Origin of the sequence: Caryophanon tenue (genome assembly GCF_001700315.1) — a bacterium.
Classification (GTDB): domain Bacteria; phylum Bacillota; class Bacilli; order Bacillales_A; family Planococcaceae; genus Caryophanon; species Caryophanon tenue.
On the sequence record NZ_MASJ01000001.1, the window covers coordinates 403,701 to 519,043 of the forward strand.

Sequence of the window (115,343 nt, forward strand, 5' to 3'; positions counted from 1 at the left end):
GAGCGTTACGCATCAGCTGTTATGGATGTGATGGCTGAGCAACTGTCTTATTCAGATGAAGAACGCAGTCGCTATACGCAACAATTAGAGCAAGCAATAGCTGAAGCGAAGGTATATGAGTAGACGTAAGTTGTCTGTCGTGATGGTCGTGATGTGGAAGAGTGTCCGAAAGTGGTTTCTCGGACGCTCTTTTCTTGCGGGTGAATATGAAACATTTTAGCGTACTAAACCGTATACAAAAGGAATGGGATACGGAATAGGAGATGTTTTTTATGACAACGTGGCAACAGCTTAATGAACAAGAGCAACAATATCGCTTGCAGTTAAAAGATGCTAAAAAGAAAAAACAATTATTCGAAACGTTAGAACGACAATATCAGCACGCACAGCAAGATGCAGAGAAGTTAGTGGTACAAATACGCCAGCATGAAGAGGATTTAACAAGGCTAGATAGCGTATCATTTCGCAATTGGCTACGACAATGGAGCGGGAAATTAGACGGGCTAAAAAAGCAGCAGGAAGACCGTTTAGCGGTACTCGACATTCATCGCCGTCAGTTAATGATGTCGATTCAGCAATTTGAAGAAGAATTGACCGAGCTTGTGGTGGCACTTGATGAACTTGATGTTGAAGCAATTGAAGCACGTCTAACGCTTGTGAAGCTACAAAAGAAAATGTATATTGAACAGCATAAACCAGCCATTTATGAAAAGTTAATGCAGTATGAAGAAGCGGAAAGCTATTACAAGCAAATGCAAAAGGAATTGCGAGAAGCGATTCGTGCTGGAGAAAAGGCGTTACAAGCATTAGTGGATGTAGCGCAATATTTAGGGAAGACGAAGGATTATTCAGCAGTCGATATGTTAACGAGTGGCAGCTTAGTCGCGACTTATTTAAAATATGACGCAATTGATGAGGCAAATTTATATATTGTCAATGCACAGCAACGCATTCAGCAGTTTTATAATGAATTACAAGATGTGGCGGAGCTTGAGACGACATCTTTTCAAATTGAACCAGATGGCTTAATTCGCTTTGCAGATTATTTCTTCGATGACATTTTTTCAGCGCTTACGATCCACCAAACAATTAAAAATAGTGCGGGTAAAGTGATACAAGCAAAGCAGGACATTATCCAAACATTGCAAAAGTTAACAGAAAAACAAGGCGAAGTGAATGATCAATTACAGGATATTGCCGCTAAGGAACAGCAATTACTTCACTCAAATATGTAGTGTTGCCACTTCATTGACACATATTTTTAATGAAATAAAACTGACTTTTCGAAATTTGCAAGTGCGCACTGTTAATATACAAAAAATGTGCTATGATAAAAACTAATGTTAATTAGATAGGAGAGTTTTCCATGAAACGACATGAAGCGCGACAAAAAGCGTTACAAGCATTGTTTCAGCTAGACAACACGGAATTAACACTTGAAGAAGCAATGGACCACGCGCTAGAGCGTTCTTTTGAAGAAGAACAAGCAACGGCGTATAATTCATTTTTCGAGCAATTAGTTCGTGGAACAACTGAACATAAAGAAGCAATTGATGAGCTATTAACGGCCAACCTTGAAAACTGGTCATTAAGCCGCTTACCTAAGATTGAACGTACGGTATTACGACTTGCTGTTTATGAATTACGATTTTCACAAGACGCCCCACATGGTGTAGTGTTAAACGAAGCGATTGAGCTTTCGAAAACATTCGGCGACGAAAAATCAAGTAAATTCGTAAATGGCGTGCTTTCTAAATTTATTGAAACTAAATAGTTGGGAATAGTTGGAAGGGGTAACATCTGAAATGTCAAGTGCAATTATTAATGGTAAAGAAATTGGTCAACAAATTCGCGAAGCGGTAGCGCAGCGCGTAGAGGCTTTAACAGCAAAAGGTTTAACACCAGGACTAGCGGTAGTGCTAGTGGGTGATAATCCAGCATCAAAAACATACGTTGCGAACAAGCAAAAGTCATGTGAAGCAATTGGTGTTTTCTCAGAGTTAATCAAGCTAGACGAAGCAACAACGCAAGAAGCGTTGTTAGCAGAAATTGCAACATTAAATGAACGTGATGATATTCACGGGATTTTAGTACAATTACCACTACCGAAGCATATTGATGAGGATGCAGTTATTGCTGCAATTGACCCATCAAAAGACGTGGATGGCTTTAGTCCAATTAGCGTCGGGAGAATGATGCTTGGGCAAGAAACATTTTTACCTTGTACACCTTTTGGCGTGATGAAATTACTTGAGCATTCAGGTATTGAAGTTGCAGGCAAACATGCTGTAATCGTAGGACGTAGCCATATCGTTGGGAAACCAATGGGGCAACTACTATTACAAAAAGATGCCACAGTGACGTACACGCACTCGAAGACAAAGGATTTACCATGCTATACGAAGCAAGCGGATATTATTATCGCAGCGGTAGGTCGCCCAAACTTTATTACAGCTGAGCACGTAAAAGAAGGTGCGGTTGTAATTGATGTGGGCATTAACCGTGATGAACATAATAAGCTTGTTGGTGATGTGGATTTTGCAAGCGTTGATGGCATTGCATCACACATTACTCCAGTGCCAGGTGGCGTTGGTCCGATGACAATTACGATGTTACTTTACAATACAGTTCAATCAGCTGAACAGAAGCTGAATCAATAATCACATATTTCATACAAGTTGCCACGTTGCAACGAACGCCCGCTGATAATGGTTGCTGCATGTTTGGCGACGATGGAACGCGACGATAAACAGTCTATGGAAAAAAGAGTTGCGCTAAAGGTATGTTACTTTTAGCACAACTCTTTTCTTTTTTGTATTATAATAGAATAGGCAAAAGAGCGAGGAGGCAAAAACGATGTCAACGACGTATTTGACGGTGCAAGCGTTAACGAAATATATTAAATATAAATTCGATGCCGATCCGCATTTAAAAGATGTATATGTCAAAGGGGAGCTCTCGAATGTGAAAATACATACTTCCGGACATATTTATTTTACGTTAAAAGATGCACATGCCCGCGTACAAGCTGCGATGTTCCGCTCGCAAGCAGGTCAGCTGAAATTTCGACCTGAAGAGGGCATGCAAGTATTTATTCGCGGTGAAGTGAATGTTTATGAGGCGATGGGCAATTATCAATTATATGTACAAACGATGGAGCCTGATGGAATTGGAGGCTTATTTTTAGCGTTTAATCAGCTAAAAGAACAGCTTGAAAAAGAAGGTTTATTTGAGCGCAGATGGAAACAACCAATTCCACACTTCCCTGAAACAGTAGGCGTTATTACGGCGACAACCGGAGCAGCAGTGCGTGATATTTGTTCAACGATTCAGCGCCGCTACCCGAAAACGAAAATTCGTATTTATGAAACACTTGTGCAGGGGAAAGGTGCAGCCGCATCTGTTGCTAGTAATATCGAAATGGCGAATTTAGAAGCGCAGTGTGATGTGTTAATTGTTGGGCGTGGTGGAGGCTCGATTGAAGATTTATGGGCATTTAATGAAGAAGTGGTTGCGCGTGCCATCTTTTCTAGTCGTATTCCGATTATTTCAGCTGTTGGACATGAGACCGATACAACGATTGCAGATTTTGTTGCGGATTTACGCGCACCGACCCCAACCGCGGCGGCAGAACTCGCTGTGCCGCATGAACGTGATGTTGTGCACACGATTTTAACAAGGCAAGCACAAATTCACCAAATGATTTCAGCGCGGTTAACGCATGAACGAGCGCGTTTAGACCGCTTAGCACAGTCGTACCCTTTGGCGCAGCCTGAACGGTTATATCGTCCGTTTATGGAGCGTTTAATTCGTGCAGAACAGCTATTACAACAGCAGTTGGATATGTCTCTGATGAAGAAAAAGCAACAATTTATTCAGCTCGACAGTCGCTTACAGCAACAAGCGCCACAACAGCGTTTAACAGCTGAAAAGCGCCGTTTAGTACAAGTAGAAGCACAGTTACAACGCGTATTACAAACGATATTGCATGATAAACAACAACAATTTACAACGCAAATACGTACACTGGAAGCATTGAATCCGCTCCAAATTTTATCCCGTGGCTATGCGGCGGTATATGATGAACAGTCCAATATTGTCACATCGGTGAGCGATGTATCACACAATCAGCCAATTCAAGTGGCGATGAAAGATGGTACATTATATGCGACCGTTGAACAAATTAAGCAGGAGGAAAGATAATGGCAAAAGATGCGATGACATTTGAAGAGTCGATGCAACAGTTAGAAGAAATTGTACGTCAGTTAGAGCAAGGCAATGTCCCACTTGAGCAGGCGATTGATTTATATAAGCGTGGTATGACACTTTCCAAGAGCTGTCATGATACACTACAACATGCAGAGCAACAATTAATAACAATTGTTGATCGAAATGGTAATGAGATGACACTTGATCAGGTGAAGGGAGAATAATACATGATGGAACAGCAGTTACAACAATTTATTGCGACATATACACCACAAATTGAGGCAGCGATGGCGCAAGAAATTACACGTTTATCAGGACCGGCTTCATTGAAGGAGTCGATGCAATATTCACTAGATGCAGGGGGGAAACGCATTCGACCACTTTACGTTCTAGCGGTGCTAAACATGTTTGAACAAGAGCTGACAAAAGGATTGCCAGTAGCTGCTGCAATTGAAATGATGCATACGTATTCATTAATTCATGATGATTTACCATGTATGGATGATGACGATTTCCGTCGTGGTAAGCCGACGAATCATAAAGTATTTGGCGAAGATGTTGCAGTATTAGCAGGAGATGCGTTAAACTCATTATGTTTTGGATTATTAGTACGTACCGATGTATCTGCGGAACAAAAGGTAGCATTAGTGGAGCTATTAAGTGAAACAGCAGGAGCAAACGGCATGGTCGGCGGTCAAGTTTTAGATATGGAAGGCGAAAAGCGTTTGTTAAATTTACAAGAGCTTGAGCAAGTACATATTAATAAAACAGGCGCATTACTACGTTTTAGTATTGAATCGGGTGCAATTCTTGCAGGAGCGGATGCGGCGACACGACAAGCGCTTATTACGTATGCGCACCATATCGGCTTAGCGTTCCAAATCCAAGATGATATTTTAGATATTGAAGGAACAACGGAACAGCTAGGTAAAACAGCGGGTAAAGATGTAGCGAGCGAAAAAAGCACGTATCCGGCATTGTTAACATTAGACGGAGCGAAAGAAAAATTAAACGAGCATTATGAGCTAGCATTAGCAGCATTAGCACAACTTACTGTTGATACTACGCTATTGCAACAATTTGCTGCGTATATCGTCAACCGTAATAAATAGCTATCTGTTGTATAGCACATAATAATTTGATAGGTGAAAAACTTTTAGTATGCGATTATCACTGCTATAATAGGGGAAACAGCAACTATAAAGGAATTCCAAAGTAAAGGTGTGTGAAGAGATGGATTTAACAACAATTACTAGTCCATCCTTTTTGAAAGAGTTAAATCATGAGCAGTTGAAATCACTTGCACAAGATGTACGTAAGTTTTTAATTGAAAAATGCTCTGTAACAGGCGGGCATATCGGTCCGAATTTAGGTGTGGTGGAGTTAACGATTGCGCTACACAAAATTTTCGATAGCCCGACAGATAAGTTTTTATGGGATGTAGGCCATCAAGCTTACGTACACAAAATTTTAACAGGTCGTGCATCGCAATTTGATACACTGCGCCAGTATAAAGGTTTATGTGGCTTCCCGAAACTTATCGAGAGTGAACATGATGAGTGGGAAACTGGACACAGCTCGACGTCATTATCAGCAGCTATGGGGATGGCAGCTGCACGTGATATCAAAAAGGAATCGAATTATGTAGTACCAATTATTGGGGACGGCGCGCTTACCGGGGGGATGGCGCTGGAGGCTTTAAACCATATTGGTCATGAAAAAACGAATATGATTGTCATTTTAAATGATAACGAAATGTCAATTGCCCCGAATGTTGGCGCGTTACATGGTGTGTTAGGTCGTTTACGCACATCTCGCGACTACTCAAAAGCAAAAGAAGAATTAGAATCATTAATGCAAAAAATTCCGCTTGTTGGTGGGAAACTTGCCTCAACAGCGGAGCGTGTAAAAGATTCTTTAAAATATTTAGTTGTGTCAGGTGTATTCTTTGAAGAGATGGGCTTTAAATATTTAGGGCCGATTGATGGACATGACTTTGAAGCACTAGAACATCATCTAGAATATGCGAAAAAAGTAAAAGGACCTGTATTAGTACACGTCTTAACGAAAAAAGGTAAAGGTTACAAGCCAGCAGAAGAGGATACAATCGGTAACTGGCATGGAACGGGCCCATACAAAATCGAAACCGGTGATTTTGTGAAGTCCGCTGCAAAAGGTCCAGGTTGGTCAGCGTTAATTGCTGAAACGGTGCGCAAGGAAATGGCACATGACAACCGTATCGCAGTCATTACACCGGCCATGCCTGTCGGGTCAAAATTAGAGGGCATTCGCCAAGATTACCCGCATCGTTTTTATGATGTCGGCATTGCTGAGCAACACGCAGCGACAATGGCAGCTGGGCTTGCAACACAAAAAATGAAGCCGTTTTTATCAATCTATTCGACGTTTTTACAACGTGCATACGACCAAGTACTGCATGATATTGCACGTCCAAACTTAAATGTCATTATCGGCATCGATCGCGCTGGTTTAGTTGGTGCGGATGGTGAAACACATCAAGGTGTGTTTGATATTTCATTCTTACGTCATATGCCAAACATGGTCATTATGATGCCAAAAGATGAAAATGAAGGACAACATATGGTGAAGACAGCAATTGATTACGATGGTGGTCCGATTGCGCTACGTTATCCACGTGGTAACGGCTATGGTGTACCGATGGACGCGACATTACAGCCATTACCAATTGGTAGCTGGGAAGTGCTACGCGCAGGAAAAGACGCAGCGATTTTAACATTTGGTACGACGATTCCAATGGCATTAGCAGCAGCGGAAGCATTAGCCGAAAAAGGTATTGATGTAGAAGTTGTGAATGCGCGCTTTATTAAGCCAATGGACGAAGCGATGTTACGTGAGCTAGCAGCACGTAAATTACCGTTACTAACAATTGAAGAGTCTGTACTACAAGGTGGATTTGGTAGTGCAGTACTTGAATTTATGAATGATGAAAAGTTACATGTGACGATAGAGCGTATGGGTATTCCAGACCAATTTATCGAGCATGGTGATGTGCCGGAGTTACTTGCAGAAATCAACGTAACAGCAGATGAGGCAGTACGTCGCATCGAGGCGTTAGTGAATAATACAGAAAAAGTAGGGCAGTAATACATGACAAAAACTCCGAAAGAGCGCGTAGACATTATGCTTGTAGAACGTGGCTTATGTGAAACACGTGAAAAAGCAAAACGCGCCATTATGGCAGGTTTAGTCTTTACAAATGAAGTGCGTATTGATAAAGCCGGGGAAAAAATCCCGGCTGACGCACCGCTTCAAGTAAAAGGCTCACAGCTAAAGTATGTAAGTCGTGGTGGCTTAAAATTAGAAAAAGCATTAGACATCTTTGATATGACTGTAGACGGCAAATTAATGCTAGATATCGGTTCATCAACAGGTGGTTTTACCGATTGTGCGCTTCAAAACGGCGCGCGTCATTGTTATGCACTAGATGTCGGCTCTAACCAGCTTGCATGGAAAATTCGTTCTGATGAGCGTGTAACAGTGATGGAAAAAACAAATTTCCGTTATACAAAGCCAGAAGATTTAGTGGAAGGTTTACCAGAGTTTGCGACAATCGATGTGTCATTTATTTCGTTATCACTCATTTTACCGGTATTAAAGACATTATTAGTACCAGGTGGCGATGTGATGGCGCTTGTAAAGCCGCAATTCGAAGCAGGAAAAGAAAATGTTGGGAAAAAAGGCATTGTACGTGAACCGAAAGTGCATTTAGCGGTACTTGAAGAAACAGCTAAAATGGCAGAAGGTCTTGGCTTTGTCGTGAAGGACGCCTCATTCTCCCCAATTACTGGTGGAGAAGGAAATATTGAATTTTTATTCCATTTAGTGAATCCACATGAGGGACAACATGTAGAATCTTATACAGATTTTGCAGGGCTAGTAAATGCTGCTCATAGTGAACTGAAATGACACGAGCTCGGTCTTTGAGCCGTGTTTTTTCTTGTGCTTTTTCAGAAATGGTGGTAGTGTAAATATACAATACTTTAATTATTTATAAGAGGTGGATTGCATGAATAAAGGCCAACGACATATTCGTATTCGAGACATTATTGCAAAAAATGATATTGAAACACAGGATGATTTAGTGTTTCAATTAAAAGCAGCAGGGTACAATGTTACACAAGCAACAGTATCACGCGACATTAAGGAATTACATTTAGTGAAGGTTCCATTAGCAGATGGACGCTATAAATATAGCTTACCTGCGGACCAACGTTTTAACCCGATTCAAAAATTACATCGTGCATTAGCAGATGCATTTATTTCAATTGATGGTGCATCACACTTTTTAGTGATGAAGGCGATTCCAGGAAATGCGAATGCGATTGCAGCGTTGATTGACCAATTGGATTGGGACGAAATTTTAGGGACAATTTCAGGCGATGATACGATTTTAATTATGTGTCGCTCAGAGGAAAATCGAGAGGCGATTAAAAACCGATTACTAGAAATGCTATAAAGGATGGATGGATGTGCTGAGAGAGCTAAGTATACGCAACTTTGCCATTATTGATGATTTAACGGTTAGCTTTGCTGAAGGATTGACAGTATTAACAGGTGAAACAGGTGCAGGGAAATCAATTATTATTGATGCTGTCCATTTAATTGCAGGAGGACGTGGCTCTGCGGAGTTTATTCGTCATGGAGAAAAAAAAGCGGAGTTAGAAGGCTTATTCCAAATTCATGCAACAGAGCACCCGATTTACAATAAACTGGAAGAGTTCGGAATTGAGGCGGAAGAAGGCACGATTATTTTACGCCGTGATTTAAACAGCAATGGCAAAAGCGTTTGTCGTGTTAATGGTAAGCTTGTCCCACTGGCAATATTACGTGAGATTGGCGGCAGTTTAATCGATATTCATGGCCAACATGAAAACCAAGAACTGATGGATGAGAAATTTCATATTAACTTATTAGACCATTTCGCGCACGATGCAATTGCTCAGAAAAAACAAGTGTATGCAGAGCGTTTTGTTGCTTATCGCGAGTTGAAGCGAGAAGCGGCAGAACTAGCGATGGATGAACAGCGCATTGCACAGCGCATCGATTTATACCAGTTTCAAATTAAAGAGCTTGAAGAAGCCAACTTGCAACCAGATGAAGAAGATGAGTTGCTAGATGAACGAAAACGTCTGTCAAACTTCCACAAAATATTCGAGCGTACGAATATTGCGTATGAAGCCATTTTAGGTGAGCAAAAAGGATTGGACTGGATTGGCGATGCGATGTCAGCGTTAGAAGATGTCGCCCAGCTTGACCAGCAATTTAGTGAATCATCAGAAGCGGTGTCTTCTGCTTTTTATGCATTGCAAGATGCTGCGTATCAAGTAAAAGATGCACTGGATATGCTAGAGTTTGACCCGGAGCGTTTAAACGAAGTGGAGCAGCGTTTAGCACTGATTCAATCATTAAAACGCAAATACGGCTCGACGATTGAAGAAATTTTAGCGTACTATGCGAAAATTGATGCAGAACTGCAAGTGCTATTAAACCGCGACGAAATGATTCAAAAAAATGATGTTCGTCTAGAAAAAATGGAAAAAGAATTACGTGTGTTAGCCGCTGAAATGACTGTGATTCGTGAGCAGCAAGGTGAATTGTTAGCGCAGTCGATTATGCAACAGCTTCGTGCATTGCATATGGAAAAAGCCCAATTTATCGTGAAATTTTTACCGCAGGAGACGCTCGATAGTAATGGGCAAGACTATGTGGCATTTTATATTTCAACGAATGTTGGAGAACCACCAAAATCATTACCCAAAGTAGCATCCGGCGGCGAATTATCACGTATGATGCTAGCATTAAAAACCATTTTTTCATCTACAACAGGCATTACATCGATTATTTTTGATGAGGTTGATACAGGGGTAAGTGGTCGTGTTGCACAAGCGATTGCTGAAAAGATTGCAGCGATTTCGCGCGGCTCACAAGTACTCTGTATTTCACACCTTCCACAAGTTGCAGCGATGGCAGACCATCATTACTTTATTAAAAAGCAAGTTGAAAAAAATCGCACCTTTACAACGTTAACTGAAATTGTTGGACAAGAGCGTACGGAAGAGCTGTCACGTATGATGTCAGGTACAGAGATTACGGACTTAACATTACAACATGCAAATGAGCTGTTACGAATGGCAGCGGAACGAAAACAACAAATGTAAAACAAGATGTTTAGTGCTGAAAATTTAGCGCTAAACGTCTTTTTCATGTCTTTTTTTCGAAGAGGTATGTTTTACGAAAAAAATGTGACATAATAGAGGAAAAACGTTAGAGGGGGGACACAAGTGAAAAAAATTAATGTTGCGATTGCAGATGACAATCAAGAACTTGTGCGCCGTATTGAGGAATATTTTATCAATCATGCTCAAATTAACATTGTTGCAACAGCCTCTAATGGAAAGCTTTGTCTAGATATGTTAGAAGAGCACGATGTGGATTTATTGTTGCTCGATATTATTATGCCACATTTAGATGGCATTGCGGTATTGGAAAAAATACGCATGATGGATAAGTATAAAGACTTATCGATTATGATGTTAACGGCATTTGGTCAAGAAGATATTATGAAGCATGTGTTGAACTTAGGGGCAACATATTTAATTTTAAAGCCATTTGACTTTGAACAATTAGAAACAAAGATTTTGACGTGGACAGGTTATACGACAACTGGAGCACTTCCTCAAAAAGACTCTTTACATACAGAACAAGTATCCATTTCACCGTTAGAATATGAAATTTCAGAGATTTTAAAAGCGGTAGGTATCCCAATGCACATTCGGGGATATAAACATTTATGTTATGCTGTTGCATTGGTCTGTGAAACGCCGTCATTATTAAATGGAGCCGTGACAAAGGTGCTGTATCCAGAAATTGCTGTATACTGCGACTCAACACCTACACGAGTAGAGCGTTCGATTCGGCATGCGATTGAAGTCGCGTGGAGTAGGCAAGCGGAAGAGTTTTGCCGTGTTCTTATGGGAAAAGAACTAGATGAAACATGTACGAAACCAAAAAACTCTGCCTTTATAGCGCTTGTGGCGGGTAAGGCACAACAAAAAATAGCACAATCATAATCGTTATAATTGTAAAGACACTGTGAAATGATTTTCATTTTACAGTGTCTTTTTTTTATATGCATAGGGCGTAATGATAAAATCTTATTAAAAAAAAATAAAAATACGAGTTTGAGCGAGAAGGTATAACACTTTCTACTGTAAAAATATTGGAAGTTAATAGAGGGTGCAGAAATAATGAAGGACTATTACCCCTCTTTGTCAACAATCCATTACGGTATAATAAGGAGACAGAAAGAGCGGGAGGTAGTCCATGAGTATATATCGTAATGAGTATTTAGAGTTATCGAAGCAACAGCAAGTTGTATATGTAACGACATTTCAATCAGGATTTGATTTGAAAAACTTTGACGTAATTATGCGCCAATACCCACGCATTAAATTAACAAATTTTACAGCATTGAAGCAAGCATTGGCTACGCCGACAGCAGCACCAGTAGAAATTGGTGTATGGCAACCAGCATTTTCTATCGATGTATCACGTGATAAAATGACTGCGACAATTACGTTATATGAAATCGCTACACAGTTTACAGCGATTCATGTTCAAGATGAATTACAACGGCAAGGCATTGTGTTTGGCGTGCAGCAATTAGATTATATGAACGTACCTTTAGGAAAAGCACATTTAATTGCGATTGGTCAACAACCAGTGCGAGGGCAAGATGCGATTGTTACGTATTTAGAAATACCAGAACGTAAACCTGTTATACGTGAAGACGGTCGCGCAGATTATTATGAAATGAATTTTATTTATGAAATTAAGCAAGGTGCATGGCTCGGTGAAAAAACATTCCCACAGCCAGGTATTGATGGCCAAAATATATATGGAACGGTGTTAGCAGCTCCCCCAGGTGTCGATGTGCCGCTGTTATATGACCGTAAATCCGCGTATGAAGTAGAAGAGGACGGCAAAATAATATTGCGTTCACGTATTGATGGCGCTGTTGAACGGACGCATGGGATTGTGGGCGTCAGCAAACATTTAATGATTAAGGGTGATGTCGGGTTAAGTACGGGCAATATTGACTTTGATGGTTCTGTGACAGTGTCTGGTACAGTTAGCCCGGGCTTTTCTGTGATTGCGACGGGAGATATTTCGATTGAAAGTTTAGAAGGGGCAAGTGGTGCGGCAAAAATTATATCGCATGAAGGAGATATTTATATTCGTGGTGGTATTTTTGGGTTAAGCCAAACGGAAATATATGCTGGGAATAATGTGTATGTGAAACATATTAATGATGCAAAAGTAACAGCGGAAAACGAATTACATATTGGCTTTTATGCACTCGGCTCAGATTTGCAAGGGCATTCAGTGTTTGTGAATACCGTAAAAGGTAAAATTATCGGTGGTACGACATGTGCGAAAAGCTCGATTGAAGTAGCCATTCTCGGAAACTCACATGAGCGTAAAACCGAAGTACGGATTGATGCGGTCAATAAAGAGCTACTGATGCATGATATTCAAAAAAAGGCGACGGAGCTGAAAATGATTCAAGATCAAATTGAAGAAATTGAAACGCAGTTGACACGTTTACGACCGTTAGAATCGCGTCTGAATCAAAAGCAGCTCGTTGCATTTGAAGAATTAAAGCTCGCATTGCGCACACAGACGGAACGTGCTTTGCATTTAGACCGTCAGCTGAAAATTGAAATGAGCGAATTGCGTTATGCAGGAAATGAAGAAATTCATGTTGTAAAAGATGTATTTCCGGGTACGATTTTAATGATTGGTGAGAAGCGTAAATGTATTTCAAAGCGCACAAATGGCCGATTTAAAATTGATATGGGGGAGTTGAATGTATAAGTGAGTATTCAAGTTTTTGCGCATCGAGGTGCGTCGCTGCATGCTTTTGAAAATACACAAAAAGCATTTGAGACTGCATTCATACACAAAGCAGATGGCATTGAATTAGACGTCCAATTAACAAAAGACGGACAGGCCGTTATTTTTCATGATTTAGATTTACGTCGTCTAACAGGGAAAGCTGGACGAGTGGATATGATTACATTAGCAGAATTACAGCGCCGAAAAGTAGGGAAACGTTTCCGTCGTTTTTTCGGTGCGCCAATTTTAACATTTCATGAAGTAGTTGCATGGGCAAATGCACAGCAAATGCCACTCAATATTGAATTAAAGGAAACATTTGTCGGGCAAGTAGAGGCGGTTCATCATTTATTTTCATCGATTACATTGCCAGTAGGAAGCCACGTTTCCTCGTTCCATATCGATGTGTTGGCGTATGTGAAGCATTGTCGCCCTGATATAGAAACCGCGTATTTAGTAAAAAAGGCATTTGATTGGCAATCGTTACCTGCCTATCCGTTTGTTGATGCGGTTCACGCTCATAAACGTTTGTACAAGCGACAAAATCTAGAGGCAGCAGCGGCGGCAAAAAAGCCATGTCGTTTTTACGGCATTGTTGGCAACGAATCGTTTTTACAAGCCCCGCATGATATTGTCATCGGGTGGATTGCTGATGATGTAACAGCTGTGCCGCGCATTCAACGCCAAACCTAAAAAATTCGCACACTTAATCGTGTGCGGATTTTTTTTGTTTCTGGAATTTTGGTGCGACTTTGCCATTTTTGCGGTCACGATGCAGTAAAAAACCTGCAAAGAAGCCGAAGCCAATCGCAAAGCTAACAATGCCGACAATAAACTGTAACCATAGCCACGGAATTGGTGCCATTAAAATACCAAACAATGTATCGCGCATTAATTTAATGCCGAATGCAGCTAGGACAGCAGGAATACATAACACTAAAAATGCTAAAAAACGACCCATACAGCCACCCCTTTGATGTCGTAGTAAAGCTTCGTTCTGCTTTAAGCATATCACGAAAAAAATGAGATGCCACTGGTGAATCATGTCATGTGAAAAAAATGTTATTCGTCACTATCTATTCTTGGCACTATATGAGATGATTTCGATTTAGAAAATATTGAAAATTTTGAATATATTATATAAGAAAGTTTTTAATTGCTTGTTGGACAATAAAACGTTATGTTATAGAAAATAAATGATTTTTCGAGAGGATGAGTGTTATGGAGATTTTCGCATACATGGAGAAATATGATTATGAACAAGTGGTGTTTTGCCAAGATAAAGCATCGGGGTTAAAGGCAATTATTGCTATTCATGACACAACATTAGGTCCAGCACTTGGTGGGACACGTATGTGGACGTATCAAACGGAAGATCAAGCAATTGAAGATGCTCTACGCTTAGCGCGTGGAATGACATATAAAAATGCAGCAGCAGGGTTAAATTTAGGCGGCGGGAAAACCGTAATTATCGGTGACCCGTTTAAAGATAAAAACGAAGAAATGTTCCGCGCATTAGGGCGTTTCGTACAAGGACTGAATGGTCGCTACATTACGGCAGAAGACGTTGGAACAACTGTAATGGACATGGATTTAATTCATGAAGAGACCGATTATGTAACAGGCGTTTCGGAAGCATTTGGTTCGTCAGGGAATCCATCACCGATGACTGCATATGGTGTGTACTTAGGTATGAAAGCATCAGCAAAAGAGGCGTTTGGTAGCGATATGTTAGAAGGCAAAACAATTGCGGTGCAAGGTTTAGGGAATGTAGCCTATTCAATGTGCGAGTATTTGCATAAAGAAGGTGCCAAGCTAATTGTGACAGATATTAATAAAGCAGCAGTAGACCGTGCAGTTGAGGCGTTTGGTGCAACGGCAGTGGACCCGAATGATATTTATAAGCAAGAAGCGGATATTTTCTCACCATGTGCATTAGGCGCAATTGTGAATGATACAACGCTTGATCAAATGAAATTCCGTGTCATTGCAGGCTCGGCGAACAACCAATTAGCAGAATCGCGTCACGGACAAATTTTATACGAGCGCGGTATTGTGTATGCGCCCGATTATGTAATTAATGCAGGTGGCGTTATTAATGTGGCGGATGAGTTATACGGCTACAATCACGAACGAGCAAAAGCACGCGTTGAAAAAATTTACGGCAGCTTAGAAAAAATATTTGCGATTTCACACGACGAAAAGATTCCAACATATTTAGCAGCGAACCGTTTAGCAGAGCAACGTATTGCATCAGTTGCTAAATCACGTAGTCAGTTTTTACAAAATGGTAAACATATTTTAAACATGAAAAAGGGGTGACCGAGTATGGCGGAAAACTATGATGTAGTGGTCATTGGAGGAGGCCCTGGTGGCTATAGTGCAGCGATTCGTGCCGCACAATTAGGGATGAAAGTAGCGCTTGTCGAAAAAGAAGCAGTTGGTGGCACGTGTTTACATCGTGGTTGTATGCCAACGAAGACGTATTTAGAGTCTGCTACGCGTTTACGCCAAGCACGTGAACAAGCAGAGTACGGCATTATTACCGATACACCAACATTTCAGTTTGAAGCTGCTTTTACACGGAAAAATCGCATTGTAGCAGAGTTACAAGCAGGTATTGAAAGCTTGCTAAAAAAGGGCAAAATTAGTGTGTATAGCGGCTATGCACGTATTTTAGGACCGTCGATTTTCTCGCCAATGCCAGGTACGATTTCAGTTGAACAAGAAAACGGTGAAGAAAATATTATGTTATTGCCACAGCATATTATTGTAGCAACGGGTAGCAAACCTCGAAAAATGGAAGCGTTATCATTTGATGGTGAACGTATCGTATCCTCGGACCATTTAGTTCAGATGGAGCAGTTACCAACGAGCATACTCATTGTTGGTGGTGGCGTAATTGGTGTTGAATGGGCATCGATGTTTATTGATGTCGGTGTTGAAGTCACGCTTGTCGAGACAGCTGCACATATTTTACCGCAGGCGGATAAGGATATTGCCAAAGAAGTCGAGAAGCAATTACGCGGACGCGGTGTCACGGTTTATACAAATGCGGCGTTACAGCTTGAAACAGTAGACGTGCAACAACATGGTGTAACAGCTACCATTGTGCAAGGTGAAGAGAAACATGTTATTGACGTAGAAAAAGCATGCTTAGCGATTGGTCGTGAAGCAAATGTGACAGACTTAGGTTTACAAAATACCGAAATTGTTGTGGAACATGGCTATATTCGTGTCAATGAACATTATCAAACGAAAGAAGCACATATATACGCGATTGGCGATTGCATTGCAACACCGCAGCTGGCACATGTCGCAATGCGAGAAGGAATGCTAGCAGCAGAGCATATTGCAGGACAGAAAATAGAGCCGGTTAATCCATTGCATGTACCAGCCTGTATTTATAGCTATCCAGAAGCTGCATATATCGGCATGACAGAGGCGCAGGCAAAGGAAGCCTATAGCCAAAATATACGCGTTGCGAAAATGCCGTTAAGTGCGGTTGGGAAAGCACGTGTACATGGTGAAACGGCAGGCTTTATTAAGGTGATTGAACATGCAGAGACAAACGATATTATCGGCGTGCATATTGTTGGCACACAAGCGACCGAGTTAATTGCTCATAGCAGCTTAGCGATGACAGTCAATGCAAGTGGGGAAGAAGTAGGGCTTGCGATTATGGCACATCCAACGGTAGCAGAAGGGCTAGGCGAAGCGGCATTATTGCTTGATAAACGCGCGATTCATTTTTAACAGACAGGGGATGGTTAGATGAAGCATCAAGAACTTGGTTTATCGAATGAGCAAGTCATTGATATGTATTACACGATGCTACTTGCACGAAAGTTAGATGAGCGTATGTGGTTGCTCAACCGTTCAGGAAAAGTACCGTTTGTTATTTCGGGGCAAGGGCAAGAGGCGGCACAAGTAGGAGCGGCATTTGCGCTAAACCCACAAGAGGATTATGTTGCACCATACTATCGTGATTTAGCCGTTGTTTTACGCTTCGGTATGACAGCGAAGCATATTATGTTATCAGCCTTTGCAAAAGCAGAAGACCCAAACTCAGGTGGGCGTCAAATGCCGGGGCATTTTGGCTATAAAAAGGGTAATATTTTATCAGGCTCTTCACCGGTTGCAACGCAAATTCCACATGCGGTTGGTGTGGCGCTGGCAGGAAAAATGGATGGCAAAGATTTTGTCACATTTGTATCGCTTGGCGAAGGGTCAACAAACCAAGGGGATTTTCATGAAGGATTGAACTTTGCAGGGGTGCATAAACTACCGGTCATTACATTTGTTGAAAATAATCGTTACGCTATTTCTGTACCGTTTGAAAAGCAAGTAGCATCTGCTACGGTTGCTGAACGTGCATCTAGCTATGGCATGCAAGGGGTTCGCGTTGACGGTACAGACCCGTTAGAAGTATACCGCGTCACAAAGGAAGCGGTAGCGCGTGCGAAAAATGGCGAAGGTGGCACAATTATTGAAGCGATGACATTGCGACTCACTGCGCATTCTTCGGATGATGACCAACGCCAATATCGTTCAAGTGAAGAGTTAGAGGCACAGAAGGAGCAAGACCCTTTACCACGTTTTGAGGCGTATTTAGTCGAACACGGTGTACTAGATACCGCGGCACTAGAAAACATGCATCAAGACATTAAACAACTGGTGAACGAAGCGACAGATTATGCAGAGGAAGCGCCATATGCAACACCAGAGACAGCATTACAATACGTGTACGGTGAGGAGTGAGACGGATGCCAATGATGAGTTATATTGATGCGATTACGCTGGCAATGAAGGAAGAAATGGAACGTGACCCGAATGTGTTTGTATTAGGGGAAGACGTTGGACATAAAGGTGGCGTATTTAAAGCAACAAAAGGCTTACATGAACAGTTTGGCGAAGCACGTGTACTGGACACACCACTTGCGGAAAGTGCGATTGTCGGTGTAGCGATTGGAGCAGCGATGTATGGCAAGCGTCCGATTGCTGAAATGCAGTTTGCGGATTTTATTATGCCCGCTGTGAATCAAATTGTATCGGAAGCAGCAAAGATGCGTTACCGTTCAAATAACGATTGGCATTGTCCACTTGTTGTGCGTGCGCCATTTGGGGGTGGCGTTCATGGGGCGCTGTATCATTCGCAATCTGTGGAGGCGCTATTTGCAGGGACACCCGGTTTAAAAATTGTTATTCCGTCTACACCATATGATGCCAAGGGGTTGTTAAAAGCAGCTGTACGTGATGAGGATCCCGTATTGTTCTTTGAGCATAAGCGTGCATATCGTTTATTAAAAGGCAATGTACCAGAAGATGATTATATTGTACCGATAGGCAAAGCAGATGTGAAACGTGAAGGCAGTGATATAACGGTTATTACGTATGGCTTATGTGTTCACTTTGCGATGCAGGCAGCGGATCGTTTAGCAAGTGACGGCATTGAAGTTGAGATTGTTGACTTACGCACAGTGTACCCGCTCGATAAAGAAGCGATTATTGAAGCGGCGAAAAAGACAGGTAAGGTATTACTTGTTACGGAAGATAATAAAGAAGGCAGCATTATGAGTGAGGTGGCAGCCATTATTAGCGAGCATTGCTTATTCGACTTAGATGCGCCGATTCGACGTTTAGCTGGCCCAGATGTACCAGCCATGCCGTATGCACCAACAATGGAAAAATTCTTTATGATGAATCCAGATAAAATTGAACATGCGATGCGCGAGCTTGCGGCATTTTAATAGGAGGGATAAGCGATGAAGAATATTACGATGCCACAGCTGGGTGAAAGTGTTACAGAAGGAACGATTGAGCGATGGATTGTACAACCGGGTGAGCGTGTTGAGAAATATGACCCGATTGCAGAAGTACAAACGGATAAAGTAATGGCGGAAGTGCCAAGCTCGTTTAGCGGCATAATGGGTGAGCATATTGCACAAGTGGGCGATGTCGTACCTGTTGGTGATGTCATTTGTACGATTGATACAGGCGAAGGGACAACTGAGGAGTCAGCACCCGTACCGCAGCAAACACCGAAGCCACAAGAGCAATCAAAACAAACAGCTGTACCACAAGCAAAAAAAGCAGGCAGTCATGCACGTTATTCACCGGTAGTGATGCGTTTAGCTGCTGAGCATAATATTGATTTACAGCAAGTAGTCGGCACAGGAGCGAGCGGTCGGATTACACGAAACGATATTAAGCGTGTCATTGAAGACGGCATACCGGTAAGTGCTCCGACACCAGCACCAGCACGAGCAGAAGCAGTTGTTGAGCAAGCCCAAACGACAACATCTGCACCACAAAAGAAAATTACGAAAGAAACGCTCGATGATAACGGAGATACATTAATCCCAGTGAGTAGTGTACGCCGTGCTATTGCCGAAAAAATGACGCGTAGCTTACATGAAATTCCACATGCATGGATGGCGATGGAAATTGATGTGACAAATTTAGTGAAATACCGCAATGAAGTGAAAGATGCATTTTATGAACGAGAAGGTTTTAAGCTAACATACTTACCGTTCTTCATTGAAGCGGTAGCGAAAGCATTAAAAAAATTCCCGCTTCTCAACAGCACATGGGAAGGCGATGTCATTCGTCAGCATAAAGATGTACACATTTCCATTGCAGTTGCAACAGATGATGCGCTATACGTACCTGTTATTAAACACGCAGATGATTATTCAGTACGAGGCTTAGCGAAGCAGCTAAATCGTTTAACGACAGCTGTTCGTGAAGGTACAATGACGATGGAGCAAATGCAAGGCGGTACATTTACAGTAAACAACACCGGTGCATTTGGCTCTACATTATCAAAAGGCATTATTAACCATCCGCAAGCTGCTATAATACAGATTGAATCTATTAATCAAAAACCAGTATTTATAGAAGAAAATGTATTAGCAGGACGATATATGACAAATTTATGTATATCAATTGACCATAGAATTTTAGATGGCTTAATTTGCGGAAAATTTCTACAGCACGTAAAATTTTTACTCGAAAACTTCGATAAACAGCAGATGTCAGTCGACTGAAAACGCAGCGAAACCCGATGAAATATAGGGTTTCGCTAATTTTTTGCTTTGAACTCTCGCATTTATGTTATAGAATAGAAAACAGAAACATCTAAGGGGGGAAAGCTAGTATAGCGTCCACTATGGCAAATACGATGAAAAATATTGAATTTAACGCTGCTTCTTATTCAGAGTGGCAAGACGCGGCAGTGAAAGCATTGAAAGGAAAACCTTTCGAATCACTGTTTACAAAAACGGCAGAAGGAATCACTCTGGAGCCACTGTATACACAACAAATGCTAATTGATCGTTTAGGTGAACAATTAGAGAAGCAAGTTGCAACAGTTCGTGCGAATAAATTTTCAAATGACTTTACAGTTGCACAGCAAGTATACGGCGATACGGCAGAAAGCTTTATTGAAAACTTAAAGGATTCGTTAGCACGTGGTAACGAAGCATTAACAATTGATAGCCGTGTAAACTTCATATGGGATGAAGCCGTACTTGTACAAATCGCAGATTATTTAACTGAATATTCATTTAAACTGATTGTACAAGGACAAGATGATGCGCTATTAAAGGCATTTGACTATATTGCGGACGACAAGGCTTCTCAAGTGGAAGGCTTTATTATTTCAACAGAAACGGTAACGCTTTCAAAGTTCGGAAAAGTTCGAACTTATTGTGCAAACGCTGTTACAGTGCATAATGCAGGCGCAACAGCAGTTCAAGAATTAGCATATGTTTTAGCATCGGCAGCTAAATATGCGAATGAAGAACAAGATTTCGACACATTTGCATCAAAATTTTTCGTAAACTTCGCAATTGACACACAATTCTTTATGGAAGTAGCGAAAGTTCGTGCGATGAAAGTGTTATGGCAAGCCTTTACGGCAGCTTATGGTGCAAACGGGGCTGTACCAGTTGTAGCGGAAACGTCAGTACGTAGCTTCTCTAAATATGATGTATACGTAAACTTATTACGTGCTGGTAACGAAGCGTTATCAGGTGCAATCGGCGGTGTGGACTTCTTCACGGTACATCCACATGATGTGTTATCAAAACCGACTGAGCAGTCAATTCGTATTGCACGCAACGTACAATTAGTATTAAAAGAAGAAACACATGTATTAAAAGTACAAGACCCAGCTGGTGGTTCATACTTCGTTGAAGATTTAACGGCAGCACTTGTAAAAGATGCATGGGCATACTTCTTACAAATTGAAGAAGCGGGTGGCTTAGATGCGTTCGCAGCACAATTTGACGCAGATGTACAAGCGGCATATGAAGCACGTGTGAAAGCAACACAATCACGTAAGCAATCATTAATCGGTACAAATATTTACGCCAACCCACAAGATGAAGTAGCGCAAGAGGAAAATGGTCAATTCGCAGACGTACAACGTATTGCTATACCATTTGAAACATTACGTGCAGAAGCAGTCGCTTCAAACGTAAAAGCTGCAGTTGTATCATTCGGTGAGTTAAAGAAAGTAAAACCACGCGCTGATTTCGTATCAGGTATTTTAAATACAGTAGGCATCGTGCCTGAAAAAACAGCACCGTTTGCAACAGTACAAGAAGTACAAGCATACTTATCACAAACGGATGCATCATATATTATCATCGCAGCAACAGATGATGATGTGAAAGAGCATATCGCGGCGATTTTAACAGCGAAAAAAGATGGTCAAGTTGTAGACGTAGCGGGTCGTTTCAAAGAAGACGAAGCAGCATTTGCACAAGCAGGTGTTGATGGTTACGTATTTGCAGGCCAAAATATTATTGAAAAAGTACAAGGTGTTCTAGCAACAACGAAGGAGGTTCAGCGATGAGCAAGCCAAATTTTAACACAGTCGCAATTGAAGATGTATTAGCACAAAACAGCGAGCACGCTTCAAGCACGTTTTTAACAAACGAAGGCATTGAAGTGAAAAATGTTTATACAGCTCAAGATACAGAAGGGTTAAAACATTTAGATGATGTAGCTGGTATTGCGCCAAATACACGTGGACCTTACCCAACAATGTATGTAGCTCGTCCTTGGACAGTACGCCAATACGCTGGTTTCTCTACAGCAGAAGAATCAAATGCGTTCTACAAGCGTAACTTAGCGATGGGTCAAAAAGGCTTATCGGTAGCGTTTGACTTAGCCACACACCGTGGTTACGACTCAGATCATGAGCGCGTAAAAGGTGACGTTGGTAAAGCAGGTGTAGCAATTGACTCAGTAGAAGATATGAAAATTTTATTTGACTCAATTCCACTTGACCAAATGTCTGTATCGATGACAATGAACGGGGCAGTATTACCAATCTTAGCATTCTACATCGTTGCAGCAGAAGAGCAAGGGGTAACACCTGAGCAATTAGCAGGGACAATTCAAAATGACATCTTAAAGGAATACATGGTACGTAATACGTATATTTATCCACCAGCAATGTCGATGAAAATTATCGCTGATATTTTTGAATATACATCAAAATTCATGCCAAAGTTCAACTCTATTTCAATTTCGGGCTACCACATTCAAGAGGCGGGTGCGACAAATGATATCGAGTTAGCATATACATTAGCAGATGGTCTTGAATATGTACGTACAGGTTTAGCGGCGGGTATCGACATCGATTCATTCGCACCGCGTTTATCATTCTTCTGGGCAATCGGTATGAACTATTACATGGAAGTGGCAAAAATGCGCGCAGCACGTCGTATTTGGGCACAAATGATGTCAACGTTCAACCCGAAAAATCCGAAAACATTAGCATTACGTACACACTCTCAAACGTCTGGATGGTCATTAACAGAGCAAGATCCATTCAACAACGTAACACGTACATTATTTGAAGCGAATGCCTCTGCAATGGGACATACACAATCACTTCACACGAACGCGTTAGATGAAGCGATTGCGTTACCGACAGACTTCTCAGCTCGTATTGCACGTAATACACAATTATTCTTACAAGAAGAAACAGGTATGACAAAAGTAATCGATCCATGGGGTGGCTCTTACTACGTTGAGAAGTTAACGGATGAGTTAACGGAAAAAGCATGGGCATTAATCGAGGAAATTGAAGAGCTTGGCGGTATGGCAAAAGCGATTGAAACAGGCTTACCGAAGATGAAAGTTGAAGAAGCAGCGGCAAAACGCCAAGCCAAAATCGACTCGACTTCAGAAACAATCGTTGGTGTAAACAAATATCGTTTAGCACAAGAAGAGCCAATCGAAATTTTAGATATCGACAACGCGTTAGTTCGTGAGCAACAAATTAAGCGTTTAGAGCAAATGAAAGCTGAACGTAACGAAGAAGAAGTGCAAAAGCATTTAGCTCGTTTAACACAAGCAGCAAAAGATGGCTCTGAAAACTTATTAGCAGTAGCCGTAGACGCAGCTCGTGCACGTGCGTCACTTGGTGAAATTTCAGATGCGATTGAAGCGGTATCTGGTCGCCATAAAGCGGTTATCCGTTCAATTTCTGGTGTATATTCTGCAAACTACTCAGAGTCTGAGCAAATTACAGAAGTACAACAAATGACGGCAGAGTTCTTAGAAAACGAAGGGCGTCGTCCACGTATTTTAGTGGCGAAAATGGGTCAAGATGGTCACGACCGCGGTGCAAAAGTTGTAGCAACAGCTTACGCGGATATGGGCTTTGACGTAGATATTTCTCCATTATTTATGACACCAGCAGAAACAGCACAAATGGCTGTTGAAAATGACGTTCACGTTGTGGGTGTATCAAGCTTAGCAGCAGGACATAAAACATTAGTACCTGAACTGCGTGACGAACTGAAAAAATTAGGTCGCGAAGATATTATTATCGTTTGCGGCGGCGTTATCCCAGCGCAAGATTATGACTTCCTATATGAAAACGGTGCATCAGCAATTTTCGGACCTGGTACAGTATTACCTGTAGCGTCAATGAAATTAATTGAAATTATTTATGCGCGCTTAGGGTATGAGGAAGTGGCTGAATAATGCCAAACAATAATGAATCGGCTTTACATGTGATGAAAGGTGTGGGGCGTAACCATGATGGTTTACACGCCACACCGCGTCGCAGCTTTAAAAAGAAGCAGCAAGAGCAGCTGGACATTCCAAAGCTAGCGGATGATGTAAGATCGGGTTCGCGCTTACAATTGTCAAAAGCGATTACGCTTGTCGAAAGTTCAAATTTTGAGCACCGTCAGCAAGCACAAAAGCTATTACAAGAGTTATTACCGGATACAGGAAAAGCTGTACGTATTGGTATTACAGGTGTACCTGGTGCGGGGAAAAGCTCGTTTATTGAAGCTTTCGGGACGATGTTAGCGAAAATGGGGAAAAAGGTGGCAGTACTTGCTATCGACCCAAGTTCGTCACTATCAGGCGGCAGTATTTTAGGGGATAAAACACGTATGGAAGAGCTTGTGAAGCAGCCAAATGCGTTTGTTCGTCCGTCGCCAAGTGCCGGAACGCTCGGTGGTGTGCATAAAAAGACGCGTGAGACGATGCTCCTTTGTGAAGCAGCGGGCTATGATGTTATTTTGATTGAAACAGTAGGTGTCGGTCAAAGTGAGACATATGTGCGTGGTATGGTCGATTTCTTCTTGTTACTTGTATTAACAGGGGCAGGAGATGAGCTACAAGGTATGAAAAAGGGCATTATGGAGCTTGCAGATACGATTGTTGTACATAAGGCAGATGGCGATAATGTTCGTGTTGCTAAACGTACAGTACAAGAGTATAAGCAAATTCTTCATTTCCTACAGCCTGCAACGCCAGGTTGGGTAACGCGTGCCTTAGCGGTGTCATCGTTGGAACAAAAGGGATTAACAGATGTTTGGGAAACGATTAATGAGTTCGTACAAACTGGGGAACAAAGTGATTATTTCCATATTCGTCGTAACGAACAAACGCGAGATTGGTTCCGTTCGATGATTACGGATCATTTGATTGATACATTTTACGGAGATGCGCAAAATAAAGCGCAAGTGAGCAATTTAGAGCGTCAAATCCTAAACGGTGAGCTAACCGTATCTCAAGGTGTTGCCGCGTTATTTGATGATAAGTAACATCGTAAAACTTTTGGAATCAACTTCTTTGCATCACACGCATTCCTTGTTATGATAAGGGAGAATCTAAAAGGCAATAGCCTAATTACAAAGGAGTTCGATTGAAATGAATATGGATTACGATTTATTTATGCGTGAAATTACAACAACAGCACGTAATGAAATGGAAGCAGCAGGTTATGAGCAATTACAAACGCCTGAAGCAGTAGCAGCGGCGTTTGAACGCTCAGGAACAACGCTTGTCATGGTAAACTCAGTATGTGGTTGTGCAGGTGGTATTGCACGTCCAGCAGCAACGTATGCTGTACATTACGATAAACGTCCAGACCATTTAGTAACAGTGTTTGCTGGCCAAGATAAAGAGGCAACAGCAGAAGCGCGTTATTTATTTGGTGAAGATCATATTCCGTCTTCTCCATCATTCGTCTTATTAAAAGATGGACAAGTGGTAGCAGAAGTAGGGCGCTATGAAATTGAAGGGCATGACCCATCATCAGTTGTAGCGAACTTACAAGGTCATTTCGACGAATTCTGCGAAGAACTATAATTACATGAAGTGTTGGGGGGCTTTTCCCCCAGCAACTTTATCGTAAGGAGATAGGCAAATGAAGCGATTTTCCATTGGGTATCGTACATTAAAAACAGCAATTGGTGTAATGCTCGCTGTTACAATTAGTTATTATGCCGGTCTTGAATTTTACGGCTCTGCCGCAATTTTAACCATTCTTTGCATTCAAACGACAAAGAAAAAATCACTGCATGCTGTTTATACACGTGTTGTCGCAACGTTTGTTGTGATGATACTCGCTTACATATTATTTGAGGGCATTAGTTATCATCCGTTGATTTTAGGGATTTTGATTTTATTACTTATTCCAATGCTTGTGACATTAAAAGTAGCAGCAGGTTTCGTTTCAAGTGCGGTTATTTTAATGCATATATATGCCGTTGGAGACTTCACATGGTCTTTACTTGTAAATGAGCTTGGGATTATGGCCATCGGTTACGGTGTTGCACTCGCCGTGAACATGAATATGCCTGATAACACAAAGCTGATTGACTTGTATCGACGTCAAGTAGAGGAAGATTACCGCGTAATATTTTCAGAAATCGTCAAATATTTACGCAATGGAGATGCTTCGTGGGACGGAGCAGAGCTGATTCATGCAGCCGATACGCTCAATAAAGCGAAAGCATTAGCCTATTTAGAAGTTGAGAACCATTTAACACGAAAAGATAATTTGTATTACACGTATTTTGATATGCGAGAAAGACAGCTAGAGATCATTGAACGTGTTTTACCGAAAGTAACTACACTTCCTGTTATAGTACAACAAAGCGAATTGGTCGCTGACTTTATACAGGACTTAGCAGATAATATCCATTCGGGAAACACAGCAAGTACGTACCGCGAAAAGTTAGACATTGTGCGTGAAGAATTTGCGAACATGCCACTGCCAAAAGACCATGATACATTTTTAGCGATGGCGGGCTTATATACATTTATTGAAGAAATGGATGAATATTTAGCCATTAAGCAAAATTTTAAAGGTTTACAATAAAAAAATAGCCGCCACTACTGGCGACTACTGTTGGTGAGGTTAGCCCATTACGGCCATAGCACCCATTGCAATTGTAGAGACTAGCATAATGACTACCATCGCATAAATAACGGCTTTTTGAAATTTCTTATTGCTCATAATTATCGCTCCTTCATATACATTACCATTAGTTTATCAAATTTCGTAAAATTCTCAAGAAATAAAACGCTATCGTAAGGGAGTTGTACAACGTGGAACGAGTTGACCACATTGGAATTGCTGTCAAAAACTTAGACGAGCAAATTAAGTATTATACAGAAACACTAGGGCTAAAGCTATTAAAGGTAGAAGAAGTACCATCACAAAAAGTGCGTGTAGCATTTCTTGATGCAGGCAATGTGAAAATTGAATTACTTGAGCCAATGAGCGAAGAAAGTGCGATTCATAAGCACATTGAAAAGCGCGGCGAAGGGATTCAACACGTAGCATTCGGCGTAACAGGCATTCGTGAACGTATGGCAGAGTTAAAAGAAAAAGGTGTACGCCTTTTATCTGATGAGCCAGGTCCAGGTGCAGGTGGCGCAGAGGTAGCCTTCTTACATCCGAAAGATTCATTCGGTGTACTTTATGAATTATGTGATAAAAGCAAAAAAGGGGAGCACTAATCATGACAACAACTTTAGATATGTTTGATAAAATCAATGAATTATATGACCGTAAACAAGTAATCGAGCTTGGTGGCGGTGACGCACGTATTGAGAAGCAACATGAAAAAGGAAAAATGACAGCACGTGAGCGTATCGAGATGTTACTAGATGACGGTACATTTGTTGAAATTAATCCATTTATCACACACCGTACAGTTGATTTCGGTATGGAAAAATTAGAAGGCCCTGGTGATGGTGTTGTAACAGGTTTCGGTAAAATTAACGGACGTAATGTTTACTTATTTGCACAAGATTTCACAGTATTCGGTGGTGCACTTGGTGAAATGCATGCGAAAAAAATCGCAGCGGTAATGGATTTAGCAGCGAAAAACGGCACACCATTTATCGGCATTAACGATTCAGGCGGCGCACGTATTCAAGAAGGCGTACTGTCATTAGACGGCTACGGTCACATTTTCTACCGTAACTCAATTTACTCTGGTGTAATTCCACAAATCTCAGTAATTATGGGACCATGTGCAGGTGGTGCGGTTTACTCACCAGCCATTACAGACTTTATTTTAATGGTTGATAAAACATCTCAAATGTTCATTACTGGACCAAAAGTAATCGAAACAGTAACAGGTGAAAAAATTTCTGCAGAAGGTCTTGGCGGTTCAAAAGTCCACAACTCGATTTCTGGTAACGCACACTTCCGCGCAGAAAATGAAGAAGCAGCGATTAAACAAATTCAACAATTATTATCATACTTACCACAAAACAATAAAGAAAAAGCGCCAAAACAACCTCGTCCAGAAGGTGATGACTACCGTTCAGAGCTTGTTGACGTTGTGCCAATTGATGCGTCTCGTCCATACGACGTACGTAAAGTGGTTGAGCAAGTTGTTGACGCTGATTCTTGGATGGAAGTACAAGCTGAATTTGCGAAAAACATCGTTGTTGGCTTCGGTCGTATCGCAGGTGAGTCAGTAGGTCTTGTATGTAACCAACCAAAAGTATTAGCGGGTGGTTTAGATATCGATTCTTCAGACAAATTAGCACGTTTCGTTCGTACTTGTGACGCATTTAACGTACCAGTTATTACATTCGAAGACGTATCTGGCTTCTTCCCAGGCGTTAAGCAAGAGCACGGTGGTATCATCCGTCACGGCGCGAAAATCCTTTACGCTTACTCAGAAGCAACTGTACCAAAAATTACAGTGATTACACGTAAAGCTTACGGCGGTGCATATGTAGCGCTTAACTCAAAATCAATTGGCGCTGACTTAGTATTCGCTTGGCCAAACGCTGAAATCGCAGTAATGGGTGCAGCTGGTGCGGCAAACATTATTCACGCTGGTGAAATTGCGAAGTCTGCTGACCCAGAAGCAACGCGTGCAGCGAAGATTGAAGAGTACAAGCAAAAATTCGCAAACCCTTATGTAGCAGCATCTCGCGGTATGGTTGATGATGTAATCGACCCACGTGAAACACGTATTAAGTTAATCCAAGCATTAGATATGTTATCAACAAAACAAGAAGATCGTCCGTACAAAAAACACGGTAATATTCCACTATAATTGATAGTGTAAAGCATCTACGTGAGTGTGGGACATAACGTACATGTTGAAAATATAAAGATGGCTTTATTCATAAAAAGCAGCAAACTGATAAATGTCAGTTTGCTGCTTTTCGGTTTCTGTGCCAAGTTCTATTTGCTGAGCGTAATAGTCGAGATGAGCGATGTAATTGTAGCGATTACGTTAAATTTTAGTGTCTTTCGTTTACATCAATATGCAATATTTGTTATGATGCAAGTAGATATAAAGGAGTTTCAAATGACAAAAAAACAGTATATCGCAAATCGCATTAAACTAAACGTCGTGTATATTATTTTATTAGTTGCCGCTATTATGTTAGCAAGCATATTTTTAGGTCCACCAACAGACTATGCAACACCAATTATTATTATTGTAATTGGGATTGCTTTTATGGAATTTTGGGGCTATAAAAACTGGCAACGCCGAAATGAACGATTAAAAAAGTAAGTGGATGTAACGAAAAAAGATGTAGAGGGCTAATTTACCACTACGTCTTTTTTTCGCTGAATGTACGAAAATTATGAAAAAATGTTCGGTATACGATGCGAGTTGGGTATAGACTGAAAACGAGATAGAGATTGTAAATGAGGTGAAATGATGCAAAACGTATATGTTGATCATATTGTGCACTATGTAGAGAATCCGAAAGAAGCAAAGCTATTTATGGAGTATCAAAATTTTCATGTTGTGGAAGGTGGGCATCATCCACAATGGGGTACGTATAATACATTATGCTATTTTGGCTTAACGTATATTGAGTTTATCGGTGTATATGATATGGAGATTGCGAAAAAAGCAGCGGAAGTTCCGTATAGTTTAGCGTATATGTTTGCAGAAAATGACTATGCAGATGGTCATGTCACAATTGCATTACGCACGACAGAAATTGATGCGATGCGTGAACGTTTCGAAGCCGCTGGGTATGACACGTATGGACCAGAGCACTATACGCGTAAACGACCAGATGGCAGTGTTTTAAAATGGCAACTTTTATTTGTAGGCAAACCAGACCAAGACGTGCGTTTTCCATTTTTCATTCAGTGGGAAGAGCCGGATGATGTAAGGTTGAAGCAATTAAAAGATACAGGTAGCTTTTCGAATGAAAACGGAGAAATTACAAAGGTGTATTATGCAGTCACAAATCCATATGAAACAGTGATTGCATGGCAACAACTGATTGGTGGGCAGGTCATTGATAATCGATTGAAGCTTGCGAATATCATTTTGGAATTTAAAGAGCGAGAAGAAAATGAAATACAACCAATTGGCGTTGAAATTGAAAGTTTACAACCGCCTAAGCAATTTACAATGAATTTTGGCTTTTATCGGACAACGTAGCGAAAGGACGGCTTTTATGAACATACGACACGTAACAGAGACAGATTTAGAGGCGCTTGTTGTAATTGAACAAGCGTCTTTTACACCGGAAGAGGCGGCGACAAAGGAAGCATTTCAAGAGCGTATACAACTAATTTCCGATAGCTTTTTTGTAGCAGAGTTAGCCGGAGAAGTGGTAGGACTTATTAATGGTCCGGTCGTAAGTGAACGCTATATTAGCGATGATTTATTTACGCATATTCAGCCGAACCGAGCACGCGGTGGGCATCAAACGGTACTGGGCGTAGCTGTGCATCCACATTACCGTAAGCAAGGGATTGGTGCGCGGTTATTATACGAACTAGAACAGCAGGCAAAAGCGCAGGAGCGAGAAACAGTCACATTGACATGCCAAGCGTTTCTTGTGCCGTTTTATGAGCGACTAGGCTATCAAAATGAAGGACAATCGAGCTCTAGCCACGCAGGCATTACATGGTTTAATTTAGTAAAGCCACTTTGAGACGTTTAAAGCAATTTTACATACGGGTACATAAAAGGTAAGACGAGAAAGGATGTGAAGCCATGCAGTTAGTAAAGCCAGCCATTGTGTACGCACATATGTACCGCGCTTTTTATGACGAGTGGGTTTCATCAGGGGAAGCCTTTGTACCATATATTATTGAGCATCGACCTGAGCCGTTTGAAACGATGCTTGCCATTTTACACAATCATGAGCGTGGTGTCGGCATTAAACCGTTATGGATGCAAAGCTCAACCTATTGGCTGATTGATGATGAGCAAGTCATCGGTGTTGTTAACATTCGCCATGAGCTAGTAGACTATTTATATAATGAAGGTGGACATATCGTTTATGGGATTCGTCCGTCACAGCGCCAAAAGGGGTATGCAACGGAGATTTTACGCCTAGCGTTGCAACAAGCGCGTGAGTTAGGCTTAATGCGCGTGTTATTAACGTGCGAAGCGGACAATATTGGCTCACGAAAGGCGATTGAATATAATGGTGGCGTGTCAATAGAAGATTATATTACAGAAGATGGGCGTTATATAAAGCGCTACTGGATTTCCCTTGTAGATGACGCAGCTTAAAGGTCATTTACATAAAATGTGCTGCATGGGGCAGAATGAAAAGAGCTATCCGATTTTTTCGGATAGCTCTTTTGCTTTATAAAAATTTTGTGCGCCAATTCGCAATTTCATGCTCAGTGTAATGGGCTTCGAGTACATCGTCATAGCTTTCAAATAGCACATTCCAAATACGTGTGAAAAAGGTTTCTTCTTGCTCATTATAGAGCACAAAAGCAAGACAAGGCACTTCAATCACTTCTGCAATGGCGAGCGTGCGCAACGAAGAAATATACGTTTGAATACCATCTGTTGCAGGCTGGAGCTGTTGCAGTTTAGTCATCACCGTTTCTTCGGCTACTTGAAGTTGTTGTAGCGTTTCTTCTTCTAAATATGGGTAAGGCTCTGGCAAATCATAATCATAGAGTGCGTCGTGTGAACCGTCAATAAAGCGTTCGTGAAGCGGGCTATAAATAAGTGTCGCTTGTTGTTCCTCTTGTGCGTTTTCAAAAATGCCGTCTGCTAGTTGCTGTTCACCGCGCATTGTTAATTGATAGCTGTCTGTATATGACACGAGTTCATTACGTATTAGACTCGTTGTTAAATCCTCGACAAATAAATGCTCCACGGCGAGTAAATCACTCACTGTTTGTAAGTTTGTGACGCGTATACGACTAAATGTTAACAATAACATTTTCATTAAAATATCCATCGTAACACGTTCAACAGGTGCATACGTGACATGAAGCACCTGCATAGGAATGGTGAATTGTTCTGTATGCTTAAGCGTAATATGACGAGGCGCTGTCACTTTTTGTTGCAACGTTTTTTGAAGTTTTTCCATCTTAGCTCACCTCTACTGCCTCGATTTGGCGTATTCCTTTTGTCGCATGAATGGTATCATACAGTGTTTTGTACATCAGGCGCGCATTGTCACTACGCTCTTTTTGCGTAAACATTTCAACGCTACCAATCATCATACATAACTCACGCGCACGTGACACGGCAACATTTAAGCGGCGATAATCACGCGCGAAGCCGATTTGTCCTTTCGATGCCTCAACATTACGTACCATACTCACTAAAATGACGTCCATCTCCATCCCTTGGAACTTATCAACTGTACCTGTGCGGATGTGTAAATGCGGTAGCTGTACTTCTTGCTGAATGAGGCGGTTGATTTTTTTCACTTGCTCACCGTAGAAGCTAATAACACCGACTGATTTTCGAGCATCAGCTGGCAGTAGCCCTTGCGCTTTTGCGCGTGCAGTTGCGTCATTCATATCTAGTAATACATCGCGAATCGTTGCGAGTTCACCTTCGTTAAATAAACTATTGCCATCTTTGACACGTTGTTCAAAGTATGGCGCTTTACTCGGTAAATCAAGCCAAACTAAATGGTCATGACGCGACACAAAGCGACCTTCTAAATAATGGTCACGCATCGCATCACTATCAGTTAAACCACATTGTAAACCACCTTGTTGCTGCGCATAAAACGGTGTAATCCCTGCCATAATTTGTGCATGCATACGATATTGAATCGCGAGCATCTGTTTATTTGTGTCAGGTAGTGCCTTAAAGAGACGTTCAAATAATGATTCACGTAAGAGACCTTCTAGCTCATCGCGACCTTCGAAACGTTCATTATCTTTCATTACCGCTGTTAATGTTTCTTCAAGTGTATCATCACCAAGAAGCGGCGGTAATTGATGGTGGTCTCCGACAAGAATAATCTTTTTCCCTTTTAACATCGGTAAAAGTAATTCTGGTGGTGTTGCCTTTGAAACTTCATCAATAATGACAACATCAAACTCAGGGTAACTGTCGATAAAGTCTTTTCGGGCCGATTGCACACATGTTGTGCCGATAACATTCGCATGTTTAATGTATAACTTTTTAATTTCATCTACGTCATGGTCTGTCGCTTCATCAAGCAAGCTACGCCACTCATTTTGAAGTGCCTGTTTGATTGGTAATTGTTGTAGCTCAAGCTGTAGCTGCGCTTGTGCATTGACTAGCTCCACATGCGCCTCTTTTAGCCGTTGTAACGTGCTTTCAGGATCACTTTCAGCAATTTCGCGGTAATGTCGGCGCTGCTGTTCAAACACTTCAAGCTCCTCCATTAAGAGCGTTTCTTGTTGAAGATTGTCATCAAGCGCTGCACGTACCGTATCAAGCTGTTCTTTTAATGGCAATTCTTCTGTCAGTAGTGTCGCAACTTCCGCTTGTTTTTGTTTCAATGTGCCAGCTTGTGTTTGCAAGGCGGAATAGTCATTGACGTATTCATTTGCTAAACGTGCTAATAAATTGGCATCTTCCTCAATGGGTAACGAAAACTTCATCGAAAGCTGTGCGAGCGTTGCTTCATGCGTTTGTAATTGCTGTGCCAATGATTGCAATTGCTGTTCAAGCTGTACCGTGTCGCGCGCTGCAAAACGGAGCTGTGATGCAATTTCATTAGCGATTGTTGCCGTTGCTTGTCGCAATGTTTGGTCATACACATCTGCTTGTGGCTTCAGCGCACGACCTTGTATATTGAGCGACTCTTTTGCTCCGCGAAGCTGTGCTAAATGATGACCAAGCTCGTCAAATGTGACGCGACCTTGCGTAGTAATGGCAGTTTTCATCGCAGAAATAAGCGCATCAATTTGCTCAATCGAAATCGTGCCAAGCCACGCTGTTAATACATCATTAGCGTAGTGTCCAAGCTTTTGCTCGATAAAGGTAATCGCACTCACAAGGCGCGTATTGACCTCTTTTAAGCGCATAAATAATGCCGCTTGCTGTTGTTGCTGAATCGCTTGTTGGAGTAGGCGCTCTGCAAGGGCAGAGCACGATAATGTATACTGCTCAACAATCGTACGGAGCGCTTGTGCACTCGTACATGTTTGAATCGTTTCGATAATCGTTTGCTCATTTGACAGGCGATATTGTAAATCTGCAAGCTGAGCCGCAAGTTGCTGTTGTTCATATTGGCATTGTTTGTAAAGCTGTTCCGTTTGTAAATATTTTCGTTTTGCCTGCGTCACTTGAATGACCTCATTGAGTGCCTCAATTTGAGCAGTTAGGGCAGAGCCATCCAGTGTATTTTCAATATAATTTTCCAACTCTAATCGTTGGTGATACAACTTGTTATATTGGTTTGATAACTTCGTCCATTGCTGTTCTAATTGCTTACGTGGTGCGACAAGTGTATCGATTTTTGTATGCAGCGGTAACACTTTACTATTGAGTGTCCGTAGTTCAATTTTGGCTGCCGCTTTTTCTGAAATTTGTTCGTCCGCGCGTTTTTGCTGCTGTTCATTGTCGAGTAGTTGTGCGTCAATTGCTTGCAGTTTTTGCTGTAGTTGTTGCTCCTCAGCTTGCTGGGAATACAGGTGACGGTCAATTTCACTGCGTGTTGTAGATAACCAGTAATGACCGATATTTTCTTCGATAAATTTTTTGCCTTCTTCTTCAATACTCTCTGTTCGTCCGTAACGTAAAATACGAATGTCTTTATGCGCGAGTAAACGACTTAGCGCATTATCCACCGCTAAGTTTGACTGAGATGCAACAAGCGTTTTTAAACCAGCTTGCGCGTTTTGATAGCAAATCTCGGAAATAACAGTCGTTTTCCCTGTACCTGGAGGCCCTTGAATACAATATAAATCATTGGCAGACATCGCACCGATAACAGCCTCTTGCTGGTATTCATTTAATTGGTTATGAAATGTCAGCTGTGCGCGTTTTGTTGGTACTTCAATTTGCGGAATTTCTTCAAATAAAATATTTTCTAAATTTGGATTCGCCGCGTAGCCTTTCGCTAAATCTTGGAAGCCTTTACGTAGACGACGAATTTGGCTTAAGCTTGCAAAATTACTAAACGCAATGGCACCACTACCTTTTGGTAACTGTTGTTTACGTAGGCGTTGTGTAATACGTGGCTGCAACTCAATATCAATCGTTTGGCGGTTTGCTTGTGCGCGTGTCACATCACCAATGGCATCGCCGTATCCTGGAATGGTGACGCTTAAGCCTTCAAGAGCACGCCACTGTTTCGGTGACAGTTGCTGAAGTTGCATCGTCATGCGCGTGAAGTCATCATTGTAATGAATATCTTTATAGGTCGCTTCAATATCGTCAATGGACGCATTTTGTTCCTGAATTTTTAAATAACCTTCCCAACTAGCAATACGTTTTTTGATCGTCTGCTGTTGTTCTTCGGCATTTGGTAATTGTCGCAATGCTTTATAAAAGGGAATGGGCATTTGTGCGTTTGTCGTACGCGTATTAAACGTCACACGTGCATGTAAGCGACGCGTCGTTTGAAGAGGGAAGCGCGTGTCAGCAATATAAAAGCCGGTCGCTAAAAAGCCCGTATTGCGTAGTACAGCGTGTAATACGGCAATGCGGTTCCCAAGGAGCGGTTGTAAATCGTCATGTTCACGTCCATCAATATATATGGTGACATTTGTTTCACCAGGCGCATGTTGCGCACGTTTTTCAATATAAAGTAAAAGTTCCGGCTGCGTCTCAAATAAAGTATGTTCGGAGCGGAAATGTGCGCATAGGGCGTCTTTTGCTGTATTTGTTAAAAGTAGCGTACATTGCTGCACAGCTTGTATAAATTTGTCCACCAACAGTACACCTCGTTTTTTGTTCATTTCAGAACTCTCATTTTACTATAAAACGATTGTTTTTTGTACAGAAAGGATTTGTTTAAGCACGTAGCTTGTGTTCTTGAGAAGAGGTGACGTACAATAAAGGCGAATCATGTAAAAGGGAGAGAAATAGATGACACAAACATTAGCAGGAAAAACAGCTATTATTACAGGTGCGGCGCGTGGTATTGGCCGTGCAGTAGCAGAAGCGTTAGCAGCACAAGGCGTACATATCGGTTTAATCGCACGTACAGAGGCACATTTAGTAGAAGCGCAACAAGCGTTACAAGCACACGGAGTAAACGTAGCATATGCAGCAGCAGATGTGTCAGATTTACCACAAGCAGAAGCGGCGGTCGCATCATTAAAAGCGCAATTAGGTAATGCGGATATTTTAATTAATAACGCAGGCATTTGCGAGTTCGGTTCAGTGTTAGATATGGACCCACAAACGTGGCAAAATATTATTAACGTCAACTTATTCGGTACATACAATATTACACGTGCGGTATTGCCACAATTAATCGACAAAAACGCTGGAGATATTATTAATATTTCATCAACGAGCGGCTTATCGGGTGCTGGTACATCAAGTGCGTATAGTGCATCGAAATTTGCGGTTATTGGCTTTACAGAATCATTAGCGCAAGAAGTACGTCGTAACAATATTCGTGTATCTGCACTAGCGCCGAGCACAATCGTAACGGAGCTTGCGACAGATGCAAACTTAATCAATGAAGATAAAAAAGAGCAAATGATGCACCCAGCTGATTTAGCACAGTATATTGTGGCGCAATTACAATTACCACAACGTATGTATGTAAAAACAGCGAGCTTTGTGAATACAAACCCGTTCTAATACAAAAAAAGCAGTACCCATTGCGGGCACTGCTTTTTTGTTTGAGCGAAAAATGTCTTAATAAGTTGTCCAACCAGCATCAGCGGTAATCACTTGTCCGTTAATGAAGCTTGAGTCTTCAGAACCTAAGAATACTGCTAATTGTGCGATTTCTTCTGGCTCACCTACACGCGGGATTAACGCAGAACCTTTTTGTTGTTGACCTGCACCATATTGGCTCATGTTGGTCATAGAAGCGCCGATATTTGTTTTAACAGCACCTGGTGCGATACCGTTTACGCGAATACCTGATTGAGCATACATAAATGCTGTATTTTTTGTTAAACCAACAACCGCGTGTTTCGATGCCGTGTAAGCTGCACCTGCACGACCACCGTTTAAGCCACCAGCAGAAATGTTGTTAATGATAACACCTGACTTTTGCTCTAAGAATAAATCGACAGCCGTGCGCATTGTTTTCATTACGGAAGTTGTGTTTACAGCGAAGATTAAGTCCCAGCGAGCATCTGTAATTTCATTTACGGGTTCCATACCGTCCATAATACCTGCGTTATTGACTAAAATATCTAAACGTCCGTATGTTGAAATTGTTGTATCGAACATTTTTTTTAAATCGTCATCATTTGTGACGTTTGTTGCAACAGCGATCGCTGTACCACCTGCAGCTGTAATGCCAGCAGCTACTGTTTCAGCGCCTTCTAAGTTCATATCTGATACGACTACTTTCGCACCTTCTTTTGCATATGCTTCGGCGATCGCTTTACCCATACCTGATGCAGCACCTGTAACGATGGCTACTTTGTTTTCTAATTTCATTGGAATGTCCCCCTAATAATTATTGAACATCTGTTCACTAATCACTATAATACAAAGAGAAAATAGAACACTAGCGATAACATACTGCTTATTAAGTTAATGAACAGTTGTAGTAAAAGTTGTTGATTAAGGAGAGAAGAATGGACAAACGAATTGAAAAAACGCTGCATCACTTACAAGAGGCACTTTTACTGTTAATTCGCGAAAAGCCACTTGTTGACATTACAGTTAGTGAATTATGTCGTTGTGCGGACGTCAATCGTGGGACATTTTATAAGCATTTTTCGAATGTACACGATGTATTTGATTTGTATTTTGGTCGCATTATCGCGGATTTAGAACAAAGCTATCATGCACCGCTCAATGTGGCGAATTATAATGTCACACACATTGAGAAGGACACGATTCGTATTTTTCATCATGTGAAACAGTTCGAAGCGTTTTATCGGATAGCACTCGACCCAAATATGCCGATGACATATTATCATCAGCTCTTTTCATTTATTAAACAGCTGATGGAAGAGACGATTGGATCAATAAGCGATGAACGCCAACGACGCTTTCAGGCGAGTACATCTGCCAATATGATTATGGGCATGATTATGCAGTGGCATGAGGAAGATTACCGTTTAACACCAGCAGAGTTAAATCATTATTTTTTTCAAATTTTACGAGCAAATGAAGAGAGGTTTTATGAATGACAAGACGTGCACACCATGTATGTATTCAAACAAATACGTACGACGACAGCATGACGTTTTACAAAACATTAGGTTTTACGGTGCTTCACGAAACACCAGGCTTTCATACACGAAGCTATAATACGTGGCTTGCGATTGATGGGTTTCATATTGAACTACAAACGCCAAAAGAAGGAGAGACACTTGCTGACACCAACATCAATCAGCTTGGACTAGCACATTTTTGTTTATGGGTCGAGCAGTTAGCGCCACTCGTTGAATTATTACAGCAGCAAGGCTATCGCTTTAAAGAAAAGCATGGTGGTGCTATTTACGAAGTAGAAGGTGGCAAACTTGCGAAAGTTTATGCACCTGAAGGGACGTTAATTGAGCTGCGCGATGACTGGACGCTGTAAGTAGCACGTAGACAAGAAGCAAAGTGAAAAATGTCTGATACACGTGTAGTAAGAAGTACAAAAGGAGACTGGGACAGAACCCTATTTCTGATGAAAATAAGTGTATTGAGATGATAAGAATTTGCGGGTGCGTTCCGACACAAGCGGCGACTTCTGCAGGAATAGCATGAGCTTGAGACTACAGGCTCAGGCCATGCCTGCGAAACGCGTCCGCTATGTGGCGTAGCACCCAAAGCAGAAAAATATCCTTCAGCAGTTGTCATTGCTGAAGGATATTTCCTTTTGTCCCAATCTCTTTTGCTTTTGTCTTGAAGTCTTGTCTAGCTTGTTATCGTAATTGCTTACTGAATATAATCTTTTACAAGCTGGAACATATCTTTGTAGCGCATATTATACACTTTATAAAAAGCGTCTTTATCGGGCATCTTTTTTGTCAGCTGTAAATATTCTAAGAGCGCATCTTTACCATATTTTTTTTCAAGAAGGGCAATTGCGACAATCGACTCTTCACTATAGGGTTCGTATTCATCCATAAAGCCTTGTTCTTTAATAATGGCAACATATTTACTAAATAGTGTTGTCTCTGTAAACGATTGTTTGTTCTCAGCAAATAAAGCGCCGATATTATCAGCAATCGCTTCTTCAACCCATACAGTACTAATGTAGTTTTCGTACTCATTTAATAGCATCCAATGGAAGTATTCATGGTTCATAAGCGTAACGTCTGGTTTTGTATATGGTTTTTCTTGTAAATTCGTTGTTAAGACGATGACATTTTCAATGGAATTAATCCAGCCTAAAATAAACGGGTCATCGATGAGTTCCCCTTTGTATAAATACGTATCTTTATCATAATCCAAAATAAGGAAGCGTGTTTTTTGCGAAGGCGTAAAGCCAAAGTACGCGGCAGCTTGATGGACTTCCTCATTTGTGAAAGCATTTGCGTATGCTTTTACATAATCATAAGGAATCGAAGGTGAGCCGTAAAACATGCCATATTTTGTTTGGATTTTTGTTAACTTCTCTAAATACTTTTCATACTCACTGTCATGGACAGGTGAGAGTGGGAGTGTATCTTCATACTGCAAACGATAAAAAAATACAGCAAAGTGCTGACGTGTTACATATACACCAGGGCGATATGTTTTATCACTATAGCCCGTTGTCGCACCAGTTGTGACTAACGCGCCAATATATGTATTAAATTGATGTGAAGGTAACACATCTTTGAAGGCAGTAGTAGACTGCGGCTCTAACTGGAAAGCATTTGCTAAAATTTTAGCGAGTTGCCCACGCGTTAATGGATTATTTGGTGAATAGAACCCATTGTTGCCGTCTATTATACCGGCACGATATAATGCTTGAATGTCTTTATAGTACGGATGTGTACTTGGGACATCTGAAAATGTCGTTGCAGGACGAATCGCTTTTAATGGAAGCGCGCGGTTTAATATAGCCGCTACGTGTGCACGCGTTACAACGGCAGATGGAGCAAATGTACCGTTAGCATAACCGGTAATTGTACCATCATAAGCAAGCTGTTCAAGCATTGTATGATACGGGTTCGTTTTCGGAACATCTGTAAACTTCGCTTGAGTAGGAAGCGCCATTGTTACGAAGCATAGCACACTGAGGCATATGATTCGAATAAAGCGCAAAGTTGTCAACTCCTTCATATACGTATTTATTATAAATAATAGTAAAAATAATAAATAAAGTATAGGGTTATACAAAAAAATGAGACCTTTAGCTAAAAAAAATCAAATTCATGCTACAAATTTCGCGTAAAGCACCGTAGTAAAATATAAAGAGTCACCTCTTGCATTTTTCATATGTTGTTCATAAAGTAAAGGTGTATATCAAAAAGGAGGACCACCGTCGATGATTTTACCACAGCAAATTACAGCGCTTTTTGCATCATTATCAGAAGAAGAGGTAAAGGCGTTACTTGTAGAAATTTTTATCGCGCGTAACTACGGCAACCAAGAGATGATTATGAAACTAAATGAAATCGCAGAGCGTTACAATTTAGTGTAATGTATGTGGTTGCATAGTAAAAGAGAGTACCGTCTGACAGTGTTTACAGACGGTACTCTCTTTTACGTTTATAGTGTTTCGGCAAGATGTTGCTGTAATTTGCGACTGACTTGCATGACTTCTACATCATCCGCAATATAATACCAAAGTTCATCAATCGTTTGACCGTGCCCTTTTTCAAGCTGGATTTGTTCGATTTGCTTGTTAAAATCATTGTAGCGCATAATAAGTTCATGTAATTGCTTAGATGTCACATTCATATGTACATTATTGCCAAGCACTTCAAACATATTGTCGAGCTTTGTTATAAGCGTTGCAGGGTTTTTCGCTTCTGCTAAAACAGCTTGTAATAACAAACGTTGGCGCGTTTGACGACCGAAATCTCCACGCGGGTCTTCATAGCGAATGCGTGAAAAGACAAGTGCTTCGTCACCGTTTAATGTAATATGCCCTTTAGGGAAATGATAATTACGGTAAGTTAAGGCAAGGTCATTGTCCACTTCGACGCCACCAAATGTATCAATCAGTGTTAAAAATCCTTCCATATTTACTTTCACATAAAAATCAATAGGCATTTGTAAAAAATGTTCGACTGTTGACAGTGCCATTGAGACACCGCCATGTGCATAGGCGTGATTGATTTTTTCAACTGTCCCATGTCCGACGATTTCTGTACGTGTATCACGCGGAATACTTAGCATTTTAATTGTACCTACATGTGGATTTACCGTTAAGACAATCATCGTGTCACTGCGACCGACATCATTGTCACGTTCGTCAACACCAAGTAGCAATACCGAAAACGGACGAAGCTCATCCGTTTGCTCATCAATGAGTAGAGCGTTCGAAGTGGTGTCATCGTTCGCTGTTGCTAGTTCGAGTTCATGTTCAATTGGCTTTGTGATTTTTTCGAGCGTTTCTTGGAATGTAATATATTGATTGACTGCCCATGTTAGCGGAACGACGATAAGTATTGTCAAAAAAATAACGATAACAGGGCGCCAGCGAATTTGTTTGTGCATCATGAAGTAGTCCTTTACACATATATTTTTTATTATAAATTAGTGTACCATATTAGCTACATTTGCCAATGTAGTAAATAAAAATGAATAGCATTAAATCAAAAAATGGAAGAAGCGGTCCACTTTTCATGAAGTAGACGTTATATAAAGAGCAAGGAGGGTGATACAATGGTGCAATTTATCGAAAAGTGGATAGGATCTGCGCAATATGCGAAAAAAAGTCCTTATGCGATGAAAGCTGAAACGATTACGGTGCATAATACAGCAAATGATGCGTCTGCGCTGCGGGAGATTGATTATATGACGACAAATGACCGGTACGTGTCGTTTCATACAGCGATAGATGATGTGTCGATTGTGCAAGCTATTCCATATACACGCAATGCGTTTCACGCAGGTGACGGTGCGAACGGCGAAGGGAACCGTTCGTCTATTAGTATTGAAATTTGCTACTCTAAGTCTGGAGGTGCACGTTATAAACAGGCAGAGGAAAATGCGGTGCAATATATTGCGGTATTATTAGCAGAACGTAATTGGGGCGTTGACCGTCTACGGCAGCATTATCATTGGTCTAAAAAGAATTGCCCGCATCGTATACGCGATGAAAAAAGATGGGCCTCTTTTGTGGCTCGCATTGAAGCGGCACTGCGCACACAACGCTTTCACCAGCATATGCATTATTCGGTCGTTGAAGGTGCGAATGCATTCCGCGTGCAGTCGGGGAAATACACGACAAAAGAAGCGGCAGAGCAAGCAGCAGGAAAAGCGCTAGCAAGTGGTGCACTGCATTATGTGACCATTATTGGTGTGAAGGAGTAGGTGAAACCTTTTACGATGCCTCTACGTATACGTAAGAGGGGTGATGTGAATGGTTGGCATGATCATGATTGGGATATTTGTGGCAAGTGTTCGGCTTTTGATGGATCGACATAGTTTGCGTAAATTAGTGAAAAAACAGCGCATTCAATTTAGCGCAGCCTATTTGATTGGCTATGCTATTATTTTTGGAATCGGTGCGTGGTTAATGGATTGGTCAGAAACGCTTGCTGTGCATAGTATTGTTCAAACAATTATTTTCTTCGGCTTATTTTTCATCGTATTTTTTACTGTACATGTGCTGTTAGTGTATATAGCTCCGGTTTCAGATAAAGAGGACGTATCATAAATAGAAGCGCGCTATACGCTATCGTTTAGATGGATGCATAGCGCGTTTTAATGTGTAGAGAGAAGTTATATGCTGTTATAGGTTTTCATCAGCATAATCGGTACGGTGGCGTTGCAGCCAAGTTATAAACGTAATGATAACTCCTTTTGCATATGACTTAAAAATGAACGCGACTTACGTCAACGACCATTAAATCTTCATCGTAGTAGCGGTCTAAATATTTGAGCGCATTTTTTTCGTGTCCGTATTTCACAAAACCAACTTTTTCATATAAAGCAATGGCGCTATCATTGCTTGAAATCACACTTAAATTAAGCTGTTCAAGTCCGTCAATAAGTTCACATTCGCGTACGAAATGCATCAGCAGCTGAAGACCTACTTTTTGATTGCGCATTTCTTGCGTCACATACATCGCAAAAAGTGTTCCTTTATGGCGCATTTTTTGGCTTATTTCGCGTTTAAATGATACGATGCCACGCAATGTTTGGTCAGCGTCAAATGCCCCGATTACAAACTGCTCATTTGGAATTTCGACTAAGCGCTTGGCGACATCATCATTTGAAAATTGTACTTCACGTTCATAGGTAGAACCGAAAACTTCAGGATTTTTTTGTAGTGCTTGTAAGCGTAGCTCCTGATAAGCTGTCGCGTCATCTACGGTTAATTTACGAATTAACATGAACAATCCCCCCATTTATGTGTAAGGCTCATTTATACTTACTTCTCATTATAGCTTGCTGGCTAAAAAATACATACTAAAATCACTAATAGCGCAATTCAAACGTTTGTACTTCCCTGAAAATCCTTGCTATAATGGGCATTGTGAATAGAAATGAAAGAGGGTATTTTAATGAACGCTTACGATGAATATATGAAACAAGTAGTCCGCCCAATGCGCGCAGAATTAACAGAGGCTGGCTTTACAGAATTAACAACAGCAGATGCTGTACACGAATTTATGGCGGAAAAAACAGGGACATCTCTTGTTGTCATTAACTCAGTATGTGGTTGTGCGGCAGGTTTAGCTCGTCCAGCAGCGCGTGAAGCGGTAGAAGAAGTAGCAGTAGATAACTTAGTAACGGTATTTGCTGGTCAAGATCCTGAAGCGACAGCAGCAATGCGTGGTTACTTTGATGAAGTACCACCAAGCTCACCATCAATGGCGATTTTAAAAGATGGACAATTAGCATACTTCATTCCTCGTGAAAACATTGAGGGCTTCCCAATGGAGCAAATTAAAGCGCATTTAACAGACGTATTAAAGCAAGTATGTGCGGAGTAACAATTGTTACAACAGCAGGACGACCTGATGCACAAAGTGAAGCGCTCGCACAGCAAGCAGCTAATGCGCTGCAGTGTCGCTTTGTATCACGTCAAAAACGTTCTGTGCAAAAGTTAAGCAGCCACTATGATGCGCATGTTATCGTAGCTGGTAAAGAACGCTATGAATATTTTGCGAAAGGTGCTTCGGCGCCTTTCTTTTTTCATCCAAATTCAGCGGCGTTTCGTTTAAAAAGGATTGCGCGGGGAGAACGTGAGCCATTTTTAGACGCAACGGTATTACGTGCAGGCATGAGCTTTTTAGACTGTACGCTCGGTATTGGCTCAGATAGTTTAGTTGCTGCATACGTTGTCGGAGAACAAGGCAGCGTAACAGGGTTAGAAGCAAATACAAATATCGCATTTATTGTGAAGCAAGGTATGTATATGTATGATACGACGGAATTGCCATTAACTGCTTGTATGCGCCATATTGAAGTTGTGGCGACAGAAGCGGTAGCGTATTTACAACAGCAACCTGACAATAGTGTGGACGTTGTATATATGGACCCGATGTTTGAAGAAGTAATTGAAGAGTCCACAAACTTTACGGCGTTACGTGAAGCGGGCGAACATATTACATTAAGTGAGCAGTGGGTACATGAAGCAAAGCGCGTAGCACGTCAGCGTGTTGTATTAAAGGCGCATTATACATCTACATGGTTTACACAATACGGCTTTTTACAGCAAAAACGAGAGAGCGCCAAGTTTCATTTTGGTGTGTGGGAAAAAGAATAATAATCTACATAGCCGCAGATGGAAGCATATGTCTGCGGCTATTTTTTTGTTTTGGTTTGTGATAGAATGTTCTGAAAAAAAGAGGTGTAAGTTATGATACGACGTTTAACAGCGCAAGATCACGAAGCAGTAATGGCACTTGTACAACCGAAAGCTGCAGAAAATGTTTTTTTGATCGGAGATATTGAAGCTTATGGCTATGATGATGCAATTCAAACGATATGGGGAGAGTTCGAAGGGGAGGCATTAATAGCTGTTTTATTACGCTATGATAGCAATTACATCCCGTATGCAACAGGTACATTTAATGTAGACGCTTTTGGCCAAATAATTATGCAACATGAAGGGCCATTTGAAGTGAGCGGGCTAGCACATCTTGTCAAACCAATTATTGCACAAATTGACTGTGCTATTATTCAGCAAAAAGATACATATTATGCGGCATGTTATGCATTGGCATACGAACCAAATGATAGTAATTTACAAGCAGTAGAGCGTTTAACAGCAGCAGACTATGCAGAGGAAGTCGAGATGCTGTTATCGATTCCTGAATTTAAACATGCACAAATCTCGGTTGCTGCGCGTCAACGTGCGGCACAGTATAAAACTGGACGTACATATATAATGCGACAAGATGGCCAGATTGTCGCATCGGCTTCGACAACAGCTGAAAACTCGCAATCTGCGATGATTGTAGGTGTTGGTACAAAACCTGGTTATACAAGACAAGGATATGCTACATATTGTATGGAGAAGTTATGTAGGGAATTACTCGCAGAAGGCAAGTCACTGTGTTTGTTTTACGATAATCCAGCAGCAGGGAAAATTTATAAACGTTTAGGCTTTGAGGATATAGGTATGTGGACAATGGTGCGCTACACAGACAATCATTGACGAATACTACATAATTCTGGTATAATAAAGGAAGTGCTATTTTAGGTAGCAATATTCGATTTGGCATTTCGCTGAATATTTTTGAACATACTTATTCACACTGGCGCATGCTTCGGGGCTGCAAGGACGCAAAAGTAGGTAGGGTTTGCGTTGCTTAAGTTAGAAGATAACAGTGGAGTGAACCGCGGCATTACAGTTTACACAAGGATACTTGTTTTTATATTTTTTTCACTGTCCGTTTGCTAAAACCGAGCTTGCTCGAACAATCCAAACGACAGACTTCCCCAGATGAGTGGGTGGAAACGAACAATCGAATGAATGTTATCTATTAAATACTAAAGGGGTGTTATCCATTATGGATAACGCCCCTTGTCCAATTTATCGGCATATTTGCAAAAAAAGTGGGTAAACATAGTATGTACCCGTTATGAAGTATTAGTCAGTAAAGCATAAAGTCATAAAATAACCGAGCATTGCAAGTAAGCCAACTGTAATCCATGCGGTCATAAAGACGCCCCCTTTATACGTGTCAAATACATGCTAAAATGGTCACTAAAATGAAACGGTAAAAAGAGTTATTCATAAGTATTATTATACGCTACTCCTAAATTTATTGAAACCTTTTCATGGCAGAAACGTAGTAATTTACAAAGAGAGTTTTATTCTAATAAAGCAGGTGATGTTTGTGAAAAAGTGGTTACAAAGAGGATTAATGATTACTGTTGCCATGCTGACGCTTGGCTCAATTACTCCGACGCATGAAATTTGGGATGCGTTTGAAACAAAAACAAAATCGGTGGCAGCAGCGCCCCCTACATATACTGAATTAACGGCACAATACGAAGCACCTGTACCACTCGAACCGGTACGCCTAACACGCGAAGATATTCAATATCAGCTTGTTAATGCAGCGCGTGAGCAAGCATATTTAAAGTTTGGAACACGTATTGGTCCAAAAATTGAATCACAATTTGAAGAGGTAGTATTCCCGAAAATGGAAGAGGCAATTGAAGCAACCGTTGCCCGTATGAATGATACAGATTTATCACAGCTCGCAATTACAGAAAAGCCTTCGGGAGCATATGCAGAAAAGATTTTCCATATTTATAACGAACAAACAGGTGACGATATTATTCGTTTCCATGTTCGAACAGATAAACGTGCGTTAGATGGTTATTATTATAATTTTCACTACCATACGGTGGAAGACAATTTTATCACACACTACACATTAGCAGATATTTTTTGGGCAAAAGATACACCGCCTAAATGGTTGAGCTAACGAAAGCGCTTGATACAAAATCCTTCTCTCGATTAAATTGAACAAAGCCGCGGCGAATATGACATTCGCTGCGGCTTTTTTGTTATTTATCTATCACCGAGTTGGCTCTGTTTTAGAACGCACCTATTGTTTATGCTTGTTGTTCGTGGCGTTGTTTTTCTTTCACCAGCTCTGCAATCAGTTCCGCAATTTCTTGTTCTTGCTGTGCGAGCTTTTGCTGTTGCTGTGCGATTGTATCATCTACAGATTGTTCTTTTAGCTTGACCATTTCGGCGATTAACTGCGCAATTTCTTGCTCTTGTTGTGCAAGTTTGTCATCTTTTTCAATAAGAAGCGCTTTATAATCGGCAAGCTTTTGCTGTGTTTGATTGACATAGGCAACAAACTCTTCTTCATTAGCATCTTGGGTTTTTAACGTGTCCGCTAATTCTTTTTGTGCCTTATGTAGTTCGTCGCGTAGCTTTGTTAGTTCTTGCTGAAGCGATGATGATTTTGAACGCGCCTCGGTATCGGCTTTTTGAACGCTATGCTTATAGTACGTTATTTCTTCTTGCAGTTGTTTATTTTGTGCACACACACGGTCATAATGGTCGAACAGTTGTTGTTGCTCATCATAAAGTGTGTCGTATTGCTGTTGTTGTTGCAACAAGCTTTGTTCAATATATTGCAGACGCCCCACATCATCTTGCATAGCGTTAAGCTTTAATGTAAGAGATTCATTTTTATAAGTTAAGTTTTGAACGTTTGTCGTTTCAATTTGCAAGTTTTTTTCATATACTTCAAGTTGTTCTTCCAACTCTTTTATGTAAGCTTGCTGTTTGTTATTTTTTTTAGATTTTGAAAAAAAGTTAAACAAGGCAACTAATCCTTTCTCTTTCGTGTCAAGGCACTTGGATAGTGTTATCGTAACACGTTCGCTCGCTGTTGAGAATATGTACTTTTTCGCGCCCCTCTTTATAAAAGAAGGGGAAATATACTTAATTGGATAATATTCCTACATATTGTTAGTCGTTCGTAATAAAACTTTAGTTGTTTAGCATAATTAACTTGACCGGACAAGTAGGAATATAGATAATTGAACATGTTGTTTTAAAAATAGAAAAGTAGGCGGGGGCACATTATGTTCGCAGCAATAAATGGAACGAAAATTTATTTTGATGTAGAAGGTTCAGGTTATATCCCAGTAGGACCAACTATGGTAAAGAAACCGGTTTTAGTGGCAGTACACGGAGGACCAGGGAGTGACCATTCGGACTTTAAGCCGTGGTTAACGCCATTAGCAGAAGATTATCAAATTGTGTATTTAGACCAACGTTGTAATGGGCAGTCAGAGCGCGTGGATGTGACAACAGCGACATACGACCAATTAGCGGATGATATTGAAGCGCTACGTCTGTATTTAGGGCTTGATAAGATCGCGGTGTTAGGTCACTCATTCGGTGGCATGATTGCCCAAGTATATGCAACACGTTATCCACAATCTGTTTCGAAATTATTACTAATCAATACAGCGCCAAGCTATGCATTTTATAAAGAAGCAAAAGCGTTTGCAAAGCGTATTGGTACAGAAGAGCAAGTGCGCACAATTCCAGAGCTGTTTGAAGGCAATATTCGTGATGATGAGCATTTAACACAGTGGTGGTCAATTTGTTGGGATTTATATTGGTATGACTATCAAGAGGAGCTTGGTGGCGACACAGGCAACCGTCCGATTGGCTCATTAGATATTACCAACTATACATTTAAGCATTTAATGCCACAGTATGATGTACGTCCACAAATTAAAGAGCTAGCAGTGCCAACATTAATCGTTGCAGGTCGTCATGATTGGATTACACCGTTAACACAATCAGAAGAAATGCATGCTTTAATACCAAATTCAGAGCTTGTTGTCTTTGAGAAGAGTGGTCATATGCCATTTATTGAAGAACACGCAGAATTTTTACAAGTCGTACGTGCGTTTTTATGTAAAGGTGAATAGTATGACAGATTATCAAGCATGGCATCAACAGCGCCACGAAGACATACTAAGTGCGCAAGGAGATATTAGTCTTATTGCAATGTACGATATTACAGCGCGTATGAGCGTACAGGCAATACCAGGCGTATGGGAGCCAGTTACAGCAGACGCTCCTGGTTTACGCGTAACTGCGACAAAAGAAGACGGCTTATCGGTCAATGGACAGCTGATCGACGGCACGGTGACATTAATCGCTGATGAAACGGTCATTGCATTCGGTGACAGCTGTACAGCAATGGCAACGAGCCAGCCAGAATCACTGCATTTATTAGCCGTTTGGGATACGACATGTGAAGCACGTGCGTCGTTTTGTCGTATTGATACGTATGAGCCAAATGCACAGTTTATTATAGAAGGAACATTACAGCGAGATGATGCAGTGATTGCTTTTTCACATACAGCAGATAACGGACAATCTCGTGCACACGCATCAATCGGCACAATTGATGTGACGATTGGCGGTCAAACGTATGCACTGCGTCCGTTCCAATCCGGTGACTATGCCATCGTTGTGTTTCGTGATGCGACAAGTGGTGCTGACACATACGGCATGGGGCGCATGGTCATTGTTGAGCAACTAGCACATGACCGTGTAAAGCTCGATTTTAATCGTGCCTTTTTACCACCGTGTGCGTTTTCACCACATTTCAATTGCCCGATGCCACCGTTTAGCAATCGCATTCAAACAGCAATTGAGGCAGGCGAAAAAAATATCATCTATCGTGCATAAAGTGTGCCGATGACTTGGAAGAAGCTCGGCACAATGAAATAAACAAATAAAGGAGTGTTAACGATGTTCAAACGTTCAAAAAACATGTTTTTCTTCATGATGTTAGTGGCTGTTATGCTTGTTGTTGCAGCATGTAGCGGTGAAGAGGAAACGGTTCAAGAAGGTACAAGCAGCGACGAAAACGTTGTGAATGTTGGGGTAACATATGCACCAAGCAATATTAACCCATTACAACCAGTGGGTCTTGTATCAACATATGTAGCAAATTTATTATTTTTACCATTAGTCGATTTAGATGCAGAGCTAAATTATCAACCAATGCTTGCAGATGCGATTACGACAGAGGATAACAAAACATTTACGATTCACTTAAACAAAGAAGCGAAATGGACAGATGGCACAGACATTACAGCGGATGATGTTATGTACACATTACAGTTAATGGCAAACCCAACTGTCGCGTCAAACTATGCGTATATGTTTGGCATTATCGAAGGTCTTGATGCAGGCGGTTACTTAGCAGAAGGACAAGAAACGATTTCAGGTGTGACAAAAGTGGATGACGACACAGTACAAATTGTGACGAAGCAACCAACAACATTAACGATTTTCCAAGATACAGTCGGTCGTTACTTATTAACATTACCGAAAGCACAGCTTGAAACGATTCCAGTAGCGGAATTAAATGCAAGTGACTTTATGCAAAATCCAACCGTAACATCAGGTCCATTTGTGATTGCGAATATTGACCGTAGTCACTATGTCGAAATGGTACCAAATAAAGACTACTTTAAAGGTGCGTCATCATTAGACCAATTAAACTTTAAAGTATTACAAGGAAACCAAATTGCCGCACAATTAAAGAGCGGTGAAATTGATATGAACATTCCATCTGCTGGTGTTATTCCAGTGTCTGATATGGAATTAGTACAAGAGCTAGATACATTAACAACCGCTTACGGCGAGCCGTTAGCAACACAATACATGTATATTAATGAAAATGTTGTAGCGGACGCGAAACAACGTCAAGCGATTTCATATGCAATGAATCGTCAAATGATTGTTGATAGTTTATTAAAAGGTGCTGGCGAAGTAACAGATGGCTTCTTCCCAAGCATTAGCCCATATTTAAATGAAGCGGTAACACCAGTTGCGCACGATGTAGAAAAAGCGAAGCAATTATTAGCAGAATCAGGCTGGGATACAAGTAAAACATTAAAGTTAGCTGTATTATCAGGTGACGCAACACTAGAACAAGCAGCGAACATTATCGTTGAAAACTTACGTGAAGCAGGCATTACAGCAGAAATTCAAATGATGGATTTCGGTACAATTATTAATGAAATTGTGAGCATGGAATATGATTTAGCCATTTCAACAGTATCTATTACACCGATTAATCCACTTCCGGATATTGCGTACTTCTTAGGAGAAGGCAATCCAAATGCGTATAGCAATGCACGTGTAAATGAAATTTTAGTGGCGTTATCAACAGAAGTAGATGAAGCGAAAATTCAAACACTATACGATGAGTTACAAGTGATTACACAACAAGATGTGCCGATGCCATCGATTTATGCAACGACAGCATTAGGTGCAGTAAACAAGCGTGTACAAGGGGCAACACCGAGCGACTTCGGCATGTTCATTAATGTACATGAGTGGACAGTACAATAATTTGAACAACGGGGCTGTTGCAGAGTATTTACTCGCACAGCCCTATTACTAAGTAAAGGGACGTGTTAACGTGAAGAGTTTGCTAAACGTAAAAGGTCTTACGACAGCATTTGAAACGGAAAATGGGAAGGTTATTAGCGTAGATGACGTAAGTTTTACGTTAAAGTATGGTGAAACATTGGCGTTAGTGGGCGAGTCGGGCAGTGGCAAAAGCGTGACGGCACTCTCATTAATGCGTCTATTAGGAAAGCGCGGAAAAATTGAGCGTGGTGATATACAGTTTGATGGTGCATCGTTACAAACTGTGTCGGAAGCGCAAATGCAAAAGCTTCGTGGTGATGAGCTTTCGATGATTTTCCAAGAGCCGATGACCGCGCTAAACCCTGTTTTTACAATTGGACATCAATTAGTTGAAGCGATTCGTTTACATGTAAACATTGATAAAAAAGAGGCAAAAACGTTAGCGCAAAACATGCTCGATAAAGTCGGTATCCCAAATGCTGCGCGTGTGATGAAGCAATTTCCTTTCTCATTATCGGGCGGAATGCGTCAACGTGTCATGATTGCGATGGCACTTGTATGTGAACCGAAATTATTAATTGCTGACGAGCCGACAACGGCATTAGACGTAACGGTACAAGCGCAAATTATGCGCTTAATGAATCAGCTTTGTGAGGAAATGGGCACAGCCATTTTACTCATTACGCATGATTTAGGTGTCGTGGCGGAAATGGCAGACCGCGTCATTGTTATGTATGCAGGACAAATCGTTGAAGAAACTGATGTCTTTACATTATTTAGAGAACCATTGCATCCGTATACACAAGGGCTACTTGCATCGATTCCGTCAATGGACTTTGATGACAAGGAATTAACGGCGATTAACGGCGCAATTCCAGCAAATTACCAACATTTACAAGGTTGTCGTTTTGCGAATCGTTGTCCATTAGCGACAGAAGCGTGCCGCACATCACAGCCACCATTAGTTGAAGTGGTGCCAGGACATAAAACACGTTGCTTTGAATGGCAACAGCTACAGCGAGGAGAGTGAGGAATATGACTACGAAAAAGCCACTTTTAGTCGTACAGAATGTTAAAACGTATTATCCGATCAAGACAGGCTTTATGAATTTAAAAACAGACTATGTTAAAGCAGTAGACGGTGTATCATTTGATATTTTTGAAGGGGAAACAGTAGGGCTTGTAGGAGAATCTGGCTGTGGGAAATCAACGCTTGGGCGAACGATTATCGGACTAGAGCCGATAACAGACGGTCATATTTATTTTGATGGTCAACAGATGGATTATCGTACGGACCGTGTTTCATTAAGTAAGCAAATTCAAATCGTATTTCAAGACCCATATTCATCACTAAATCCACGTCAAACGATAGGGGATGTTTTAGCTGAGCCACTACGTGTGCATCGTATTGTCGCTGCGCGTGATATTCCACAAGAAGTGGAACGATTGCTACAGCTTGTAGGACTGCCAACGACTGCCAAATCACGCTATCCGCATGAGTTTTCAGGCGGGCAACGTCAGCGTGTCGGCATTGCGCGCGCGTTAGCACTACGCCCACGTTTACTCATTTGTGATGAGCCGGTATCTGCATTAGACGTGTCGATTCAAGCGCAAATTATGAATTTATTTAAGCAATTGCAACAAGAGCTAGGGCTAACGTATTTATTTATTGCCCATGGTTTAGGTGCAGTGAAATATATTAGTGATCGCATTGCTGTGATGTACGCTGGGAAAATTGTTGAAATGGGCACAACTGAAGACATTTTCTTACGCCCACAGCATGCGTACACGAAAACATTATTACGTGCTTATCCAAATCCAGACCCAACAAAGCGCAGTATTATTCAGCGAACACAAAAAGGAGCGTTAGAATGATTGGTTATATTGTACGACGTTTGCTAATTGCCGTTCCTGTGTTGTTTGGGGTAACGGTTATTAACTTCTTAATTATGCGTATGGCGCCAGGAAATCCAGTGGACATGCTCGTTAGTCCGAAACTACCGGATGCCGCACGTGAAGCGAAAATGATTGAACTTGGGCTACATGAGCCGATTTATATTCAATATTGGAACTGGTTAAAAAACTTAGTAGTACATCAAGATTTAGGCTATTCGATGATTACGTATGAGCCAGTAACAACGATGATTTGGGACAGAATGGGCCCGACTGTATTGCTGATGGGCGTGGCACTTATTTTAGGTTTATGTATCGCCATCCCAGTCGGTATTTATAGTGCGACAAAACAATATTCAAAGTTAGATTATGTATTTGTAACAGGGTCATTTTTAGGCATTTCGATTCCGAACTTTTTTTTAGCACTATTACTTGTCTATGTTTTTTCGATTCAATTAAACTGGCTACCATCTGGTGGGATGAAAGAGCTTGGAAGTAGCGGTAGTGTCACAACGTTAATCATTCATATGATTTTACCGTTAATCGTACTTGTTGCAAGTGTCGCAGGGCGCAATATTCGCTATGTACGCTCAAGCATGTTAGAAATTTTAGGGCAAGATTATTTACGTACGGCACGTGCTAAAGGCGTGAAAGAGTTTTTCGTTGTCAATAAGCATGGGATGCGCAATGCCTTAATCCCAATCGTAACGATTATTGGATTAGAAATTCCGATTTTATTTGGCGGTGCAGTTGTCGTTGAGCAAATTTTTTCATGGCCAGGCATTGGTCAATTGACATTATCTTCTATTATGAATCGTGATTATTCAACGCTAATGGGCTTAAACTTAGTCGCTGCTTTTGTCGTCATTGCTGCGAATATTGTAACGGACATTGCATATGCCTTTGTAGATCCACGCATTCGAAAAAGTTATGTAGGAGGGTCGAAACGATGAGTATATGGCAACGATTTTTTAATAAAAAACAATATGATGCCCAGAAATCTGTACAGTGGTCAGAAGAACAAAGTTTCCCGTCACATCATGTGTTTTGGCAACGTTTTAAAAAGCATAAGCTGGCAGTCGTAAGCTTATGGACGTTATTAGTCATTGCGATGTGTGCAATTTTAGCGCCGATTTTAGCGCCATTTGATCCAAATGAAATTACCGGTAATTTTAGTGCCGCGCCTTCGATGCAACATTGGCTAGGAACAGACCAAGTCGGACGCGATATTTTAAGTCGCGTGTTATATGCCGCACGTGTATCGTTAGTCGTGGGTATTGGTGCTGTGGCGATCTCAGCCATTATCGGAACAGTGCTTGGCTTAGTATCGGGCTATTTTGGTGGTCTAATCGATGGGATCATTATGCGTATTACCGATGTGTTTATGTCATTCCCATATATTATGTTTATTTTAGTAGTAGCAAGTATTGTTGGGCCGGGCTTAACGAATATTATTTTAATTTTAGGGATACTCGGCTGGCCAGGTATTGCGCGTTTAGTGCGAGGCAATGTATTAGCTATTAAGCAATCAGATTATGTCAAGGCAAGTGTGGCGCTTGGCTATAGCACACCACGTATTTTATTTAAACATATTTTACCAAATACGATTGCACCAATTTTAATTTATGCAACAAGTGGTGTAGCAGGTGCGATTTTAGATGAAGCGGCACTTAGCTTTTTAGGATTAGGCGTACAGCCACCTGATGCAAGCTGGGGCAATATGTTATCAAGTGCGCAATCAGTTTCGATTTTAACGACACAGCCATGGTTCTGGATTGCACCTGGTGTATGTATTTTAGTAACGGTGCTAGCGATTAACTATATTGGCGATGCACTGCGAGATGCGTTAGACCCACGTAATGTGAAGTAACGAGGATAGGAGACTGGGAAAAACCATCCTCTACATTGGACAAAGCTCCGGCGAATACTACATTCGCCGGAGCTTTGTTTGTTGAAAGATTGTCGAGTTGGCACCAATTAATTTTTCACAACAAGCGAAAAAATGGATATTCCGCACACGTTGCACTAATAGAACTCACGTTTAACGTCGACCAACTTACTTTTGGATTATGATTTTTTCATCGTTTTTTGCTCAGCTAAATGTGTGTGCCACGATAACGCTTCTGCTAAAATATGCGGCGTTTGTGCATTGCCTGTTGCCTCAACAGCGCGGTCGAAATAATCACGCATTTGCTCTTTAAAATCAGGGTGCATACAGTTTTCAATAATGCGTGCTGCGCGTTCTTTCGGCGCTAAACCGCGTAAGTCTGCAATGCCTTGCTCTGTTACGATAACATCCACATCATGCTCTGTGTGGTCAACGTGTGATACCATTGGCACGATTGATGAAATGGCGCCACCTTTAGCGTACGACTTCGTCACGAAAATACCAAGACGCGCATTTCGGGCAAAGTCACCCGAACCACCAAGACCGTTCATCATTTTTGTACCGCTAACGTGTGTGGAGTTTACGTTGCCGTAGATATCAGCTTCAAGTGCGGTATTAATCGAAATTAAGCCTAAGCGGCGAATGATTTCAGGGTGGTTTGAAATTTCTTGTGGACGCAGTACTAACTTGTCCTTATATTTCCCTAGATTTCCGTATACACGTTTCCCACATTCCTCACTAAGTGTAATCGATGTGGCAGAGGCGAACTTCACTTTTCCGGCATCTAGTAGCTCAAATACCGCATCTTGAAGTACTTCAGAGTATACTTCTAAGTTTTCGAATTCGCCGTGTAAAAAGCCGTTTAACACAGCATTTGCCACAGAGCCGACACCAGACTGAATCGGTGCTAATTCATTTGTTAAGCGACCTGCTTCAATCTCTGCACGTAAGAAGTCTAATAAGTGACTAGCAATTTGTGCTGTTTCCTCATCGGGCTGCACAATTAATGACGGTGCATCGGTAATTTCGGAAATAACAATGCCTTTAATTTTTTCAGGGTCTACATGAATAGCTGTTGTACCAATACGTGTAGAAGCATCTGTTAACGGAATCGGTTCACGTTTTCCTTGAACATCCGGTATATAAATATCGTGCAAGCCTTCTAAATCTGCAGGCTGTGCCATGTTTAATTCAACGATAATATTTTTCGCATATTGAGCGAAGATAGGTGAGTTCCCGACAGATGTTGTCGGTACAATATGTCCTTCTTCGGTAATCAATGTTGCTTCAATAATTAAGTAATCAATTGGCCCAATAATGCCTTGACGTACAAGCTCCGCATTATGTGATAAATGGGCATCCGCATAGAGTACTTGTCCGCTATTAATAAGCCCGCGAATGACTGGGTCTCCTTGATAGGGAGAACGCTTACGAATTAAGCCAGCTGCCGCCATTTTATCGTCTACTTCAGGCCCAAGTGAAGCCCCTGTATAGACGTCTACTTGTAATTTCTCCTGCTGTGCACGTTCAACAAGTGCAAGTGGGACAACCTTCGCATCACCAGCACGTGTGAAACCACTCATGCCGACAACCATGCCGTCTTCAATCCAACTTGCTGCCTCTTGTGCTGATACGACTTTATGTTGTAACGGTTCATAAAAAATACGCTCTTTCATCTAACTAACCCCTTCCGCCTACATGATTTGTCAATGGTCTCAAGTTATAAGAAATGGTGTAAACGTACAGAATAAAGTCTCATCATCAGCCCCTTTAAACTACATCATTACGTTAATTATAAGAAAAAAAAGAAGATTAAGTCAATTGAAGAGGCGAATATGTGCTTAAAAAGCGGGTATAAACAGAGTAAAAGAGAGGAGCAATACATATGTATTTTAACTATAAACATCCACAAGACGAGCTATATAAAGTATCGCATTATCAATTTGAATATGGGGGAGAGCCGATTGCGACCATTGATGTGCACGATAATTTAAACGGTAAATATCGCTTTATTATTCGCTTTACAGATGGACGCATTCCGCTAGAGCATCAAACTATCGCGAGTAATGATGCGCACCTAGCTCATATTCCAGCGGTGTTTCATTCCTTACATGAAACATTACAAAGTGCGATTGATGAAGCCACAACCATTGCTACACAATTTATTGAACGAACGCTACCGTAACCTATATAATAAAGAGCGTAGGACAAAATCTTAAAAATAAATTAGAAACAAAACAAAGTGTTAGGAGAAATTTCATCATTTCTCCTAACACTTTTCTGCTTTCATCGTCACGTTCACAACGCTTGCCAACATATTCCTTTATTAAAAAATAATCATTAGCAGAACACTCAATATCGCATGCAAAATTAGATAGATGCGAATGAAGCTATTTCTCTATTGTGAACATTTATGTTATGACTCATGCTCATGTTGGTTCGATTATAGCAGCGACAATAATATATTGATTAAAAAATACCGTGTTTAGTATAGAGTTGAACGGACAAGAAGCATGGTAAATTACAGGGAATTATGTTGATTTTATGCCCTGAATTATGAAGACAAAGACAATAAATATGAATAAAATGTGAATTCGAGAAAAAACGGTGTAGTTATTGTTGTAGTACAAGTTTTTTGTTTTTATTTCTCTAAAATAGTTCTTTTCGCTAACTTAAAAACTTTTTTTGTTGTGTTATAAAATATATTGATATATTTGAAAATTCATTTTATAATCAAATAAATCATAAATGGTGAATAGAGTTCTTTATTTGTGGACAAAGGGGGAGAAAAATGAAAGCGGTTCATATTCAACAATTAATTGCAGAAAGTAAATTTACAAAATTTCATTGGATGCTACTGTTATGGAGTTTTGCGATTATCGCCTTTGACGGGTATGACCTTGTCGTCTATGGCACAGTGGTACCGGTTTTAATTGAAGAGTGGGGAATTTCATCTGTTTATGCAGGGACACTGAGCAGTTATGGTTTATTCGGTATGATGTTTGGTGCCATTTTCTTTGGGATTATTGCAGACCGTGTAGGACGTAAAAAAGTAATCGTTTTAACAACAGTGTTATTTAGTGTTTTCACGGGGTTATGTGGCTTTGTTGATTCGCCAGAATTATTTGGGATTTTCCGCTTTATTGCAGGGTTAGGTTTAGGTGGTATTATGCCAAACGTAATCGCATTATTAACGGATTATGCGCCGAAAAAATATCGCGGCACAATTGTAGCGATTGTATTATGTGGTTATTCAGTAGGTGGTATTTTAGCGCCAATTTTAGGCATTGTATTAATGCCAAGCTTCGGATGGGAAAGTATTTTCTGGGTGGCATTACTCCCAATTTTATTTTTACCAATGATGTACAAGCAATTACCGGAAACACCGCGCTATTTAGTGAAAAAGGGGCGCTTTGAAGAGCTTGCAGCAACATTAAATAAAATGGCGCCACAAGCAAATGTAACGGCGCAAATGCAGTTCATCATTGAAGAAACAGAGGCAGCTAAAGTAGGGCCACTTGCACTTTTCCATGAAAAACGTGGTCTTAGTACAGTATTATTTTGGACAGCCTTCTTCTGCTGTTTACTAATGGTATACGGCTTAAATACATGGTTACCAAATTTAATGATTCAAGCAGGCTACGGCTTAACATCAAGTTTACTATTTTTAGTCGCATTACAAGGCGGTGCGATTATCGGTTCACTAATTATGGGGCCACTTGCAGACCGCATTGGCTTTAAGAAAGTACTTGTACCGATGTATGCATCTGGTGCAGTAGCACTTACGCTATTAGGCTTTGGTGGAAGTCAAGCTTGGGTATTCTTCTTAGTAATGGTAGCAGGGGCAGCGACAATTGGTTCACAAAATATCGTTCAAGCATATGTATCACAGTACTACCCAGCATTTATTCGTTCAACAGCATTAGGGACAGCTTCAGGTATCGGACGAATCGGTGGTATGACAGGGCCAATTATGGGTGGTGTGCTATTGACGATGACATTGCCGAACTATCAATACTTTTTAGCATTTGCTATTCCAGGTTTAATTGCATCAATTGCGTTAGCATTAGTACCAACATTCAATAATAAGAAAAAGCAAAAATCGCAAGACATGTCATTGCAAGAAGCTTTATAATAAAAAGAGAGTGCGAGGGATAACCTAGCACTCTCTTTATTTTATGATACATTAAAGCTAGGTGGACGCTTTGTTGCAGAATTTGGCGGACATGGCAACGTAGCAACCATTACGAATGCTATACGTCATGTGTATGAAGTTCATGGACTTTGCTATGATGAACAACGCTTTCCGTGGTATTTTCCAACAATCGGTGAATATACAACCTTATTAGAGAGCGTTGGTTTTGATGTAACGTTTGCGTATCATTATGACCGACCAACGATGTTACAAGGGGAGCAAGGATTGCGCAATTGGCTTGCGATGTTTGGCGATGAATTACTACAAGCAACGACTGAACAGCAACAACAGCAATTTATAGCGGAAGTAGAAGCGTTCGTAAAACCTCAATTATATAAAGATGGCATGTGGTTTGCAGATTATAAACGTTTACAAATTGTCGCGTATAAGCGTCGTTAAAAAGTGAACGCAAAACAAAATAAAACCACGGCGAACAATTTCGCCGTGGTTTTATTTAATTTGAGAGAAGGGTTTTAGCCCAACCTCTCTTCGCATTTCCCAACATACTTGCGTTTGTCGCATCATATGTGGTGAAAAGACAGATGCTGTACTTATGTTGTCATATCATACAGCAAGCCGACCATACTTGTGTTGTCACATCATACGGTGAAATGATGATTGCCTATACCGTCCCTTCCGTTGTCGGATAAGTGAGGTATTGGTTTTTTTATCATACTTGCGCTTTTCGCATCGCATGGAAAAAGACTGCATATCGAACAAATACATAGACCACTACACAAGAGGCGATGATCAGTTCAATAACCGCTAGCCACTGTAAAACAGGAACATTCACGACATTTGCTGTTGTAAATAAGGCAGTTGCACAAATTACAAGTGGGAATGTGAATGCCGCATAGCTTGGATAAAACGGAAGTGTTAATAGCTTTGGTAATTGACATAACACAAAAACATATAATGCTTGTGAGATTAACAATAATGTCGCTACTAAAAAAACGTTATGAAGCTCAAATGCTTGTAAATATCCTGTTAAACAAAGTGAGCCGGGCGCAGCTAAAATCGTAATTAATGGTTTTGCACCTTCTGCAATGTCATGCTTTTGTAAGCGTACGAGCATAATTGGAAGTAACACCGCATAGCCAATAAGCACAACCCAGAATAAAAATTGTGTTAACTCAGGCATAAATGCACCTGCAGTTACTGGCACAATGCCAAGTCCTACGTATAGAATGAACCAACTTGGGTATACTTCTTGTAGAGACACAACTTGTTTGATAACAAAACGGTACGTAAAATAGCCAATCAGTACAACTTGTAATGCGATGGCAGAAAACCAAAGCCATGTAGCAAGCGTTGTATATGGAACAAGCATGCTTGCCATGACCATTGTACCCATCGTAAACGTTGGTGCAACGGAAGCGATAATCGGATTTTGTAAGTCTTGTAGCACCGAGGAAAATGCGAAGAAAATTTTAGCCACAAGCAGTACGAATAAAATGGCGCCACAAGCAAAGAAAATCGTGCTTGCCAGTGTCCATTCTAACGATGCGTACAGCTTCGATAACGACATTAAGCCGAGCATTAGCCCGCTTGTCGGAATCGGCATCTTCTTCAAAAATGGACGCATGCCGTTAAAACCTCCTGCATTTTCGTTATGTTTAGTATAATTTATTTTTTATTATTTGAAAAATACATATTTGTTATAATAATTATTAATATATTCAATAATTAGATGAGGTGTTTATATGTTAGAACTATTACAAATATTTGTGAAAGTATATGAATGTCGTAATTTCACAAAGGCTTCGGAATTGCTGTTCATTTCGCAGCCAACGATTTCATTAAAGATGAAGCAATTAGAACAGCAACTGCAAGTAACTTTATTTATACGTCAAGGTCCAAAAAGCATTCAGCCAACTGCGCAAGCTGACTACTTATATGAGCAATCGATGAAAATGATTGAGCTTTGGCACGATACAGCGTTTGCTCTTCATCACGAAGATTTAGAGGAGATTACATGTACCATTGCATGCTCGAACACATTTGGGCTGTATTATTTACCCGATTTAATGCCAAGTTTTATTGCGCGTTTTCCAAACGTTGAATTTACGTTAAAAATTATGAACTCTGAAGAAGCGGTACAGCAACTCTATCAGCATGAAGCAGACCTTGCCTTTATTGAGAAGCCAATTGAAACAGCCGGATTATATAAGAAGGTTCTTTTTAAAGATGAATTAGTACTAGCAGGTAAAGCGACTGCACCACATTGGCTTATGCGTGAAAATCATTCCGGTATTCGCTTCTTCAATGAACTATATATTGCTGAGCATAGTTTATCGCCAACGTATATGTACATTAATAATGGAGAGATGATGAAGCAATTATTAAAACGAGGGGTTGGTCGAGCAGTTGTTTCGAAATTATCGGTGGACGATTTACCGTATGAACGGTTACCGGACAAATATAATCGCAATATGTATATTGTCGCACGTACACGCGACGTGGCACATCCGCTATATGCGGTTGAAAAATGGATTGAGGAATTTTTTAGTCGCAACTATTAACGATCGGTTGGTATCCATATTGTATTAGTTCAAATATTTTTGAACTGAATATTTCTTGTCACGAATTAATTTTGAACTATGGGTATTTTAAAGTGGACAAAATTATACCGGTAGTATAAAATCCATAAAGTGAATAAATTTTAGATAAGAACAGTAGGGAGCAAAAGTACAAATGAAAAACTTAGAAAAACCACCGTACTTAGTCATTGCCATTTTGTTCTTTGGTGCGTTCGTTGCCTTTTTAAATAACTCATTATTAAACGTAGCGTTACCAACCATAATGACAGATTTTGATGTAGAGTATTCAACCGTTCAGTGGCTTGCAACAGGGTATATGCTTGTTAGTGGCGTATTAATTCCAGTATCAGCCTTTTTAATTACAAAGTTTAAAAACCGTACGTTATTTTTAACAAGTATGGTTATTTTCACGTTAGGTACAGCGCTTGCCGCGTTTGCGCCAAACTTTGGTGTATTATTAGCAGGGCGCATGACGCAAGCAGTTGGTTCATCGGTAATGGGTCCATTATTAATGAATATTATGCTTGTCAGCTTCCCACGTGAAAAACGTGGCGCAGCAATGGGGATTTTCGGTCTTGTTATGATTACAGCACCAGCCATTGGTCCAACATTATCAGGTTATATTGTTGAGTATTGGGACTGGCGCGTACTTTTCGAAATGATTTTACCATTCGCGATTGCATCAATTGTATTAGCATTCTTTAAACTAGAAAATATTTTAGAAACACGCAACCCATCATTAGATGTTGTATCAATCTTATTATCTGTGCTTGGTTTTGGGGGATTATTATACGGTTTCTCAATGGCAAGTTCAGAAGGTTGGAGCGATGTATTACATGTAATAGGCCCAATTATTATTGGTGCGATTGCGTTAACATTGTTCATTACACGCCAATTAAAGTTAGACGAACCATTATTAGACTTACGTGTGTATAAATACCCGATGTTCGCATTAGGGTCAATTATTTCAATGGTAACGTCTATCGCGATGTTCTCAGGGATGATTTTAACACCGGCATATGTTCAATCTGTACGTGGTATTTCGCCGCTTGATTCAGGTTTAATGATGTTGCCAGGTGCGATCGTGATGGGATTAATGTCGCCAATTACTGGTAAGTTATTCGATAAGTTTGGTCCACGTGTATTAGCATTTATCGGTTTAGCCATTACAGCGTATTCAACGTATTTACTATCGGTTTTAACACTTGATTCAACATACACATATATCGTTGTGATTTATACATTGCGTATGTTCGGTATGTCGATGATTATGATGCCGATTATGACAAATGGTTTAAACCAGTTACCAACACGTCTAAACCCACATGGTACAGCTGTTAATAACACAGCACAACAAGTGGTTGGTGCAATTGGTACAGCATTATTTGTGACAATTATGAATAGCCAAGCAGCAAAAGAGGGTGCATCATTAGTCGCAAACTTAACGCCAGAACAATTAGTGGATCCATCACAGCAAGCGTTACTTGCACAGCAAAGTTTACTACATGGGATTCAAATGTCCTTCTTAGTAGCAACGGGTGTAACCGTACTTGCACTTATTCTTTCGTTATTCTTAAAACGTGTCAATGTCTCTGCAGAAGATGTCGCACGTATCGAAGCGGAAGAGAAATAATGCGTAAAAAAACACTAGCTATTTGGCTAGTGTTTTTTTGTACAGAAAGTTAAATTGAAAGGGAGAAGAAGGAATATTTTGGGGTGTATTGAATATGACTATATCACGAATGAGGGGGCAAGCTTATGATGTTACGTTTAGCGAATAAAAGTGATATTACACAGTTAGGTCATTTAAAGTGGCAAGCATTGCAAGAATATACAGAGATAAACGATAACGACAAGGCAACGTTTCAAGAGCGTTACGGTGCGTTTTTATTAATGGTATTGACAAACCCAGACTGGAAAATTTGGCTTGCAGAACAAAATGGACATATTATTGGGCATATTTATGCACAACGTGTTGTGAAGAAAGCCGCTTTTGGAGAAGAAGCAAAGTATTTGGTGAAATTGTCAAATTTTTATACAACGCCCGTTTGTCGAAAACAAGGCATCTTGCAAACATTATTTGCCGCGGTGATGGCTTGGTTACAAAGCCATCAATATGAATATACAATTATTAATGAGCCAACGATGAGCATTGGTTAAATTTGCATTGGAGTGTCAGCATGGACGTACGGCAATTAAACTATTTTAAAGTGATTGTAGATGAAGGGAACTTAACGCGCGCAGCAGAAAAATTACATATGGCACAACCACCGTTAAGCCAGATGTTAAAGAAACTAGAGGATGAGGTTGGTGCAACGTTAATCGAACGGTATCGAGCGAAATGGCGTTTAACGGAAGCTGGAAAAGTTATATATGACTTAGCAGAACAGATGGAAAATAAGATTACGCATGCGAAACGCTATATTGGCGAACTGGTAGATGGACAACGTGGTGAGCTTCGCATTGGAATGGCACCAAGCTGTATCGCTACATGTTTAGAAGCCATCGCATTATTTCGAGAGCACCATCCGAATGTCATCATAAAGTTAGTTGAAGGTAGCTCGGAGCAACTGTTAGAGCAAGTACAGGCACAGCGTTTAGATTGTGCGTATGTATTAAAGCCACAAAAACCATTATTACTTCCACATAAAATAATTGGTGAGCTATTTTTTGAAGCGGCACTCCCGACAGCATGGTGTGATGGTCAACAAGCAATTACAATGGAGGCATTAACGCAATTTCCGTTAGCGATGTTGATACCGATGAAGGGCTATACGATATATGAACAAGTAAAAACAACACTCTTGTCATTAAATAGTGATGTGCATATTGCATATGAATGTGAGACGATCGCCGTTGTGTTAGCATTAGTTGCGCGTAAGCAGTGTGCAACGATTTTGCCGAAATAACGATTACAGCCGTATGAAAAAGAACAAGTAACATGGCTGCCGATTCAAGATTTAGAATTAACGATTCAGCCAACTATCATTTGGACAGAAGCATCTTATCCTTCTGCTACATTAACCCATTTTTTACAACGATACGCGTAAAAAGTTATATCAGTATATAAAAAGTGTTTGTCTAGAAAAGAATAATTTTGATGGAATCTATGTGTAATATGCATATAGGTTCTTTTTTGCTACATTCGTTGTTTATTTGCTGTATAAAAAGTATGTGGAATTATTTTAACATGAATTGTTTCACAATTTAGGTTTTTCTGATATAATATCGGTAACTAAACATATAGAAAAGGGTGGTTGTGTGTCAGAATTCGTTTATAGAAATAAAGAAGAACTATTGTATAGTCAGCGAGTTGCACAGTTATCAAAGGCATTATGGCGTGTAATTGAAAAAGATTGGCAATGTTGGATTAAACCGTATGATTTAAACATCAATGAGCATCATATTTTAACGATTACATATTATATGAAGGGCGCCTCTGTATCTGATGTGGCGAAATATGGCTCGATGCATGTTTCCACAGCCTTTAATTTCTCGAAAAAATTGGAAGAACGTGGCTTATTAACGTTCTCAAAACGCGATGATGATAAACGCAACACATACATTGAAATTACCGAGCAGGGCAAGGAACTGATTGACGAAGCAAATCGTCATTATTTTGATACGTCACATGCCGTATTAGAAGGCTCTGTTAAAATGAAAGAGTTATATGGTCGTTTCCCTGAGTTTTTAGAAATGACCGCTATTGTACGTAATATTTACGGCAATGAGTTTATTGAAACGTTAGAGCAATCTTTCCAAAGCTTATCACATACACTTGATGTCATTGATCAAGAAGTGCATCATAGCGAGTTAATGAAAGAAGCATAATATATAGTAAACAGGCACAGACGAGATTTCATTCGTCTGTGCCTGTTTGTATTTATACGGTCATTACTGAAGTTGTTGAAGTACAGGAATTAAAAGTTCTGCTGCGCTTTTGCCGACTTCTTGATGGCGTTCGACAATAGACACTGCGACATATTTCGAAGCGGCTGTATCATACGCTAAAATCAAACTGTTTTCAATACCGCGTCCTTCTTGTGTCGCTTTTAACTCCGCCGTTCCGGTTTTAGCGGCAACATTTGGTACGACATTCAGTACATGACCTGTGCCGTCCTGCTGTGTAACGACTTTAACAAGGGAAGGTTCAATTGTTGCAATCGTTTCTGGTGAAAATGCCGACTTTGTTTTTGACTCAGTATCCATCACTAGGCGTGGGTAGGCAAGTTGGCCATCATTTGCTAATACGCTATAAATAGACGTCATTTGAATCGGTGAAATAAGCATTTCGCCTTGTCCATAAGCAGTATCAGCTAATAAAATGTCCGAAGAAATTGAATCATCATTTGAAAATTGTGCCGGCTCCATCGCGAGTGGTAGCGCTAAGTCCTCCGTAAAGATAAGCTTTGCTAAGCCACCAATAAATTTTTCACCTGTCATGGCTAATGCTTGCTGTGCAAAATAAATATTATCGGATTTTACAAGCGCTGTTTCTAAATTAACGGGATTCGCAAAGTTTAAACGTGAAACGAAGTAGCTCCCCCACGAATTGTCAGGCTGCCATTTCATATCAGGAATGGTTAATGCTTCAGTTGGCTGTAATGTGCCGGCTTCAATACCAATAGCAGCTGTAATCGGCTTGAACGTTGAACCAGGTGCATAACGTGCTGAGAAACGACTAATGAAAGGTTTATCTTCATTATTGTTATACACATCGTACTGACTTTGTGAAATGCCTGTCACAAATAAGTTTGGATTATAAGAAGGCTTGCTGACAAGCGCTAATAAATCACCTGTTGTAGGCGCCATTAATACGGTTGTGCCAGCTGCATTCCCTAAAGCATCATAGGCACTTTGTTGTGCGATCGTATCGATTGTTAGTTGAATCGTTTCACCATGCTGTGGCTCATTTTGAATAATCGTTGCGCGTTTATCGCCATTTGCGCTTTCAATATAAATTTCGCCACCTTTTTGTCCGCGTAAACGTTCGTCAAATGTCATTTCTAAACCAGTGCGTCCGATAACATCATTTGCAGATAGTGCTGGATTCTTTTCGATATCTTCAGCGGTCACTTTACCGACATAGCCGATTAATTGTGCAGTCGCTTCAGCGAATGGATATAAACGTGACGCTATTTTATCGTAAAGAACGCCATCAATTGGTGGTGTATCATTTGTTGGTAATGTTTTTAATGGTACGAATGTTTCGTCTGTCACCCAGTTTTGTTGTAATTGCTTTTCAATAAATGCTGGGCTAATACTTAGTGCTTGTGCGATGCGGGCAATCGTTGCTGTACGGGTTTCACCTGTGCCGAGTTGACCAGGAACAACACCGGCACGTGGACGTTCGCCATTTTCAGCGATAATGACACCGTTACGGTCTGTAATTTCGCCACGAAGTGGTTGTGCTACAGTGTAGCGTACTTTATCATCTGCGAGCATGTCTGGAAAAATGAGTTCCGCTGTCCAATCAATTTTAAATGCGTCACCTTCTTCGACAATCTTCGCTTGATATGGTAAATCTGTGATTGGTCCGAATGCCGTGTCAAAGGAAGCTGTATAATCAAGCAACCATTCATCTGTTTCACGTAATGTATAGGTCATATTACTAATCGCAATCCCGCTATAAATATTGGTATATTTCTCAATGAAATCTTGTTCCGTATAACCTGTATTTTCGAGCGATGCCGCTGTTACAAGTGTAGGTAAACGATCAAAATCTTGTTCAGCAAGTGCTTCAAGCCATTGTTCGCGTAATGATTGCAATGCCTCTGCTTCTTTATTTTGTGCATTTACGATATATGCGTAAATACCACCACCGATAAGTAAAATTATCGCAACTAAAATAGCAGGGAGCATCCACTTTTTCTTCATACACTAAAACCCCTTTACTGTAAAATTTAGGCGAAATAACATTATTTTCTGGTAATAAGTAACCGTTATGAGTATACCATAGTCGTTGATATGTTAGAATATTTTTTCTAATGCAAATCTTGCCGTTAACTGTTGACGAATTGTAATGTTTTTGTTAATCTATTAACACATTAGTGATTTAGCACGCGAAAGTGTTTTTTGATAAATGAAGGGAAGAAATAATAGATGAAAAAACGTAAATGGGCAACAATGTTAGCATTACCACTGGCTTTAACAACAATGTTAGCGGCTTGTGGCGACGAAGAAACAGAAACAACAAGCGGTGAAGAAAAAGAAGTATTAGTTATTGGGATTGACGATAAATTTGCACCAATGGGCTTCCGTGACGATAAAAATGAAATCGTCGGCTTCGACATTGACTATGCACGCGCAGCTGCAACAGAAATGGGTGTAGAGGTAACATTCCAACCAATCGACTGGAAAACGAAAGAATCTGAATTAATGTCAGGTCGTATCGACTTAATTTGGAACGGTTACACAATTACAGATGAGCGTAAAGAAAAAGTAAACTTTACAGAGCCATATTTAGAAAACTCTCAAGTCGTGGTGACATTAGCAGATTCAGACATTACAGCATTAGCAGATTTAGCAGATAAAAATATTGGTGTACAAGCACTTTCATCAGCATTAGATGCTTTTAACGGAAATGAAGTGTCAAAAACTGTAGCAGAGGTTGCAGAGTTTGGTGACAATGTGATGGCATTAACAGATTTAAAAACAAAGCGAATTGATGCAGTTGTTATTGATGAAGTTGTAGCAAACTATTACAATACATTAGAAGACGGTACGTTCAAAATTTTAGATGAGCACTTAGCACCTGAGCAATACGGTGTTGGTGTGAGCAAAGATGACGAAGAACTATTAACAGATTTACAAGCAGCGCTAGATACGTTAAACGAAAATGGCAAAGCGGAAGAGATTTCTGTGAAATGGTTTGGTGAGGACAAAGTACTAGATTAATATCGTAGACGTTGCTAAAGAATATTAGCCAATAGGAAGCACTGTTTCAAGCGCAATGCTTAGGAGACAGTGCTTCTATGATGGAAATATTAATTTCCCATCTTCTGTGCAAAGGGCTTGTCGAAGAATTTTTTCTTCGACAAGTCCTTGCTGACGTTTTTACAAGGAGGAGAACTACTAGAAATGGAAGACTTTATGTCAATGCTACTGCCAATGTTAGAGGGCGCAAAAATGACGGTATTACTATTTTTAATTGCCATTGTGCTGTCAATTCCGCTCGGCTTTTTACTAACGCTTGCGGTACGTAGCAGTTTTAAACCACTTAGCTGGTTTGCGCAAGCATATATTTATGTGATGCGTGGAACGCCGCTATTATTACAACTATTAATTATTTGTTTCGGTTTACCGATGATTCCCGTTATTGGTGAATATTTAGTGTTAGACCGCTTCGTTGCGGCATGTTTAGGCTTTGTGCTAAACTATGCAGCGTACTTTGCTGAAATCTTTAGAGGTGGCTTATTAGCGATTGATAAAGGTCAGTATGAGGCGGCGCAAGTGTTAGGACTAAATAAATTCCAAACGACAACGCGCATTATTTTACCGCAAATGTTCCGCATTGCGTTACCATCTGTAGCGAATGAATCGGTAACATTAGTAAAAGATACAGCACTGCTATACGCGGTAGCTGTGCCAGAGTTACTACACTACGCGCAAACTGTTGTAAACCGAGACTTTACAATCGTACCGTTTTTAGTGGCAGCCGTATTATATTTAATCATTACTTTAGTATTAACAGCATTCTTCAAGTGGCTAGAGCGCCGCTTCAAGTTTGAATAGAGGTGCACAGATGGCATTAATTGACGTACAAAACTTAAAAAAATCATTTGGTCCATTAGAAGTATTAAAAGATATTTCATTCCAAGTGAATAAAAACGACGTAATTGCAGTAATCGGTCCTTCAGGTTCAGGGAAAAGTACGATGCTTCGTAGCTTAGTGAACTTAGAAACGATTGATGGTGGTACGGTGAAAATTGACGGCGAGTATTTAATTGAGCAAGGTAAATATCCGTCAACACAACAAATTAAAACCATTACTGGCAAAATGGGTATGGTGTTCCAACACTTTAACTTATTCCCACATTTATCGGTACGTGATAATTTAGAAGTAGCACCAAAGATGTTGAAAACAGAAGCGCCAAAAGCGATTCGTGCGCGTGCCAACGATTTATTACAAAAGGTAGGCCTAGCTGATAAAGCAGACGCTTACCCAGCGAATTTATCAGGCGGACAAAAGCAGCGTGTTGCGATTGCGCGTGCACTTATGTTAAATCCACAAATTTTACTATTTGATGAGCCAACATCAGCACTAGACCCAGAGTTAACGGGTGAAGTATTGAAAGTTATGAAAGATTTAGCAGAAGAGCATATGACGATGATTGTCGTAACACACGAGATGGGCTTCGCAAAAGAAGTAGCCAATAAAGTGATGTTTATGGCTGATGGTGAAGTAGTCGAAGCGGGCGAACCAAAAACATTCTTTGAAAACCCGCAACACCCACGTACACAAGACTTTTTACGTAAAAACTTAAAATAACGAAAAAGCCCATGCGCTATTTAAAGTGCATGGGCTTTTTCTTGGAAAAACAATAAAAGCAAGGTGCTCCTTTTACAAAGAGCACCTTGAATGGGCAAAAAACGCTAGCAATTACTAGTGTCTTTTGACGAAATGTAATTATCCTTTACCACATTTTTAGATGTGTAAACTTATTCTTGTTCTGGTAATAAAACAGCCCAACCGTCCGAGAAGCCATCATAAGGTTTTGCAAGCGCATCTAATGTTTCTTGAATTTCTTTTAAAATATCATAATCTAAATGCGCAGACACATACACAAAGACAGTCCAATCATTTACTTCTTCATCAAACGCTACTTCTGCAGAGAAATCAGCTTCTTCAATCGCAGCTTTAATATCATTTGCAGCTTTTTCTGAAGGCGCACCGACGAAAAAGTCGATATCGTGTAGGACGTTAAAATCTACACCTTCATCTGCAAGCTCTTGTAATACTAAGCCATCTTCGTCTTGTGGAAATGTTGTCATAGGAAAAACCTCACTTTAATAGGATTGACCTTCATTATACGTGATAGTCCGTTTTACGTCCAACGAAGTTCGACCTCTTACTTTTTTTTGAGCTTTGGGCGTAAAGATTATGTAAAAAGGATGAAATTTAAGAAAAAGCATTGTAAAATAGAAATAGTACAAAATATGTACAACTAAAATTATATTGGAGGAATGCCGATGTTGACCGGTAAGCTAGAGCGAGCGTTTCACTTAGCAGAGAAACATAGAATCGACGTAAATACAGTAACAGAATTGACCAAGATTATTGAAAGAGAAGTAAACATGCCAGGACGAGTGGAGGAAAAGGTGTTATTACAAATGCTTTCAATTCTTGAAAATAACAAACACATCTTAAAGGAGGCAACTTAATCGTTGGAACAACAAATTGAATTATACGATGATTTAGACACATTTGATTAAAGACGCTACTCAAGCAATCATTACCGAGTAGCGTCTTTAATTGTATATGTCTTTTTTGTTTTGCGGCGAAAGCCCCTTTTCTCATATAATGCCGCCAAAAGTGAATGTTTTCATCTATAATGAAGAAGGAAATTATTTTGGAGGTGGCTTACGATGGCGAATACGTCAGAACAAGCGTATTTAGATTTTTTGCAACATATTTTAGATAACGGTGTAAAGAAAGAAGACCGTACTGGCACAGGGACAATTAGTGTGTTTGGCTATCAAATGCGCTACGATTTATCGGCAGGCTTCCCGTTATTTACAACAAAGCGCGTACCTTTTAAATTAGTGGCCAGTGAACTATTGTGGTTCATAAAAGGCGATACAAATATTCGATATTTATTACAGCATAATAATCATATTTGGGACGAATGGGCATTTAAAAAATGGGTAGAATCAGATGAGTATAATGGTCCAGATATGACGGACTTTGGTCGTCGCTGTTTAGTAGATGAAGCATTCAACGTATTATACGAGAAAGAATTGCAAGATTTCTGTCACCGTGTATTAACGGATGATGACTTTGCACAAAAATACGGCGACTTAGGCAATGTATATGGCAAGCAGTGGCGTCGATGGACAGACTCAGAAGGTAATGATATTGACCAATTACAAGACGTGATCGATCAAATTAAATCGAATCCAGATTCCCGCCGTTTGATCGTCAATGCGTGGAATCCAGAAGATGTCGTTAATGCGGGGGCAAAAGGCAGTAAATCGGCACTTCCGCCGTGTCACGTGATGTTCCAGTTTTATGTAATAGAAGGGAAGCTAAGCTGTATGCTGACACAGCGTTCAGTTGACTCGCTACTTGGTTGTCCGTTTAACGTGGCATCATATGCGCTACTAACGCATTTAATCGCACACGAATGTGGTTTAGAAGTGGGTGAGTTTATCCACTCAGCTGGAGACGCTCATATTTATTCAAATCATATTGAGCAAGTAAAAGAGCAGTTATCACGCGAGCCACGAGCGCTACCAATACTAAAAATCAATCCAGAAAAAACATCAATTTTTGACATGGATTTAGAGGATTTAGTGATTGAAGGATATAATCCGCACCCAGCGATTAAAGCGCCGATAGCGGTATAATACACAAAAGCCAACTGACCTGATGTCGGTTGGCTTTTTGTGTATCATGTTGGGCGTTTCCCCGTCTACTTGTGTGCGTTTCCTTGTCTGTAAAAGCGCGTTCTAGTATTAGTAGACGTAAGAGAAATTTTAATTTTGACGGCTTTTGCTCAATGAACGCTATATATTTTTATAATGATGACGAGAGGTGATACGATGCTAATCGCAATCATTATTGGCGCAGTTATTGGTTCATTTAGTCATGTCGTTGGGGCGCATCAACCAGTCGGGCGACAATGGGCGTTTCGCCGTTCGCAATGTGATAATTGTGAGCATGTATTAACAGTATATGAATTGTTACCAATTGTTAGCTATATGTGGCAACGTGGTCGGTGTCGTCGCTGTGCTGTAAAGATTGAACGCAGCATTGTGTTAGTCGAGTGGCTTGGGGCAATGAGCGCGGCGATATTATATAATGTGTATGGTTTTTCATGGGCGTTTTTCCTCGGGGTTATATTACTTGCGTTCTTTTGTATGATTAGTGTCGCGGATTGGTATTATATGATTGTGCCGAATCAATTTATTGGTTTTATCGGTGTGCCAATCGTGCTGATTGTTATGTTTTCTTCCTCATTTTATGAGCATTTACTAGGAGGGATATTGGCATTTACGATGCTGTATACATTGCATTTGACAACTGGTGGTATTGGTGCAGGGGATGTGAAGTTAGCCTTTGTTTTAGGTAGCGTTGTTGGGGTTGCACATGTATTTACGATGTTTTTATTTGCGAGTATATTTGGCTTTTTATTTGTACTATTGATGAAAAAACGCAAAATTCCGTTTGCTCCGTCACTTTGTATGGCGACCTTTCTATGCTATAACATTAATTATTTCGAAATGCCGTGGCTTATGTGATACAGCTAGAATTACAGTGGTGAATATGGCACAATAAAGTGAAAGAGGGGGCTAGTAGCATGATTTCATTAATTGTTGCACATGACGAGCAATATGTTATCGGAAAAGATAATGATATGCCGTGGCATTTACCAGGGGACTTACAATATTTTAAAGCGCAAACAATGGGGAAACCTGTCATTATGGGACGTAAAACATTTGAATCGATTGGCAGACCATTGCCAGGTCGTCGTAATATCGTGATTACACGTAATCGTGATTACAGCGCAGAAGGGATTGAAGTAGTGTATTCGTTAGCGGAGGCACTTGCGCTAACAAACGATGCACCAGAGCAAATGGTCATCGGCGGTCAGCAAATTTTTACAGAGGCATTGCCACTTGCAACGCGTTTATATATTACGCATATTGATACGACATTTGAAGGGGATACGTTTTTCCCGCGGTACCCAGGCTTTCAGCTTATTCGTGAACAAGCGCCGATTGAAACGCCAGAAGGATATACATTCCGTTATTGCATTTATGAAAAATAAAGCGGCGAAATGACATGACATGATAAATGTCATCTTTACAGTAGTGTTACAAAGCTTGTAAAATGAAGGGAACGACAGAGAAGGATGTGCATATGAATGGGACGAATTCACATTGTAACAGATTCAACATGTGACCTTTCAAATGAAGAATTAGAGCAATTAAATATTCATGTAGTACCATTAACAATTCAACTAGGTAGTCAAACATATATTGACCGCATAGAAATTCAACCTGAACAATTTTTACAAAAAATGAAGAGTGAAAAAGAGTTGCCGAAAAGTTCGCAGCCTGCTCCTGGTAAGTTTGTCGAACTATATGAAGCGTTAGGGAAAGATGGCGACCAAGTCATTTCAATACATATGACGGGCGGTATGAGTGGTACGGTTCAGTCAGCGCGTCAAGCAGCCGATATGGCAAATGCAGATGTAACGGTGTTTGACTCACGCTATATCGCATGGGGGCTTGCATTCCAATTACGTGAAGCGGCTCGTTTACGTGATGCTGGCGCAAGCGTAGAAGAAATTATTGCACGTGTCGAACATGTACGTCAAAATACGCGTTTATTTGTGATTGTGGATACGCTTGAAAACTTAATCAAGGGTGGACGTATTGGTAAAGGTATGGGAATGATTGGGTCGTTACTCAATATTAAACCAATTGCGACACTTGACGAAGGAAATTTAGTGCAAGTAACAAAAGTACGTAGCCATAAGCAAGTTGTAAAATATTGTTTCGAGCAGTTCCAACAAGAAACCGCTGGAAAAACAGTAAAAGCAGTAGGGATTTCACACGCAGATGGGATGGGGACGATGGGACAGTCGCTGAAAGAGCTAGTTGAACAAACAGGCTTTTCATCGGTAGACGTTGCGTTCACGTGCCCAACGATTTCAACACATACAGGCCCAGGTGCAGTTGGTTTCATTTACTTCGCAGAATAATGTTCAAAGTTTCAATCCGATTTATCGGATTGAAGCTTTTTTTTCACAATTTGTACGATTGTGAAGAAAGAATCGTTTTCCGATGCCGGATTTCGATTTATAATGGAAGAAAAGGAGCGATTTGTATGAAAAGATGGCTCGTCTTTCTATTGTGTGCTTTTCTACTTACAGGTTGCTCAGTGACGATTGACCCGGCTGAGGAACAGCAGGATGACGAATATGTACCAGAAACATTCAATGCATGGCAATTAATGCAGCAACAACTGGCGGAGCAAAAAGAAGAAGCAGCACAACAAGAACTAGAAGAAAAACAGCAGCAAGCGCACAATCCTGAAAAGCCTATTCCTTTAATTGAACACCAAGAAGGAGAGGTTTTACATTATTTAGCACTCGGTGACTCCTTGACGCAAGGTGTCGGTGATGAGGAAGATCATTATGGTTGGACAGGTCGCCTGTCGGATGCGTTAATTCCATGGCCGATGATTTCAACGGTTGAGCTGGATAACCGTGGCAAAAATGGTCGCCGTAGTGATCAACTTTTAAAGTTATTAGAAAAAGGGCATTATGATAAAGAGCTGGCGCAAGCAGGCTTATTATCTATTTCAATCGGTGGAAATGACGTCATGAAAGTGGTGAAGAAAGACTTATTTGGGTTAAGCTCCACTGTACCGTTTAAAGAGGAGTTATTGGCCTATCGAGAACGCTACATTGATATTTTAGCGTATATACGTGAACAAAATCCGACAGCTCCTCTTATTATTTTAGGGTTTTATAATCCGTTTACATTGATTACCGATGAGCAAACAGATTTTCATGCACTGATGGAAGATTGGAACAATGTAATGGAAACGATGGCACTGACAGACGTCAATGCTTGCTATATTCCGATAGATGATTTATTTTTAACAAATGATGACCTTGTGTACCATACTGATTTCTTTCATCCGAATGCAGAAGGCTATAACAACATGACAACACGGGTAATTGAAACATTACAAGGGTGCGACATTGAACAAATGTCAGATGGTAGTATTGGATTTGAAAGGATGACATTACGTGAATAAATGGAAAATAGCGTTTTTTGCGTTAGTGGGTTTCATTGTACTAACGCTTGGCGGAGCGGTTGCTCTATTATTTAGTGGAGAGCAAGTTGTTACGCCACCAGCACAACAACATCAAGGGAATGTTGTTGCACTCCAAACGACAGCGCCAGAATTTGAGGCGATTGCGCGTTATTATATGCAGGATACATTAACACAGTCACCAATCCCATTTGACTTTTCGATTAACGAAACGGTTAATTTAACGAGTGAACTTGCAGTATTCGGTGTAGACATTCCAGTTGCGATGTCATTTGATCCGATTGTTCACGAAAATGGTAATATTAGTTTAGAACAACAAGGGATGAATATTGGTAACTTATCATTACCACCACAATATGTATTAAAGCTTATCGGGCAGGCTGTTCAATTTCCAGATTGGATTACAGTACAGCCATCTGATGCATCCATTTATGTTGATTTATCACGCTTAAACATTGATTCTGGCACACGAGTTCGTGCAAAGGAAATTGATTTAGCGGCAAATAAAATTCAAATCGAATTAATTATTCCAACGACGAAAGAGGGCGAATAGCATGGCAAAAGCAACATTTGCAGGCGGTTGTTTCTGGTGTATGGTGAAGCCATTTGATGAACAGCCAGGCATTGAATCTGTCATTTCGGGCTATACAGGCGGTCATGTTGAAAATCCAACATATGAACAAGTATGCAGTGAAACGACAGGACATTTAGAAGCGGTTCAAATTACGTTTGACCCTGCTGTTTACCCGTATGAAGAGTTAGTCGAGTTGTATTGGACATTGATTGACCCGACGGATGCAGGTGGACAATTTTATGACCGTGGTGAATCATATACAACGGCGATTTTCGTACATGATGACGAACAGCGCGCGATTGCAGAAGCATCAAAAGCAAAATTAGAGGCCTCTCGTAAGTTTTCAAAGCCGATTGCGGTGAAAATTTTAGATGCGAAGCCATTTTATGAAGCAGAGAGCTATCACCAGCATTATTATAAGAAGAATCCAGCGCATTATAACCGATATGCAATCGGTTCAGGGCGCGAAGCTTTTAAACAAACGCATTGGGGGAAATAATTGTGGATAACAAAGAAAAACGTTTAGAGCAACTAACCGATATGCAATATTACGTGACACAACAAAACGGTACGGAACCACCATATCGCAATGAATATGACCAACATTTTGATGAAGGTATTTATGTAGACATCGTATCGGGGAAGCCTTTATTTTCATCGCGTGATAAATACGATGCGGGTTGCGGTTGGCCAGCATTTACAAAGCCAATTGAAGCGCCGGAAGTGACAGAGCATTTTGATGAAAGTCACGGCATGCGCCGCGTTGAAGTTCGTTCAAAAACAGCGAACTCTCACTTAGGACATGTATTCCCGGATGGTCCGAAAGAACAAGGTGGCTTACGCTATTGTATTAACTCCGCAGCATTACGCTTCGTACCAGTGGATGAATTAGAAGCACAAGGATATGGTGAGTACGTATCATTATTCCGCTAACAACAGACGACTAGGCGCATTGCTTAGTCGTTATTTTTTGCAAAAAATAGGACTAACGATGAAAGGAATGGGGTATAATGCCATCGAAGACATTTTATACATACGTGTTAACGTATCGTGGCGGTAGTGTAGCAGAAGATGCGACACACTTTGCAGAAGCGGCATTTCACGATAGCCAGTTTCCGAAACAGTCGACGGATTATGATGAATTATCATCCTATATCGAGATGCTTTCTGACGAGGCGTTAACGACACGTACGTTTGATGAATTATGGGAAAGCTATGTATCAAAATACATGTAAACGAATTATCAGAAAACATAAACTTCGGACGTCAGACCACAGATTCATTGCAAAGAGCTTTATGCATCGGTTATGATAAAGAAGTACATAAAAAATAGAAAAGAGGTCATTAAATGAGCGTTCATATTAATGCACAACAAGGCGACATCGCAGAAATCGTATTACTTCCAGGAGATCCACTACGCGCGAAATACATCGCAGAAACTTTCTTAGAAGATGTAGTTCAATATAACTCTGTACGTAACGCATTCGGCTTCACAGGTACATACAAAGGTAAACGTGTATCTGTACAAGGAACAGGTATGGGTGTACCATCAATCTCTATTTATGCAACAGAATTAATGCAAGAATACGGCGTACAAAAATTAATCCGCGTAGGTACTTGTGGCGCAATCCAACAAGATGTAAAAGTACGTGACGTAATTATTGCACAAACGTCTTCAACAGATTCTAGCATGAACCGCGTAATCTTCGGTGGCAACATCGACTACGCACCAACAGCAGACTTCGATTTATTATTAAAAGCTTACAACGCTGCAAAAGATGCAGACTTAGCTGTACGTGTTGGTAACATCTTCACAGCAGATATGTTCTATTCTGACGAAGCACAAAACGAAAAATTAGCAAAATACGGTGTACTAGCTGTAGAGATGGAAACATCAGCACTTTACACATTAGCTGCTAAATTCGGCCGTAAAGCATTAACAGTATTAACTGTATCAGACCACATCTTAACAGGCGAAGTAACATCAGCTGAAGAGCGTCAAACAACATTCAACGACATGATGGTTATCGCGTTAGAAGCAGCGATTCAAGACTAGTCGTCGCAACGGTTTGAAGGTTACTAAGATTTATAAAGGGACATTCTCTTTCAAACGTGCCATGTAGAACTCACTAGACAAGTAATTGTTTAGTGGGTTTTTTCATTGTGCATCTTTTTTACATTCCTTGCAATTTTGTTGCCATTTGTATGTTTAAACGTGTATATGGAGCATTAAAATAAGCCTAAAGAATCCGTTGTAATAAGTAGCGTTACCATGATGATAACAAAAGCGAGCTCTATTAGTGTAGCGAGGAAAGCTCGTTGATTATCAGCATGTTTCCATTCCATAAAGGCGCGTAGTAATTCTGTTACGACTAAAAACGTAATAATGAGGCCGAAGATAATGAATTGCCAAAAGCTAGCGACATCGTCTGTTGTTGTGACAATGTAAGATACAATGACTAGTAAGACAGTAAATACGCCACGCATCCACCAATCGATTTTTTTGTGTGTAGTATTCACATAGTTATAAGAAAATGAGCGTGGGCGTTCAACGTGTAATAGTTTACGTGTTACATAATTAAAAAGTGTTAACACGATAAATAAAAGAACAAAAAGCAAAAGGATACTTGAAAAATCATTGTTTCCCAACTGCACGCAACTCCTTAAAAGGTAATATATGTTTTATGATAGCATATTTACTTTGTATATGATGACGAACAAAATGTTATACTGACATTTTAGGAGGAATCAAACATGAACGAAAAATTTGAAGCAACATTACGAGCAATACTATCTGGTACGAAAACATATAAAATGACGTGGGATTACTTATCAGACCAGTATTACGATGAGGCAGTAGCGTATTATGAGCAAGAGTTGGCTGAAGAAGCAGACGTAAATGTCGTCTTTGATTCGGCTTTTGAAGCAGTATATGAGGATGTATTATTTGTTGTGGCTTGTGTTGATATGGAAGACGAGCGACAACAGACGGAGGAGACGATGTATGATTTACGTATTTATGCGTATGAAGGAACAGCGTCAGCAGTTGATTTTGCATCGGCACGATTATTATTTAATTCGCTGGATGAACAGTATGGTCAGCTTGTAGCGGATATTTATGAAGTGGCCGCTTTTAGTGCGAGTGGTACAGACCAGCTAATGGATCAAATTATCGCAGCGCTTGGTGAAACAGCGCAATAGCATGGTTTGTAGAAACTGTAGGCCTATTTGGAGCAGTGAGTACGAAATATGTTTACAACGACAGGAAGCCACTATCTGAAAAAGCAGATAGTGACCTATAAAAGCGAGGCGGAGGCATTAGCTTTCGACTTCGCTTTTAGTTGATTTCCACGACATGCCGCTTGTGACGCAACCCATCGTAACAATGATTAAAATAACAAAGAGTGTGTTATGTAACCAGTTTGGCAATTGCTCCGCCTCCTTCAACGAAAAGTGTGAATGCATCATACGTATGTGTGATGCATTCCTTTTTAGTGTACCATGTATGCACTTCTTAAGGTTAAAAAAATTAACCTTGAAATTTAAAAAATAATGTTTGGAAGAACAAGTATAAGTCTATAGTTATGGTTTTTAATGTGCTATTATACCTTATAATGAACTCTTATTTTAGGTAAAAAAGAGTGGTGTAAGGAGTATGTTATGGTTGTTTTAAACAAAGAAGCATCAAAGCTTATTGATAATCGAATGAAGCGAAAAGAAAAAGAATTTTATAAGCGCATTGAAGATTTTAATTTGCAGGCGGTCGCGTTGCATAAGCGACTATTTACGAAAGTTGACCGTGAGCAGTATAAGGTGTTAAGTGACTATGTGAACCAATACATTGCACATACGCATATTTGGGATATTCGTTTTATAACGAATTTACGTGAATTTGAAGTAGCAACAATGCAAATGTTACATTTTCATTTTATTTTTGAAAAAGAGCCCCTAGACACATTAACACAAGAACGAAAAATTTATCATGGCTTATTAATACAATATCCACATTTGCATGAGTATGTGCTAAAGCAGTTTGACTTACATTATCCTCGTATGGTGGCGTTGCTTGTATAAGCGACGTCATTTATTTTTGTGTAAAAATAATGAAAAAATTCGTTACAATGAAAGAAATTGTTTTTCAAAGGGAGGAACATACAAGGAGCACGTTCAGGCATTGGTAACGGCATTACCCTATATACATGCGGCATTTAAAGGGGATGTTGCCATTGTGGTTGCAGATGCAGCAACGAAAACAGTACAAGGCTATTTGCCGAGTAGTGTGATTGATGTAAACTATCGAATCGGTCAGCGTATTAATGAAGAGGACGAAAATTTACGTAGAGCGTTTCGAGGAGAGCAGCCGGATGTAAATTTACCGAAAGAGTTATACGGGGTGGCATTTAATGCGTATGCATTTCCGATCAAAGAAGGCACGAAAATTGTAGGCGTTATTGGGTTTGCGGTGCCGATTGAGGACCGCTTACAAGTAGAACAATATATGGCGACGATGCGTGATATTATTCAGCGTTTACATGACCGTGTACATATTGTGGCAGCACAGTCACAGCAACTTGCAGCAACAACGCAAGAAATTCATGTACAATCAGAGCATGTACGTCAAGATGCGGAACGTTCTAACCATATTACAGAGGTCATTAAAAATGTATCGCGCCAAACGAATTTACTTGGGTTAAATGCCTCGATTGAAGCGGCGCGTGCAGGTGTACACGGAGCAGGTTTTAATATAGTGGCACAGGAAGTTCGCAAATTATTAATGGAAACGTCTCAAGCGACAACAGAAATTGATGCGTCATTGCGAACAATCCAACAGCATATTACGACATTGCAATCAGCGCTTGCGCAAGTGAATGAAGCAACAACAGAGCAAGCTGAAACGGTGCAAGATTTTAGCACCATTATCGAGCAGTTAAATGATTTGAGCGACCAATTACATAGTTTTATGAAAAAATATAATTGAATGACACATACAGTGATGCAAAAGTTGCTGTGTGTGTTTTTATTTCTTAATAAATTCTTAAAATTTCGATAATTTAGGATGAAGTACGTGGAAAAGCGGTATAGTAGCAGTAAGCAAACCGAACGAAATGAGGTGGGTTTACATGTCACTTGAAAAAAGAGTACAGCAGCTAGAAGAGCAAGTAGCGGATTTACAGCAGCAAATGGCGAAGCTTCAGCAGCCATCTGTAGATACAGAACGAAAAAAGCGAAAAGCAAGCGATTTTTTATTCCAAAAAGAGCCAGTTAAACGTGAGCGTAGTGAGCAGCCGGCAGTGGTGGTTGAGGAGCAAAGCGTACCAGCACCGCAACATGTGCCACCAACCGCACCAACACGTTCTTTAGAAGAACGCTTATCACAGTGGCTACCGAAATTATTTATGGTCATTTTAGTGCTGGGTGTGTTATGGGGACTTAAATTAATGAGTGATTACGGCATGTTTACAAATGGCATGAAAATTGCCAGTGCTTATGTATTATCGATAAGCATGATAGCCGGTGCGTATTGGAAAAAAGCAACGTGGCAAGCTACGGGGATTGATGCGTTGTTTGGTGGTGCGTTTATCGTCGGAATTTTAACGACAGCGGCAGCAGCTATATTGTACGGCTTGTTTTCAGAAACAGTAGCACTCGTCATTGCGTGTTTATACATTGTTTATGGCATTGCTATTGCGTATATGCGTCGCAATGAAGCACTCACAAGCTTTGTGCTCTTCACCTCGTTATTATTGCCATATTTATTAGAATATATGGATATGAGTTATCCAATTATTTTTAGCTATATCATTGTGATGTTTGCCGTCATGCAAGTCGTCATTATGAAGTATGCACAGTGGTACGCATTATGTATAGGGTTTATGATGTCAATTATCGCGACGTGGAGCTTTTCTGCGAATGCGAGCGTCATGGCGGTTATTTGTGTATTACTAATTATTATGATAGCAGTTGTGACGATGATGTGGACAAAGCAAGTACCATCAAAAGTCATTCAAAGCTTTTTACCGCTGTTATTTATTGGAGCACTTGGGGTGTGGTTATTATATGAACCACCGATTGCACTTATGCTAAGTGTAACAGCACTAATGGTCGGCTGCGCGATATGGTTGTATCGCCAAAAACAGCGTCGCGGAACCGATATTTTTATCGTCATTGCGTCACTGTTATTTGGTGCTACGTGGATGAGTTGGACATTTGATGAGCATATTTTATTATTTGTACTGCCACTCGTTAGTCTTGTATGTATTATCAGTAGTATCAAATATACATTACCACTGACAAACCGATTACATGTTGTGTTATTCATTCTCATGAGCATTGTCGTTTACCAAAATGCACGTCAATCACCACAAGACGCTTTTGACCATTTAGCATTTTTACTCGTAATTGGCTATGGTGTCATGCTTTATGAGTGGCTTGTGAAACAGCCTGAAAAGCAATGGGGCACAGTTTCAGTGAAAGAAGTTGCGAGTGTCGGGGTGCTAAGTTTAGCAATCGGCTATAGCTTTGTATTAAATGCGATGTTTAATATACCAAAGCCGTACGTAGCATTTATTATACAAGCAATGTATATTGCGCTTGTGTATGTACTACCGTCACGTTATCGTACGGTTGTATTGATATACGGCACGTTCGCGATGGCGCTACTGACATCGTTTACCGTCAGTGAAGCAATTTGGTCAGGACCATTATGGTTACATGCTGTGATGCAATTAGTTGTACTAGCATTTGTCATTGCGCTTATGTACGGTGTTTTAACGAAGGCGATCTTCCCGAAAATTCCAAAGCAAGTGTTTGTTATTGGGGCTAGTGTGTACGCACTAGCGATTAGCTTTAATTTTTTACATCAGCTCGTGATCGCTGAACTGTTTTCACATAGCGTTGAGCTCATGTGCCAAACATTTTTATTATTTATGGCATCACTGCTCAGCTTTATGCTGGCGAAGCGTTTTATGTTACCGCAAGTACGCTATATGGCACTTGCATTACTCGTTATTGCACTCGGAAAGCTAATCTTTGTCGATTTATTTATGCTCAATATTGTTGTCCGTGCGCTTCTTTGTTTAATCGTTGGTGCAATTGGCTTTGTCATTACAAGTCGTATGCGCAAAAAATAACGGGTTTACGTGACTTTTTATGCGTCTTTTCTTTCCACGTTGTAGAGAAACTGATATGATGAACATAGCGTGCAAACGTAACTGGAAAGAATGAGAGTGGTGACATTATGGAAGAGCAAAATCAACAGCCAACAGAGCCACAGGAGAAAAAAGTAGGACGTTTTTTACGAATTAAACCGTTTACGTTTATTATGTTTACGTTCTTTACGATTTTACTGACGGCTGGTTTGACCATTTTTGCTTTAACGTTTGGCGAGGAAAAAATTGTAGAAGTGAAAGTTCCTGTCGAGCGTGAAGAATTTAGCAAATTGTATGATGCATACGATGAGCTAGCAACTAAATATTATGTAGATATCGATGAAGAGAAAGCTGTGCAAGGCGCGATTGACGGCTTAGTCAGCTCACTCGAAGACCCGTATTCAGATTATATGGATGCGAAAGAGTCTGAGCAGTTTAATGCGGATTTATCATCAAGCTTCCAAGGTATTGGTGCAGAAATCCAAGCAGGTGGCGGCTATATTAAAGTAGTATCACCGATTAAAAATTCACCAGCAGAGCGTGCGGGTATTTTACCGGAAGACTTAATTTTAGAAGTGGACGGTCAAAGCTTACAAGGCTATACGGCATCGGAAGCGGTACTATTAATTCGCGGTGAAAAAGGCACAGAAGTGAAGATGAAAATTGAACGCGCAGGGGTAGAAGCACCGATTGAGATGACAATTGTGCGCGATGAAATCCCAGTAGAAACAGTATATGGCGAGTTGCTAGAAGGTGGCGTTGCACATCTGCAAATTACGTCATTTAGTGATGATACGTACAATGAACTTGTTACTTATTTAGAACAATTTGAGCAAGAAGGGATGACAAGCATCGTATTGGATGTACGTCAAAACCCAGGTGGCTATTTAAATATTGCGTATGATATTGCAAATTTATTCGTGCCAAAAGATGAAATTATTTTACAAACAGAGCAAAAAGGGCAAGAGCCTGAATTATACCCAGCAACAGGCGGTAAAAAGTATGATATACCGGTTGCCGTATTAATTGATAACGGGAGTGCCTCAGCATCTGAAATTTTAGCGGCGGCATTAAGTGAAACAATTGATGCACCAATTGTCGGGTTAACATCATTTGGTAAAGGAACAATGCAAGAAGCGGCTCCGATGGCAGATGGTTCTACATTGAAATTTACGACAGGTAAATGGTTAACACCAGAGGGCAATTGGGTGAATGAAACAGGTGTGACGCCAGATGTTGAAATGGGTTATCCAGAAGCGGCATCAATTGCTTATATTAGCCCTGATGTAGAGTTGAAGGAAGGCGCTTTATCAGAGTCGGTAAAAGCTGCTGAGCAAATGCTACAAGCAATTGGTTACGATCCTGGTACAGTAGATGGTGCCTATGATGCAGCATTAACAGAAGCTGTGCAACAGTTCCAACAAGATAAAGAACTAGAAGCAACAGGTGTGTTAACGGGCGAAGCAACAACGGCGTTAATGACAGCACTACGCGACTATTTAGAAAAAAACGACCAACAACTGAACACAGCGGTGGATGTTGTAACAGGCACATATGAAGCACCAACAAGAGAAACGACTGAAGAAGAGCAAACTTCAACAGACAACGAATAATGAACACAGCCGTCCAGCATTGCGGGCGGCTGTTTTTATACGGAAGAGGGTTAACGATATGAAAGATGTATATTTATTTAGTGGATTTTTAGGTAGTGGTAAAACATCACTTCTAACGGATGTTATCCGACAATTCAAGGCGAAAGGACTAAAACCAGCCGTCATTATGAACGAGTTGGGCAAGTTGCCATTTGACTCGCAAGCAGTAGACAGGGATGTGCCGTTACGCGAAATGCTAGAAGGCTGTATTTGCTGTTCAGGTGCAGAAAAAACAGAAGCACAAATCCAAACATTATTAATGACAGCAGAATGGGACGTATTATTAATTGAGACAACGGGTGCAGCACATCCAGTTGAAGCATTAGATGCGGTGTATTCACCACTTTTTGCTGAGCAATTAAATATTAAAGGCATCGTGACCGTTGCAGACAGTCATTTATGGCTAAATCGTCAAACGTTAACACCGCAAGTACGCACATTATTTATGGAGCAAATTCGTCATGCTCATTTACTACTTGCCAATAAAATGGATTTATTAACAGAAGAAGAGCAAGCGCGCGCCGTATTTGAAATGCAAGGCTTTAACGGCAGTGCGTTTATTTTACAAACAACAAATGGAAAAGTGCCACTTTCATTATTAGAGCGCATGGAAGCAACAGCGCAAATTCCGAAAGAACAAATCGAAGAAGCACGCATTGGCAAGCAGTTAACATTAAGCTCACGTATTGTGACGTTTGAGCGTAGTGTCACACAAGAATCATTTGAACAATGGGTACGCGAATTGCCGGATACCGTTTATCGCATGAAAGGGTATGTACCGGTAGAAGGTGTCAAACATCCGATGTTATTCCAATACGCATATGGTATGGTGCAGTGGCTACCTGAATTTATGAATATGCCACCGAAGCTTGTGTTAATTGGTGACAATATCGGTGATGTACAAGTATTAGGGATTGATCGATAGTATATACGTGAAGTGTCTGTTGTCACAGGCACTTCATTTTTTATAAAGCGGTCTGAACATGTCAAAGTCACGAAAGGTCTGATAAGTGAGGGTTTTTTCAATGTAACAGTTGTGCTACAATAGGAATGGTCATTTTCATGGTCGTGTATTATACACCTGCTAAACAGGGAAACAAGGTGTTTTCGTTGGCAGCATAAAAGAACAAACTGCTTCATATGCAGTGTGCATAGTAATATGCCAAAAAGTTAGGAGATAAAACAGTGAAAAACAAATCAATAGTATTGACGGGTGGGGGAACCGCGGGGCATGTGTCATTAAACCAAGCGATTATTCCAACGTTACTAAAACAAGGCTTTGATGTTCATTATGTAGGGTCAAAAGCGGGAATTGAAAAGGATTTAATTACGCAAGCTTTTCCAAATGATGTGACGTATCACGCGATTTCAAGTGGTAAGCTACGCCGCTATTTTTCGTGGCAAAACTTTTCAGACCCATTTAAAGTACTAGCGGGTGTGACACAAACGATGGCTATTTTACGCAAAATTAAGCCGGTCATTGTATTTTCAAAAGGTGGCTTCGTTTCAGTACCAGTTGTTATGGCAGCAAAAGCGCTAGGTATTCCAGTTGTCAATCATGAATCGGATGTTACACCAGGACTTGCGAATAAATTAGCATTACCATTTGTGTCTCATATTTTTACGGTGTTTAATGAAACATTAGCCCATTTACCAGAGCATAAAGCGACATGTACGGGCTCGATTATTCGTTCAGAGTTATTCCAAGGCTCGCGTGAACGAGGGTTAGCACGTTGCGGTTTTGATGGTACGCGCCAAGTCGTACTGATTATGGGTGGCTCACAAGGGTCTGCAATTGTAAATAATGCGGTGCGTGAAAATCTACATATTTTAACACCGCAGTTCGATGTCATTCATTTATGTGGCAAGGGGCATATTGATGAAGCGCTGACGCAAACAGAAGGCTATACGCAGTTTGAGTATGTGACGACAGAGCTTGCAGATTTATTATATGCAAGTGACTATGTCATTTCACGTGCAGGGTCAAATTCAATCTTTGAATTTTTAGCGTTGTATAAGCCGATGATGTTAATTCCGTTATCAGCGGCGAAATCACGCGGCGACCAAATTTTAAACGCTCGTTTATTTTCAAAGCAAGGGTTTGCGGTTGTATTAGAGGAAGAATCATTAACGACTGAAACATTTGCAAAAACATTTGAAGAGTTACTAGGGCGTAGTGGTCAAATTTTAGATGCGATGGCAAATGCCACACCACCAAAAACGCCAGAGGAAATGGTTGATTTAATTTTATCGTTTCAAAAGCAAAAATAAGGCGTGAAAAAGCCCTCCGATAATTTCGGAGGGCTTTTTAATATGATTACATCGCTTGTTCTTCTTCTTCGTCCTGCTGATGTGCAGTAACTAAGTAGAATAAATCTTTTGGGATTTTGAATAAGCGGAATTTTGTTTCGCCAGCATTTATTTCATCTAATAACGCGCTATGTGATTCTTCAGCAGACATCACATACGGCAGTTTTTGTGCAGCACGGATAGAACGTGCATTTTCAACACGGATACGTAAAAAGACAGTGTTGAAATCTAATTCAAAAAATAGTTCATTTAAAAATGCGATTTTCGCTTTTTCGTTATAGCCTTTGCCTTGGAACTCTTTGCCAAGCCACGTGCCTAAAAAGCCTGCATTATCTTGAACGTCATAAATAGAAATCGTGCCAATTACTTGGCCCCAATCATCTAAGATTGTGCGAGATACTGCTAATCCATTCTTTTCGTCTTCAATCAGCTGTTTCGTCATGAATAAAAACTCTTCTGGAGATTTTGCTTTATGACGTACATACGGGAACACAGAAGGATGCGACATTAACTCAAATAATTCGTTACATTCATGTAAGTCTCGATGTTTTAACATGCGAAACGCCTCCTTTATCTAGGGAAAATAGGTTTTGTAAAAATAAATGATGCGAAATTGTTAAACTGATCTTTCTAATTTCGTTTTCGTCATTCAAACCCACAGAACTAGACGTCGATACAAGTAAAAACTTGTAGTCAATCTCCCTTGTTGCTGATATGAACCTACAGTGACAGAATAGATTAGTTGTACATCTATAATATAAATGGTAGACCCCAATTTATGCAATAAAATTATATGCGGTGTACAAAAAATGCTCGTAAATGTGAACAAGTTCGGAAAAATCTGAAAAAGTGACTTTTCCATAGTTTATCACAAAATAGTCATTGTTAACTTTAGAACTTTTGGATGTCGTTTCATTTTCTATGCTATACTAAAAGTTCCGAGAGAATAATTATGAACGATAGTATTACGTCGTTGTAGGTGGTGAAATAATGGTCGTACAAAACTTTACAATTGAACAATTTGATATGATTTTTCGTCACAGTCAAGACTACGTATTTTTCATGAAACGTGAGTGTGAAAATTATCGATATATGGCAGTGAGCGACAGCGTTGTGACGCTATTTGCTCAAAATCCAGTAGGTCAACTTTTAACGGATGTCATTGATGAACATACGGTACAACATATGATCCCTTTTTATCATAAGGCAATTGAAACAGCCGAACAAACAACTTATCAAGACTATACGCACTTTCATCAAGCGCAAAAATTTGAGACGACCTTGTATCCGGTTCACCAGCAAGATGGCGACTATGTGTTAGCATTCACGAAAGCGCTGCGTTATGAACGAGAGCTAGGTGAATATTATTTATTTACCCGTTCTCTGTTTTTTAACTCCTCTTTGAGCACAATATTACTCTCAAATGAGGGGAATATTTATGAAGTGAGCTTGAAAGCGCTTGAAGAGATGGGGATTGCAACACATAATATAACAAATAAATTATTTTTTACTTTGCCGATTTTCGAGCGCATAGACGCGATAAAAATTAAAGAAGCGATTGTACAAATTAATCATGACCAATATTCAGCGTCGCTTATGGTAACATTACAAAAAAATACAAAAGAGCCGAAATACGTGCTCATTTCAATGAATAAAATGCAAGTAAGCGACGGCTTAACCGGTATATTTGTCCTTTTACAAGATGTGACAAATTACCATATTCAAACAGAGCAATTACGTTTAACATCGCGTGATTTAGCACATGTGCAGCAAGCGTTAGATTCGACGCTTGAAATGGTTGTTACCGATATAAACGGTACGATTGTGGAAGTGAATGAACCGTTTTGTCGGGGGACGAAGTATAAGCGCCATGAGCTAATGAATATGCCGATGCGTAAATTAAATTCGCGTAAACATCCGAAGTCGTATTTTAAAGGTTTATGGGAAACGGTGTTGGCCGGCAAAATTTGGCGTGGCGAAATTTGTAATCATACGAAATACGGAGAGCCGTATTGGGTTGATACAACGATTATTCCATTAAAAGATGAGCAAGGTCACATTAATCAGTTTATGTGCATTAACTTAAATATTTCTGAGAAAAAAGCGATTATGACAGAGTTAAGAAATGTCGATCGTATTTTCCGTATGATTACAGAACATACGAGTGATTTAATTGCGATTACAAATGAAGATGGCATTTTAATTTATGTATCACCATCGTACTCAAAACTTTTACAGTATTCTCAAGACGAGCTACAAGGCACGTTTTATGCAACGATTTTGCATGGTAAGAGCAAGAATCTTTGGAATAGCAAATTGTATAATGAGTTTGCAAAAGAGGGCGAGTATTCGTTTGAGTTTGAAATTGAAGGGCGTGATGGCCAAGTTTATTTAGTTGAAACGAGTTTAGCTGTTGTCCATGATCCGATGCGACCTAATGTGAGTCAAATTATGATGGCATCGCGCGAAATTACACAACGTAAGCAAAAAGAATCTGAATTAATGTATATGGCATACCATGATTCGTTAACAAGCTTGCCGAATCGTCGTTATTTAGTGCAGGAGTTTGCACAATATAAAAAAGATGCGCTGCAATATAATGAGAGCTTTGCCATCATTTATTTAGACGGTGATAATTTTAAAGGTGTAAACGATATATATGGCCATGATATTGGCGATAGCTTTTTACGTGAGTTTGGTAAGGCGTTACGTCAAAGTATTCGTATGCATGATGTGGTTGTGCGCCTCGGTGGCGATGAGTTTGCCATCGTTGTGAAAGGCTTAACGCGTGACCGTAAAATGCGTAAGGAGCAAGTGTATCAAGTGATTGCTGACATTCATGAACGTTTAGCGCAAGGGTGGCATATTGAGCGCAATCATTTTGCGCCGACATCGTCAATGGGGATTTCATTTTTCCCAGAAGACGGCATGGATTTACGACGTTTATTAGATGCGTCTGATTTGGCGCTATTGCAGGCGAAACAGCGTGGCAAAAACGGGCATTTCTTCTATGAGGATACGAAAATTTAATGTGATTTTAATGCAACTTCTCGTTGTTCCGACTACAATAAGGACAACGTGAAGTGATGAAAGCCTATCGCTGAAGCGGTAGGCTTTTTTAGATATAGATGGGTGGGGATTAAAGTGCAGCATATATTAGTAGTGGAAGATGATAAAAGTATTGCGCGTTTTGTCGAACTAGAATTGAAGTTTGAAGGCTTTAAAGTTACCGTTGTCCATGACGGGCGAGAAGGGTTAATGATGGCACAGCAGCAAGCATTTGATGTGCTACTGCTAGATGTCATGCTACCAGGATTGAATGGTGTCGAGCTATGTCGTCGCATTCGTGCGGTATCGGATGTGCCGATTTTATTATTAACAGCAAGAGATGCAGTAATGGACCGTGTGGCAGGACTAGATGCAGGGGCGGATGATTATTTAGTCAAGCCGTTTGCGATTGAAGAGCTACTTGCGCGTATTCGTAGTTTGCTACGCCGTGCTAAAAAGCATGCAGAAACGTCAGCGCCGCTACAGTTTCGTGATATTGTGATTGATGAAGAGGCGTATAGTGCAACAGTTGGTGATGAAAAATTAGAATTAACGAAGACCGAGTACGATTTACTAAAATATTTAGTAGCATCACAGCAGCGTGTTTGTACGCGCGACCAAATCCTTGAACATGTATGGGGCTTTCAAACAGATGTTGAAACGAATGTTGTCGATGTTTATATACGTCATTTACGTGCGAAATTACCACAAAGCGAGCCACCTTATATTGAAACGGTACGCGGTGTCGGTTATACGATGAGGGATTAGCCAATGCAAGCATGGATAAATCGTATGTCGTTAAAACAAAAATGGGCAGCGGTTTCAGCATTTGTTATTTTTATTAGCTATGCGTTAATGTGTACGGTTGTATTTATTTCATTAAATTCTTGGCTGAGTTATCAGGAAGAGCGAGAGGCGAAGCGAACGGTCGATGATTTAGTGGCACTTATTGATGAGCAAGGCGCGCGCCTGACGATTCAAGATATTCAAGAAAATAGTGGTTTAATGAATGCTATCGTAGACCGTAGTCAAACCGCGTATATTTTAAATATTGACGGTGATGCAGTTGTACAGATTAATAATGAAGCGCCGATTTATGAGGATACACAGCGCACATTTATTGAAACAAATGAAGCGGTTATTTTTAATCGCCCGATACAAATCGGTCCATTTTTAGGCATTTTACAAGTGTTACATCCTCTTCATGCATTTCAGCAATTAATGCAATATATTTTAATTGCGATGGTCATTGCAGGCTTTGCGGCACTATTATTATCAGCGCTTATCGGTTATCAGCTGGCGCAATATTTAATGAAGCCCATTACAGCACTGAGTGCAGAGATGATGGATATTAAAGAAAATGGCTTTATTGGACGCGCAAATGTAGTGTATACAGCGGACGATGAAATTGGCAAGCTGCTTCATGTATATGACGCCATGATGAAACAATTAGAGACATCATTTGAACAACAACAGCGTTTTGTATCGGATGCTTCACATGAGCTACGTACACCACTGCAAGCTGTTGAAGGGCATTTAGCGCTCATACAGCGATGGGGCAAGCATGATGAAGCGGTGTTAGATGAATCGATTGCAACATCGCTAATGGAAACACGTCGCATGAAGAAGATGGTCGAGGAATTATTAGCGTTAGCGCGCCGAGAGCAGGTAGATGAAGGTGGCGTTGCAAACGTCTATGAAACGGTGACGCAAATTACACAAAACCTTACAGCGCTTTATCCGAACGCACAGTTTCATATGGATTGTGATCCGCAGGTGGAAGTCGCTGTGCCAGAAAATGCCTTACATCATATACTGAAAAATATGTTGGAAAATGCGGTGAAGTATAGCGGGCAGGAACCTCACATCCATGTGCGTACTAAAATAGAAGAAAATCGCTGTAAAATTGAAGTGGAAGACAACGGCCCAGGGATTAGTGATGCACATTTACCCCATATATTTGAGCGCTTTTACCGGATTGATGATGCACGTTCACGCGACATCGAAGGCACAGGGTTAGGGCTTGCAATCGTAAAAACGATGGTTGAAAAGCATAATGGGGTAATCTTTGTAAAGTCTATTTTAGGCGTTGGGACCGTTTTCATTGTCGAATTTGATAAAAATAAGGCGTAAATTACCTTGAATTAAGACGAGTTATACGCTCTAGCGTAAAAAAATGCTTTTTTTACGCAAAACTGTTGTATTTTTTGTGAAGAGTAGTAAGATTGAAAAGGAAAAAATGTTCTTAATATTATCAGCTTAAACGCTTATAAATCGCAACGAAGCGTGGTAATATTGTAAGTGATTCATTGATAACAAAATTAATGGACTGCCTACTAAAGGCAAAATTTGGAGGTTATTTTCATGTCGAACAATGTAACGCCTGCAGGTTCTGTTTGGTCAGCTTTCTCAGGTCCAAACCTTGGTTATGTGCTTGAACAATACGAGTTATTCGTTCAAACACCAGAAGAAGTAGATCCAGACCTTGTAGCATTATTTGAACAATTTGGAGCACCTATTGTAGACGGTGTGGCTACTGCTGAAATCACAAGCGCTGGCACAGCTGTTGCACAAGCGGACTTCAAAAAAATCTTAGGTGCTGTACAGCTTGCACAAGCAATCCGTCAACACGGTCACTTAGCAGCAGATCTTTATCCATTAAAAGATCGTAAACTAGATACTTCTCGCATTGAAGAAAGCGCATACGGTTTATCAGCAGCTGATTTAGCAGCATTACCAGCAACAATCTTCTTTGAGCAAGTACCAGCTGGCGTAACAAATGGTAAAGAAGCAGTAGATTACTTAAAATCAGTTTATGTAGGGAAAATTGGTTTTGAATACGGTCAAGTTTCGAATAAAGAAGAATTTGCTTGGATTCAAGCGCAAGTTGAAGGTGGCGCTTTACAGTCTACACTTTCAAATGATGAGAAAAAAGCAGTTCTTGAGCGTTTAACACGTATCGAAGGCTTTGAGAAATTCATCCACAAAACATTTGTTGGTCAAAAACGTTTCTCTGGAGAAGGTTTAGATACGCAAGTTATTTTATTTGATGAAATTTTAAAAGCTGCTGAAACAGCAAAAGTAGAAAACGTACGTATCGGTATGGCTCACCGCGGTCGTTTAAATGTGTTAACACACGTATTAAACAAACCATATGCGATGATGTTCGCTGATTTCGCACACGTAACAAACGACTACTTCTTACCAGAAGATGGCCGTTTATCAATCACTAAAGGTTGGACAGGTGACGTTAAATACCACATGGGTGCATCTTACAACCGTGAATCAGGTATGAACGTAGCTTTAGCATATAACCCTTCTCACTTAGAAGTGGGTGCACCTGTTGTTATGGGTCAAACGCGTGCAGCACAAGACAAACGTCAACAAGCTGGTGCAGTAGACTTTGATGCATTAAAAGCATTAGGGATCATTGTACACGGTGACGCTGCATTCCCAGGACAAGGGATTGTAACTGAAACATTAAACTTTGCGCAAACTGAAGGTTTCACGAACGGTGGTACAATTCACATTATCGCAAACAACATGATCGGTTTCACAACTGAACATTATGATTCTCGTTCTTCAGTTTACTCTTCTGACCCTGCAAAAGGTTATGAAGTACCAGTAATCCACGTGAACGCTGACTCTCCAGAAGATGTTGTAAACGTAGGTCGCTTTGCAGTTGCATACCGTCAAAAATTCCAAAAAGACATCTTAATCGACTTAATCGGTTACCGTCGTTATGGACACAATGAAACGGATGATCCGACTGTAACAAACCCTGATACGTATAAATTAGTAGCGAAGCATGACACAATCCGTAAAATGTACGGTGCTGAACTTGCAGCTGCTGGTATCGTAACAGCTGAACAAGTAGATGTTTTAGATAAAGACATCTATGCAGAAATGCAAGCAGCTTACGACCACGTAAAAGAAGTTGGTAAAACAGACGAGCACAAGCACGTTGAAATGCCAGAAGAATTAAAAGTAAACTTCCCAGAAGTAGACACAACTGTAGACGCTGAGCGCTTAGTAGCAATCAACGAGCAGTTATTAAAATTCCAAGAAGGCTTCGAGCCACAAAATAAATTAGGTAAAATTTTAGCAAAACGTTCTGAAGCATATACATCAGCGAAAATTGACTGGGGTCATGCAGAAACATTAGCGTATGCGACAATTTTACAAGACGGTACAGCAGTACGCTTTACTGGTCAAGATGCACAACGTGGTACGTTCTCTCAACGTCACTTAGTGTTACACGACAAAAACAACGGTTCAGTATTCACACCGTTACACCACATTGATGGCGCGAAAGCATCATTCACTGTACACAACTCACCACTTACTGAAGCAGGTGTTGTTGGTTATGAGTATGGTTACTCATTAGAAACAAAAGATACGTTAAATGTTTGGGAAGCACAATTTGGTGACTTCGCGAACATGGCACAAGTAATGTTCGATAACTTCATTTCTAGCGCTCGCTCTAAATGGGGTCAAAAATCAGGCTTAGTCATTCTTTTACCACACGGGTACGAAGGTCAAGGCCCAGAACACTCTTCAAGCCGTATCGAGCGTTTCTTACAAATGTCAGCTGAAAACAACTGGTTCGTAGCAAACTGTTCAAATGCAGGTAACTACTACCACTTATTACGTCGTCAAGCGGCATTATTAAATACTGAAGGTGTTCGTCCATTAATCGTGGCTTCTCCTAAATACTTATTACGTCACCCACTTGCAGCAGCATCAGCTGAGCAATTAGCGACTGGTAAGTTTGAAGAAGTAATCGAGCAACCAGGCTTAGGCCAAAATGCAGAAGCGGTAGAAAAAGTATTACTTGGTACTGGTAAAGTAACAATTGACCTTGCTGACCGCGTGAAAGATGGCGAAGGGTTCGATCACTTACACATCGTACGTGTAGAGCAATTATATCCATTCCCAACTGCACAAATTCAAGAAATCGTTGCACGTTTCCCGAATGTGAAAGAAATCGCATGGGTACAAGAAGAGCCGAAAAACCAAGGTGTTTGGAACTACGCTTTAGAGCAACTTCTTGAAGTATCAGCAGGTAAGAAATTATCATACGTTGGTCGTCCAGCAATGTCTTCAACTTCTGAAGGTGACGCAGACTCACATAAAGAAAACCAAGCGAAATTAATTGCAGAAGCAGTAGCAAAGTAATATAACTATATATGGTGAGAGGTTTACAAGCCTCTCACATCTCTAACATTTAATGGTTGTTTATTATAAGGAGGAAAATGATCGTGGCAGAAATTAAAATCCCTGAATTAGCAGAATCTATTACAGAAGGTACTATCGCCCAGTGGGTGAAAAAAGTTGGTGACCGCGTAGAAAAAGGCGAGTTCATCATGGAATTAGAAACAGATAAAGTAAACGCTGAAATCATTTCTGAAGAAGCAGGCGTATTAACTCAAATTTTAGCTGAAGAAGGCGACACTGTACAAGTAGGTCAAGTTGTAGCAGTAGTAGAAGCAGGCGAAGGCGCTGCTCCAGCACCAGCTAAAGAAGAAGCTCCAGCAGCTCCAAAAGCTGAAGAAAAACCAGCTCAAGAAGCACCAAAAGCTGCAGCACCAGCACCAGTAGTAGAAGAATCAGGTGAACGCGTAATCGCTTCTCCAGCAGCTCGTAAATTAGCTCGTGAAAAAGGTATCAACCTTGCAGACGTGAACCCAGTTGACTTACAAGGTCGCGTACGTGTACAAGACGTAGCAGCACACGGTACTGCACCAGCAGCGGCTCCAGTAGCAGCTTCAAACGGTCCAGTAATCTTCGCTCCAGCAGCAGACACTGACCGCGTAACAATTGAAAAAATGTCTCGTCGTCGTCAAACAATTGCAAAACGTTTATTAGAAGTTAAACAATCAACTGCAATGTTAACAACATTCAACGAAATCGACATGACAAACATCATGGCATTACGTAAGCGTAAACAAGATGGCTTCGTAAAAGAAAACGACATCAAACTTGGTTTCATGTCATTCTTCACAAAAGCTGTTGTTGCGGCACTTAAGAAATACCCATACGTAAATGCTCAAATCTCAGGTGACGAAATTCACTTAAACAACTTCTTCGATATCGGTATCGCTGTATCAACTGAAGAAGGTTTAGTAGTACCAATCGTGCGTGATGCAAACGCTAAAAACTTCGCTGAAATCGAAAAAGATATCGCTGGTTTAGCTGCAAAAGCACGTGACAAAAAATTAGGCTTAAACGACATGGCTGGTGGTTCATTTACAATCACTAACGGTGGTGTATTCGGTTCATTAATGTCTACACCTATCATGAACGGTACACAAGCTGGTATTTTAGGTATGCACTCAATCGTTAACCGTCCAGTAGCTGTTAACGGTGAAATCGAAATTCGTCCAATGATGTACGTGGCACTTTCTTATGACCACCGTATCATCGATGGTAAAGATTCTGTAGGCTTCTTAAAAACAGTTAAAGAAATGATTGAGAACCCAGAAGATTTATTATTAAACTCTTAATTTATACATTGAAAAGCACTATCCGATTTAACGATCGGATAGTGCTTTTTTTTTGCTCTTTTTACCATAACTTAATATACGCCAGCGTTTACAGTATGACGAAAAGGTAGAAACATTATTGTGAAACAGCATATCGTCTACTTTTCTTTCGATATATTCGTTTAGATACGTACTGATTTCAGTGCATGGTCTAAATATACAAGCGTTATGAAGCTGTGAGCAGGGCATAGGTGGCTCACGTCATAAAATCAATACGGAAACATGGAAATTTTATGACCATCATAAAAAATTTTTTTGAAATTATATAAATGTCACATGTACATGTAAGAAAAGCGCTTACATTTACTGTTAAGAACGTTTCTATGTAAGAAAAATAGTTGTAATTTTCTGACTAAAAAGAAAAATTGGTTGAAGAAAAAAGGACTTTTTTATGTCAATATTGTATTTTATTACTATAGCAAATTGAATTGGAGGCGATGAATATGTTTCATTCGTATGACGCAAGTGGCTTTTATGATGAGATGTTGACGCAAAATGGTCCGAAAAAGCATTACACACCATTTTATGAACAAATTTTAAAATTGACGCACACGGAATTATATGAAAAGCATAAAGCAGCACAATCAAGCTTTTTACGACAAGGAATTACGTTTACGGTATACGGCGAAGAAGGCGGCACTGAACGCACGATGCCATTTGATTTTATTCCGATCATTATTCCAGCTGATACATGGCAAACGGTTGAAGCTGGTATGAAGCAACGCGTTGAAGCATTGAACGCCTTTTTACATGATGTGTATCATGAGCAAAAAATTATTGAAGCTGGCATTGTGCCACGTGAGTTAGTCGAACAAAATCCGTATTACTATAAGCAAGTAGACGGTGTTTCAGTTCCGCTGAACAACCATATCTTTTTAGCTGGCATCGATTTAATTCGCGATGAAGAAGGAAACTATTGTGTGCTCGAAGATAATTTGCGTAACCCATCCGGCATGAGTTATGTGTACCAAAATCGTTTTGCGATGCGCAAAACATACCCGGAATTTTTCCATAATTACTCAATTGAAACATTGGATAAAAATTTAGCAAAGATGCAACAAGCGCTTTTATCACACCGTCCACAACAATTGCCAGAACAACAAGAAGCATTTGCGGTGTTATTAACAGCAGGCGTGTATAACTCTGCTTATTATGATCATGTGTTTTTAGCGAAAGAAATGAATATTCCACTGGTAGAAGGTCGTGATTTAACGGTAATTGATGATATCGTTTATTTAAAAACGATTCGTGGGTTACAACGAGTAGATATTATTTATCGCCGTATTGATGACGATTATTTGGACCCAGAAGTATTTTTAGCAGAATCGATGCTCGGTGTACCACATATTATGAATGCGTATAAGGCAGGCAACGTTGCCATTTTAAATGCGGTGGGCAATGGCGTCGCGGATGACAAGGCGATGTATATTTATGTGCCTGATATGATTCGCTTTTATTTAAACGAAGAGCCAATCATTCAAAATGTCAAAACGTATCGTTTAGACGATGAAGAGACGCGTAATTGGGTACTGGAACGTTTAGATGAATTAGTGATCAAAAATGTCGGTGCATCAGGGGGGTATGATATGTTGATTGGCCCGCATGCAACGCCAGCGCTACGCGAAAAATTCCGCGAGAAAATTTTAGAAGCACCGCATCAATATATCGCACAACCAACAATTAAATTATCGCGCGCACCAGCATATCAAGATGGGCGCTTTTATCCATGCCATATTGATTTACGTGTATTTGTTGTACGCGGTGAAGAAACGAGTATATTACCAGGAGGCTTATCACGTGTCGCACTAAAGGAAGGCTCACTTGTCGTGAACTCATCACAGGGTGGAGGCGGAAAAGATACGTGGATTTTAAAGGAGGCAAAGGTTCATGCTTAGTCGAGTAGCAGATTCACTTTATTGGCTTGGTCGTTATGCGGAGCGTGTCGAAACAAATGCGCATATGACAACAAGTCAACTTGAAAATATGCTGGAGCACCATACACCACATATCGATACGTTTTGGAAAACATTGCTCGATATTTGTGGTTATCAAGACGATTTCCATACGCGCTATGAGCAACCGACAACGGAAGATATTTTATATTATTTAGTGAGCGATCAGCAAAATTTCAATTCTGTTGCGGCATTGATTGATAGCATTCGTTTCAATGCGAAAAATGCCCGCAATTGCATTCCGAATGGCTTATGGGAAGAATGGAATACATTTTATTTAGCGATGATGCAGCAGCCGTTAACGCAACCATATACCGTACTTAAAACAACAGAGTTTTTAACGCAACTTCGCCGAACAGCATTAACCGCTACTGGTACGATTGATTCGTTAATGACACGTGATGAAGGCTTTCAATTTATTAAAATCGGTAAGTGGATTGAACGCTCTGAAAAAACAGCACTTATTTTACTACGTATGTTAGAACAACAAGATACATTAACAACCGATACAACAATGGCGACAACATTACAGCTAACGAATGCGTTAGAAGAGTATGCCCGTCGTTTCCGCAGTCGAAAATCCGAAGATATTATTCAATTTTTAGTGAGTGATAGTAAATGTTCACGTTCAGTGACGTACGGCATTCGCAAAATTAAGCGCACAGTATTAGATATTGAACAGGAAACATTACAGCCACACTCGGAGGACTTGTTATTTGCATTAGATGAGTTAGAAGCACTGCTTCAGCAAAATGCACACAATATGACAGTCGCTGAACGGAAGGAATGGGTTGCGACAATTCATACAAAATGTATGCATTTAGGACCTATTTTCTCAAAGACGTATTATTTAACGGTACCAATGTTAGTCGAATGACTGCCGACCAAACAAATGAGCCAATAACAGCAAAGGGGTCGCATTATGAAGTATGAAATTATCCATACAAATATTTTTAAATATGAAAGTCCAGTAGAACAATCGCTCAATACGATTCGTTTGAAGCCACGTAATAATGAATGCCAACGTTTAGTATCATATAACGTGAAAATTAATCCAGTATCACTAACGAAGGAGTATTTAGATATATGGCGCAATCATGTCGAAAATTTCTTCATCGCAGGCAAACATGATGAATTATCGATTGTGTCGCATTCTGTCGTGAGTGTACAAAAGGCACCTTATGTTTATCAACTACAATTTTCTGAGGAGATGCGCAATATTTTTTATTCGCAGCTGTTCCATGAGCATTACTTAGCATATTTAATGACGTCACAATATACGACGTTATCGGAAGCGCAACTACAGCAAATTTTGCGCATTGTCGGCTCGCCGAAAAAAAATCCGGTGAAGTTTGCATGTGATTTAATGACATACTTATACCACACAATGACATATGATCCGGAAGCAACCGATGTAACGACGACAGCACAACAAGCATTTGAATTGAAGCGCGGTGTATGCCAAGATTACACACAAATTATGCTAGGGGTGTTGCGCCACTGTGGCATTCCAGCACGTTATATTAGCGGCTATTTGTATGTAGGTGAAGGTGATGATTTAATTGGTGACGTTGCGACACATGCTTGGGTCGAAATTATGGTGCCTGGTATTGGCTGGGTAGGCTTAGACCCGACAAATAATGTAGAAGTGCTTGAAAATCACATTAATGTGTGTGTAGGACGTGATTTTCGAGATGTATCACCAGTAGAGGGTGTGTATCAAGGCGGTAATAATACATTAGAGGTAACGGTTGAAGTAAAGCAAATCAAGCATTTATAAAATTATATTATAAAAGTAATAATTTGCCTTATATTGTGCTAGAAAGAATGAATACATTACTTACTTTTGTAACTTATGTATGACAAAAAGCTGAATTGACGCAATTTTAAGACATTCAATAAAATTGAAGTTTTTTGAAAAATGACGTTGACATTATATTGTGAATATTATACTATCGAGATAACTTAAATATTAGATGCCTCACAGCTTGTGAGGTAGAGGCGCGGTTGTTCAAGAGCCATAACAGAGTATGAGGATACTATGACGTTATGAGGAGGGGACATCGCCGAAGCAACTATTACGTCCTCACGTAATTGCGCTGGGTCTGCAGTGAATAATTGCAGGACTGTCTTAATGATTGTACCAAATTCATTAAGTTGAGCTATCTCATTAGGGAAAACGTGGCATAACGCAGGCAAAATATGCGCGACCTAAGAGTACCATTTTCTTAGGTCGCTTTTTTCTTGATTTTTGTCTGATTATTCGTAATAAAAGGGGGATTTAGAAATGTCTAAAAAGTATGGGCTTTTCATGTTGATGCTACTGTTATCGGTTGTATTAGTAGCGTGTGGTTCGGATGAGGAATCATCGTCATCATCAGATGATAATGTATTAAAAGTAGGACTAGAAGCAGGGTATGCGCCATTTAACTGGACGCAAAGCGACGATTCAAACGGCGCAGTTGCCATTGAAGGTTCAAAAGAATTCGCAGGTGGTTATGATGTAGAAATCGCGAAAAAAGTAGCCGATAAATTAGGGAAAGAGCTTGTCATTGTAAAAACAGAATGGGATGGCTTAGTACCCGCATTACAATCAAACGTTATTGATGTCATCATTGCAGGGATGTCACCAACAGAAGAACGTAAAGAAGCAATCGATTTCTCTGATACATATTACGTATCAGATTTCGTGATCGTGACAAAAGCAGGCAGTGAATATGCGAACGCTAAAACGTTAGCCGATTTTGAAGGCGCAAAAATTACAGCACAATTAAACACATCAAACTATGATGTGATCGACCAAATTCCAAACGTTGACAAGCAAACAGCGATGGATAACTTCCCAGCAATGCGTGTAGCGATTGAATCAGGCGTTATTGATGGTTACGTAGCAGAGCGTCCAGAAGCGATTTCAGCTGCAGCAGCAAATGAAAACTTTGCGTATGTAGAGCTAGAAGATGGCTTTGATGTAGAGGAGTCACAAATTTCAGTAGCAATTGGTGTACGTAAAGGTGACGAAAACTTAGCAGCGATGAATGAAGCGTTAGCAGAGATTTCTGAAGAAGACCGTCAAACTTTAATGGAACAAGCAATTGCGAACCAACCAGCAGCACAATAATGCATAAAGGAGTCGTCTGCGTTTTGTGGACGGCTCCTTTGTTAAGTAATGATGAATAACAATGCCGATGATTGGCATGATGGAGGCTCCAACAATGAGTTTTGAAATTATGATGGATATTTTGGTCAATAACTGGCCGATGTTTTTACGCGGTGCGGGAATTACGCTTGCCATTGCCATTATTAGTACACTAATTGGTTCAGCAATTGGGTTCTTTATTGGTATTATGCATACCATTCCGGTGAAAAAGCGTTCGTTTAAAAGCGTTGTACTCAAAATCTTTAACTTCTTATTAACATGCTATGTAGAAATTTTCCGTGGTACGCCGATGATTGTACAAGCGATGGTCGTGTTCTACGGGTTAGCCGCATATGGTTTAGAATTAGACCGCTTCGTAGCGGCACTTGTAGTTGTTGGTTTAAATACAGGTGCATATATGGCGGAAATCGTGCGTGGTGGTATCGTTTCTGTTGACAAAGGGCAGTATGAGGCAGCGCAAGCAATCGGGATGAACCATTTCCAAATTATGATTCACGTTGTGTTACCACAAGTAGCGCGTAATATTTTACCGGCAACGGGTAATCAGCTTGTGATGAACATTAAAGATTCAGCGGTATTAAATGTTATTTCAGTAACAGAATTATTCTTCCAAACGAAATCAATTGCAGGCGCAACATTCCGTTTTGCAGAATCATTCTTTATCGCATGTGTCATTTACTTCGTCATGACATTTACAGCGACGCGTTTATTACGTTTAATGGAGCGTAAATTAGATGGTCCAGATGCGTATAAAGTTGAAAAGAAAGCAGAAATGTAGGTGAAACGAATGGAAACAGTGATTGATATCAAACATTTAAATAAAGCATTTGGACAGCACGAAGTATTACGTGATGTAAACTTCTCCGTTAAAAAAGGGGAGGTTGTTTGCTTAATTGGGTCGTCAGGTTCAGGGAAATCAACATTGCTACGTTGTATTAACTTACTTGAGACGCCAAACGCAGGGGAAATCATTTTTAATGGCAATAATATTTTAGATGATAAGCACGAAGTCGAAGCATATCGTACACATTTAGGTATGGTGTTCCAGCAGTTTAACTTATTTAACAATATGAATGTATTAGCCAATTGTACGGTTGGGCAGCGCAAAGTATTAAAGCGTGACCAAGCAACTGCTGAACAAAATGCCAAAAAATATTTAGATATCGTTGGAATGGGGCAGTATATTCATGCAAAGCCACGCCAATTATCAGGTGGTCAAAAGCAGCGTGTGGCGATTGCACGTGCATTAGCGATGGATCCAGAAGTCATGCTGTTTGACGAGCCAACATCGGCACTAGACCCAGAAATGGTCGGCGAAGTGTTAAAGGTCATGCGTCAGCTAGCAGATGAAGGGCGTACGATGTTAATTGTGACGCACGAAATGGAATTTGCGAAGGAAGTATCGGACCGTATCGTCTTTATGGATAAAGGGGTTATTGTAGAAGAAGGGCATCCTGATGATGTGTTAGTAAAACCGAAGCATGAACGTACGAAGGCATTTTTAGCGCGTACATTAAAATAAGGTAGAGTTGTGATGCATTTTGCATCGCAGCTCTTTTTCTTTTTGAAACGCCCGTGCTACACTAATGGATAAGAGGTGAAACGCATGGCACAAATGTATTGGGAAACAGAAGGGGACCGCGCAGCAATTTATGAAGCGGTTGAACGATGGAAGGAACAGTGTTTATATAAAGATGGTTCATTATGGACGAATGCACCGATTTGGACAGCCGAAAACTTACAGCACTTTTATGAACGTTTAACGAAAACACCACTCGTGGATAAACGCTCATTTGATGAGAAGTTACAGCTCCAGCTAGCTGGAGCACCGCAGTCCATTTATCAATTAGCAATCGAAGTACTGTATATTTATTATTTATTTCCATATAGCGGCTCTGTCCGTTATGAAACGAAATTGCGTAAACTAAACGATGTCGCAGCATGGGGCAATATACCGTTACTAGAGCAAGAGGATATGCTACAGGCGCTAAAGCTAGGGCTTGGCGCAACCGGTACATTTTACAATACAGCAAAGTGGCATGAAATTATTTATATTGTACAAGTAGCACTTGGCTTCAAGGAAGTGCCAGCCTCAGAGCGCCCAGCCATTTTGCGCCGACCGGAGAGCGATTTAAAGCGCGTATTGGAGCAAGCAAAACAGTTCGCTGAAAAAAATGTACAAATGCATCATATTTTAGCGCATTTACTCGCGCCTCATTATTATGAATGTATTGCGAGCGGTAGCCATAAAGAGCAAATTGCCAATGCATTCTTTCAATATATTAAGCATGCCGAGGAGGATATTGACCGTAAGCTCTTTGATATTCGCCAAGCATTAGAAGAAGAAGGTACATATACACCCGTTCACTATTATCACAATGCGGAGCTATATGAGCGCTGGCAAGCAGGCAGTGTCGTACAAGAAGACAATATCCGTTATGAAACGCCAACTGAACGTGATTGGCTTGCGGGTTTAGTATTTGATGATGAAGCAGGTGTGTTAAAGACGCAAATTGACAGTGCGTTAAAAAGTGGTAAACATATTATTTTAACGGGCGCACCTGGCACCGGGAAATCAACATTAGCGAAGCGCATTTGTGATTATGCGAATATGCCATACACATTGACGACTGCTTCGCCAAGTTGGACATCTTATGATACGCTTGGCGGTTATCACCCGACACGCCAAGGTACCTTGACATTTCAGCCAGGTATTGTGCTAAAAACAATTAAGCCGACTACCTCTTGGCTCATTGTCGACGAAATTAACCGCACGAACGTTGATCAAGCATTTGGTGCATTATTGTCGGTGTTAGCAGGAGATAGTGTAACCTTGCCATACGAGCATGATAATGGACGAGCGATTACGATTCGTCGTGCGGAAACGACGGATTTTGCTGCGGAAGAGGATTATATCATCCCATCGGATTGGCGCATTATTGGCACGATGAATACACGCGACAAATCATCGTTATTTGAACTAAGCTATGCTTTTATGCGCCGATTTGCGTTTATTCCTGTACCGATTCCGCGTGTGATTACAACATCCTTAATGGAGGCGTATTTACGGGAATGGGCATTACCGACAACACTGGCACCACTGCTTGCACAGCTATGGCAGCATATTAATACAGTGCGCAAAATTGGTCCGGCGTTAATGGAAGATGTAGCGCGTTATTGTGCACAAAGTGGGCAAGAAGATATTGCCTCTGCGCTCATTTTATATGTGCTACCACAATTTGAAGGTGTGCCACCGCACCGTCTACAAGCGTGGCTACAAACATTCGCGACCGATTTTGATGATGTTGTCGCAATCGATATACTTTCAAGTTTTTGTGAAGACTTTTTTGAGATGGAGCCATTATATGAAGCATGAGGTGCTAGTCGATGAAGTACTGCCGTATTTAGTGACGTATTTACAAGACGGTCGTATACAGGCGGCAGCGCTAGTGGAACGCATGCCGGCAATTGATAGCATCGACCACGTATTACAAATTGCGATTTGGAAACAGCGCGAGACGCATCAGCTCCTTCACGCCTTACCGGATGCGATGCGAGAGTTACGAACAGGGCGTGATGAGCGACAAACACACAGCCCACATATTCGCGGCGCGATTCATTGGCAGCAAACGATTATTGAGCAAGTCACACAGTCACGCCAACATTATGTGTCGGTAGAAGTGACACACACACAGGATTTACCTGAAAATAATGTGCTGTTTTACGTAATCATCACGCTTGCGCAGTGGCTAGCGCGTGACAATTTTATGCAACGCTTTGAAACGCGGAATTGGTATGCTCCGCTAAAAGAGGCATTGCCACAGCTTCAGCAAGCCGCAGTGCATTTACGTACAACGCTGAAAAAGCGTGTCACACAACGTCAATTACAGCGCGTACAACAGCATCGTAAAATGTATTATCGCCTTGCCGCTACATTATACGTGCAAATTTGTGCAATTGAAGATGAACAGTATGATGCTTATGTGTTGCGTCAAGCATTGTATGAGCATTTAATTGTCCCAACGAATGAAGATGTATTGTTTGAGTGGTACTGGCTTGTGCAAATTTTAAAACGGCAGCAACAGCTGACAATGCATATGGCGACGAAACATACACGTGCGTTAGCGAGCTGGCATACCGTGCAGCATGACGTCGCTCTTTATTACAACAATGCCGGCTCATTGCGCACACAGTTTCAAACATTGCTGCATGAGCTAGATGGTGACCATCCGTATGTAACAGCTACGCGTCAGCAAGCAATACAGTATAACGAAGCGGCGTCCGTATTTTTTCAGCGGAAGCCGTCTCAAATTGTGTGGCGCGGGCGACCGGATTTTATCATCGAATATAGCGACCGGGAAACGAATAAACTAGTCGCGCTTGTGATTGGTGAGGTGAAGTATACCGTAGATGAGGCATATATGAAGCAAGGCTTACAGGAGCTATTAATGTATATGCATCATGTAGCAACAGATGCTGACGTACGGATTTACGGTATGTTATGTGTGGCGGCACATGACGGGGCTAGTACCGGCAATGTTCAAATTGTCTCGCCATTATCGTCCCAGCCCTTTTCGTTGCCATTTGAAGAGTAAACGGCGTCTGAGAACGATTTCTCGGACGCTTTTTTGTATCACAAATAAAGCTATACCTTTTTTGCTAAACGTTTAGAATAAAAATACAAATTTTTATACGTCGTTCGTCTATGTATATAGGGGAGGTGATAAGCATGTCATTTGAAGAACAGTATGATACGCATTTTGATGAAATTTTTCGCTATATTTTTTATATGACGGCTAGTAAAGAGCTAGCAGAAGATTTAACACAGGAGACTTTTATGCGTTTTTACCGCAGTGACTTTCGTGGGGAGAGCAGTGTGCGCACATATGTCCATCAAATTGCACGGCGTATTGTGTACGACCATTTCAGAAGGAAGAAACTCATTCAATGGTTACCATTTACACAGAAGCATGAACAAGTAACGACAGCACTTGAAGATGTGCTTATCATAAAAGAGGAGCACGAACAGTTATATAATGCGTTGCAGCAATTAAAGCTATCGTATAAAGATGTGCTCATTTATCGTAAACTCGAAGGCTACTCGATTCAGCAAACGGCACATATTTTAGGGTGGTCTGAAACGAAGGTCTCGAATACACAGCGTAGCGCGATGAAACAGCTACAACTACTGCTAGGAGGGATGCAAGATGAAGCATGACGACATGTGGAAGAAACTACAGCAGGTAGAAGCGGATGAGCAGGTGAAAAAGCGTGTGTATATGAATATTACGAGTAAAAAGCATCACGTAAAAAAACGTACACCACAGTTTGTCGCAGTAGCAGCCCTTTTCGTTACATGTTGCCTTATATGGCTCACGATAATCAATCCAGAATCTACAATGCCTCCACAAGCAAATGCAACAACGATTGATGTATTGTACAGCATGGATGCACCGAAAGAGGAATGGTTGTTACCACCTTCTAAACTACTGTATACAGGTCTTGAGAAAATTGACGACGAACAGCTCATTCACTTATTAGAAAGAATGATGAAAGGGCAACTGCAAGGGGATACAGTCGCACCTGAACGCAAGGAAGCGACCCTTGCAGAAATGTATCTATATGCTGTAGGGCGAACAGCGACAACAAATGAAGTATTTGCCATCAGTGATACGAAAATTTATCATCTCAATACAGGGAAGCTCTATCATCTATCTGAAGGAGATATTGATATTTTTTCATTGTTACTCACGCCAAACCATCGCATTATATGGATATGGGGTTTATATATACTGCCAATGTGGATGTTACAGTGGTGGATTAATCGACAGTATAAACGCATGAATCGTCCGCGCTTTGATGATAAACGGGCATACCCACGCGTATCAAAAGTACAGTATTATACACATAAAACATTATTAATTGCCCCACTTATTTTATTATTTGGTTTATTATTTTATACAGACTTAGCGCCACAATCAAAGTTATTATTTTTACTAGCATGTTGTATTTGTGTGCCCATTGCTTATTGGTTATTACTACGCATGTGTCGCGATGAAATGGATAAGCGTTATGAGACCATTCAATTTGTGGGCATTGTTTTGGCATCGTTATTGCTCGTTTTCACGATATTATAACGTCATGTAGTAGAACGTAAGTGACAAAAAAATAGACGAGCCCCAATCGTTTTATCATAAGCGAATAGAGACTCGTCTGTATCATTGTATTCAATTTGTGTGACTTATCGTCTTGAATTCCATTCACCATAAATAAAGAAACAAATAATCACGCCAATTGCTAGCGCGTAAAACCATTCTGGTACGCTGCTAATACCTGATAAATATACGATTTCAATCACCTCATATATATTTTATCAAAAAATTGCATTGTTTCCTGTATTTTTCCCCACAAAGTATGTAAAATCGTTTAAAATAAGGAGTAGAGTTTTGTGCTTTATTGCGCATGCAAAGTGAGGTTAGACAAACAATGTTACATTTAAAATGGAAAGATGCGCCAACGCTTCGTACAGTGAAGTGTGTACATACAAACGCATCGAAATATTTAGTGTCGAATGTATTAACAGTCGGTCAACAATATGAAGTGAAAAATGAAACGGAAGAATTTATTTTCGTTATCGATAACACAGGAAAAGTTGGCGGGTTCTACAAAGAATACTTCGAGGAACTATAATATAAAAAAACGCTCTCGGGTATATGCGAGGGCGTTTTTTTTATGTATGGACGATAAATCGTGTGGACATATTAAACTGCTTTGTCCATTTGCTCGACAATTTTATAATTGCGATGGTTGACAACCGTCATTTCATTTGGAATTTCATGCATCACTAGCTTGAATGAATCTTCAGTTAGCTCAACAAGCACGGAGTTATCATATAATTTCTGTACCGTACCTGCTAAATCTAAATTAAAGCGTGTAAATGTAATGTGATCCCCGACTGCTGCTTTTACCATAATGAACATCCCCTTTTGTGAAAGTGTATATTTTTATTTGAACACTATACCCAAATAAAAGTTGGTTGAAACAAATTATGAAGTAAATAGCTAAAAGTTTCCAAAAATTTGTTTTGTAATTACAGACAATTCTAATATTTTAAATGTATGAATGTCAAGCATATGTGCTATAAATTATGGAAAAATAAAAAATTTACATATTAAATAGATTGTAAAGAATTTGTTAAATGTACAAAAAAACGCTAGAAGGCGTATATTTTTCCTTCTAGCGTTTTAAGGCTGTTGTCGTTTTGCCATGCGTGATAGCGGGGCGTCAGACGTATGCAATTGTAAGTTTTTCTTCGTTTCAAGCTGTTTGCGTTCTAGTGCGATTGTATCTTGAATATTGGCCAATAGCTGTGTATGTGTATCGTAAATATCGCCGCGTTGTGCAAGTGCCAGCATTTCTGGATTTTTCGTTTCAAGTAGATTGCTAATATCATCTAGTTGCGCATGTTGCCGCAGTGATTTTTGCTGTTCGTGTAACGTTAACGTTAAACTAATTTGGGTTTTCCAAATGGGAATGGCCGTTTGTACAGAAGTTTGAATTTTATCAGCAAGCGTGCGTGATGTTTCTTGAATTAAACGAATTTGTGGTGCATTTTGGATGGTCATCATCCGTGCCATTTCCAAATCGTAAATACGCGCCTCAAATCGTTCAATTGCCGCATACCAATCTTTTAATTGTTGCTGCGCCATTGGGTCCTCGCTACGTGCTACATCCGCTTCTAACTGCGGGATATATTCATAAAGTAAGTCATTGCGTTTAATTTCCGCCGCCGCAATATATAAGTTCAGTGCATCAAAATACTGCTTATTTTGTTCAAATAATGTATCTAACATCGTTAAGTCACGAAGCAGCATTAGCTTTGAGCGTTCCAGTTGAATCGCAAGGCGGTCAATTTGAACGCTCACACGTTTATATTTACTCATCAATTGCTGTACAGGCGGAGGAGACTTTTTAAAGAATTTCTTTAAAAAGCCTCCTTGCTGTGGCTGTAACGATTGTGGGTTAATTTGTTCAAGCGTGTCCGTTAGCTGCTCTAATACATTTGAGACACCAGTTTGTTCTTTACGCTGAATTTGGGCAAGTAAATGATTGGAAAAACGAGAAAGTGCTAACTGGGCATCGGAACCGTATGCGAGCATTTTTTCGAAGTTTAAGACGTCAATCGTTTCAGCGAGCTGTTGTGCTTGTTGTTGCTGTGAAGCGGGGAGCGACTCGACTAATAGTGGTCGCTCCTCGCGACTTTTCGTTGGGCTAGGCATGCGTAGCATCTCATCTAGTCCGTCAAATGGCTGTTCCATGTCGCATCACCTACTCTATATCAATCGTTTTTTTCTTTTGCTCGGCCATGCTTGTCGCAAAGTCAATTTCGATTTTTAAATGTTCAATGTCATTTGCTAACACACTTTTTAAATCGCCTTCAATCGTTTCATGCATCAGTTCAATTGTTTGCTGTGTTTGTTGTAAGGCCATTTTCACCTCGGCATCTTTGAATGGCTGAGATGTTAACAGTGTATATTTCTCAGTAAGTGTCACCGCGGATTCTAAGTGTGCATAGAAAAATTGCTCTGCGGCATAAAAGCGGCGCGGGTCTTTTTTGACCGTTGCAATAATGCGTTTCCCGATACGTCCAATTTCTAAAATTTTCTTAAAGGATGTTACTGAACGTACACGTAAATACTGTTTTTGAAGTGCTGCTAAACGTTGCTGTGCAAGTTGTAGCTGTTCTTCTATATGATGATATTCCGCTTTTGTTAGACCGAATAGTTGCAATTGCTTTCTTTTTTGGATGGCTTTTATCATGGAAGCGGAGCCGATATATACCACGGCCATCGAGAAAAATGTCACAAATGCATTGATATCAAAAAAGAGGACCGACGCAGTTAATGCTAAAAAAGATAAAATAAAACTCGTTGTATGTCTCATGACGAAATGTCCTGCATGTAACATATAAGAGCGCCTCCTTAAAATAGTGTTCTTGTATATTTTACGTGAATGCGCCAAAAAAGTTTCATAATATGCTTCATTTTTCAAAAAGAAGTAGCAAAACATTTCATTTATGTGAACGAGAAATCGGCGTAAGTTACGGTTATCGCAATATTAGCCAATCCGTTTTATGAATCAAGACGTTCATTTTGTAAGTCGGTAATTAGCTCATTAATCGCGTTTAGCACTTGTTCGGATGCTGCTTCTAATGTAGCTAAATGTTCCTCTGCCTGCTCGTTGCGATGTGCGTGAAAGCTTTCTGCTGCTGCTTTAGCAGATTGATGAACTTGTGCATGATGCGTATCCATTTGTATATACGCAGGATGGCTTTTAAATTTTGTCACCGTTCGTTCATCTGTATACCATTTGCCAAGGCGACAATCTTTATGCGATGACACGGAAGCCGGTTCAATCGTTTCAAGTCCCATAAACATATTATAGACACGCCACTTCCATAAAATATGGTCAGCTTTGGATAGTTGTAATAGTGCAATACTTGAGAGTTGTACTTTATTATTGTCAATAACGCGTAAACGGAATTGGTTAATTTCTTCGCCAAGCCGATGAATACCCATCGATGTATCTTCACCATAGCCGCGTACATCATCTGAAAGCGCCGCAATCTTATTCATGCTTGTGGAAATTTCATCGACCGCTGCCGCTTGCTGTTCGGCAACCGCTGCTGTTGTTGTCACGTCCATACTAATATTTTCAATCGCGTCGACAATCGTTGTTAGCACAGGCAGGGAATGTTTAGCATCCATTGTTGCTTCGTGAATAATCGTTTTCGTCGAATGAATCGAATTGGACACTTCATTTGAAAAGCGTTTTAAATGGCTCACATTTGTACGTACTTCATCCAGTGCTGTAACCGTACTTTCTGCAAGTTTACGTACTTCTTGTGCTACAACAGCAAAGCCTTTACCATGCTCGCCAGCACGAGCTGCTTCAATTGACGCATTGAGCGCTAGTAAATTGGTTTGGTCAGCAATGCCGTTAATCAGCGTCACGACAGATTCAATATCTTGCACGCGTTTTTGTAAATCGCCAAATGTCTCGACAATGGTTGTAAACGTATGCTCTGTTTTAAAAATATCATTTAATGCCGCTTCGATTTCTTGCTGACCTTGTAGTGCAAGTTGAGCAGAATCAGCTGTGCTTTCTGAAATACGTGTAGATGTACGCGCGACTTCTGAAACGGCTGCTGACAACTCCTCAGTGGCACTTGCTGTACGTTGGATTTGTGCATTTTGCTCATCTAAACTTTGAAGTAAGTCTTTCATTTGCATAATACGTGCATTCGTATCCATTAAATCTGAAATTTCACGTACGACATGTTCAACGATACGTTCGGTCATCAGCTCGATTAATAATTGCTGGTCGATATTAATGGCTAGTTGTAAAGAATGGACGAACGGTGTTGCCTTTGATTTTCGTTTTACATGCAAAATATTAATGAGGTCAAAGCCAAATTGGTTAAAGACGACAAGTAATTTGCCAGGTTCAAAGTGATGCTTACGGAATTGATAAAAGAAACTTAATGTTTTTTCAACATACATATTATCACGCTCATGTCCGAAAAAACGCTCAATATAGCGTGTGATACTATCACGGTCAACTGGATTTTTCGTTGATGCATGAATATATGCAAGTCGTTCATCGAAATCATTCACCAGCTGCTGTAAAAACGGTTCGACGATTGGTGAGATATGTTGAAGGTTTGCAAAATCAAGAGACTGGAATGAATTGAGTGCTAACGTTTGTTGGAAACGACCATGTGCGTGTAAATCAGTTTCATGTAATAGGTTATGTGAAAATGGGCTCTCTTTCGATTGGAAAAACATCAATAAACACTCCTTTAGTATTGTGTGAAAAGGATTACTCTTTGTTATTATGCCTATTGTAACATAGCGATAATACGCTTCAATAGAACAATTTCAAAACTTTTGATACAATAAGCATCAGCACAATTTAAAGGGGTAAGTCAATATGTATGAGTTAATTGTAATGGAAGCAGACTATGAGCCATGGTGGCAATTTGATGGTTGGGAAGAATATATAATAGAACGTTTTCAATTTGAAAGTGAGCAAGAGCTAGAACAACATTTAACACTACTTTTAAATGTATATCGCTCAAAATATCCGCATGAAGAATGCCGTCAAAATATGTTTTATGCATTTTGGCATGACGATGAACAATTTTTCTGTGATGCGTGTGATGACGATGCACAGCTTTATCATGGCATTATTGTACAGCGCGCACCATTGGAAACTGAATAATCGAAACTGCGCGAATGTTTCACGAAATGATGAAAAGTGAATTGACAATTATAAGGGAAATGCTATAATTAAAATAACAAGTGAAGGCAATACCGGTAAAAGACAGATGGTTCACATATTCCAAAGAGTGATCGCGTTCGTTCGGTACTCTTCGGAATATGTGAATTTTTTCATGTACATGAAAAAATCATATATTGCTAACATTTATTTTTGGAGGTTTTCTCACATGAAACAAGGTACAGTAAAATGGTTTAACTCAGAAAAAGGTTTCGGATTCATCGAAGTAGATGGCGAAAACGACGTATTCGTACATTTCTCAGCAATCCAAGGCGAAGGTTTCAAAACTCTTGACGAAGGTCAAAAAGTGGAATTCGAAGTTGTTGATGGCAACCGTGGTCCACAAGCTGCTAACGTAACTAAACTTTAATTTTTATAATTAAACTTATTTTCGTTAAAATGAAGGCAAAGCTAACAGCGCGTTAGCTTTGTTTTTTTTTTGTGCACAATTAGCTCGCTACACCTATAGCGACTTATGACGCCGTTCGATATAATAAACAAGATAAATGAAGGAGGGTTTTACAGCATGAAGAAGTTTTTGCTCGCAACAACAGCTGTTGCGACGTCAGCAATGCTGGCGTTTGCACCGACAGCACAGGCTGCGACGTTTCAAGATATTGGCTCGTACAATGCCAATACGCAAAATGAAATTACAACGCTTGCAGAGTTAGGCATTATTAAAGGTGTGACGGCAACAACATTTCAACCGAACAACGTGATTAAACGTTCACATGTCGTGAAAATGTTAGGTCGTTTTTTAGTGAATCAAGGATATGCGACAATCCCAGCAGATGCTGCGACAAAGCAACGATATACAGACGTATCACTAAAAGGGGCCGATAAAGAGCTGATTCAGTACGCGGCGGTTGTAAAAGATTACGGCGTTTTTAACGGTACAAACGGCGCGTTAAACCCATCAGGTGAGATGAGCCGTCAAAATATGGTATTAGTGTTAAGTCGTGTTGTTGATGCAATTGAACAACAGGAAAACACATTATTACGTATGGCAGAAGGGAAAACAGCGAATGTTACAGACCTGGCGAAAGCAAAGGCGGAATCGCGTGAGCTTATTCGTGCATTTAGCGCACTAGGTTTATCAAACACGACGACATTCAACCCGACAAACACAGTCAAACGCGTACAGTTTGCATCATTTATGTATCGCATTATGGAGTTGTTAGAAGATGAACAGCCAGCAACACCTGGGACATATACAGCGAAAGATATGGGGTTAGCCTCGATTAGTCGCATTGACGCAACAGATGGTCTTGGCGCAACATTTACGAATGGACAAATCCAAGTTGCCCAAACGACAAATGAAGACCCTGATCTTTATTTTG

The 115,343-nt window shown here is 40.4% G+C and carries 114 protein-coding genes and 1 riboswitch (2 of these 115 cut by a window edge); of the genes, 95 read left to right on the forward strand and 19 right to left on the reverse strand.

Going from position 1 to position 115,343, the window contains the following annotated elements:
* From A6M13_RS01875 to A6M13_RS01940, 14 genes are all read left to right on the forward strand, one after another.
* Nucleotides 1-123, forward strand: partial view of a glycerol-3-phosphate dehydrogenase/oxidase gene (locus tag A6M13_RS01875; RefSeq protein ID WP_066542411.1) — the 3' end only. Its footprint begins 1,497 nt before the window's first position; the window shows 123 of its 1,620 coding nt (coding positions 1,498-1,620); its start codon lies off the left edge, out of view; it ends in the stop codon at nt 121-123.
* A 149-nt stretch (nt 124-272) separates the two neighbouring features.
* Entirely contained in the window at nt 273-1,235 is a 963-nt protein-coding gene (locus tag A6M13_RS01880) for a coiled-coil domain-containing protein (RefSeq protein ID WP_066542412.1), read from the forward strand.
* Nucleotides 1,236-1,366: 131 nt separating this feature from the next.
* Nucleotides 1,367-1,774 carry a transcription antitermination factor NusB gene (gene nusB / locus A6M13_RS01885; protein ID WP_066542413.1) on the forward strand — a complete coding sequence of 136 codons (408 nt, stop codon included), beginning with the start codon at nt 1,367-1,369 and terminating at the stop codon, nt 1,772-1,774.
* A 31-nt stretch (nt 1,775-1,805) separates the two neighbouring features.
* Nucleotides 1,806-2,660, forward strand: coding sequence for a bifunctional methylenetetrahydrofolate dehydrogenase/methenyltetrahydrofolate cyclohydrolase FolD (gene folD / locus A6M13_RS01890; RefSeq protein WP_066542414.1), 855 nt, complete (start codon nt 1,806-1,808; stop codon nt 2,658-2,660).
* 196 nt (nt 2,661-2,856) lie between these two features.
* Entirely contained in the window at nt 2,857-4,203 is a 1,347-nt protein-coding gene (gene xseA, locus A6M13_RS01895; protein WP_066542415.1) for an exodeoxyribonuclease VII large subunit, read from the forward strand.
* On the forward strand, nt 4,203-4,433 hold the full coding sequence (locus A6M13_RS01900; RefSeq protein ID WP_066542416.1) for an exodeoxyribonuclease VII small subunit: 231 nt from the start codon (nt 4,203-4,205) through the stop codon (nt 4,431-4,433). The genes xseA and A6M13_RS01900 overlap by 1 nt, the downstream gene beginning before the upstream one ends.
* Nucleotides 4,434-4,439: 6 nt before the next feature.
* The gene (locus A6M13_RS01905) at nt 4,440-5,321 is read left to right on the forward strand and encodes a polyprenyl synthetase family protein (protein ID WP_066542651.1); all 882 of its coding nucleotides are present in this window, start codon (nt 4,440-4,442) and stop codon (nt 5,319-5,321) included.
* Between the two features lie 121 nt (nt 5,322-5,442).
* Nucleotides 5,443-7,335 carry a 1-deoxy-D-xylulose-5-phosphate synthase gene (gene dxs, locus A6M13_RS01910; RefSeq protein WP_066542417.1) on the forward strand — a complete coding sequence of 631 codons (1,893 nt, stop codon included), beginning with the start codon at nt 5,443-5,445 and terminating at the stop codon, nt 7,333-7,335.
* Between the two features lie 3 nt (nt 7,336-7,338).
* The gene (locus A6M13_RS01915; RefSeq protein WP_066542418.1) at nt 7,339-8,157 is read left to right on the forward strand and encodes a TlyA family RNA methyltransferase; all 819 of its coding nucleotides are present in this window, start codon (nt 7,339-7,341) and stop codon (nt 8,155-8,157) included.
* A gap of 100 nt (nt 8,158-8,257) precedes the next feature.
* Nucleotides 8,258-8,707 carry a transcriptional regulator AhrC/ArgR gene (ahrC, locus tag A6M13_RS01920; RefSeq protein WP_066542419.1) on the forward strand — a complete coding sequence of 150 codons (450 nt, stop codon included), beginning with the start codon at nt 8,258-8,260 and terminating at the stop codon, nt 8,705-8,707.
* A gap of 13 nt (nt 8,708-8,720) precedes the next feature.
* Nucleotides 8,721-10,409, forward strand: a complete 1,689-nt coding sequence (recN, locus tag A6M13_RS01925; protein WP_066542653.1) for a DNA repair protein RecN — start codon at nt 8,721-8,723, stop codon at nt 10,407-10,409.
* 123 nt (nt 10,410-10,532) lie between these two features.
* Nucleotides 10,533-11,321 carry a sporulation transcription factor Spo0A gene (gene spo0A, locus A6M13_RS01930; RefSeq protein ID WP_066542420.1) on the forward strand — a complete coding sequence of 263 codons (789 nt, stop codon included), beginning with the start codon at nt 10,533-10,535 and terminating at the stop codon, nt 11,319-11,321.
* A gap of 253 nt (nt 11,322-11,574) precedes the next feature.
* Nucleotides 11,575-13,128 (forward strand): flagellar assembly protein A, encoded by a 1,554-nt coding sequence (locus A6M13_RS01935; protein ID WP_066542421.1) that lies wholly within the window; start codon nt 11,575-11,577, stop codon nt 13,126-13,128.
* On the forward strand, nt 13,129-13,842 hold the full coding sequence (locus tag A6M13_RS01940; RefSeq protein WP_066542422.1) for a glycerophosphodiester phosphodiesterase: 714 nt from the start codon (nt 13,129-13,131) through the stop codon (nt 13,840-13,842).
* Nucleotides 13,843-13,855: 13 nt separating this feature from the next.
* Here the strand turns inward: A6M13_RS01940 and A6M13_RS01945 are convergent, their stop codons facing one another.
* Nucleotides 13,856-14,110, reverse strand: coding sequence for a DUF2627 domain-containing protein (locus A6M13_RS01945; protein WP_066542423.1), 255 nt, complete (start codon nt 14,108-14,110; stop codon nt 13,856-13,858).
* Between the two features lie 260 nt (nt 14,111-14,370).
* Between A6M13_RS01945 and A6M13_RS01950 the strand changes: the two genes are divergently transcribed.
* From A6M13_RS01950 to A6M13_RS01995, 10 genes are all read left to right on the forward strand, one after another.
* On the forward strand, nt 14,371-15,471 hold the full coding sequence (locus tag A6M13_RS01950) for a Leu/Phe/Val dehydrogenase (RefSeq protein ID WP_066542424.1): 1,101 nt from the start codon (nt 14,371-14,373) through the stop codon (nt 15,469-15,471).
* Between the two features lie 6 nt (nt 15,472-15,477).
* Nucleotides 15,478-16,905, forward strand: a complete 1,428-nt coding sequence (lpdA, locus tag A6M13_RS01955; RefSeq protein WP_066542425.1) for a dihydrolipoyl dehydrogenase — start codon at nt 15,478-15,480, stop codon at nt 16,903-16,905.
* Between the two features lie 18 nt (nt 16,906-16,923).
* On the forward strand, nt 16,924-17,910 hold the full coding sequence (locus A6M13_RS01960) for a thiamine pyrophosphate-dependent dehydrogenase E1 component subunit alpha (protein ID WP_066542426.1): 987 nt from the start codon (nt 16,924-16,926) through the stop codon (nt 17,908-17,910).
* A 5-nt stretch (nt 17,911-17,915) separates the two neighbouring features.
* The gene (locus A6M13_RS01965) at nt 17,916-18,899 is read left to right on the forward strand and encodes an alpha-ketoacid dehydrogenase subunit beta (RefSeq protein WP_066542427.1); all 984 of its coding nucleotides are present in this window, start codon (nt 17,916-17,918) and stop codon (nt 18,897-18,899) included.
* 15 nt (nt 18,900-18,914) lie between these two features.
* Nucleotides 18,915-20,198: a dihydrolipoamide acetyltransferase family protein gene (locus tag A6M13_RS01970; RefSeq protein WP_066542428.1), complete on the forward strand. Its 1,284-nt coding sequence runs from the start codon at nt 18,915-18,917 to the stop codon at nt 20,196-20,198.
* Nucleotides 20,199-20,320: 122 nt separating this feature from the next.
* Entirely contained in the window at nt 20,321-22,012 is a 1,692-nt protein-coding gene (locus A6M13_RS01975; protein WP_066542429.1) for a methylmalonyl-CoA mutase family protein, read from the forward strand.
* On the forward strand, nt 22,009-24,159 hold the full coding sequence (gene scpA / locus A6M13_RS01980; protein WP_066542430.1) for a methylmalonyl-CoA mutase: 2,151 nt from the start codon (nt 22,009-22,011) through the stop codon (nt 24,157-24,159). The genes A6M13_RS01975 and scpA overlap by 4 nt, the downstream gene beginning before the upstream one ends.
* The gene (gene meaB / locus A6M13_RS01985; RefSeq protein WP_066542431.1) at nt 24,159-25,235 is read left to right on the forward strand and encodes a methylmalonyl Co-A mutase-associated GTPase MeaB; all 1,077 of its coding nucleotides are present in this window, start codon (nt 24,159-24,161) and stop codon (nt 25,233-25,235) included. The genes scpA and meaB overlap by 1 nt, the downstream gene beginning before the upstream one ends.
* 106 nt (nt 25,236-25,341) lie before the next feature.
* A complete protein-coding gene (locus A6M13_RS01990) occupies nt 25,342-25,782 on the forward strand; it encodes a BrxA/BrxB family bacilliredoxin (RefSeq protein WP_066542432.1) in 441 nt (146 codons plus the stop codon).
* Nucleotides 25,783-25,840: 58 nt separating this feature from the next.
* Nucleotides 25,841-26,797 (forward strand): aromatic acid exporter family protein, encoded by a 957-nt coding sequence (locus A6M13_RS01995; RefSeq protein WP_066542433.1) that lies wholly within the window; start codon nt 25,841-25,843, stop codon nt 26,795-26,797.
* Between the two features lie 39 nt (nt 26,798-26,836).
* Here A6M13_RS01995 and prli42 read toward each other — a convergent pair whose 3' ends face one another.
* On the reverse strand, nt 26,837-26,935 hold the full coding sequence (prli42, locus tag A6M13_RS16210; RefSeq protein WP_169817408.1) for a stressosome-associated protein Prli42: 99 nt from the start codon (nt 26,933-26,935) through the stop codon (nt 26,837-26,839).
* 92 nt (nt 26,936-27,027) lie between these two features.
* Between prli42 and mce the strand changes: the two genes are divergently transcribed.
* From mce to A6M13_RS02025, 6 genes are all read left to right on the forward strand, one after another.
* A complete protein-coding gene (mce, locus tag A6M13_RS02000; RefSeq protein ID WP_066542434.1) occupies nt 27,028-27,441 on the forward strand; it encodes a methylmalonyl-CoA epimerase in 414 nt (137 codons plus the stop codon).
* Between the two features lie 2 nt (nt 27,442-27,443).
* Nucleotides 27,444-29,003, forward strand: a complete 1,560-nt coding sequence (locus tag A6M13_RS02005) for an acyl-CoA carboxylase subunit beta (RefSeq protein ID WP_066542435.1) — start codon at nt 27,444-27,446, stop codon at nt 29,001-29,003.
* A 258-nt stretch (nt 29,004-29,261) separates the two neighbouring features.
* A complete protein-coding gene (locus A6M13_RS02010) occupies nt 29,262-29,471 on the forward strand; it encodes a hypothetical protein (RefSeq protein WP_141680884.1) in 210 nt (69 codons plus the stop codon).
* A 150-nt stretch (nt 29,472-29,621) separates the two neighbouring features.
* Nucleotides 29,622-30,362 carry a VOC family protein gene (locus A6M13_RS02015; protein ID WP_066542438.1) on the forward strand — a complete coding sequence of 247 codons (741 nt, stop codon included), beginning with the start codon at nt 29,622-29,624 and terminating at the stop codon, nt 30,360-30,362.
* A 16-nt stretch (nt 30,363-30,378) separates the two neighbouring features.
* Complete coding sequence (locus A6M13_RS02020) at nt 30,379-30,861, forward strand: GNAT family N-acetyltransferase (protein ID WP_066542440.1); 483 nt, start codon at nt 30,379-30,381, stop codon at nt 30,859-30,861.
* Nucleotides 30,862-30,923: 62 nt separating this feature from the next.
* On the forward strand, nt 30,924-31,448 hold the full coding sequence (locus tag A6M13_RS02025; protein ID WP_066542442.1) for a GNAT family N-acetyltransferase: 525 nt from the start codon (nt 30,924-30,926) through the stop codon (nt 31,446-31,448).
* Nucleotides 31,449-31,524: 76 nt separating this feature from the next.
* On the opposite strand, the gene A6M13_RS02030 is transcribed toward A6M13_RS02025, so the two are convergent.
* Nucleotides 31,525-32,268, reverse strand: coding sequence for a hypothetical protein (locus A6M13_RS02030; RefSeq protein ID WP_066542443.1), 744 nt, complete (start codon nt 32,266-32,268; stop codon nt 31,525-31,527).
* 1 nt (nt 32,269) lies between these two features.
* Nucleotides 32,270-36,073: a DEAD/DEAH box helicase gene (locus tag A6M13_RS02035; protein WP_066542444.1), complete on the reverse strand. Its 3,804-nt coding sequence runs from the start codon at nt 36,071-36,073 to the stop codon at nt 32,270-32,272.
* Nucleotides 36,074-36,203: 130 nt separating this feature from the next.
* Between A6M13_RS02035 and A6M13_RS02040 the strand changes: the two genes are divergently transcribed.
* Complete coding sequence (locus A6M13_RS02040; protein ID WP_066542446.1) at nt 36,204-36,929, forward strand: 3-ketoacyl-ACP reductase; 726 nt, start codon at nt 36,204-36,206, stop codon at nt 36,927-36,929.
* 57 nt (nt 36,930-36,986) lie between these two features.
* On the opposite strand, the gene A6M13_RS02045 is transcribed toward A6M13_RS02040, so the two are convergent.
* Nucleotides 36,987-37,745 carry an SDR family oxidoreductase gene (locus A6M13_RS02045; protein WP_066542450.1) on the reverse strand — a complete coding sequence of 253 codons (759 nt, stop codon included), beginning with the start codon at nt 37,743-37,745 and terminating at the stop codon, nt 36,987-36,989.
* 140 nt (nt 37,746-37,885) lie between these two features.
* Between A6M13_RS02045 and A6M13_RS02050 the strand changes: the two genes are divergently transcribed.
* Together A6M13_RS02050 and A6M13_RS02055 are read left to right on the forward strand one after the other, a co-directional pair.
* On the forward strand, nt 37,886-38,446 hold the full coding sequence (locus A6M13_RS02050; RefSeq protein WP_066542451.1) for a TetR/AcrR family transcriptional regulator: 561 nt from the start codon (nt 37,886-37,888) through the stop codon (nt 38,444-38,446).
* Nucleotides 38,443-38,841 (forward strand): VOC family protein, encoded by a 399-nt coding sequence (locus tag A6M13_RS02055; protein WP_066542453.1) that lies wholly within the window; start codon nt 38,443-38,445, stop codon nt 38,839-38,841. Before A6M13_RS02050 ends, A6M13_RS02055 begins: the two co-directional genes overlap by 4 nt.
* A 341-nt stretch (nt 38,842-39,182) precedes the next feature.
* Here the strand turns inward: A6M13_RS02055 and A6M13_RS02060 are convergent, their stop codons facing one another.
* Nucleotides 39,183-40,499, reverse strand: coding sequence for an S-layer homology domain-containing protein (locus A6M13_RS02060; RefSeq protein ID WP_066542455.1), 1,317 nt, complete (start codon nt 40,497-40,499; stop codon nt 39,183-39,185).
* Nucleotides 40,500-40,722: 223 nt separating this feature from the next.
* Between A6M13_RS02060 and A6M13_RS16215 the strand changes: the two genes are divergently transcribed.
* Nucleotides 40,723-40,878, forward strand: coding sequence for a hypothetical protein (locus tag A6M13_RS16215; RefSeq protein ID WP_169817409.1), 156 nt, complete (start codon nt 40,723-40,725; stop codon nt 40,876-40,878).
* Between the two features lie 68 nt (nt 40,879-40,946).
* On the opposite strand, the gene A6M13_RS02065 is transcribed toward A6M13_RS16215, so the two are convergent.
* Complete coding sequence (locus A6M13_RS02065) at nt 40,947-41,903, reverse strand: LCP family glycopolymer transferase (RefSeq protein WP_066542456.1); 957 nt, start codon at nt 41,901-41,903, stop codon at nt 40,947-40,949.
* A gap of 165 nt (nt 41,904-42,068) precedes the next feature.
* Between A6M13_RS02065 and A6M13_RS02070 the strand changes: the two genes are divergently transcribed.
* Both A6M13_RS02070 and A6M13_RS02075 read left to right on the forward strand, forming a co-directional pair.
* On the forward strand, nt 42,069-42,719 hold the full coding sequence (locus tag A6M13_RS02070) for a peptidoglycan recognition protein family protein (protein ID WP_066542457.1): 651 nt from the start codon (nt 42,069-42,071) through the stop codon (nt 42,717-42,719).
* Nucleotides 42,720-42,768: 49 nt separating this feature from the next.
* A complete protein-coding gene (locus A6M13_RS02075; protein WP_066542459.1) occupies nt 42,769-43,065 on the forward strand; it encodes a hypothetical protein in 297 nt (98 codons plus the stop codon).
* Nucleotides 43,066-43,222: 157 nt separating this feature from the next.
* On the opposite strand, the gene A6M13_RS02080 is transcribed toward A6M13_RS02075, so the two are convergent.
* Nucleotides 43,223-43,744: a GNAT family N-acetyltransferase gene (locus A6M13_RS02080; RefSeq protein ID WP_066542461.1), complete on the reverse strand. Its 522-nt coding sequence runs from the start codon at nt 43,742-43,744 to the stop codon at nt 43,223-43,225.
* Nucleotides 43,745-43,915: 171 nt separating this feature from the next.
* Here A6M13_RS02080 and A6M13_RS02085 point away from each other — a divergent pair, with 171 nt between their 5' ends.
* The 4 genes from A6M13_RS02085 (at nt 43,916) to A6M13_RS02100 (ending at nt 47,299) form a co-directional block, all read left to right on the forward strand.
* Nucleotides 43,916-44,347: a BrxA/BrxB family bacilliredoxin gene (locus A6M13_RS02085; RefSeq protein WP_066542463.1), complete on the forward strand. Its 432-nt coding sequence runs from the start codon at nt 43,916-43,918 to the stop codon at nt 44,345-44,347.
* Nucleotides 44,335-45,123, forward strand: coding sequence for a class I SAM-dependent methyltransferase (locus A6M13_RS02090; RefSeq protein ID WP_066542465.1), 789 nt, complete (start codon nt 44,335-44,337; stop codon nt 45,121-45,123). Before A6M13_RS02085 ends, A6M13_RS02090 begins: the two co-directional genes overlap by 13 nt.
* Nucleotides 45,124-45,216: 93 nt before the next feature.
* A complete protein-coding gene (locus tag A6M13_RS02095) occupies nt 45,217-46,017 on the forward strand; it encodes a GNAT family N-acetyltransferase (RefSeq protein WP_066542467.1) in 801 nt (266 codons plus the stop codon).
* Nucleotides 46,018-46,696: 679 nt separating this feature from the next.
* Nucleotides 46,697-47,299, forward strand: a complete 603-nt coding sequence (locus A6M13_RS02100; protein ID WP_342669456.1) for a YpjP family protein — start codon at nt 46,697-46,699, stop codon at nt 47,297-47,299.
* Between the two features lie 130 nt (nt 47,300-47,429).
* Here A6M13_RS02100 and A6M13_RS02105 read toward each other — a convergent pair whose 3' ends face one another.
* Nucleotides 47,430-48,155 (reverse strand): coiled-coil domain-containing protein, encoded by a 726-nt coding sequence (locus A6M13_RS02105; protein WP_066542471.1) that lies wholly within the window; start codon nt 48,153-48,155, stop codon nt 47,430-47,432.
* 264 nt (nt 48,156-48,419) lie between these two features.
* Here A6M13_RS02105 and A6M13_RS02110 point away from each other — a divergent pair, with 264 nt between their 5' ends.
* The 7 genes from A6M13_RS02110 (at nt 48,420) to opp4C (ending at nt 55,510) form a co-directional block, all read left to right on the forward strand.
* A complete protein-coding gene (locus A6M13_RS02110; RefSeq protein WP_066542473.1) occupies nt 48,420-49,280 on the forward strand; it encodes an alpha/beta fold hydrolase in 861 nt (286 codons plus the stop codon).
* A gap of 1 nt (nt 49,281) precedes the next feature.
* Nucleotides 49,282-50,049 carry a DUF1684 domain-containing protein gene (locus tag A6M13_RS02115; protein ID WP_066542475.1) on the forward strand — a complete coding sequence of 256 codons (768 nt, stop codon included), beginning with the start codon at nt 49,282-49,284 and terminating at the stop codon, nt 50,047-50,049.
* Between the two features lie 63 nt (nt 50,050-50,112).
* Nucleotides 50,113-51,726: an ABC transporter substrate-binding protein gene (locus A6M13_RS02120; RefSeq protein ID WP_066542477.1), complete on the forward strand. Its 1,614-nt coding sequence runs from the start codon at nt 50,113-50,115 to the stop codon at nt 51,724-51,726.
* Between the two features lie 70 nt (nt 51,727-51,796).
* On the forward strand, nt 51,797-52,777 hold the full coding sequence (locus A6M13_RS02125) for an ABC transporter ATP-binding protein (protein ID WP_066542479.1): 981 nt from the start codon (nt 51,797-51,799) through the stop codon (nt 52,775-52,777).
* Nucleotides 52,778-52,782: 5 nt separating this feature from the next.
* The gene (locus A6M13_RS02130) at nt 52,783-53,622 is read left to right on the forward strand and encodes an ABC transporter ATP-binding protein (protein WP_066542481.1); all 840 of its coding nucleotides are present in this window, start codon (nt 52,783-52,785) and stop codon (nt 53,620-53,622) included.
* Complete coding sequence (locus A6M13_RS02135; RefSeq protein WP_066542483.1) at nt 53,619-54,593, forward strand: ABC transporter permease; 975 nt, start codon at nt 53,619-53,621, stop codon at nt 54,591-54,593. Before A6M13_RS02130 ends, A6M13_RS02135 begins: the two co-directional genes overlap by 4 nt.
* Nucleotides 54,590-55,510 (forward strand): oligopeptide ABC transporter permease, encoded by a 921-nt coding sequence (opp4C, locus tag A6M13_RS02140; RefSeq protein ID WP_083998165.1) that lies wholly within the window; start codon nt 54,590-54,592, stop codon nt 55,508-55,510. Before A6M13_RS02135 ends, opp4C begins: the two co-directional genes overlap by 4 nt.
* A gap of 197 nt (nt 55,511-55,707) precedes the next feature.
* On the opposite strand, the gene scpC is transcribed toward opp4C, so the two are convergent.
* A complete protein-coding gene (gene scpC, locus A6M13_RS02145) occupies nt 55,708-57,204 on the reverse strand; it encodes a succinyl-CoA:acetate CoA-transferase ScpC (RefSeq protein WP_066542485.1) in 1,497 nt (498 codons plus the stop codon).
* Between the two features lie 209 nt (nt 57,205-57,413).
* On the opposite strand from scpC, the gene A6M13_RS02150 reads away from it, so the two are divergent.
* The 3 genes from A6M13_RS02150 to A6M13_RS02160 all read left to right on the forward strand — a co-directional run bounded on the left by A6M13_RS02150 (nt 57,414) and on the right by A6M13_RS02160 (nt 60,122).
* Entirely contained in the window at nt 57,414-57,713 is a 300-nt protein-coding gene (locus tag A6M13_RS02150; RefSeq protein ID WP_066542487.1) for a hypothetical protein, read from the forward strand.
* Nucleotides 57,714-58,319: 606 nt separating this feature from the next.
* Nucleotides 58,320-59,663, forward strand: a complete 1,344-nt coding sequence (locus tag A6M13_RS02155) for an MFS transporter (RefSeq protein ID WP_066542489.1) — start codon at nt 58,320-58,322, stop codon at nt 59,661-59,663.
* A gap of 129 nt (nt 59,664-59,792) precedes the next feature.
* A complete protein-coding gene (locus tag A6M13_RS02160) occupies nt 59,793-60,122 on the forward strand; it encodes a hypothetical protein (protein WP_066542491.1) in 330 nt (109 codons plus the stop codon).
* A gap of 271 nt (nt 60,123-60,393) precedes the next feature.
* On the opposite strand, the gene A6M13_RS02165 is transcribed toward A6M13_RS02160, so the two are convergent.
* On the reverse strand, nt 60,394-61,308 hold the full coding sequence (locus A6M13_RS02165; RefSeq protein WP_066542493.1) for a TDT family transporter: 915 nt from the start codon (nt 61,306-61,308) through the stop codon (nt 60,394-60,396).
* A gap of 118 nt (nt 61,309-61,426) precedes the next feature.
* Here A6M13_RS02165 and A6M13_RS02170 point away from each other — a divergent pair, with 118 nt between their 5' ends.
* The 5 genes from A6M13_RS02170 (at nt 61,427) to A6M13_RS02190 (ending at nt 66,094) form a co-directional block, all read left to right on the forward strand.
* Nucleotides 61,427-62,245 carry a LysR family transcriptional regulator gene (locus A6M13_RS02170; RefSeq protein WP_066542495.1) on the forward strand — a complete coding sequence of 273 codons (819 nt, stop codon included), beginning with the start codon at nt 61,427-61,429 and terminating at the stop codon, nt 62,243-62,245.
* Between the two features lie 172 nt (nt 62,246-62,417).
* The gene (locus tag A6M13_RS02175; RefSeq protein ID WP_066542497.1) at nt 62,418-63,896 is read left to right on the forward strand and encodes a DHA2 family efflux MFS transporter permease subunit; all 1,479 of its coding nucleotides are present in this window, start codon (nt 62,418-62,420) and stop codon (nt 63,894-63,896) included.
* A 125-nt stretch (nt 63,897-64,021) separates the two neighbouring features.
* Nucleotides 64,022-64,423: a GNAT family N-acetyltransferase gene (locus A6M13_RS02180; protein ID WP_066542499.1), complete on the forward strand. Its 402-nt coding sequence runs from the start codon at nt 64,022-64,024 to the stop codon at nt 64,421-64,423.
* A 20-nt stretch (nt 64,424-64,443) separates the two neighbouring features.
* Complete coding sequence (locus A6M13_RS02185) at nt 64,444-65,172, forward strand: LysR family transcriptional regulator (protein ID WP_066542500.1); 729 nt, start codon at nt 64,444-64,446, stop codon at nt 65,170-65,172.
* Nucleotides 65,173-65,524: 352 nt separating this feature from the next.
* Nucleotides 65,525-66,094 carry an HTH-type transcriptional regulator Hpr gene (locus tag A6M13_RS02190; RefSeq protein WP_066542501.1) on the forward strand — a complete coding sequence of 190 codons (570 nt, stop codon included), beginning with the start codon at nt 65,525-65,527 and terminating at the stop codon, nt 66,092-66,094.
* 63 nt (nt 66,095-66,157) lie between these two features.
* Here the strand turns inward: A6M13_RS02190 and pbp4 are convergent, their stop codons facing one another.
* On the reverse strand, nt 66,158-68,140 hold the full coding sequence (pbp4, locus tag A6M13_RS02195; protein ID WP_066542506.1) for a penicillin-binding protein PBP4(5): 1,983 nt from the start codon (nt 68,138-68,140) through the stop codon (nt 66,158-66,160).
* A gap of 225 nt (nt 68,141-68,365) precedes the next feature.
* Here pbp4 and A6M13_RS02200 point away from each other — a divergent pair, with 225 nt between their 5' ends.
* The 3 genes from A6M13_RS02200 to A6M13_RS02210 all read left to right on the forward strand — a co-directional run bounded on the left by A6M13_RS02200 (nt 68,366) and on the right by A6M13_RS02210 (nt 70,754).
* A complete protein-coding gene (locus A6M13_RS02200; protein ID WP_066542507.1) occupies nt 68,366-69,160 on the forward strand; it encodes an amino acid ABC transporter substrate-binding protein in 795 nt (264 codons plus the stop codon).
* 183 nt (nt 69,161-69,343) lie between these two features.
* Nucleotides 69,344-69,997 carry an amino acid ABC transporter permease gene (locus A6M13_RS02205; RefSeq protein WP_066542509.1) on the forward strand — a complete coding sequence of 218 codons (654 nt, stop codon included), beginning with the start codon at nt 69,344-69,346 and terminating at the stop codon, nt 69,995-69,997.
* 10 nt (nt 69,998-70,007) lie between these two features.
* Nucleotides 70,008-70,754, forward strand: coding sequence for an amino acid ABC transporter ATP-binding protein (locus tag A6M13_RS02210; protein WP_066542519.1), 747 nt, complete (start codon nt 70,008-70,010; stop codon nt 70,752-70,754).
* A gap of 170 nt (nt 70,755-70,924) precedes the next feature.
* Here the strand turns inward: A6M13_RS02210 and A6M13_RS02215 are convergent, their stop codons facing one another.
* A complete protein-coding gene (locus A6M13_RS02215; RefSeq protein ID WP_066542520.1) occupies nt 70,925-71,257 on the reverse strand; it encodes a ribonuclease E inhibitor RraB in 333 nt (110 codons plus the stop codon).
* A gap of 198 nt (nt 71,258-71,455) precedes the next feature.
* Between A6M13_RS02215 and A6M13_RS02220 the strand changes: the two genes are divergently transcribed.
* The 11 genes from A6M13_RS02220 to deoD all read left to right on the forward strand — a co-directional run bounded on the left by A6M13_RS02220 (nt 71,456) and on the right by deoD (nt 78,907).
* On the forward strand, nt 71,456-71,647 hold the full coding sequence (locus A6M13_RS02220; protein WP_066542522.1) for an ABC transporter permease: 192 nt from the start codon (nt 71,456-71,458) through the stop codon (nt 71,645-71,647).
* A gap of 204 nt (nt 71,648-71,851) precedes the next feature.
* Nucleotides 71,852-72,832, forward strand: coding sequence for a thymidylate synthase (locus tag A6M13_RS02225; RefSeq protein ID WP_066542524.1), 981 nt, complete (start codon nt 71,852-71,854; stop codon nt 72,830-72,832).
* Between the two features lie 195 nt (nt 72,833-73,027).
* Nucleotides 73,028-73,726, forward strand: coding sequence for a prepilin peptidase (locus A6M13_RS02230; protein ID WP_066542526.1), 699 nt, complete (start codon nt 73,028-73,030; stop codon nt 73,724-73,726).
* Between the two features lie 59 nt (nt 73,727-73,785).
* A complete protein-coding gene (locus A6M13_RS02235) occupies nt 73,786-74,256 on the forward strand; it encodes a dihydrofolate reductase (RefSeq protein WP_066542528.1) in 471 nt (156 codons plus the stop codon).
* Nucleotides 74,257-74,352: 96 nt separating this feature from the next.
* Entirely contained in the window at nt 74,353-75,195 is an 843-nt protein-coding gene (locus A6M13_RS02240) for a DegV family protein (RefSeq protein WP_066542530.1), read from the forward strand.
* 125 nt (nt 75,196-75,320) lie between these two features.
* The gene (locus tag A6M13_RS02245; protein WP_066542531.1) at nt 75,321-76,259 is read left to right on the forward strand and encodes a GDSL-type esterase/lipase family protein; all 939 of its coding nucleotides are present in this window, start codon (nt 75,321-75,323) and stop codon (nt 76,257-76,259) included.
* Nucleotides 76,252-76,830 carry a YpmS family protein gene (locus tag A6M13_RS02250; RefSeq protein ID WP_066542533.1) on the forward strand — a complete coding sequence of 193 codons (579 nt, stop codon included), beginning with the start codon at nt 76,252-76,254 and terminating at the stop codon, nt 76,828-76,830. Before A6M13_RS02245 ends, A6M13_RS02250 begins: the two co-directional genes overlap by 8 nt.
* Before the next feature lies 1 nt (nt 76,831).
* Nucleotides 76,832-77,350 carry a peptide-methionine (S)-S-oxide reductase MsrA gene (gene msrA / locus A6M13_RS02255; protein ID WP_066542535.1) on the forward strand — a complete coding sequence of 173 codons (519 nt, stop codon included), beginning with the start codon at nt 76,832-76,834 and terminating at the stop codon, nt 77,348-77,350.
* A gap of 2 nt (nt 77,351-77,352) precedes the next feature.
* Entirely contained in the window at nt 77,353-77,784 is a 432-nt protein-coding gene (msrB, locus tag A6M13_RS02260; RefSeq protein ID WP_083998168.1) for a peptide-methionine (R)-S-oxide reductase MsrB, read from the forward strand.
* Nucleotides 77,785-77,861: 77 nt separating this feature from the next.
* The gene (locus A6M13_RS02265; RefSeq protein ID WP_066542536.1) at nt 77,862-78,086 is read left to right on the forward strand and encodes a YozE family protein; all 225 of its coding nucleotides are present in this window, start codon (nt 77,862-77,864) and stop codon (nt 78,084-78,086) included.
* Between the two features lie 113 nt (nt 78,087-78,199).
* Nucleotides 78,200-78,907 carry a purine-nucleoside phosphorylase gene (deoD, locus tag A6M13_RS02270; protein ID WP_066542537.1) on the forward strand — a complete coding sequence of 236 codons (708 nt, stop codon included), beginning with the start codon at nt 78,200-78,202 and terminating at the stop codon, nt 78,905-78,907.
* 173 nt (nt 78,908-79,080) lie between these two features.
* On the opposite strand, the gene A6M13_RS02275 is transcribed toward deoD, so the two are convergent.
* On the reverse strand, nt 79,081-79,500 hold the full coding sequence (locus A6M13_RS02275) for a DUF4181 domain-containing protein (protein WP_169817410.1): 420 nt from the start codon (nt 79,498-79,500) through the stop codon (nt 79,081-79,083).
* Between the two features lie 105 nt (nt 79,501-79,605).
* On the opposite strand from A6M13_RS02275, the gene A6M13_RS02280 reads away from it, so the two are divergent.
* The 7 genes from A6M13_RS02280 to A6M13_RS02310 all read left to right on the forward strand — a co-directional run bounded on the left by A6M13_RS02280 (nt 79,606) and on the right by A6M13_RS02310 (nt 87,922).
* Complete coding sequence (locus tag A6M13_RS02280; RefSeq protein ID WP_066542541.1) at nt 79,606-80,052, forward strand: hypothetical protein; 447 nt, start codon at nt 79,606-79,608, stop codon at nt 80,050-80,052.
* 459 nt (nt 80,053-80,511) lie between these two features.
* Complete coding sequence (locus A6M13_RS02285; protein WP_066542543.1) at nt 80,512-80,925, forward strand: hypothetical protein; 414 nt, start codon at nt 80,512-80,514, stop codon at nt 80,923-80,925.
* A gap of 100 nt (nt 80,926-81,025) precedes the next feature.
* Nucleotides 81,026-81,829, forward strand: a complete 804-nt coding sequence (locus A6M13_RS16580) for a methyl-accepting chemotaxis protein (RefSeq protein WP_281181700.1) — start codon at nt 81,026-81,028, stop codon at nt 81,827-81,829.
* A 142-nt stretch (nt 81,830-81,971) separates the two neighbouring features.
* Nucleotides 81,972-83,981: a DUF2339 domain-containing protein gene (locus A6M13_RS02295; RefSeq protein ID WP_066542545.1), complete on the forward strand. Its 2,010-nt coding sequence runs from the start codon at nt 81,972-81,974 to the stop codon at nt 83,979-83,981.
* A gap of 107 nt (nt 83,982-84,088) precedes the next feature.
* Nucleotides 84,089-85,612, forward strand: a complete 1,524-nt coding sequence (locus A6M13_RS02300; RefSeq protein ID WP_066542546.1) for a S41 family peptidase — start codon at nt 84,089-84,091, stop codon at nt 85,610-85,612.
* 58 nt (nt 85,613-85,670) lie between these two features.
* The gene (locus A6M13_RS02305) at nt 85,671-86,576 is read left to right on the forward strand and encodes a CobW family GTP-binding protein (RefSeq protein WP_066542548.1); all 906 of its coding nucleotides are present in this window, start codon (nt 85,671-85,673) and stop codon (nt 86,574-86,576) included.
* A gap of 260 nt (nt 86,577-86,836) precedes the next feature.
* On the forward strand, nt 86,837-87,922 hold the full coding sequence (locus A6M13_RS02310; RefSeq protein ID WP_066542549.1) for an undecaprenyldiphospho-muramoylpentapeptide beta-N-acetylglucosaminyltransferase: 1,086 nt from the start codon (nt 86,837-86,839) through the stop codon (nt 87,920-87,922).
* A gap of 46 nt (nt 87,923-87,968) precedes the next feature.
* On the opposite strand, the gene A6M13_RS02315 is transcribed toward A6M13_RS02310, so the two are convergent.
* Nucleotides 87,969-88,517 (reverse strand): GNAT family N-acetyltransferase, encoded by a 549-nt coding sequence (locus A6M13_RS02315; RefSeq protein ID WP_066542550.1) that lies wholly within the window; start codon nt 88,515-88,517, stop codon nt 87,969-87,971.
* Between the two features lie 434 nt (nt 88,518-88,951).
* Between A6M13_RS02315 and A6M13_RS02320 the strand changes: the two genes are divergently transcribed.
* The 16 genes from A6M13_RS02320 (at nt 88,952) to A6M13_RS02395 (ending at nt 109,353) form a co-directional block, all read left to right on the forward strand.
* Entirely contained in the window at nt 88,952-90,991 is a 2,040-nt protein-coding gene (locus A6M13_RS02320) for a diguanylate cyclase domain-containing protein (RefSeq protein WP_083998174.1), read from the forward strand.
* A gap of 114 nt (nt 90,992-91,105) precedes the next feature.
* Nucleotides 91,106-91,777 carry a response regulator transcription factor gene (locus A6M13_RS02325; protein WP_083998176.1) on the forward strand — a complete coding sequence of 224 codons (672 nt, stop codon included), beginning with the start codon at nt 91,106-91,108 and terminating at the stop codon, nt 91,775-91,777.
* A 3-nt stretch (nt 91,778-91,780) separates the two neighbouring features.
* Nucleotides 91,781-93,142, forward strand: a complete 1,362-nt coding sequence (locus A6M13_RS02330; RefSeq protein ID WP_066542551.1) for a sensor histidine kinase — start codon at nt 91,781-91,783, stop codon at nt 93,140-93,142.
* 231 nt (nt 93,143-93,373) lie between these two features.
* The gene (locus A6M13_RS02335) at nt 93,374-96,187 is read left to right on the forward strand and encodes a 2-oxoglutarate dehydrogenase E1 component (protein WP_066542553.1); all 2,814 of its coding nucleotides are present in this window, start codon (nt 93,374-93,376) and stop codon (nt 96,185-96,187) included.
* A gap of 83 nt (nt 96,188-96,270) precedes the next feature.
* Nucleotides 96,271-97,515 (forward strand): 2-oxoglutarate dehydrogenase complex dihydrolipoyllysine-residue succinyltransferase, encoded by a 1,245-nt coding sequence (odhB, locus tag A6M13_RS02340; RefSeq protein ID WP_066542554.1) that lies wholly within the window; start codon nt 96,271-96,273, stop codon nt 97,513-97,515.
* A 482-nt stretch (nt 97,516-97,997) separates the two neighbouring features.
* A complete protein-coding gene (locus A6M13_RS02345; protein ID WP_066542560.1) occupies nt 97,998-99,449 on the forward strand; it encodes a circularly permuted type 2 ATP-grasp protein in 1,452 nt (483 codons plus the stop codon).
* Nucleotides 99,442-100,383: an alpha-E domain-containing protein gene (locus tag A6M13_RS02350; RefSeq protein ID WP_066542562.1), complete on the forward strand. Its 942-nt coding sequence runs from the start codon at nt 99,442-99,444 to the stop codon at nt 100,381-100,383. The genes A6M13_RS02345 and A6M13_RS02350 overlap by 8 nt, the downstream gene beginning before the upstream one ends.
* A 45-nt stretch (nt 100,384-100,428) precedes the next feature.
* Nucleotides 100,429-101,286 (forward strand): transglutaminase family protein, encoded by an 858-nt coding sequence (locus A6M13_RS02355; RefSeq protein WP_066542564.1) that lies wholly within the window; start codon nt 100,429-100,431, stop codon nt 101,284-101,286.
* Nucleotides 101,287-101,494: 208 nt separating this feature from the next.
* A riboswitch (Lysine riboswitch) is annotated at nt 101,495-101,679 on the forward strand.
* A 114-nt stretch (nt 101,680-101,793) separates the two neighbouring features.
* Complete coding sequence (locus tag A6M13_RS02360) at nt 101,794-102,624, forward strand: transporter substrate-binding domain-containing protein (protein ID WP_066542565.1); 831 nt, start codon at nt 101,794-101,796, stop codon at nt 102,622-102,624.
* 94 nt (nt 102,625-102,718) lie between these two features.
* The gene (locus A6M13_RS02365) at nt 102,719-103,441 is read left to right on the forward strand and encodes an amino acid ABC transporter permease (protein WP_066542567.1); all 723 of its coding nucleotides are present in this window, start codon (nt 102,719-102,721) and stop codon (nt 103,439-103,441) included.
* 9 nt (nt 103,442-103,450) lie between these two features.
* The gene (locus A6M13_RS02370) at nt 103,451-104,185 is read left to right on the forward strand and encodes an amino acid ABC transporter ATP-binding protein (protein ID WP_066542569.1); all 735 of its coding nucleotides are present in this window, start codon (nt 103,451-103,453) and stop codon (nt 104,183-104,185) included.
* 84 nt (nt 104,186-104,269) lie between these two features.
* The gene (locus A6M13_RS02375; protein WP_066542571.1) at nt 104,270-106,039 is read left to right on the forward strand and encodes an AAA family ATPase; all 1,770 of its coding nucleotides are present in this window, start codon (nt 104,270-104,272) and stop codon (nt 106,037-106,039) included.
* Entirely contained in the window at nt 106,029-107,258 is a 1,230-nt protein-coding gene (locus tag A6M13_RS02380) for a hypothetical protein (protein WP_066542572.1), read from the forward strand. Before A6M13_RS02375 ends, A6M13_RS02380 begins: the two co-directional genes overlap by 11 nt.
* 134 nt (nt 107,259-107,392) lie before the next feature.
* Nucleotides 107,393-107,881: an RNA polymerase sigma factor gene (locus A6M13_RS02385; RefSeq protein WP_066542573.1), complete on the forward strand. Its 489-nt coding sequence runs from the start codon at nt 107,393-107,395 to the stop codon at nt 107,879-107,881.
* Entirely contained in the window at nt 107,871-108,800 is a 930-nt protein-coding gene (locus A6M13_RS02390) for a hypothetical protein (RefSeq protein ID WP_066542574.1), read from the forward strand. The genes A6M13_RS02385 and A6M13_RS02390 overlap by 11 nt, the downstream gene beginning before the upstream one ends.
* 349 nt (nt 108,801-109,149) lie before the next feature.
* On the forward strand, nt 109,150-109,353 hold the full coding sequence (locus A6M13_RS02395) for a DUF6501 family protein (RefSeq protein ID WP_066542665.1): 204 nt from the start codon (nt 109,150-109,152) through the stop codon (nt 109,351-109,353).
* A gap of 71 nt (nt 109,354-109,424) precedes the next feature.
* On the opposite strand, the gene A6M13_RS02400 is transcribed toward A6M13_RS02395, so the two are convergent.
* The 4 genes from A6M13_RS02400 to A6M13_RS02415 all read right to left on the reverse strand — a co-directional run bounded on the left by A6M13_RS02400 (nt 109,425) and on the right by A6M13_RS02415 (nt 113,510).
* On the reverse strand, nt 109,425-109,634 hold the full coding sequence (locus A6M13_RS02400; protein WP_066542575.1) for a DUF2187 family protein: 210 nt from the start codon (nt 109,632-109,634) through the stop codon (nt 109,425-109,427).
* A 273-nt stretch (nt 109,635-109,907) separates the two neighbouring features.
* The gene (locus A6M13_RS02405; RefSeq protein WP_066542576.1) at nt 109,908-110,981 is read right to left on the reverse strand and encodes a toxic anion resistance protein; all 1,074 of its coding nucleotides are present in this window, start codon (nt 110,979-110,981) and stop codon (nt 109,908-109,910) included.
* Between the two features lie 10 nt (nt 110,982-110,991).
* Complete coding sequence (locus A6M13_RS02410) at nt 110,992-111,630, reverse strand: 5-bromo-4-chloroindolyl phosphate hydrolysis family protein (protein WP_066542577.1); 639 nt, start codon at nt 111,628-111,630, stop codon at nt 110,992-110,994.
* Between the two features lie 164 nt (nt 111,631-111,794).
* Nucleotides 111,795-113,510: a methyl-accepting chemotaxis protein gene (locus tag A6M13_RS02415; protein ID WP_066542578.1), complete on the reverse strand. Its 1,716-nt coding sequence runs from the start codon at nt 113,508-113,510 to the stop codon at nt 111,795-111,797.
* 145 nt (nt 113,511-113,655) lie between these two features.
* On the opposite strand from A6M13_RS02415, the gene A6M13_RS02420 reads away from it, so the two are divergent.
* The 3 genes from A6M13_RS02420 to A6M13_RS02430 all read left to right on the forward strand — a co-directional run.
* A complete protein-coding gene (locus tag A6M13_RS02420) occupies nt 113,656-113,946 on the forward strand; it encodes a DUF1033 family protein (RefSeq protein WP_066542579.1) in 291 nt (96 codons plus the stop codon).
* Nucleotides 113,947-114,172: 226 nt separating this feature from the next.
* Nucleotides 114,173-114,373: a cold-shock protein gene (locus A6M13_RS02425; RefSeq protein ID WP_066542581.1), complete on the forward strand. Its 201-nt coding sequence runs from the start codon at nt 114,173-114,175 to the stop codon at nt 114,371-114,373.
* 156 nt (nt 114,374-114,529) lie between these two features.
* Nucleotides 114,530-115,343, forward strand: the start of a protein-coding gene (locus A6M13_RS02430) for an S-layer homology domain-containing protein (protein ID WP_066542582.1). Its footprint extends 896 nt past the window's final position; only the first 814 of its 1,710 coding nucleotides appear in the window; the start codon lies at nt 114,530-114,532; its stop codon lies off the right edge, out of view.

Bases quoted from the DNA above. Each gene is read 5' to 3' on its own strand.
- A6M13_RS01880 (WP_066542412.1), top strand. From the start codon at position 273: ATGACAACGTGGCAACAGCTTAATGAACAAGAGCAACAATATCGCTTG.
- nusB (WP_066542413.1), top strand. From the start codon at position 1,367: ATGAAACGACATGAAGCGCGACAAAAAGCGTTACAAGCATTGTTTCAG.
- folD (WP_066542414.1), top strand. From the start codon at position 1,806: ATGTCAAGTGCAATTATTAATGGTAAAGAAATTGGTCAACAAATTCGC.
- xseA (WP_066542415.1), top strand. From the start codon at position 2,857: ATGTCAACGACGTATTTGACGGTGCAAGCGTTAACGAAATATATTAAA.
- A6M13_RS01900 (WP_066542416.1), top strand. From the start codon at position 4,203: ATGGCAAAAGATGCGATGACATTTGAAGAGTCGATGCAACAGTTAGAA.
- A6M13_RS01905 (WP_066542651.1), top strand. From the start codon at position 4,440: ATGGAACAGCAGTTACAACAATTTATTGCGACATATACACCACAAATT.
- dxs (WP_066542417.1), top strand. From the start codon at position 5,443: ATGGATTTAACAACAATTACTAGTCCATCCTTTTTGAAAGAGTTAAAT.
- A6M13_RS01915 (WP_066542418.1), top strand. From the start codon at position 7,339: ATGACAAAAACTCCGAAAGAGCGCGTAGACATTATGCTTGTAGAACGT.
- ahrC (WP_066542419.1), top strand. From the start codon at position 8,258: ATGAATAAAGGCCAACGACATATTCGTATTCGAGACATTATTGCAAAA.
- A6M13_RS01935 (WP_066542421.1), top strand. From the start codon at position 11,575: ATGAGTATATATCGTAATGAGTATTTAGAGTTATCGAAGCAACAGCAA.
- A6M13_RS01945 (WP_066542423.1), bottom strand. From the start codon at position 14,110: ATGGGTCGTTTTTTAGCATTTTTAGTGTTATGTATTCCTGCTGTCCTA.
- A6M13_RS01950 (WP_066542424.1), top strand. From the start codon at position 14,371: ATGGAGATTTTCGCATACATGGAGAAATATGATTATGAACAAGTGGTG.
- lpdA (WP_066542425.1), top strand. From the start codon at position 15,478: ATGGCGGAAAACTATGATGTAGTGGTCATTGGAGGAGGCCCTGGTGGC.
- A6M13_RS01960 (WP_066542426.1), top strand. From the start codon at position 16,924: ATGAAGCATCAAGAACTTGGTTTATCGAATGAGCAAGTCATTGATATG.
- A6M13_RS01965 (WP_066542427.1), top strand. From the start codon at position 17,916: ATGCCAATGATGAGTTATATTGATGCGATTACGCTGGCAATGAAGGAA.
- A6M13_RS01970 (WP_066542428.1), top strand. From the start codon at position 18,915: ATGAAGAATATTACGATGCCACAGCTGGGTGAAAGTGTTACAGAAGGA.
- A6M13_RS01975 (WP_066542429.1), top strand. From the start codon at position 20,321: ATGGCAAATACGATGAAAAATATTGAATTTAACGCTGCTTCTTATTCA.
- scpA (WP_066542430.1), top strand. From the start codon at position 22,009: ATGAGCAAGCCAAATTTTAACACAGTCGCAATTGAAGATGTATTAGCA.
- meaB (WP_066542431.1), top strand. From the start codon at position 24,159: ATGCCAAACAATAATGAATCGGCTTTACATGTGATGAAAGGTGTGGGG.
- A6M13_RS01990 (WP_066542432.1), top strand. From the start codon at position 25,342: ATGAATATGGATTACGATTTATTTATGCGTGAAATTACAACAACAGCA.
- A6M13_RS01995 (WP_066542433.1), top strand. From the start codon at position 25,841: ATGAAGCGATTTTCCATTGGGTATCGTACATTAAAAACAGCAATTGGT.
- prli42 (WP_169817408.1), bottom strand. From the start codon at position 26,935: ATGAGCAATAAGAAATTTCAAAAAGCCGTTATTTATGCGATGGTAGTC.
- A6M13_RS02005 (WP_066542435.1), top strand. From the start codon at position 27,444: ATGACAACAACTTTAGATATGTTTGATAAAATCAATGAATTATATGAC.
- A6M13_RS02010 (WP_141680884.1), top strand. From the start codon at position 29,262: ATGACAAAAAAACAGTATATCGCAAATCGCATTAAACTAAACGTCGTG.
- A6M13_RS02015 (WP_066542438.1), top strand. From the start codon at position 29,622: ATGCAAAACGTATATGTTGATCATATTGTGCACTATGTAGAGAATCCG.
- A6M13_RS02020 (WP_066542440.1), top strand. From the start codon at position 30,379: ATGAACATACGACACGTAACAGAGACAGATTTAGAGGCGCTTGTTGTA.
- A6M13_RS02025 (WP_066542442.1), top strand. From the start codon at position 30,924: ATGCAGTTAGTAAAGCCAGCCATTGTGTACGCACATATGTACCGCGCT.
- A6M13_RS02030 (WP_066542443.1), bottom strand. From the start codon at position 32,268: ATGGAAAAACTTCAAAAAACGTTGCAACAAAAAGTGACAGCGCCTCGT.
- A6M13_RS02035 (WP_066542444.1), bottom strand. From the start codon at position 36,073: ATGAACAAAAAACGAGGTGTACTGTTGGTGGACAAATTTATACAAGCT.
- A6M13_RS02040 (WP_066542446.1), top strand. From the start codon at position 36,204: ATGACACAAACATTAGCAGGAAAAACAGCTATTATTACAGGTGCGGCG.
- A6M13_RS02045 (WP_066542450.1), bottom strand. From the start codon at position 37,745: ATGAAATTAGAAAACAAAGTAGCCATCGTTACAGGTGCTGCATCAGGT.
- A6M13_RS02050 (WP_066542451.1), top strand. From the start codon at position 37,886: ATGGACAAACGAATTGAAAAAACGCTGCATCACTTACAAGAGGCACTT.
- A6M13_RS02055 (WP_066542453.1), top strand. From the start codon at position 38,443: ATGACAAGACGTGCACACCATGTATGTATTCAAACAAATACGTACGAC.
- A6M13_RS16215 (WP_169817409.1), top strand. From the start codon at position 40,723: ATGATTTTACCACAGCAAATTACAGCGCTTTTTGCATCATTATCAGAA.
- A6M13_RS02065 (WP_066542456.1), bottom strand. From the start codon at position 41,903: ATGATGCACAAACAAATTCGCTGGCGCCCTGTTATCGTTATTTTTTTG.
- A6M13_RS02070 (WP_066542457.1), top strand. From the start codon at position 42,069: ATGGTGCAATTTATCGAAAAGTGGATAGGATCTGCGCAATATGCGAAA.
- A6M13_RS02075 (WP_066542459.1), top strand. From the start codon at position 42,769: ATGGTTGGCATGATCATGATTGGGATATTTGTGGCAAGTGTTCGGCTT.
- A6M13_RS02080 (WP_066542461.1), bottom strand. From the start codon at position 43,744: ATGTTAATTCGTAAATTAACCGTAGATGACGCGACAGCTTATCAGGAG.
- A6M13_RS02085 (WP_066542463.1), top strand. From the start codon at position 43,916: ATGAACGCTTACGATGAATATATGAAACAAGTAGTCCGCCCAATGCGC.
- A6M13_RS02090 (WP_066542465.1), top strand. From the start codon at position 44,335: ATGTGCGGAGTAACAATTGTTACAACAGCAGGACGACCTGATGCACAA.
- A6M13_RS02095 (WP_066542467.1), top strand. From the start codon at position 45,217: ATGATACGACGTTTAACAGCGCAAGATCACGAAGCAGTAATGGCACTT.
- A6M13_RS02100 (WP_342669456.1), top strand. From the start codon at position 46,697: ATGTTTGTGAAAAAGTGGTTACAAAGAGGATTAATGATTACTGTTGCC.
- A6M13_RS02110 (WP_066542473.1), top strand. From the start codon at position 48,420: ATGTTCGCAGCAATAAATGGAACGAAAATTTATTTTGATGTAGAAGGT.
- A6M13_RS02115 (WP_066542475.1), top strand. From the start codon at position 49,282: ATGACAGATTATCAAGCATGGCATCAACAGCGCCACGAAGACATACTA.
- A6M13_RS02120 (WP_066542477.1), top strand. From the start codon at position 50,113: ATGTTCAAACGTTCAAAAAACATGTTTTTCTTCATGATGTTAGTGGCT.
- A6M13_RS02130 (WP_066542481.1), top strand. From the start codon at position 52,783: ATGACTACGAAAAAGCCACTTTTAGTCGTACAGAATGTTAAAACGTAT.
- A6M13_RS02135 (WP_066542483.1), top strand. From the start codon at position 53,619: ATGATTGGTTATATTGTACGACGTTTGCTAATTGCCGTTCCTGTGTTG.
- opp4C (WP_083998165.1), top strand. From the start codon at position 54,590: ATGAGTATATGGCAACGATTTTTTAATAAAAAACAATATGATGCCCAG.
- scpC (WP_066542485.1), bottom strand. From the start codon at position 57,204: ATGAAAGAGCGTATTTTTTATGAACCGTTACAACATAAAGTCGTATCA.
- A6M13_RS02150 (WP_066542487.1), top strand. From the start codon at position 57,414: ATGTATTTTAACTATAAACATCCACAAGACGAGCTATATAAAGTATCG.
- A6M13_RS02155 (WP_066542489.1), top strand. From the start codon at position 58,320: ATGAAAGCGGTTCATATTCAACAATTAATTGCAGAAAGTAAATTTACA.
- A6M13_RS02165 (WP_066542493.1), bottom strand. From the start codon at position 61,308: ATGCGTCCATTTTTGAAGAAGATGCCGATTCCGACAAGCGGGCTAATG.
- A6M13_RS02170 (WP_066542495.1), top strand. From the start codon at position 61,427: ATGTTAGAACTATTACAAATATTTGTGAAAGTATATGAATGTCGTAAT.
- A6M13_RS02175 (WP_066542497.1), top strand. From the start codon at position 62,418: ATGAAAAACTTAGAAAAACCACCGTACTTAGTCATTGCCATTTTGTTC.
- A6M13_RS02180 (WP_066542499.1), top strand. From the start codon at position 64,022: ATGATGTTACGTTTAGCGAATAAAAGTGATATTACACAGTTAGGTCAT.
- A6M13_RS02185 (WP_066542500.1), top strand. From the start codon at position 64,444: ATGGACGTACGGCAATTAAACTATTTTAAAGTGATTGTAGATGAAGGG.
- pbp4 (WP_066542506.1), bottom strand. From the start codon at position 68,140: ATGAAGAAAAAGTGGATGCTCCCTGCTATTTTAGTTGCGATAATTTTA.
- A6M13_RS02200 (WP_066542507.1), top strand. From the start codon at position 68,366: ATGAAAAAACGTAAATGGGCAACAATGTTAGCATTACCACTGGCTTTA.
- A6M13_RS02205 (WP_066542509.1), top strand. From the start codon at position 69,344: ATGGAAGACTTTATGTCAATGCTACTGCCAATGTTAGAGGGCGCAAAA.
- A6M13_RS02210 (WP_066542519.1), top strand. From the start codon at position 70,008: ATGGCATTAATTGACGTACAAAACTTAAAAAAATCATTTGGTCCATTA.
- A6M13_RS02215 (WP_066542520.1), bottom strand. From the start codon at position 71,257: ATGACAACATTTCCACAAGACGAAGATGGCTTAGTATTACAAGAGCTT.
- A6M13_RS02220 (WP_066542522.1), top strand. From the start codon at position 71,456: ATGTTGACCGGTAAGCTAGAGCGAGCGTTTCACTTAGCAGAGAAACAT.
- A6M13_RS02225 (WP_066542524.1), top strand. From the start codon at position 71,852: ATGGCGAATACGTCAGAACAAGCGTATTTAGATTTTTTGCAACATATT.
- A6M13_RS02230 (WP_066542526.1), top strand. From the start codon at position 73,028: ATGCTAATCGCAATCATTATTGGCGCAGTTATTGGTTCATTTAGTCAT.
- A6M13_RS02235 (WP_066542528.1), top strand. From the start codon at position 73,786: ATGATTTCATTAATTGTTGCACATGACGAGCAATATGTTATCGGAAAA.
- A6M13_RS02240 (WP_066542530.1), top strand. From the start codon at position 74,353: ATGGGACGAATTCACATTGTAACAGATTCAACATGTGACCTTTCAAAT.
- A6M13_RS02245 (WP_066542531.1), top strand. From the start codon at position 75,321: ATGAAAAGATGGCTCGTCTTTCTATTGTGTGCTTTTCTACTTACAGGT.
- msrA (WP_066542535.1), top strand. From the start codon at position 76,832: ATGGCAAAAGCAACATTTGCAGGCGGTTGTTTCTGGTGTATGGTGAAG.
- A6M13_RS02265 (WP_066542536.1), top strand. From the start codon at position 77,862: ATGCCATCGAAGACATTTTATACATACGTGTTAACGTATCGTGGCGGT.
- deoD (WP_066542537.1), top strand. From the start codon at position 78,200: ATGAGCGTTCATATTAATGCACAACAAGGCGACATCGCAGAAATCGTA.
- A6M13_RS02280 (WP_066542541.1), top strand. From the start codon at position 79,606: ATGAACGAAAAATTTGAAGCAACATTACGAGCAATACTATCTGGTACG.
- A6M13_RS02285 (WP_066542543.1), top strand. From the start codon at position 80,512: ATGGTTGTTTTAAACAAAGAAGCATCAAAGCTTATTGATAATCGAATG.
- A6M13_RS02295 (WP_066542545.1), top strand. From the start codon at position 81,972: ATGTCACTTGAAAAAAGAGTACAGCAGCTAGAAGAGCAAGTAGCGGAT.
- A6M13_RS02300 (WP_066542546.1), top strand. From the start codon at position 84,089: ATGGAAGAGCAAAATCAACAGCCAACAGAGCCACAGGAGAAAAAAGTA.
- A6M13_RS02305 (WP_066542548.1), top strand. From the start codon at position 85,671: ATGAAAGATGTATATTTATTTAGTGGATTTTTAGGTAGTGGTAAAACA.
- A6M13_RS02315 (WP_066542550.1), bottom strand. From the start codon at position 88,517: ATGTTAAAACATCGAGACTTACATGAATGTAACGAATTATTTGAGTTA.
- A6M13_RS02320 (WP_083998174.1), top strand. From the start codon at position 88,952: ATGGTCGTACAAAACTTTACAATTGAACAATTTGATATGATTTTTCGT.
- A6M13_RS02330 (WP_066542551.1), top strand. From the start codon at position 91,781: ATGCAAGCATGGATAAATCGTATGTCGTTAAAACAAAAATGGGCAGCG.
- A6M13_RS02335 (WP_066542553.1), top strand. From the start codon at position 93,374: ATGTCGAACAATGTAACGCCTGCAGGTTCTGTTTGGTCAGCTTTCTCA.
- A6M13_RS02345 (WP_066542560.1), top strand. From the start codon at position 97,998: ATGTTTCATTCGTATGACGCAAGTGGCTTTTATGATGAGATGTTGACG.
- A6M13_RS02350 (WP_066542562.1), top strand. From the start codon at position 99,442: ATGCTTAGTCGAGTAGCAGATTCACTTTATTGGCTTGGTCGTTATGCG.
- A6M13_RS02355 (WP_066542564.1), top strand. From the start codon at position 100,429: ATGAAGTATGAAATTATCCATACAAATATTTTTAAATATGAAAGTCCA.
- A6M13_RS02360 (WP_066542565.1), top strand. From the start codon at position 101,794: ATGTCTAAAAAGTATGGGCTTTTCATGTTGATGCTACTGTTATCGGTT.
- A6M13_RS02365 (WP_066542567.1), top strand. From the start codon at position 102,719: ATGAGTTTTGAAATTATGATGGATATTTTGGTCAATAACTGGCCGATG.
- A6M13_RS02370 (WP_066542569.1), top strand. From the start codon at position 103,451: ATGGAAACAGTGATTGATATCAAACATTTAAATAAAGCATTTGGACAG.
- A6M13_RS02375 (WP_066542571.1), top strand. From the start codon at position 104,270: ATGGCACAAATGTATTGGGAAACAGAAGGGGACCGCGCAGCAATTTAT.
- A6M13_RS02380 (WP_066542572.1), top strand. From the start codon at position 106,029: ATGAAGCATGAGGTGCTAGTCGATGAAGTACTGCCGTATTTAGTGACG.
- A6M13_RS02385 (WP_066542573.1), top strand. From the start codon at position 107,393: ATGTCATTTGAAGAACAGTATGATACGCATTTTGATGAAATTTTTCGC.
- A6M13_RS02390 (WP_066542574.1), top strand. From the start codon at position 107,871: ATGAAGCATGACGACATGTGGAAGAAACTACAGCAGGTAGAAGCGGAT.
- A6M13_RS02395 (WP_066542665.1), top strand. From the start codon at position 109,150: ATGTTACATTTAAAATGGAAAGATGCGCCAACGCTTCGTACAGTGAAG.
- A6M13_RS02400 (WP_066542575.1), bottom strand. From the start codon at position 109,634: ATGGTAAAAGCAGCAGTCGGGGATCACATTACATTTACACGCTTTAAT.
- A6M13_RS02405 (WP_066542576.1), bottom strand. From the start codon at position 110,981: ATGGAACAGCCATTTGACGGACTAGATGAGATGCTACGCATGCCTAGC.
- A6M13_RS02410 (WP_066542577.1), bottom strand. From the start codon at position 111,630: ATGTTACATGCAGGACATTTCGTCATGAGACATACAACGAGTTTTATT.
- A6M13_RS02415 (WP_066542578.1), bottom strand. From the start codon at position 113,510: ATGTTTTTCCAATCGAAAGAGAGCCCATTTTCACATAACCTATTACAT.
- A6M13_RS02420 (WP_066542579.1), top strand. From the start codon at position 113,656: ATGTATGAGTTAATTGTAATGGAAGCAGACTATGAGCCATGGTGGCAA.
- A6M13_RS02425 (WP_066542581.1), top strand. From the start codon at position 114,173: ATGAAACAAGGTACAGTAAAATGGTTTAACTCAGAAAAAGGTTTCGGA.